Annotated in this window: 111 protein-coding genes, 3 tRNA genes and 1 pseudogene (1 of these 115 running past the window's edge); 45 read left to right on the top strand and 70 right to left on the bottom strand. The window is 35.7% G+C overall.

Annotated elements, in window-relative coordinates; genetic code table 11:
• Positions 1-81: the final stretch of a tRNA preQ1(34) S-adenosylmethionine ribosyltransferase-isomerase QueA gene (gene queA, locus ACFSAH_RS12810; RefSeq protein ID WP_379663140.1), read on the top strand. 969 nt of this gene lie to the left of the window's left edge; 81 of the gene's 1,050 nt are visible here — the last part of the coding sequence; its start codon lies off the left edge, out of view; the stop codon is at positions 79-81.
• A 161-nt stretch (positions 82-242) separates the two neighbouring features.
• On the top strand, positions 243-941 hold the full coding sequence (locus ACFSAH_RS12805; RefSeq protein WP_379663139.1) for a 2-C-methyl-D-erythritol 4-phosphate cytidylyltransferase: 699 nt from the start codon (positions 243-245) through the stop codon (positions 939-941).
• Positions 942-1,323: 382 nt separating this feature from the next.
• Here ACFSAH_RS12805 and ACFSAH_RS12800 read toward each other — a convergent pair whose 3' ends face one another.
• Positions 1,324-1,473 (bottom strand): lmo0937 family membrane protein, encoded by a 150-nt coding sequence (locus tag ACFSAH_RS12800; RefSeq protein ID WP_379663138.1) that lies wholly within the window; start codon positions 1,471-1,473, stop codon positions 1,324-1,326.
• Positions 1,474-1,620: 147 nt separating this feature from the next.
• Here ACFSAH_RS12800 and ACFSAH_RS12795 point away from each other — a divergent pair, with 147 nt between their 5' ends.
• Complete coding sequence (locus ACFSAH_RS12795) at positions 1,621-3,045, top strand: alanine/glycine:cation symporter family protein (protein ID WP_379663137.1); 1,425 nt, start codon at positions 1,621-1,623, stop codon at positions 3,043-3,045.
• 3 nt (positions 3,046-3,048) lie between these two features.
• Here the strand turns inward: ACFSAH_RS12795 and ACFSAH_RS12790 are convergent, their stop codons facing one another.
• From ACFSAH_RS12790 to gyrA, 3 genes are all read right to left on the bottom strand, one after another.
• Positions 3,049-4,701, bottom strand: a complete 1,653-nt coding sequence (locus tag ACFSAH_RS12790) for an ABC1 kinase family protein (protein WP_379663136.1) — start codon at positions 4,699-4,701, stop codon at positions 3,049-3,051.
• A 149-nt stretch (positions 4,702-4,850) separates the two neighbouring features.
• The gene (locus ACFSAH_RS12785; protein ID WP_379663135.1) at positions 4,851-6,029 is read right to left on the bottom strand and encodes a tetratricopeptide repeat protein; all 1,179 of its coding nucleotides are present in this window, start codon (positions 6,027-6,029) and stop codon (positions 4,851-4,853) included.
• A 23-nt stretch (positions 6,030-6,052) separates the two neighbouring features.
• On the bottom strand, positions 6,053-8,611 hold the full coding sequence (gyrA, locus tag ACFSAH_RS12780) for a DNA gyrase subunit A (protein ID WP_379663134.1): 2,559 nt from the start codon (positions 8,609-8,611) through the stop codon (positions 6,053-6,055).
• Between the two features lie 170 nt (positions 8,612-8,781).
• Between gyrA and ACFSAH_RS12775 the strand changes: the two genes are divergently transcribed.
• The 4 genes from ACFSAH_RS12775 to ACFSAH_RS12760 all read left to right on the top strand — a co-directional run bounded on the left by ACFSAH_RS12775 (position 8,782) and on the right by ACFSAH_RS12760 (position 12,451).
• Positions 8,782-9,216, top strand: coding sequence for a hypothetical protein (locus ACFSAH_RS12775; protein ID WP_379663133.1), 435 nt, complete (start codon positions 8,782-8,784; stop codon positions 9,214-9,216).
• Positions 9,213-9,686 carry an RES family NAD+ phosphorylase gene (locus ACFSAH_RS12770; RefSeq protein WP_379663132.1) on the top strand — a complete coding sequence of 158 codons (474 nt, stop codon included), beginning with the start codon at positions 9,213-9,215 and terminating at the stop codon, positions 9,684-9,686. The genes ACFSAH_RS12775 and ACFSAH_RS12770 overlap by 4 nt, the downstream gene beginning before the upstream one ends.
• A gap of 202 nt (positions 9,687-9,888) precedes the next feature.
• Positions 9,889-10,512 (top strand): 7-carboxy-7-deazaguanine synthase QueE, encoded by a 624-nt coding sequence (locus ACFSAH_RS12765; RefSeq protein WP_379663131.1) that lies wholly within the window; start codon positions 9,889-9,891, stop codon positions 10,510-10,512.
• Positions 10,513-10,546: 34 nt separating this feature from the next.
• Positions 10,547-12,451, top strand: coding sequence for an OmpA family protein (locus tag ACFSAH_RS12760; protein WP_379663130.1), 1,905 nt, complete (start codon positions 10,547-10,549; stop codon positions 12,449-12,451).
• A 70-nt stretch (positions 12,452-12,521) separates the two neighbouring features.
• Here the strand turns inward: ACFSAH_RS12760 and ACFSAH_RS12755 are convergent, their stop codons facing one another.
• From ACFSAH_RS12755 to ACFSAH_RS12745, 3 genes are all read right to left on the bottom strand, one after another.
• Entirely contained in the window at positions 12,522-14,711 is a 2,190-nt protein-coding gene (locus ACFSAH_RS12755; RefSeq protein WP_379663129.1) for a polyribonucleotide nucleotidyltransferase, read from the bottom strand.
• Between the two features lie 181 nt (positions 14,712-14,892).
• On the bottom strand, positions 14,893-15,357 hold the full coding sequence (locus tag ACFSAH_RS12750; protein WP_379663128.1) for a hypothetical protein: 465 nt from the start codon (positions 15,355-15,357) through the stop codon (positions 14,893-14,895).
• An 80-nt stretch (positions 15,358-15,437) separates the two neighbouring features.
• Positions 15,438-15,872, bottom strand: coding sequence for a hypothetical protein (locus tag ACFSAH_RS12745; RefSeq protein WP_379663127.1), 435 nt, complete (start codon positions 15,870-15,872; stop codon positions 15,438-15,440).
• Positions 15,873-16,219: 347 nt separating this feature from the next.
• On the opposite strand from ACFSAH_RS12745, the gene ACFSAH_RS12740 reads away from it, so the two are divergent.
• The 6 genes from ACFSAH_RS12740 (at position 16,220) to ACFSAH_RS12715 (ending at position 24,139) form a co-directional block, all read left to right on the top strand.
• Positions 16,220-17,833 (top strand): CTP synthase, encoded by a 1,614-nt coding sequence (locus tag ACFSAH_RS12740; RefSeq protein WP_379663126.1) that lies wholly within the window; start codon positions 16,220-16,222, stop codon positions 17,831-17,833.
• 25 nt (positions 17,834-17,858) lie between these two features.
• Complete coding sequence (gene yidC, locus ACFSAH_RS12735) at positions 17,859-19,649, top strand: membrane protein insertase YidC (protein ID WP_379663125.1); 1,791 nt, start codon at positions 17,859-17,861, stop codon at positions 19,647-19,649.
• 263 nt (positions 19,650-19,912) lie between these two features.
• On the top strand, positions 19,913-20,308 hold the full coding sequence (locus tag ACFSAH_RS12730; protein WP_379663124.1) for a response regulator: 396 nt from the start codon (positions 19,913-19,915) through the stop codon (positions 20,306-20,308).
• A 3-nt stretch (positions 20,309-20,311) separates the two neighbouring features.
• Complete coding sequence (locus tag ACFSAH_RS12725) at positions 20,312-21,397, top strand: sugar transferase (RefSeq protein ID WP_379663123.1); 1,086 nt, start codon at positions 20,312-20,314, stop codon at positions 21,395-21,397.
• 74 nt (positions 21,398-21,471) lie between these two features.
• On the top strand, positions 21,472-22,101 hold the full coding sequence (locus ACFSAH_RS12720) for a 3'-5' exonuclease (protein WP_379663122.1): 630 nt from the start codon (positions 21,472-21,474) through the stop codon (positions 22,099-22,101).
• 130 nt (positions 22,102-22,231) lie between these two features.
• On the top strand, positions 22,232-24,139 hold the full coding sequence (locus ACFSAH_RS12715; protein WP_379663121.1) for a DUF294 nucleotidyltransferase-like domain-containing protein: 1,908 nt from the start codon (positions 22,232-22,234) through the stop codon (positions 24,137-24,139).
• 68 nt (positions 24,140-24,207) lie between these two features.
• Here ACFSAH_RS12715 and rpsO read toward each other — a convergent pair whose 3' ends face one another.
• Positions 24,208-24,492, bottom strand: coding sequence for a 30S ribosomal protein S15 (gene rpsO / locus ACFSAH_RS12710; protein WP_379663120.1), 285 nt, complete (start codon positions 24,490-24,492; stop codon positions 24,208-24,210).
• Positions 24,493-24,743: 251 nt separating this feature from the next.
• On the opposite strand from rpsO, the gene ACFSAH_RS12705 reads away from it, so the two are divergent.
• Positions 24,744-25,157 (top strand): acyl-CoA thioesterase, encoded by a 414-nt coding sequence (locus ACFSAH_RS12705; protein ID WP_379663119.1) that lies wholly within the window; start codon positions 24,744-24,746, stop codon positions 25,155-25,157.
• Here the strand turns inward: ACFSAH_RS12705 and ACFSAH_RS12700 are convergent.
• On the bottom strand, positions 25,154-26,140 hold the full coding sequence (locus ACFSAH_RS12700; protein WP_379663118.1) for a D-alanine--D-alanine ligase: 987 nt from the start codon (positions 26,138-26,140) through the stop codon (positions 25,154-25,156). The genes ACFSAH_RS12705 and ACFSAH_RS12700 overlap by 4 nt on opposite strands.
• A 198-nt stretch (positions 26,141-26,338) precedes the next feature.
• Here ACFSAH_RS12700 and ACFSAH_RS12695 point away from each other — a divergent pair, with 198 nt between their 5' ends.
• The 6 genes from ACFSAH_RS12695 to ACFSAH_RS12670 all read left to right on the top strand — a co-directional run bounded on the left by ACFSAH_RS12695 (position 26,339) and on the right by ACFSAH_RS12670 (position 30,106).
• Positions 26,339-27,103: a PASTA domain-containing protein gene (locus ACFSAH_RS12695; protein ID WP_379663117.1), complete on the top strand. Its 765-nt coding sequence runs from the start codon at positions 26,339-26,341 to the stop codon at positions 27,101-27,103.
• A complete protein-coding gene (locus ACFSAH_RS12690) occupies positions 27,103-27,408 on the top strand; it encodes a rhodanese-like domain-containing protein (RefSeq protein ID WP_379663116.1) in 306 nt (101 codons plus the stop codon). Before ACFSAH_RS12695 ends, ACFSAH_RS12690 begins: the two co-directional genes overlap by 1 nt.
• A gap of 32 nt (positions 27,409-27,440) precedes the next feature.
• Positions 27,441-28,490: an endolytic transglycosylase MltG gene (gene mltG, locus ACFSAH_RS12685; RefSeq protein ID WP_379663115.1), complete on the top strand. Its 1,050-nt coding sequence runs from the start codon at positions 27,441-27,443 to the stop codon at positions 28,488-28,490.
• Positions 28,491-28,508: 18 nt separating this feature from the next.
• Complete coding sequence (locus tag ACFSAH_RS12680) at positions 28,509-28,916, top strand: acyl-CoA thioesterase (RefSeq protein WP_379663114.1); 408 nt, start codon at positions 28,509-28,511, stop codon at positions 28,914-28,916.
• 10 nt (positions 28,917-28,926) lie between these two features.
• Positions 28,927-29,919, top strand: a complete 993-nt coding sequence (locus ACFSAH_RS12675; protein WP_379663113.1) for a YihY/virulence factor BrkB family protein — start codon at positions 28,927-28,929, stop codon at positions 29,917-29,919.
• Positions 29,920-30,021: 102 nt separating this feature from the next.
• A tRNA-Ser gene (locus ACFSAH_RS12670) sits at positions 30,022-30,106 on the top strand.
• Positions 30,107-30,346: 240 nt separating this feature from the next.
• Here ACFSAH_RS12670 and ACFSAH_RS12665 read toward each other — a convergent pair.
• Both ACFSAH_RS12665 and ACFSAH_RS12660 read right to left on the bottom strand, forming a co-directional pair.
• Entirely contained in the window at positions 30,347-31,264 is a 918-nt protein-coding gene (locus tag ACFSAH_RS12665) for a ClpXP adapter SpxH family protein (RefSeq protein WP_379663112.1), read from the bottom strand.
• A gap of 75 nt (positions 31,265-31,339) precedes the next feature.
• Positions 31,340-31,723 carry a DoxX family protein gene (locus tag ACFSAH_RS12660; RefSeq protein ID WP_379663111.1) on the bottom strand — a complete coding sequence of 128 codons (384 nt, stop codon included), beginning with the start codon at positions 31,721-31,723 and terminating at the stop codon, positions 31,340-31,342.
• A gap of 149 nt (positions 31,724-31,872) precedes the next feature.
• Here ACFSAH_RS12660 and ACFSAH_RS12655 point away from each other — a divergent pair, with 149 nt between their 5' ends.
• Positions 31,873-32,262 carry a winged helix-turn-helix transcriptional regulator gene (locus tag ACFSAH_RS12655; protein WP_379663110.1) on the top strand — a complete coding sequence of 130 codons (390 nt, stop codon included), beginning with the start codon at positions 31,873-31,875 and terminating at the stop codon, positions 32,260-32,262.
• Positions 32,263-32,279: 17 nt separating this feature from the next.
• On the opposite strand, the gene ACFSAH_RS12650 is transcribed toward ACFSAH_RS12655, so the two are convergent.
• The 11 genes from ACFSAH_RS12650 to ACFSAH_RS12600 all read right to left on the bottom strand — a co-directional run bounded on the left by ACFSAH_RS12650 (position 32,280) and on the right by ACFSAH_RS12600 (position 44,230).
• Positions 32,280-32,744: a GNAT family N-acetyltransferase gene (locus ACFSAH_RS12650; protein ID WP_379663109.1), complete on the bottom strand. Its 465-nt coding sequence runs from the start codon at positions 32,742-32,744 to the stop codon at positions 32,280-32,282.
• Between the two features lie 111 nt (positions 32,745-32,855).
• A complete protein-coding gene (locus ACFSAH_RS12645) occupies positions 32,856-34,265 on the bottom strand; it encodes an efflux transporter outer membrane subunit (protein WP_379663108.1) in 1,410 nt (469 codons plus the stop codon).
• A 12-nt stretch (positions 34,266-34,277) separates the two neighbouring features.
• Positions 34,278-37,418, bottom strand: coding sequence for an efflux RND transporter permease subunit (locus ACFSAH_RS12640; protein ID WP_379663107.1), 3,141 nt, complete (start codon positions 37,416-37,418; stop codon positions 34,278-34,280).
• Between the two features lie 29 nt (positions 37,419-37,447).
• Complete coding sequence (locus ACFSAH_RS12635; protein ID WP_379663106.1) at positions 37,448-38,590, bottom strand: efflux RND transporter periplasmic adaptor subunit; 1,143 nt, start codon at positions 38,588-38,590, stop codon at positions 37,448-37,450.
• A gap of 149 nt (positions 38,591-38,739) precedes the next feature.
• A complete protein-coding gene (locus ACFSAH_RS12630) occupies positions 38,740-39,501 on the bottom strand; it encodes a LytR/AlgR family response regulator transcription factor (protein ID WP_379663105.1) in 762 nt (253 codons plus the stop codon).
• Entirely contained in the window at positions 39,498-40,583 is a 1,086-nt protein-coding gene (locus tag ACFSAH_RS12625) for a sensor histidine kinase (RefSeq protein ID WP_379663104.1), read from the bottom strand. Before ACFSAH_RS12625 ends, ACFSAH_RS12630 begins: the two co-directional genes overlap by 4 nt.
• Before the next feature lie 199 nt (positions 40,584-40,782).
• Complete coding sequence (locus ACFSAH_RS12620; RefSeq protein WP_379663103.1) at positions 40,783-41,061, bottom strand: GNAT family N-acetyltransferase; 279 nt, start codon at positions 41,059-41,061, stop codon at positions 40,783-40,785.
• Between the two features lie 524 nt (positions 41,062-41,585).
• Complete coding sequence (locus ACFSAH_RS12615) at positions 41,586-41,756, bottom strand: hypothetical protein (RefSeq protein ID WP_379663102.1); 171 nt, start codon at positions 41,754-41,756, stop codon at positions 41,586-41,588.
• A 413-nt stretch (positions 41,757-42,169) separates the two neighbouring features.
• Positions 42,170-42,243: transfer RNA gene (locus ACFSAH_RS12610), tRNA-Arg, on the bottom strand.
• A 148-nt stretch (positions 42,244-42,391) separates the two neighbouring features.
• Complete coding sequence (locus ACFSAH_RS12605; protein ID WP_379663101.1) at positions 42,392-43,690, bottom strand: nicotinamide mononucleotide adenylyltransferase; 1,299 nt, start codon at positions 43,688-43,690, stop codon at positions 42,392-42,394.
• 99 nt (positions 43,691-43,789) lie between these two features.
• Positions 43,790-44,230 (bottom strand): Hsp20/alpha crystallin family protein, encoded by a 441-nt coding sequence (locus ACFSAH_RS12600; RefSeq protein ID WP_379663100.1) that lies wholly within the window; start codon positions 44,228-44,230, stop codon positions 43,790-43,792.
• Between the two features lie 132 nt (positions 44,231-44,362).
• On the opposite strand from ACFSAH_RS12600, the gene ACFSAH_RS12595 reads away from it, so the two are divergent.
• Positions 44,363-44,803, top strand: coding sequence for an acyl-CoA thioesterase (locus ACFSAH_RS12595; protein WP_379663099.1), 441 nt, complete (start codon positions 44,363-44,365; stop codon positions 44,801-44,803).
• 18 nt (positions 44,804-44,821) lie between these two features.
• Entirely contained in the window at positions 44,822-45,211 is a 390-nt protein-coding gene (locus ACFSAH_RS12590) for an acyl-CoA thioesterase (RefSeq protein WP_379663098.1), read from the top strand.
• Between the two features lie 6 nt (positions 45,212-45,217).
• On the opposite strand, the gene folB is transcribed toward ACFSAH_RS12590, so the two are convergent.
• On the bottom strand, positions 45,218-45,592 hold the full coding sequence (gene folB / locus ACFSAH_RS12585) for a dihydroneopterin aldolase (protein WP_379663097.1): 375 nt from the start codon (positions 45,590-45,592) through the stop codon (positions 45,218-45,220).
• Between the two features lie 147 nt (positions 45,593-45,739).
• Here folB and ACFSAH_RS12580 point away from each other — a divergent pair, with 147 nt between their 5' ends.
• Complete coding sequence (locus ACFSAH_RS12580; protein WP_379663096.1) at positions 45,740-46,135, top strand: SRPBCC domain-containing protein; 396 nt, start codon at positions 45,740-45,742, stop codon at positions 46,133-46,135.
• A gap of 33 nt (positions 46,136-46,168) precedes the next feature.
• On the opposite strand, the gene ACFSAH_RS12575 is transcribed toward ACFSAH_RS12580, so the two are convergent.
• From ACFSAH_RS12575 to ACFSAH_RS12560, 4 genes are all read right to left on the bottom strand, one after another.
• Complete coding sequence (locus tag ACFSAH_RS12575; RefSeq protein WP_379663095.1) at positions 46,169-46,762, bottom strand: pyridoxine/pyridoxamine 5'-phosphate oxidase; 594 nt, start codon at positions 46,760-46,762, stop codon at positions 46,169-46,171.
• 17 nt (positions 46,763-46,779) lie between these two features.
• The gene (locus ACFSAH_RS12570; protein ID WP_379663094.1) at positions 46,780-47,211 is read right to left on the bottom strand and encodes a GNAT family N-acetyltransferase; all 432 of its coding nucleotides are present in this window, start codon (positions 47,209-47,211) and stop codon (positions 46,780-46,782) included.
• A 361-nt stretch (positions 47,212-47,572) separates the two neighbouring features.
• On the bottom strand, positions 47,573-48,538 hold the full coding sequence (locus ACFSAH_RS12565; RefSeq protein ID WP_379663093.1) for an arsenic resistance protein: 966 nt from the start codon (positions 48,536-48,538) through the stop codon (positions 47,573-47,575).
• Positions 48,539-48,592: 54 nt separating this feature from the next.
• On the bottom strand, positions 48,593-49,132 hold the full coding sequence (locus ACFSAH_RS12560; protein ID WP_379663092.1) for a GNAT family N-acetyltransferase: 540 nt from the start codon (positions 49,130-49,132) through the stop codon (positions 48,593-48,595).
• 431 nt (positions 49,133-49,563) lie between these two features.
• Here ACFSAH_RS12560 and ACFSAH_RS12555 point away from each other — a divergent pair, with 431 nt between their 5' ends.
• Positions 49,564-50,022: a GyrI-like domain-containing protein gene (locus ACFSAH_RS12555; protein ID WP_379663091.1), complete on the top strand. Its 459-nt coding sequence runs from the start codon at positions 49,564-49,566 to the stop codon at positions 50,020-50,022.
• Complete coding sequence (locus tag ACFSAH_RS12550) at positions 50,019-50,384, top strand: DUF1801 domain-containing protein (RefSeq protein ID WP_379663090.1); 366 nt, start codon at positions 50,019-50,021, stop codon at positions 50,382-50,384. Before ACFSAH_RS12555 ends, ACFSAH_RS12550 begins: the two co-directional genes overlap by 4 nt.
• Before the next feature lie 226 nt (positions 50,385-50,610).
• Here ACFSAH_RS12550 and ACFSAH_RS12545 read toward each other — a convergent pair whose 3' ends face one another.
• The 16 genes from ACFSAH_RS12545 to ACFSAH_RS12470 all read right to left on the bottom strand — a co-directional run bounded on the left by ACFSAH_RS12545 (position 50,611) and on the right by ACFSAH_RS12470 (position 63,373).
• Entirely contained in the window at positions 50,611-51,204 is a 594-nt protein-coding gene (locus ACFSAH_RS12545; protein WP_379663089.1) for a Crp/Fnr family transcriptional regulator, read from the bottom strand.
• Between the two features lie 71 nt (positions 51,205-51,275).
• Positions 51,276-52,451 carry an MFS transporter gene (locus ACFSAH_RS12540; RefSeq protein ID WP_379663088.1) on the bottom strand — a complete coding sequence of 392 codons (1,176 nt, stop codon included), beginning with the start codon at positions 52,449-52,451 and terminating at the stop codon, positions 51,276-51,278.
• A gap of 323 nt (positions 52,452-52,774) precedes the next feature.
• Positions 52,775-53,341, bottom strand: coding sequence for a Crp/Fnr family transcriptional regulator (locus ACFSAH_RS12535; RefSeq protein ID WP_379663087.1), 567 nt, complete (start codon positions 53,339-53,341; stop codon positions 52,775-52,777).
• An 88-nt stretch (positions 53,342-53,429) separates the two neighbouring features.
• Entirely contained in the window at positions 53,430-54,731 is a 1,302-nt protein-coding gene (locus ACFSAH_RS12530; protein ID WP_379663086.1) for an adenylosuccinate synthase, read from the bottom strand.
• A gap of 372 nt (positions 54,732-55,103) precedes the next feature.
• On the bottom strand, positions 55,104-56,132 hold the full coding sequence (gene arsB, locus ACFSAH_RS12525; protein ID WP_379663085.1) for an ACR3 family arsenite efflux transporter: 1,029 nt from the start codon (positions 56,130-56,132) through the stop codon (positions 55,104-55,106).
• 180 nt (positions 56,133-56,312) lie between these two features.
• A complete protein-coding gene (locus tag ACFSAH_RS12520) occupies positions 56,313-56,921 on the bottom strand; it encodes a low molecular weight phosphatase family protein (protein WP_379663084.1) in 609 nt (202 codons plus the stop codon).
• Positions 56,922-56,943: 22 nt separating this feature from the next.
• Complete coding sequence (locus ACFSAH_RS12515; RefSeq protein ID WP_379663083.1) at positions 56,944-57,399, bottom strand: DUF6428 family protein; 456 nt, start codon at positions 57,397-57,399, stop codon at positions 56,944-56,946.
• Positions 57,400-57,477: 78 nt separating this feature from the next.
• Positions 57,478-57,810 carry an ArsR/SmtB family transcription factor gene (locus ACFSAH_RS12510; RefSeq protein WP_379663082.1) on the bottom strand — a complete coding sequence of 111 codons (333 nt, stop codon included), beginning with the start codon at positions 57,808-57,810 and terminating at the stop codon, positions 57,478-57,480.
• Positions 57,811-58,096: 286 nt separating this feature from the next.
• Complete coding sequence (locus ACFSAH_RS12505; RefSeq protein ID WP_379663081.1) at positions 58,097-58,888, bottom strand: carbon-nitrogen hydrolase family protein; 792 nt, start codon at positions 58,886-58,888, stop codon at positions 58,097-58,099.
• A gap of 310 nt (positions 58,889-59,198) precedes the next feature.
• Positions 59,199-59,558, bottom strand: a complete 360-nt coding sequence (locus ACFSAH_RS12500) for a four helix bundle protein (protein WP_379663080.1) — start codon at positions 59,556-59,558, stop codon at positions 59,199-59,201.
• Between the two features lie 644 nt (positions 59,559-60,202).
• Positions 60,203-60,679, bottom strand: a complete 477-nt coding sequence (locus ACFSAH_RS12495) for a GNAT family N-acetyltransferase (protein WP_379663079.1) — start codon at positions 60,677-60,679, stop codon at positions 60,203-60,205.
• A 219-nt stretch (positions 60,680-60,898) separates the two neighbouring features.
• On the bottom strand, positions 60,899-61,219 hold the full coding sequence (locus ACFSAH_RS12490) for a GNAT family N-acetyltransferase (protein WP_379663162.1): 321 nt from the start codon (positions 61,217-61,219) through the stop codon (positions 60,899-60,901).
• A 24-nt stretch (positions 61,220-61,243) separates the two neighbouring features.
• Positions 61,244-61,735, bottom strand: a complete 492-nt coding sequence (locus ACFSAH_RS12485; protein ID WP_379663078.1) for a GNAT family N-acetyltransferase — start codon at positions 61,733-61,735, stop codon at positions 61,244-61,246.
• Between the two features lie 20 nt (positions 61,736-61,755).
• Positions 61,756-62,403: a type A chloramphenicol O-acetyltransferase gene (catA, locus tag ACFSAH_RS12480; RefSeq protein WP_379663077.1), complete on the bottom strand. Its 648-nt coding sequence runs from the start codon at positions 62,401-62,403 to the stop codon at positions 61,756-61,758.
• A gap of 37 nt (positions 62,404-62,440) precedes the next feature.
• A complete protein-coding gene (locus ACFSAH_RS12475) occupies positions 62,441-62,878 on the bottom strand; it encodes a carboxymuconolactone decarboxylase family protein (RefSeq protein ID WP_379663161.1) in 438 nt (145 codons plus the stop codon).
• A 105-nt stretch (positions 62,879-62,983) separates the two neighbouring features.
• A complete protein-coding gene (locus ACFSAH_RS12470; protein ID WP_379663076.1) occupies positions 62,984-63,373 on the bottom strand; it encodes a cytidine deaminase in 390 nt (129 codons plus the stop codon).
• A gap of 126 nt (positions 63,374-63,499) precedes the next feature.
• Here ACFSAH_RS12470 and ACFSAH_RS12465 point away from each other — a divergent pair, with 126 nt between their 5' ends.
• Complete coding sequence (locus ACFSAH_RS12465) at positions 63,500-64,063, top strand: Crp/Fnr family transcriptional regulator (RefSeq protein ID WP_379663075.1); 564 nt, start codon at positions 63,500-63,502, stop codon at positions 64,061-64,063.
• A gap of 11 nt (positions 64,064-64,074) precedes the next feature.
• Here the strand turns inward: ACFSAH_RS12465 and ACFSAH_RS12460 are convergent, their stop codons facing one another.
• From ACFSAH_RS12460 to ACFSAH_RS12450, 3 genes are read right to left on the bottom strand one after another with little or no spacing between them, the layout of a single operon-like run.
• Positions 64,075-65,013 carry a GNAT family N-acetyltransferase gene (locus ACFSAH_RS12460; RefSeq protein ID WP_379663074.1) on the bottom strand — a complete coding sequence of 313 codons (939 nt, stop codon included), beginning with the start codon at positions 65,011-65,013 and terminating at the stop codon, positions 64,075-64,077.
• On the bottom strand, positions 64,995-65,588 hold the full coding sequence (locus ACFSAH_RS12455) for a GrpB family protein (protein WP_379663073.1): 594 nt from the start codon (positions 65,586-65,588) through the stop codon (positions 64,995-64,997). The genes ACFSAH_RS12460 and ACFSAH_RS12455 overlap by 19 nt, the downstream gene beginning before the upstream one ends.
• On the bottom strand, positions 65,585-66,358 hold the full coding sequence (locus tag ACFSAH_RS12450) for a class I SAM-dependent methyltransferase (protein WP_379663072.1): 774 nt from the start codon (positions 66,356-66,358) through the stop codon (positions 65,585-65,587). Before ACFSAH_RS12450 ends, ACFSAH_RS12455 begins: the two co-directional genes overlap by 4 nt.
• Positions 66,359-66,575: 217 nt before the next feature.
• Between ACFSAH_RS12450 and ACFSAH_RS12445 the strand changes: the two genes are divergently transcribed.
• Entirely contained in the window at positions 66,576-67,451 is an 876-nt protein-coding gene (locus ACFSAH_RS12445) for an AraC family transcriptional regulator (protein ID WP_379663071.1), read from the top strand.
• A gap of 219 nt (positions 67,452-67,670) precedes the next feature.
• Here ACFSAH_RS12445 and ACFSAH_RS12440 read toward each other — a convergent pair.
• The 4 genes and pseudogenes from ACFSAH_RS12440 to ACFSAH_RS12425 form a co-directional block, all read right to left on the bottom strand.
• A pseudogene (locus tag ACFSAH_RS12440) lies at positions 67,671-68,879 on the bottom strand (TCR/Tet family MFS transporter).
• A 102-nt stretch (positions 68,880-68,981) separates the two neighbouring features.
• Positions 68,982-69,857 (bottom strand): helix-turn-helix domain-containing protein, encoded by an 876-nt coding sequence (locus ACFSAH_RS12435; RefSeq protein WP_379663070.1) that lies wholly within the window; start codon positions 69,855-69,857, stop codon positions 68,982-68,984.
• 129 nt (positions 69,858-69,986) lie between these two features.
• Positions 69,987-70,136, bottom strand: a complete 150-nt coding sequence (locus tag ACFSAH_RS12430; RefSeq protein ID WP_379663069.1) for a hypothetical protein — start codon at positions 70,134-70,136, stop codon at positions 69,987-69,989.
• Between the two features lie 48 nt (positions 70,137-70,184).
• Positions 70,185-70,257 (bottom strand) — tRNA-Lys (locus ACFSAH_RS12425).
• Between the two features lie 296 nt (positions 70,258-70,553).
• Between ACFSAH_RS12425 and ACFSAH_RS12420 the strand changes: the two genes are divergently transcribed.
• From ACFSAH_RS12420 to ACFSAH_RS12410, 3 genes are all read left to right on the top strand, one after another.
• A complete protein-coding gene (locus ACFSAH_RS12420) occupies positions 70,554-72,740 on the top strand; it encodes a tetratricopeptide repeat-containing sensor histidine kinase (protein ID WP_379663068.1) in 2,187 nt (728 codons plus the stop codon).
• A gap of 146 nt (positions 72,741-72,886) precedes the next feature.
• A complete protein-coding gene (locus tag ACFSAH_RS12415; protein WP_379663067.1) occupies positions 72,887-73,702 on the top strand; it encodes a murein L,D-transpeptidase catalytic domain family protein in 816 nt (271 codons plus the stop codon).
• Positions 73,703-73,762: 60 nt separating this feature from the next.
• Positions 73,763-74,857, top strand: a complete 1,095-nt coding sequence (locus ACFSAH_RS12410; RefSeq protein WP_379663066.1) for a lactonase family protein — start codon at positions 73,763-73,765, stop codon at positions 74,855-74,857.
• A gap of 58 nt (positions 74,858-74,915) precedes the next feature.
• On the opposite strand, the gene ACFSAH_RS12405 is transcribed toward ACFSAH_RS12410, so the two are convergent.
• A complete protein-coding gene (locus tag ACFSAH_RS12405; RefSeq protein WP_379663065.1) occupies positions 74,916-75,548 on the bottom strand; it encodes a YceI family protein in 633 nt (210 codons plus the stop codon).
• Positions 75,549-75,734: 186 nt separating this feature from the next.
• On the opposite strand from ACFSAH_RS12405, the gene ACFSAH_RS12400 reads away from it, so the two are divergent.
• Positions 75,735-77,768 carry a TonB-dependent receptor gene (locus tag ACFSAH_RS12400; RefSeq protein ID WP_379663064.1) on the top strand — a complete coding sequence of 678 codons (2,034 nt, stop codon included), beginning with the start codon at positions 75,735-75,737 and terminating at the stop codon, positions 77,766-77,768.
• Between the two features lie 69 nt (positions 77,769-77,837).
• Positions 77,838-78,830, top strand: coding sequence for an aldo/keto reductase (locus ACFSAH_RS12395; protein WP_379663063.1), 993 nt, complete (start codon positions 77,838-77,840; stop codon positions 78,828-78,830).
• A 185-nt stretch (positions 78,831-79,015) separates the two neighbouring features.
• On the opposite strand, the gene ACFSAH_RS12390 is transcribed toward ACFSAH_RS12395, so the two are convergent.
• Positions 79,016-79,369, bottom strand: coding sequence for a VOC family protein (locus ACFSAH_RS12390; RefSeq protein ID WP_379663062.1), 354 nt, complete (start codon positions 79,367-79,369; stop codon positions 79,016-79,018).
• A 130-nt stretch (positions 79,370-79,499) separates the two neighbouring features.
• Here ACFSAH_RS12390 and ACFSAH_RS12385 point away from each other — a divergent pair, with 130 nt between their 5' ends.
• Positions 79,500-79,817 carry a DMT family transporter gene (locus tag ACFSAH_RS12385; RefSeq protein ID WP_379663061.1) on the top strand — a complete coding sequence of 106 codons (318 nt, stop codon included), beginning with the start codon at positions 79,500-79,502 and terminating at the stop codon, positions 79,815-79,817.
• A 212-nt stretch (positions 79,818-80,029) separates the two neighbouring features.
• Here the strand turns inward: ACFSAH_RS12385 and ACFSAH_RS12380 are convergent, their stop codons facing one another.
• The 5 genes from ACFSAH_RS12380 to ACFSAH_RS12360 are packed head-to-tail and all read right to left on the bottom strand — an operon-like array spanning position 80,030 to position 81,732.
• Positions 80,030-80,413 (bottom strand): VOC family protein, encoded by a 384-nt coding sequence (locus ACFSAH_RS12380; protein WP_379663060.1) that lies wholly within the window; start codon positions 80,411-80,413, stop codon positions 80,030-80,032.
• Between the two features lie 43 nt (positions 80,414-80,456).
• Positions 80,457-80,873, bottom strand: coding sequence for an SRPBCC domain-containing protein (locus ACFSAH_RS12375; RefSeq protein WP_379663059.1), 417 nt, complete (start codon positions 80,871-80,873; stop codon positions 80,457-80,459).
• A gap of 6 nt (positions 80,874-80,879) precedes the next feature.
• The gene (locus tag ACFSAH_RS12370; protein ID WP_379663058.1) at positions 80,880-81,302 is read right to left on the bottom strand and encodes a VOC family protein; all 423 of its coding nucleotides are present in this window, start codon (positions 81,300-81,302) and stop codon (positions 80,880-80,882) included.
• A gap of 19 nt (positions 81,303-81,321) precedes the next feature.
• On the bottom strand, positions 81,322-81,537 hold the full coding sequence (locus tag ACFSAH_RS12365; RefSeq protein WP_379663057.1) for a VOC family protein: 216 nt from the start codon (positions 81,535-81,537) through the stop codon (positions 81,322-81,324).
• A 9-nt stretch (positions 81,538-81,546) separates the two neighbouring features.
• The gene (locus tag ACFSAH_RS12360) at positions 81,547-81,732 is read right to left on the bottom strand and encodes a VOC family protein (RefSeq protein WP_379663056.1); all 186 of its coding nucleotides are present in this window, start codon (positions 81,730-81,732) and stop codon (positions 81,547-81,549) included.
• Positions 81,733-81,861: 129 nt separating this feature from the next.
• Here ACFSAH_RS12360 and ACFSAH_RS12355 point away from each other — a divergent pair, with 129 nt between their 5' ends.
• Positions 81,862-82,830: a GlxA family transcriptional regulator gene (locus tag ACFSAH_RS12355; protein ID WP_379663055.1), complete on the top strand. Its 969-nt coding sequence runs from the start codon at positions 81,862-81,864 to the stop codon at positions 82,828-82,830.
• Between the two features lie 2 nt (positions 82,831-82,832).
• Here ACFSAH_RS12355 and cls read toward each other — a convergent pair whose 3' ends face one another.
• The 8 genes from cls to ACFSAH_RS12315 all read right to left on the bottom strand — a co-directional run bounded on the left by cls (position 82,833) and on the right by ACFSAH_RS12315 (position 93,199).
• Positions 82,833-84,347, bottom strand: coding sequence for a cardiolipin synthase (cls, locus tag ACFSAH_RS12350; RefSeq protein WP_379663054.1), 1,515 nt, complete (start codon positions 84,345-84,347; stop codon positions 82,833-82,835).
• A gap of 69 nt (positions 84,348-84,416) precedes the next feature.
• Positions 84,417-86,354 carry a response regulator gene (locus tag ACFSAH_RS12345; RefSeq protein WP_379663053.1) on the bottom strand — a complete coding sequence of 646 codons (1,938 nt, stop codon included), beginning with the start codon at positions 86,352-86,354 and terminating at the stop codon, positions 84,417-84,419.
• Entirely contained in the window at positions 86,341-86,925 is a 585-nt protein-coding gene (locus ACFSAH_RS12340; protein ID WP_379663052.1) for a chemotaxis protein CheB, read from the bottom strand. The genes ACFSAH_RS12345 and ACFSAH_RS12340 overlap by 14 nt, the downstream gene beginning before the upstream one ends.
• Positions 86,922-87,743, bottom strand: coding sequence for a CheR family methyltransferase (locus tag ACFSAH_RS12335; RefSeq protein WP_379663051.1), 822 nt, complete (start codon positions 87,741-87,743; stop codon positions 86,922-86,924). The genes ACFSAH_RS12340 and ACFSAH_RS12335 overlap by 4 nt, the downstream gene beginning before the upstream one ends.
• Positions 87,744-87,759: 16 nt before the next feature.
• Positions 87,760-91,194, bottom strand: a complete 3,435-nt coding sequence (locus tag ACFSAH_RS12330; protein WP_379663050.1) for a response regulator — start codon at positions 91,192-91,194, stop codon at positions 87,760-87,762.
• 60 nt (positions 91,195-91,254) lie between these two features.
• Positions 91,255-91,587: a gliding motility protein GldC gene (gene gldC, locus ACFSAH_RS12325; RefSeq protein ID WP_379663049.1), complete on the bottom strand. Its 333-nt coding sequence runs from the start codon at positions 91,585-91,587 to the stop codon at positions 91,255-91,257.
• Positions 91,584-91,856, bottom strand: coding sequence for a hypothetical protein (locus ACFSAH_RS12320; RefSeq protein ID WP_379663048.1), 273 nt, complete (start codon positions 91,854-91,856; stop codon positions 91,584-91,586). The genes gldC and ACFSAH_RS12320 overlap by 4 nt, the downstream gene beginning before the upstream one ends.
• The gene (locus ACFSAH_RS12315) at positions 91,853-93,199 is read right to left on the bottom strand and encodes a DEAD/DEAH box helicase (protein ID WP_379663047.1); all 1,347 of its coding nucleotides are present in this window, start codon (positions 93,197-93,199) and stop codon (positions 91,853-91,855) included. The genes ACFSAH_RS12320 and ACFSAH_RS12315 overlap by 4 nt, the downstream gene beginning before the upstream one ends.
• A gap of 195 nt (positions 93,200-93,394) precedes the next feature.
• Between ACFSAH_RS12315 and ACFSAH_RS12310 the strand changes: the two genes are divergently transcribed.
• The 3 genes from ACFSAH_RS12310 to ACFSAH_RS12300 all read left to right on the top strand — a co-directional run bounded on the left by ACFSAH_RS12310 (position 93,395) and on the right by ACFSAH_RS12300 (position 97,542).
• Entirely contained in the window at positions 93,395-94,729 is a 1,335-nt protein-coding gene (locus tag ACFSAH_RS12310) for a dihydroorotase (protein ID WP_379663046.1), read from the top strand.
• A gap of 78 nt (positions 94,730-94,807) precedes the next feature.
• Positions 94,808-96,649 (top strand): Fe-S protein assembly chaperone HscA, encoded by a 1,842-nt coding sequence (hscA, locus tag ACFSAH_RS12305; protein ID WP_379663045.1) that lies wholly within the window; start codon positions 94,808-94,810, stop codon positions 96,647-96,649.
• 188 nt (positions 96,650-96,837) lie between these two features.
• Positions 96,838-97,542 carry an endonuclease/exonuclease/phosphatase family protein gene (locus ACFSAH_RS12300; protein ID WP_379663044.1) on the top strand — a complete coding sequence of 235 codons (705 nt, stop codon included), beginning with the start codon at positions 96,838-96,840 and terminating at the stop codon, positions 97,540-97,542.
• Positions 97,543-97,664: 122 nt separating this feature from the next.
• On the opposite strand, the gene fabV is transcribed toward ACFSAH_RS12300, so the two are convergent.
• Both fabV and ACFSAH_RS12290 read right to left on the bottom strand, forming a co-directional pair.
• The gene (gene fabV, locus ACFSAH_RS12295) at positions 97,665-98,858 is read right to left on the bottom strand and encodes an enoyl-ACP reductase FabV (protein WP_379663043.1); all 1,194 of its coding nucleotides are present in this window, start codon (positions 98,856-98,858) and stop codon (positions 97,665-97,667) included.
• 142 nt (positions 98,859-99,000) lie between these two features.
• Positions 99,001-100,338 (bottom strand): MATE family efflux transporter, encoded by a 1,338-nt coding sequence (locus tag ACFSAH_RS12290; RefSeq protein ID WP_379663042.1) that lies wholly within the window; start codon positions 100,336-100,338, stop codon positions 99,001-99,003.
• A 225-nt stretch (positions 100,339-100,563) separates the two neighbouring features.
• Here ACFSAH_RS12290 and ACFSAH_RS12285 point away from each other — a divergent pair, with 225 nt between their 5' ends.
• Complete coding sequence (locus ACFSAH_RS12285; protein ID WP_379663041.1) at positions 100,564-102,816, top strand: mechanosensitive ion channel domain-containing protein; 2,253 nt, start codon at positions 100,564-100,566, stop codon at positions 102,814-102,816.
• Positions 102,817-102,834: 18 nt separating this feature from the next.
• Here the strand turns inward: ACFSAH_RS12285 and ACFSAH_RS12280 are convergent, their stop codons facing one another.
• Positions 102,835-103,719, bottom strand: coding sequence for a fructosamine kinase family protein (locus ACFSAH_RS12280; RefSeq protein ID WP_379663040.1), 885 nt, complete (start codon positions 103,717-103,719; stop codon positions 102,835-102,837).
• Positions 103,720-103,788: 69 nt separating this feature from the next.
• Here ACFSAH_RS12280 and lepA point away from each other — a divergent pair, with 69 nt between their 5' ends.
• On the top strand, positions 103,789-105,576 hold the full coding sequence (lepA, locus tag ACFSAH_RS12275) for a translation elongation factor 4 (protein ID WP_379663039.1): 1,788 nt from the start codon (positions 103,789-103,791) through the stop codon (positions 105,574-105,576).
• Positions 105,577-105,666: 90 nt separating this feature from the next.
• Positions 105,667-106,551 carry a bifunctional 5,10-methylenetetrahydrofolate dehydrogenase/5,10-methenyltetrahydrofolate cyclohydrolase gene (locus tag ACFSAH_RS12270; RefSeq protein ID WP_379663038.1) on the top strand — a complete coding sequence of 295 codons (885 nt, stop codon included), beginning with the start codon at positions 105,667-105,669 and terminating at the stop codon, positions 106,549-106,551.
• Positions 106,552-106,632: 81 nt separating this feature from the next.
• Here ACFSAH_RS12270 and ACFSAH_RS12265 read toward each other — a convergent pair whose 3' ends face one another.
• A complete protein-coding gene (locus tag ACFSAH_RS12265; RefSeq protein WP_379663037.1) occupies positions 106,633-107,448 on the bottom strand; it encodes an alpha/beta hydrolase in 816 nt (271 codons plus the stop codon).
• Between the two features lie 214 nt (positions 107,449-107,662).
• On the opposite strand from ACFSAH_RS12265, the gene ACFSAH_RS12260 reads away from it, so the two are divergent.
• The 3 genes from ACFSAH_RS12260 to ACFSAH_RS12250 are packed head-to-tail and all read left to right on the top strand — an operon-like array spanning position 107,663 to position 112,593.
• Entirely contained in the window at positions 107,663-108,466 is an 804-nt protein-coding gene (locus tag ACFSAH_RS12260) for a hypothetical protein (RefSeq protein WP_379663036.1), read from the top strand.
• Positions 108,456-110,501: a ComEA family DNA-binding protein gene (locus ACFSAH_RS12255; protein ID WP_379663035.1), complete on the top strand. Its 2,046-nt coding sequence runs from the start codon at positions 108,456-108,458 to the stop codon at positions 110,499-110,501. The genes ACFSAH_RS12260 and ACFSAH_RS12255 overlap by 11 nt, the downstream gene beginning before the upstream one ends.
• Positions 110,502-110,511: 10 nt before the next feature.
• Positions 110,512-112,593 (top strand): ComEC/Rec2 family competence protein, encoded by a 2,082-nt coding sequence (locus ACFSAH_RS12250; RefSeq protein WP_379663034.1) that lies wholly within the window; start codon positions 110,512-110,514, stop codon positions 112,591-112,593.
• Between the two features lie 195 nt (positions 112,594-112,788).
• On the opposite strand, the gene ACFSAH_RS12245 is transcribed toward ACFSAH_RS12250, so the two are convergent.
• Positions 112,789-113,181, bottom strand: coding sequence for a hypothetical protein (locus ACFSAH_RS12245; RefSeq protein WP_379663033.1), 393 nt, complete (start codon positions 113,179-113,181; stop codon positions 112,789-112,791).
• A 25-nt stretch (positions 113,182-113,206) separates the two neighbouring features.
• On the opposite strand from ACFSAH_RS12245, the gene ACFSAH_RS12240 reads away from it, so the two are divergent.
• Positions 113,207-114,493 (top strand): LTA synthase family protein, encoded by a 1,287-nt coding sequence (locus ACFSAH_RS12240; protein WP_379663032.1) that lies wholly within the window; start codon positions 113,207-113,209, stop codon positions 114,491-114,493.
• Positions 114,494-115,343 lie beyond the last annotated feature (850 nt).

The following is a 115,343-nucleotide window of genomic DNA, read 5'->3' as shown; positions in this document are numbered from 1 at the left end:
CATGTAATGAATGCTTATGAAATTGCTGTTAAAGAAAAATACAGATTCTACAGCTATGGTGATGCCATGCTGATTATCTAATTTTGAATATAAAAATAAAAAAGGAATAAACAAGCCGTTCAGCTTGATAGTTATCCGATATAAAAAAGATACCTTCCGTAAGAAATTATTCTTAACAAGGTATCTTTTTTGATTGATGTCTGTTCTGTTTGTATACCCTTTATTTCTAAATAAGCTTTATAATGGATTATCGGTTTTTTGCTATAATTGTTGCCGGAGGTTCTGGAAAAAGAATGAACAGCACTACTCCTAAGCAGTTTTTATTAATCAATAATAAACCGATAATTGTACATACTATAGAAAAGTTCCTACAATCTGCCTATTCTCCGGAAATTGTATTGGTACTTTCCGAAAAAGACCAGCATTATTGGAATGAGCTTTCTAAAACTAGTAGTCTTAATACAAACTATCACTTTGCCTCTGGTGGAGCGGAACGATTTTTCTCTGTAAAAAATGGTTTAGAAAAAGTAAACGATCTTCTTAAACCCAGAGAAAAAGCTATTATTGCTATACATGATGCTGTACGACCATTAGTATCCACAGAAACCATTGACAAATGTTTTACAGCAGCAAAGGATAAAGGAAATGGCATAAGCTATGCTCCATCAAAAGATTCGGTAAGGATTATAGATCCGCACACTTCATCTAACAGATCTGTTCCACGTCAGCAAATTGCCCTTATACAAACACCTCAATCTTTTGATTATGATTTGCTAAAAAAGGCTTACTTACAAGAATACAATGAGAATTTCACGGACGATGCTTCTGTTGTAGAAGCGGCTGGATATCCTATCAATCTGGTAGAAGGTGATGTTTTTAATATCAAGATTACCTATCCCGAAGATATTATATTAGCTAAAACTCTTTTAGAAGAATCTTAACCATGGAACAAAAACTACATACCTCTTTTTACATCGTATCAGCGTTTGTTGCTTTATTAATTTACTTATCTTACCATTTATTTTACACCCCTATTTTCTTAAAATTTCAACCATACATCTTATCTATCTACTTTATAGCATACAGTTTTGTAGTATATAATAAAACGAAGTCCCTTACAATAGGTAACTATATTCCCGTTGTTATTCTGTATGTAATATTTTTCGGCTGTATATTGGTGTATAATAGCTTTAATGGTAAACCTTCTGCTTTTTGGCTTCTTGAACTAGTTTTACAACTAAGTATTTCAGGGACAGCCACACTTATAGGCTATGGATTAGTCTATATATTCAGCAGATTAAAAACAAAATAAACCTCTCTTTACTAATTACCTTTTATTATTCTGAGCAATACAGCTATAATTGCAAGCACGATTAATATATGTATTAAACCTCCTCCAAAAGGGGTCACAAAAGCTCCAAAGATCCAGATTATAACTAATATAACTGCGATTGTATAAAGGACATTTCCCATGGTACATTTTTTTAAGTTAACAATTCGTTTAATAATTAGATGAGATACATCTAAAATTAAGCCAATTTATTTCTACCTATTTTTTAACACCAGTTGTTAAACTATCTATTTTTCTTAATTTAGGAGTATAAACCTTCAAATAAGCAGATGCATATAATCAAATTCCTTAATGATATTATCTGGTCAAACGTATTTTTAATTTTGTGTATTGGTGCCGGACTTTACTTTTCTTTTGTAACAAAATTTCTTCAGGTAAGATATATTAAAGATATGGTTACCCTATTGTTTAAAGAGAGTTCAGACAGTAAAGGTGTTAGTCCCTTTCAAGCTTTTTCTATAGCTATAGCTGGAAGAGTTGGGACCGGAAACATTGCCGGTGTAGCTACTGCCATTGCAATGGGTGGACCCGGCGCAGTCTTTTGGATGTGGATGATTGCTTTTTTTGGCGCAGCAACTGCATTTATTGAAGCAACCTTAGGTCAGATTTATAAAATTGAAAAAGAAGGACAGTATAAAGGTGGCCCTGCCTATTATATCGAACGCGGCCTTGGAGTTAAATGGTATGCACTACTTTTCGCCATAGCCACTATGATTAGTTGTACTTTGTTTTTACCTGGCGTACAAAGTAACAGTATTGCAGATAGCATGAACAATGCATTTAACATTCCGCCTTATGTTACTGGAATTTCCGTTGCTGCTTTACTCGCTGTAATTATATTTGGAGGTGTACAACGTATTGCCCGGGTATCTGAAGTGATAGTTTCTTTTATGGCTGGTGCTTATATACTGATGGCTGTTGTTATTCTTTTCCTTAACCTGAATGAAATTCCAGAAATTTTCTCTTTGATTGTAAAATCTGCTTTTGGTATTGATGCTACTTTTGGAGGTATTATTGGAATGGCGGTATCCTGGGGAATTAAAAGAGGAATTTACTCGAATGAAGCAGGGCAAGGAACAGCCCCTCATGCTGCGGCAGCTGCTGCGACCTCTCATCCTGTAAAACAAGGGCTTGTTCAGGCATTTTCGGTTTATATAGATACGTTATTTGTTTGTTCTTCAACAGCTTTTATTATATTATTTACAGGAAAATATAACGTTAAAAACCCTGCTGGCGGTTTTCTTTTAGAACAACTTCCTGGTATTGAAGAAGGTCCTGCTTTTACTCAAGCAGCCGTTGCATCACACTTCCCTTCTATTGGTAATGAGTTTATTGCATTTGCCCTCCTATTTTTTGCTTTTACCACTGCTATAGCTTATTATTTTATTGCGGAATCTAATCTGCATTATTTACATGGAAATAATCCTACCTCAAAACTTAAGATCAATATTCTTAGAATTGTATTTCTGGTAAGTGTATATTTTGGTTGTATTTCTAAAGGTGGAGACGCTTGGATGATTGGAGATATTGGAGTGGGTATTATGGCCTGGTTAAATATAGTGGCTATTATTTTACTCCAAAAACCAGCTTTAAAAGCATTTAAAGACTACGAATCACAAAAGAGAGCAGGTAAAAACCCTACTTTTGATCCCGAAAAATTGAATATTCGAAATACCATTTGGAAAAAAGACTAGCCTTTATTTTTCTTTGGGTCTTAGCACTAACAGGATTAAAACGAAACCAGTAAATAAGGTTATCAGTAAAAAGATAAATGCTATTAAAGGTATTCCCAAAACAACAGGTTTTAGATTTACAGACATTGTGAGAGCAGATAATATACAAAGCCCCAGAAATACGATGGCTAAAGTTAATTTATCTCCTGTTCTTCTTAAATTAGAATTGAGTTTTTCTATTTTTTCTACGGATAAATTCAAAGACAAATCACCTTTTTTTACCTGCCTGAATATTTCTCTCAAATCTTCAGGTAAACGTTCAATATCACGCCCCGTAGCTCTTAACTTTCTAAAGCTTTTTTCTAAAATATTTTTAGGATTTAAGTGTTCTAATATAATCTTATTAGTAAATGGCCTTATTTTGTCCAGAATATTTAAATTAGGATCTAACTTACGCCCAATACCTTCCATTAAAGAAATCCCTCTTATTAATTGATAAATATATTCTGGAAAATGGATTTGGTTGTCCCCAACAATACCCCAGACCTTACTCAATATTTCCTGAAGATTCATTGAGCCTAAAGAAACATTCCCCATAATTTCAAACAGCTCGTTTAATGCTCTTTCATAACGTTTTCTATCATTTATCTTGCTATAAATAGCGATATCCTCAATAACATTCCCTAGCCATACAGCATCTTCCTCTACAGAGGCCGTTACAAAGTCTTCCAGCTGCTTTCTATCACTTTTTAATAAAGTCCCCATATTCCCGAAATCCAGAAAGGCAATCTTGCCGTCAGGCATCACCATTAAATTTCCAGGATGTGGGTCTCCATGGAAAAAACCGTGTACCAAAACCTGTTCAAGATAAAGATTAAGTCCATTTTCCGCTAGTTTCTGTAAATCTATATTCTGTTTTTGTAGTTTTTTTACATCTGTAATTTTAGTGCCTTTTAAAAACTCCATACATAGTACAAAATCATTACATAACTCAGGAAATACCTTTGCAATTTTTATATTCTCATTTCCCTCAAAGTTTTCTGCAAACTTTTCCATATTAAGTCTCTCTTTATCTAAAGAAAGTTCTGCTGTTAGGCTATTTGAAAAAGATTCTACAATTAATGGAAGATTTAATTTCTCTAAAGCAACACTATAGGTTGATAATATTTTTGCCAAGTCCTTCATTAAAGCCATATCTATCTTTAACAACTCATCTACACCTGGTCTCCTGACTTTCAGCACTACGTTCTCTCCTGAAACTAACTGAGCTTTATACACCTGCGAAATAGATGCAGATGCAAAAGGTTCTTCTTCTATACTTTTAAAATAATCTGATAAGGAAATGCCCAGCTCTTTATTCAAAAATCTATTAACATCTAAAGTCACTGGCTTTACTTTATCTTCTAATTTTTGAAACTCTACAACCAATTCTTCGGGAAGTAACCCTTCTCTGGTTGTTGCAGCTTGACCTAGTTTAACAAAAGCTGGCCCTAACTCTTCTAAAACCATTCTCACACGAGTATATACAGAAACACTGTTAGTGTCCACTGAATTTTTGACATCTGTTTTATTGCTACCATTCCACGGCAACCTAGAGAGAAAGTCTCTAAACCCATATTTAGCTAAAACCGATATAATCTGAGAGGTTCTTTGTATTTTTTTTGCTGGATTTAACATAAATATCTAACAGTAACTATAATGCATTATTTTACTAAACGTATTTTTTATGCTTTTTGTTTAAATCAGAACTCCAGAAACTTATTAAACAAAAAAGGATCGAACTTTTCTGTCCGATCCTTTTCTGTTTTTTTAATGAAATTCTATCACTATAAGTCTCCCAATTCTTTCTTAATTTGGGTTGCTTTATCCATTCTATTCAATTTCACATAAACTTCACGTAAGGTATTTAATACGTTTACATCTTTAGGATTAAGCTCTCTTGCTCTTTCTAATAGAGGTAAAGCTTTTTTCAATTCACCTTCAAACTGTCCTTTCAGCGCATTATATTTTGCCTCTGTGCTTTTGTTATTAGGTAATTTGTTTGCTTCATTAATATACACGTTAGCCTTATCGATGTATAAGATTGAAAGATTTAAGATAGCATCTGTATAATTCGGATCTAACTCTATAGCTTTTTTATATGCCTCAGCTGCTTTCTCCGGCTGTTTATTGGCATTATAAGCTATCCCCGCAACAAAGTGTAAGGTTTTATTCTTTGGATCTCTGTTTACAGCATTTTCAATCTTTGAAATTTGAGAGGCTACTTGTCCTTTATTCAAATAAATATTCAATTCATCTAAAATAAGACTCAAGTTTTCAGGATGTCCTTCCCTTCCTTCTTCTATCGTTTTTAAAGCTTTAGATGTATCTGCTTTACTTAAATACAATCTGCTTAACTCCTGATATATTACCGGATTTTTCTTATTTAATGAAAGTGATTTCTCATAATAAGTGATTGCTTCTTCCGGCATTTGGGCATTGTTTGCAGCATATGCAGCATACATCGTGAATAATGAATCCTGAGGCTGAACTGATGACATATATTTAAACGCATTAAAAGCTTCTTTATAATTTTTAGTATTGAATGCTTTTACACCTTTATTTTGCATATATATCAACAAATTATTCTCTGCATTGGTCAATATATTTTTTTCTTTTCCAGCAGCGTCTAATTTCTTAGCTTCAGCAATAGACTCTAATGCCGTTTTCATAGCTTCTTCAGCTTTTGATTTATTTACCGTATCGGTAACAGCTATTGCAGAATAAATTAAGCCTCTGTTAGACCAAGCTTCGGCAGAACCTTTTGTTTTATCATGTAAAACAGCTTTATCTATAGAAGTCTTAGCTGTATTTAAAACTTCCAGTTGCTTTTTCATTGTTGCCTTTGCCTGTAAGTTTACCTCAAACAGGGCATAACTATTTTTTGCTGCACTTATCTCTGACTTTTGCGCAAATGCCGAGGATACTGCTGCAAACATAAAAATGCTCAATATCGCTTTTTTCATTTTGTTGTTTTTTAACAAAGCTTTTATTCTTCAGTTGTATCTGTTGAATTCTCAGCTTCTTCTGTATTGTTTTGATTGTTTAGTTCGTTATTTTCTTCTGCATTCTCTTCTTCCTCATCCCTTTCTACCTTAGTTACAGATGCTATTTCATCATTCTCTTTCAACGTAATCAATCTTACACCTTGTGTAGCACGTCCCATAACTCTTAAAGTATCCATTGCAATCCTGATTACGATTCCCGATCTGTTGATAATCATTAAATCATCATTATCAGTGACACTTTTAATAGCGACCAGATTTCCGGTTTTATCTGTTACATTGATGGTTTTAACACCTTTACCACCTCTATTTGTCACACGGTAGTCTTCAATATCGGTACGCTTTCCGTATCCTTTTTCAGAAACTACCAATACAGTACTTTCCGGAGAATCAATGCTAATCATTCCCACCACTTCATCTTTGTCATGCGCAAGAGAAATACCTCTTACCCCGGTTGCTGTACGTCCCATTGGTCTTACGGTAGACTCATTGAAACGGATTGCTCTTCCAGAACGTAAAGCCATAACAATTTCTGAACTTCCAGATGTTAAACTAGCTTCTAACAATTCGTCGCCTTCATTAATATTGATTGCATTAATACCATTTGAACGAGGGCGACTATAAGCCTCTAGCGTAGTTTTCTTGATAGTTCCTTTTTTGGTACACATAATAATGAAGTTGCTTTCAAGATATTCCTGATCTTTCAAATTCACCACCTTAATGTACGCTTTAATCTTCTCTTCTTTCTCGATATTGATTATATTCTGGATAGCTCTACCCTTGCTGGTTCTACTTCCTTCCGGAATTTCAAATACTCTTAACCAATAACATTTTCCTTTGTCTGTAAAAAATAATAAATAGTTATGGTTAGAAGCTACAAATATATGTTCAATAAAGTCTTCATCTCTAGAATTTGAACCTATTGAACCTTTCCCTCCCCTTCCTTGAGTACGGTATTCTGTTAAAGGGGTACGTTTAATGTATCCTTCGTGAGAAATTGTAATTACCACATCTTCATCTTCAATGAAGTCTTCGGTCATTAATTCAGCAGCTGAGTGAACTATTTCTGTTCTTCTCTCGTCGCCATATTTATCTTTAATCTCCAGTAATTCATCTTTGATAATACTCATCCTCAAAGACTCATTTTCTAAAACAGATTTCAAATATTCTATCTGTTTCATTAATTCAGCATACTCTTCTTTAATCTTATCTCTTTCCAGACCTGTTAAACGACGAAGAGTCATATCCAGAATAGCCCGAGCCTGAATGTCTGACAGACCAAATTTCTCCATCAATCCTTCTCTTGCCTCTTCTGGTGTTGCTGAATTTCTGATTAGGTTAATTACCTCGTCTAAATGATCAAGAGCTATTAATAAACCTTCCAGAATATGTGCTCTTTTTTCTGCCTCATTTAATTCAAACTTGGTTCTTCTTACGACTACATCATGTCTATGATCAACAAAGTGTACAATAAGGTCTTTCAAGTTCAATAACATTGGCCTTCCATTTACCAAAGCAATGTTATTTACACTAAATGAAGTCTGTAAAGCTGTATACTTATATAAGTTATTTAATACAACCCCGGCATTTGCATCTCTTTTTATTTCATAAACGATACGCATACCATCTCTGTCAGACTCATCTCTAATTTCAGAAATCCCCTCAATTTTCTTTTCGTTAACCAGCTCTGCTGTTCTTTCGATCATCTGAGCTTTATTAACCTGATATGGAATTTCAGAAACTACAATACGTTCTCTATCAGATGAAGTTGTTTCGATATCTGCTTTTGCCCGCATCACAATACGACCTCTTCCCGTTTCGAAAGCTTCTTTTACACCTTCATAACCGTATATAATTCCACCAGTTGGAAAATCCGGACCTTTAATATGCTGTACCAGTTCCTGTATCTCTATTTCCTTATTATCAATATAAGCAATAGTAGCATCTATTGATTCTGAAAGGTTGTGAGGGGCCATATTAGTTGCCATCCCCACCGCAATACCTGAAGCTCCATTTACCAAAAGATTAGGTATTCTTGTTGGCAAAACGGTAGGTTCTTGTAAAGAGTCGTCAAAGTTATTACGAAAATCTACCGTATCTTTATTGATATCGATAAGCATCTCCTCGGCCATCTTTTTAAAACGCACCTCGGTATAACGCATCGCCGCAGGCATATCTCCATCTACAGATCCAAAGTTACCTTGTCCATCAACCATCAGGTATCTTAAAGACCAGGGCTGAGCCATACGTACCATAGTATCGTAAACTGATGAATCTCCGTGTGGGTGATACTTACCCAAAACTTCTCCCACAACACGGGCAGATTTTTTATAAGGTTTGTTACTTTGAAGTCCCAAATCCTGCATTCCGTACAGCACCCTTCTATGTACCGGCTTTAAACCGTCTCTAACATCAGGCAATGCCCTGGAAACAATTACCGACATAGAATAATCGATGTACGCCGATTTCATTTCCTCCTCGATATTAATCGGGATAATTCTATCCTCTGCGTACTCGCTCTGATTACCTGTTTCTTCAGCCATATCTTAATTTAACGTGTAAACTATCTTGCTTCTTTTTATGCAAAAAGCGAAGTTAACAAATTAGTGCAAATACCCCACGGTTGTTGAAAAATAGTTTTAATTTGAAAAACAAATAAAAAGTCGTACATTGGTGTGACAATTTGTATTTTAAAGTAAAAAACACAAATACTATGAAATCTTTGAAGTATAAACAACCAGAATCTAACAAACAAATACTTATAGCTTCAGAACCTGAAGTTCTTTATGCCAGAGCTACTAAAGACATTAATTTCTCAATAGATGCTTTTGAAAATCTCCAACAAAATATACCTTTTAGTCAAATAGAATGGGCAGATATACTACATATTAATACACGTACTTTACAACGCTATATTAAAGACAATAAAGCATTTGAAGGCTTATATGCCGAGCATCTTCATCAAATACTGAATATGAGTAAATTAGGTTTGTCTATTTTTAAAACTCCTGACAACCTAAAAGAATGGTTAATAACACCAAAACATATATTGGGCAATACATTGGATTTTAATTCATTAAAATCTTTTTGGGGTGTTAAATTAATCAGCAATGAATTAGGCAGAATTACATACGGCGTGTATATATGATTGTTTATCGACTAGCTAACAAAGACTATATCAACGACAAAGATGGCGTTGGTGCAAAGCTATTTGGAGGCCGTTGGAATGCCATTAACACTCCTTGCATTTACACCAGCGAACACATATCACTGGCATTGCTCGAAAAATTCATTCATGCCAAGGTTGCCGAAAACATGCAAAACATAGCTTTATTAAAAATAGAACTTCCTGATGATGAAAGCTTATTTCATGTAGATTCAAAAAAACTAAAGCAATCCTGGGCTTATGATTTTGATTATACACAATGGTTAGGAGAGCAGCTTCTGGAAGACCAATCTATTCTTGCATTTTCTGTTCCATCAGCTATTATACCGGAAGAAAGAAATATTATTATAAACCCCTTATCTAAACGATTTAAGGAAAGTAAATTCAAGGAAATATGTGATTTCACCACAGATTATAGATTGCTAGGAAAACTAATAAATTCTAAAATCTAAGTTATCAAAAAACTTATTCCCCACCTTTAAAATCCCTCATCTTATTATGTTTTCTATTGAATACAACTTCTAAAATCTACAGTAAAAATTTCAATGTAATTAAATGATTCTTCAAAACCACAACGAAATGGTTTATCTTTGCAGAAAGATCGGGGATTTTCTTTTTCCTGTATCGTGTATTTAAGAGGTTAAAAGAGTTATTTTGAAAAATTACGTACCAGAAGATGGTTCTATGCTTCCTTTAATGGAAGAGTTCTATACAATTCAAGGAGAAGGATTTAACACTGGAAAAGCTGCTTATTTCATTAGACTAGGTGGTTGTGATGTTGGCTGTCATTGGTGCGATGTTAAAGAGTCCTGGGATGCGGATATACACCCTTTAACCCCGGCTGATGAAATTGTAGTGAATGCAAGTAAATACCCAGGAAAAGCCGTAGTTATTACGGGAGGAGAACCTCTACTGTATAACCTGGATTATTTAACTTCTGAATTAAAGAAAAAAGGCATCTTAACATTTATTGAAACTTCTGGTGCCTACCCTATTTCTGGCCATTGGGATTGGGTATGTCTTTCTCCAAAAAAATTCAAGGCTCCTGATCCTAATATTGCTAAACATGCCCACGAACTTAAAATCATTGTGTTTAATAAAAGTGATTTTGCCTGGGCAGAAGAACACGCTAAAAATGTGGGCGAAGGATGTAAATTATACCTTCAACCAGAATGGTCTAAGTCTCAACAAATGCTTCCTTTGATTATAGATTATGTAAAAAACAACCCTAAATGGGAAATTTCTTTACAAACACATAAATTCTTGAATATACCTTAATAATTGATAAATTTAGTTTTCAAAAACTAAATGAATGAAGGCCTTACTGACTTTTGCTTTAATTAGTATAAATCTGGTTCTATTTGCACAGGTTAATTACTCTACAAAAAACAGATCGGCTATAAAATCTTTTGAAAAGGCACAATCTTTATTGGATTTAAATGATTTTTTAAATGCCCAAAAAGAGCTAGATTTAGCTATAAAACAAGATGTTAAATTTTCAGAAGCATATCATTTAAAAGCTGATATTTATCGGTTTCAGGGTGATTTCTTAAATGCAAAATCATTATACAAAAAAGCTTTTGATATCGCACCTGAATTGGGTATAGACAGATATTTTTATTTAGCAGAGGTAGAATTAAAAACTGGTGATTATAATGAAGCAATTAAACATTTTAATATTTTCTCGACTAAAAGCAACCTCAAACCTGAAAAAGTTATTTTAGTTGAAAAGTACTTAAAAGATTGTGATTTTGCCCTAAATGCTATCAAAAAACCGGTTTCTTTCACTCCAATAAACTTAGGAGATGCCATCAATACTGTACAACATGAATATATGCCTGCAGTAACTCCGGATGAACAAATCTTAATTTTCACCAGACAGATAAATAATAATGAAGATTTTTATAGTTCTGTAAAAAAGGATGGAAAATGGCAAACTGCCCAATATCTTAGTAATAATATAAATACTCCTGAATATAATGAAGGTGCACAGTGTATTTCTTCTGATGGACAATTTTTATTTTTCACGGGTTGCAACAGACCTGATGGATTGGGCAGATGCGATATTTACGTTTCTCAGAAAGAAGGTGATAACTGGAGTAAGCCTGTTAATTTAGGTTCTCCCATCAATACTTCCGGATGGGAATCTCAGCCTTCCTTATCCGCAGACGGCCGTACATTATATTTTGTAAGTGACAGAAAAGGTGGATATGGGAGTTACGACATCTGGAAAAGCACTTTAGATGAAAACGGCAAATGGCAAGTTCCTATCAATTTAGGATCTAATGTAAACACTCCGTACGATGAACAATCACCATTCATTCATCCTGATAATGAAACACTTTATTTTTCGTCAAACGGATGGCCCGGAATGGGCAATAAAGACCTCTTTGTTTCCCGATTGGACAGTACAGGAAATTGGGGAAAAGCTAAAAACTTTGGTTACCCGATAAATACTTATGGCGAGGAAAGTGGTTTAACTGTAAATGCCAATGGAACCACCGCTTTTTTTTCATCTAATAATTTTAACGGAAAAGGTGGTTTTGACATCTATTCTTTTGATCTTCCTTCAGAAATAAGACCTCAAAGCGTAAATTACATAAAAGGAAAGGTTTATGATGCCAAAAACAAAAAACCTTTAAATGCCCTGGTTGAAATATTAGATTTAAAAACCGGAGAAAGTTTATATGCCGGTTATGCAGATAAAATTAATGGTACGTTTATGACCATTTTACCAAATAAAAAGACCTATAGCCTGAATGTATTCGATGATGGCTATCTATTTTTTACCGAAAACTTTTCTACAGAAAAATATCCTAAAGATAAACCTATTTATTTAGACGTACCCATGAATAAAATTGCTATAGGAGAAAAGGTTGTTTTAAAGAATATTTTTTTTGACACCAACAAATATGACCTGAAAGACGATTCTAAAACTGAACTGGGTATTTTAATAGATTTTTTAAACGAAAACAAAAACATTAAAATTGAACTACGGGGTCATACAGATAATGATGGTCACGAAAAAACCAATCAAGTATTATCCGAAAACAGAGCTAAAACTGTTTACGATTATCTGATTGAAAAGGGAGTTTTGCAAAAAAGATTACAATATAAGGGTTTTGGAGAATCATCTCCTATTGACAACAATTCTACCCCTGAAGGGAAAGCCAATAACCGCAGAACTGAATTTGTTATTATAGATATTCTTAAATAACCCTTCAAATAAAAAAGCGTATCTAAATTATTCAGACACGCTTTTTTTATTTAGTAAAATTCTGGTTTTATTATTCTGCAGTTTTAGTTTCTGCCGATGTTTCATCACCTGATTTTTCCTTTTTTTCTTTATTTTCCTCTTTTGGAGGTCTAGGTAATAATACCTTTCTTGATAATTTTAATTTACCTTGTTTATCTATATCCAGAAGTTTCACTCTTACCTCATCGCCTACTTTAAACAAACCATCCATAGATTCGTAACGTTTCCAATCTATTTCAGAAATATGCAATAAACCATCTTTACCTGGTAAAATTTCAACAAAAGCACCAAAAGGCATTATTGATTTCACTTTACCTTCATACACCTCACCTACTTCGGGTTTTACAACAATTGCTTTTATTCTTGATACAGCGCTATCCAAAGAATCTTTGTTACTTGCAAAAACCTGTACAACACCTTTATTATCTTTTTCTTCAATAGAAATAGTTGCACCAGTTTCACGCTGCATTTCCTGAATAATTTTACCTCCAGGACCTATAACAGCACCTATAAATTCTTTATCAATAGTAAAAGCAACTATTCTTGGGGTATGTGGTTTGTAATCTTCTCTCGGAGCAGAGATTGTTTTCTCCATTTCTCCAAGGATATGCAGACGACCATCTTTTGCCTGATTTAAAGCTTCTGTAAGTACTTCGTAAGAAAGTCCGTTCACTTTCAAATCCATTTGGCAAGCAGTAATACCATTTTTGGTTCCTGTAACTTTAAAGTCCATATCACCTAAGTGATCTTCATCACCAAGAATGTCTGATAAAATAGCATATTTACCAGTTTTCTCGTCAGAAATTAAACCCATTGCAATACCTGAAACCGGAGAACTGATTTTTACACCAGCATCCATTAAAGCCAGAGTTCCCGCACAAACAGTTGCCATAGAAGATGAACCGTTTGATTCTAGAATATCTGAAACTATACGAATTACATAAGGGTTTTCTAATTCTGAAGGAAGCACTTTTTTAATAGCTCTCATAGCCAGGTTTCCGTGACCTACTTCTCTTCTCCCCACTCCTCTGTTAGGACGAGCCTCTCCTGTTGAGAAAGCCGGGAAGTTATAATGCAACATAAAACGGTTATAACCCGAAATAAATGCTCCATCAATCATTTGTTCATCGTCTTTAGAACCTAAAGTTACGGTTGTTAATGATTGTGTTTCTCCTCTTGTAAAAACTGATGATCCGTGAGCTGATGGCAAATAATTAATCTCGCTCCAAATTGGACGTATCTGCTTTGAATTTCTTCCGTCTAAACGAACATTTTCATTTAACAGTAAGTTACGAACCGCATCGTACTGAACATCATGGAAATATTTTTTAGCCAAAAACACTATGCTATCTTCAAGTTCTTCACCTAAAGTTGCCTCAAAATCGCCATATATAGTAGCAAAAGCATCAGATCTTTCGTGTTTAGGTAATTGAGCTTTAGCTACTGCATAAACTTTATCATAAGTTGCTGCATAAACCTTGTCTTTTAACTCTAAATCTGAATTTTCGTGACAATATGTTCTTTTTTCTGTTTTTCCGGTAGCAATTGTCAATTCTTTCTGAATAGCAACTTGCTTTTTAATGGCTTCATGTGCAAACTGGATAGCTTCTACCAATTCACTTTCCTGAATCTCGTTAGACTCACCTTCAACCATGTTAATATCCTTTTCAGAACCGGCTACAATAAACTCTAAAGTAGCTCTTTCTAAATCACTTCTTAAAGGATTAATTACTAGCTGACCGTCTATTTTAGCTACACGAACTTCTGAAATTGGTCCGTTAAATGGAATATCAGAAACTGCTATAGCAGCCGAAGCAGCCAAACCTGCCAATGCATCAGGCATAATGTTTTCGTCTGATGAAATCAAACTAATCATCACCTGAGTTTCCGCATGATAATCCTCAGGAAACAACGGTCTTAAAGCTCTATCTACCAATCTTGAGATTAACACCTCATAATCAGACAATCTTGCTTCACGACGTAAGAAACCACCTGGTATACGACCACTTGCCGCATATTTTTCTTGATAATCTACTGATAAAGGAAGGAAGTCGACACCTTCTCTCGCCTCTTTATTGGATACAACTGTAGCCAACAGCATCGTATTACCTTGTTTAACGACAACCGATCCATCAGCCTGTTTTGCCAGCTTTCCGGTTTCGATCTCGATAATACGGCCATCGCCTAGATCTATCGACTTATTAATTACATTTAAACTCATAATTCTTATTTATTCGGCACAAAAATACTCTTTTATATCAGTTATTTTCTTTGATAATCAAATTTTTATTCTCGCATCAATCACTTACAAACAAAAACGTTACATCCATCTAACCACATAAAACAAAAATACCGCTTTATCAATTCAGATAAAGCGGTATAAAAAACTATTTATTACGGACTTATCTATTTCCACCTCTCATATTTCCGCCTCTCATAGATTCTTTTTGAGCATCAGTTAAAGTTTTATTCAATTTTTCTCTCTCCGTTTTCAATTCTTCTCTATATTTTGCTTGTAACTGTTTTTGTGAATCTGTGTAGCTTGACTCCAAAGCCTGTCTTTTTTCTCTGAAATTCATTGAAGCATTTGCTGCTATTTCTTTTTGTTTATCAGTATAGGTTGCCTCCAGATCTTTTTGTTGCTGCTCTCTCTTTTCATTCAGATTTTTCAATAAGGCTTTTTGTTCTTCTGTAGCATTTGGAATATTAAATCCACCTCTTTGCTGCATGCCTCCTGCTTTTCCCTGCATTTCTGTATTTGACTGAGCATTTTTTCTTCTTTCTGCCCTATCCTGAGCTTTTGATTGAAAACCAACTGCTGTTACCAACAACAGAACTGATGTGATTTTTAAGATTGACCTTTTCATTTTTATTCATTTTAAGTTGATACTCTTTAAGATGAACATCTACTAAAAAGGTTTAAACTATTTACAGATTTTAAGACTTTTTAACATTTATAGCTTAAACTTGCAGAAAGCTTTCCTCCTTCATATTCATCCAAATCAGCTATTTCTTCCAGAAAAAGATCCCAATCGCCATCAGTAAATAAATTCCCTTCGTATTCCTGAGTAGAATCATGATAATGCAAATACCACTCATTAACTTCTTCTAAATTATCATCAGTAGAAAACGATCTTACACTAAAGCCTTCATCACTTATATCCGCATCCCAGGCAGTTACCAATCCACCAGTTTGTTTAGATATAGAAAATGAGATTTCAAATTCGCTTCCCATATCAGGAAGATTTTCTAAAAATGCTCTAATTTCATTAGCTTCTTCTGCAGAATCCTCTTCAATTAACGATTTGTCTTCTATCAGCTGAAAAAATTCCAATAAATAGTTTTGATATCTTAGTAATAAGGTTCTATATACCTGATTCATTTGCTAAACTTTATTTTTGCTCAAAAGTAAGCCAAAAAAACAGGTTTTAGAAATAATCACTCAGCACCTGTCTTTCAACAATATTTAACAAACTAAAGCTCCTTCATCCTTACTATATACATTATTCTTTCTCAAAAAAACGCAATAATTGAGTTTTTTACGTAAACGTTCTATTAATAGAACAAACAATCATTACCGATAAAAAATGTGGATATTTTGACCATTAAAAATACTTTTTTGGTTTTTTACTTTCGAAAAAAAACTCTACTTTTGAACCCCGTACAAAAAGATTCAGATTTTGGTTCTAGATTAGAAAGAATTGCACTGAATCTTTATAGAAATCCATCATGACTAAGTATATTTTCGTTACGGGAGGCGTTACATCGTCTTTAGGGAAAGGTATTATTTCCGCATCATTAGCCAAGCTTTTACAAGCAAGAGGTTACAGAGTAACCATTCAGAAATTCGATCCTTACATTAATATCGATCCGGGAACCTTAAATCCATATGAGCATGGTGAATGTTTTGTTACCGAAGATGGTGCAGAAACAGATCTTGACCTTGGTCATTACGAACGTTTTTTAAATACCCCTACTTCTCAGGCAAACAACATTACTACTGGTAGAATCTACCAAAACGTTATCAGTAAAGAAAGAAAGGGAGAATATTTAGGAAAAACAGTTCAGGTTATTCCGCACATCACCGACGAAATTAAACACAATATGCGTTTGTTGGGCGAAACCGGAGACTACGATATTGTTATAACAGAATTAGGTGGAACCGTAGGTGATATTGAATCTCTCCCCTATATAGAAGCTGTTAGACAGTTTAAATGGGAAGCAGGTGCTCATGATGCCATCGTTATCCATTTAACTTTAGTACCTTTTCTGGCTGCTGCTGGCGAGTTAAAAACAAAACCAACGCAGCACTCGGTAAAAATGCTTTTGGAATACGGTATACAACCAGACATTCTGGTTTGCAGAACAGAACATCCTTTGGGACACGACCTTAGAAAGAAAATTGCTCAATTCTGTAACGTAAATCTAAATGCTGTTATAGAATCTGCCGATGCCAGTACTATTTATGATGTTCCTTTATTAATGTTAAAAGAACAGTTAGACCGTACTATATTGGCGAAATTGAAACTTCCGACCAAAAACGAACCTGATCTTGAAAAATGGAAAGAGTTTTTAGGTAAACTGAAAAACCCTACTGCCGAGGTAAAAGTGGGTTTAATTGGAAAATATGTAGAGCTTCCTGACGCTTATAAGTCAATTATCGAAGCTTTTATACATGCAGGCGCCACTAATGAATGTAAAGTAAAGGTTGAATGGATACATTCCGAAAGCTTAAATGAGGAAAATGTAAAATCTAAACTTTCTAAACTTGATGGGGTTTTGGTAGCTCCAGGTTTTGGAGAACGCGGTATTGATGGTAAAATTTATGCCATAAAATATATCAGAGAGAATAATATTCCTTTCTTTGGGATATGTTTGGGTATGCAATGTGCCGTTATAGAATTTGGTAGAAATGTTTTAGGCCTCAAAGATGCCCATAGTACCGAAATGAATGAGCATACTCCTCATCCGGTTATCACCATCATGGAAGATCAAAAAAACATAACTGCTAAAGGCGGAACCATGAGATTAGGAGCTTATCCTTGCGAACTAAAAAAAGGAACAAAAGCACATGTTATTTATGGTAAAAGTAAAATCTCTGAACGTCATAGGCACAGATACGAGTTTAACAACAAATATTTATCACAATATGAAGAGGCCGGGATGATTGCTTCTGGATTAAATCCTGAAAACGGCCTGGTTGAAATTGTAGAGTTAAAAAACCATCCATTCTTTGTGGCTTCTCAATTTCACCCGGAATTAAAATCGACTGTTGCAAATCCGCATCCTCTTTTTGTTAAATTTGTAGCAGCTTCATTAGAATATTCAAAAAAGAAAAACTAAAAAAGAAATTATACAATAATATATAATGGATAAAAATACTTTCACGGGGTTATTCCTTATTTTAATCATCCTTGTAGGATCTACCTTCCTTCTAAAACCTTCTGAAGAGGAAATTAAGAAAGAAAAGGCACTACAAGACTCCTTGGCAAAAGCAAAATCAATAGTAGCTACGCCACAAGGTCAACAAAAACCTCAAAATAACCAAGTTATTTTAGGTGATTCTACTTTAAGCAGTGCTATCCAAACTGAAGCCATCAGTTTTTTAGAAAATGATAAAATAAAGCTATCACTATCTAATGTAGGTGGTAAAATAGTAGGTTCAGAAATTAAAACTGAAACAGATTATCAGGGCAAACCGGTTGTACTTTTCAAGAATGCTAATTTTGGCCTAGAATTTATCAGCAACGGCAAACAGGTTAATACCAATAATTTGTTTTTTTCCAGAGTAGATTCTTTACCTAACAAAGTAACCTACAGATATGCCGAAACTGATGGTTCTTATATTGATTACACCTATACTTTAGAAAATGGAAGCAATCAGGTTGAGTTTAATATTGCTTTAAAAGGATATAGTCAAAAAATCCCCGGTTCAACTACAGATTTGAACATGATTTGGGGAACCAGTCTTTTACAACAAGAGAAAGACATTAAAAACGAAAGACACTATTCTACCATTTATTACAGAACTCTTGACGGCGATGTAGATCATCTGAGCGAAACAGAAAGTGATGAAAAATCTTTAGAGGATAAGAAAATCAACTGGATATCTTTTAAACAACACTTCTTCTCTACAGCTATTATTTCTAACGATGGTTTTGGAAAAGTAAACACAAAAGTAGAAACATCTGCAGCAAATGATATTGTAAAAAAATACAATACTAAATTAAGTCTGGCATACAAGCCTTTAGATGTTAACACTTACAACTTTTCTTTCTATTTTGGAAATAACAAATTTAGTCAGTTAAAAGATCAAGGACATGATTTAGAGAAACAGGTAAAAATGGGTTGGGGTCCATTGAAATGGATAAATAGATATTTGGTATTACCTATATTCAATTTCTTTAACAACTTTAACCTTAGCTACGGATTAATTATCCTTCTACTTACCCTTATCTTAAAAACAGTACTTTTCCCTTTCACTTACAAATCTTACCTATCTATGGCTAAGATGCGGGTATTAAAACCGGAAATGGATGAAATAAAAGCTAAAGTAGGTGAAGATAACCAAGCTCTATTACAACAAGAATACCTTAAGTTATATAAACAAGCAGGCGTTAATCCTTTAGGTGGATGTTTACCTTTATTGTTTCAAATGCCTTTTATCCTTGCTTTCTTCTATTTCTTCCCTAACTTATTTGAGTTAAGACACGAGAGCTTTTTATGGATGAAAGATTTATCGACTTATGATGATCTTATCAAATTTCCTGCAATACCTTTATTAGGTTGGGATCATATCAGTTTAATGTGTTTATTAATGACGGCATCTACACTGATATATACTTATTTCAATAACCAAACCTCTAATGTACAGGGACAAATGAAGTACATTGGATATATCACACCTCTAATTTTCTTTGGAGTGTTGAATTCTTATCCTTCCGGATTAAACTATTATTATTTCTGTGCTAACATTCTCACATTTACCCAACAAATTCTAATCAGAAGATTTGTGAACGATGATAAAATACATGCACAAATCCAGGAATATAAAAAGAAACCCGAAACTTCTAAAAAGAAAAGTGGTTTTCAGAAAAAACTGGAAGACATGATGAGACAGCAACAGCAGATGCAACAACAGCAAAAAAATAAAAAATAAGACGAAGAGGGAGAATTATCTCCCTCTTTTTTTTGAGAAAAAACTTACCCAACACAGGAAAATAAATCAACAAAACAACACAAACTCACAAAATAGAAGATATATACATATTTTAAGTTTAAATACATAAAAGCTACTTTTGTAAAAATGAATCAGATACAAACCTGAAACATTTGATTATTTAATATTGATTTAGCAACATTTCTGTAGTAATCATGTTTAAGGCATTGTTTATGTATAGTTAGGTTAAAGTATTCATTAAAATGAGTGTTTCTAAGAATAAAGGAGTTAATGCAAAAAAAAAGATTCTCGTAGTAGATGACGAAATCACCATACTTAAGCTGTTAGAATTTATTTTAAAAGACGAATACGACCTAATTATCAAAAGCAACGGTTTTGATGCTTTAAGCTGGTTAGATAGTGGTAATATCCCAGATTTAATTATTTCTGATCTGGAAATGCCTTATTTTGACGGTGCTGATTTTGTAAAACTTGTAAAAATCAGTGGATACTACAGAGATATTCCTATTATTGTTTTATCCGGGTCAGATACATTAGAAAAAATTAATACTGCAATACCGTACAACATAAACGGATTAGTTTCTAAACCGTTTAACCCAACAATATTAAAAGAAAGAATAAAAAAGCTTCTAAATTAGAGCATGCAATTCGAGAACATACATAGCCCAAATTATTCAGCCGAGAACTCTGTTCTAAGCGTGTTTTATTATGCCGAAAATTATCAACATAATATTGAAGACGACTTTCCTGCCGAATTGTATTCCCTCAAAAAATTTGATTCTATAAAAAGTCTTCAGGAAGCATCTCAAAATCTTTCGATAGATGAGCTCAATACGAATATACTTATAGAAGTAAATCAAGAAACACAACACGAAGTATTTCAACTTGTAGACAGTTTAAAAAGCAACTGGCTTACCAGAAATATAATAGTGATATTCCTATTAACGGAAAAAGATCCGGCTATTGTTAAAAAAGCCCTAAAACAAGGAGTTAGCGATTGTTATGTACCTCCTATTTTCTTTAATGATGTAAAGCAGAGATTAAGGTTTTTATCATTTTACAAACAGCTAAGATCAGAAATCACAGACCTTTCACAAATACCTACAACTATTTACAAAACCCCTTGGGGGAAAAGGTTTCTTGATATTTTTCTGTCGTCAATAGCATTATTAATAATCAGTCCGTTATTATTATTAGTTGCCATACTTATTAAGTTAGATTCTAAAGGCCCTGTATTTTACACCAGCAAAAGAGTAGGCACAGGCTACAAAATATTCGATTTTTACAAATTCAGATCTATGCGTCAAGGCGCAGATAAAGAAGTAGAAAAACTTTCCAAAAACAACCAATATAAAGGAGAATCTGCTTTTTTTAAAGTACAAAACGATCCAAGAGTAACTAAATTAGGTTCTTTTTTACGCAACACCAGTATAGATGAACTTCCTCAATTGGTAAACGTACTTAAAGGCGATATGTCTTTAGTAGGCAATAGACCTTTACCACTTTATGAAGCTGAAAAGTTAACTACCAATGAATGGTCTATGCGCTTTTTAGGTCCTGCCGGACTAACCGGACTTTGGCAAATCAGCAAAAGAGGTAAAAAAGAAATTTCAGAGCGTGAACGAAAAAAACTGGATAACTTTTATGCATCCAATTACTCTCTTTGGCTGGATTTAAAAATCATACTAAAGACCATTCCCGCTTTACTACAAAAAGAAAAGGTTTAATCCTTAACAACAAATAACGGCTTATTAATTGTGCTATCTATTTAATATATTTATCAGCTCAATTAAATACCGTATTGAAAGATTACCTGATATTTATTGATACAGAAACATCCGGATTACCTAAAAAATGGGATTCACCATATTCCAATTTAGATAATTGGCCTTTTGCTATACAAATTGCATGGATAATTTTTGATAAAGATGGCAAAGAAATCAAAAGAGAAAACCATTATATTTTTGAAGAAGAATTTACTATAGATAAATCATCCCAGAAGATACATGGCATAACTCTTGATTTTTTACGTGAATACGGAATTAAAAGAAAACCAGTACTTAGAAAATTAGCCTACGATATCAAAAAATATAATCCCCTGATTATTGGTCATTTTATAGAACTTGACCTTCATATACTTAACGTAGATTTTAAAAGAGCTGGTTTAAAACATTTCATCGCAAAATCTAATTTATTCTGCACTATGTTAAATAGCAGAAAATATGCTAAAAATCCGCAATATAGATTTCTACGACTACCGGCACTTTATAAATACTTATTTGGTGAAGATCCAAACAACATGCATAACGCATTAACAGATGCAGAAGTAACTGCAAAATGTTTTTTTGAGTTAGTAAAACAAGGAGAAATAGATGAGGAAGATATTACACAACAACAGGCTTATTTTATAGAACATATTAAGCAGTTGTAAGTTTAACTAAGTGTTGTAAGCATTTTGTTTTGTACACAAACATGTTTTTAATATCTTACCAATAAATAATAACGCCATATTAATATTATAAAAGTATCCAATACCGTTAATATCTCAAAGAATTGATAGGATGAAAAAGTTAGTAGAACTTTTAATGAATACCACTCCTTTTAACCTGCTTCCTGAAAACGTTATAGAAGGGGTTGCAGAATCTTTAAAAGAAACAAAATATACTAAAGACACACTTGCCTACAGGCAAGAGATTACAGAAATGAAAGGTGTTGACTTCATTTCGGAAGGTGAATACGAAACATTCTTTTTTGACGGGGCAGAAAACAAAAGATCTATAGAAATACATCACACACCTTATTGTTTTGGTGGTATATCAATTTTACTAAACAGAACCAAAGCCCTAAAATCTGTAATTGCAAAAAAGAACACTATCGTATATACCTTACCCAGAAAAGATTTTATTGAGCTATGTAACGCTTATGAAGATTTCTTTCAATATTACACCACAGATTTTGGCCAGCGGATGCTTAACGAAGAGTTTTCTCACTTTGTTAAAAAACCCGCTTCTTTTGAAGAAAGTTATATTGCTGCAGAGCAACTATATTCCAGAAAAATAGAAGGCATTATATATAAAAATATTGTTTCTTGCAATACAGATACTCCTATTTACGAAGCCGCTATACACATGGCAGAAAATAAAGTAAGCTGCCTGTTTGTAAAAGACAATGAAGACAATATTGTTGGTTACACCACAGACATCACCTTAAGAGATAATGTGATTGCCAAAAGATTAGATGCCAACAATAAGATCTCATCCGTAATGGATAATCCTATCGTTTCTATTTCCAGTCAAGCCTACCTTTACGAAGCAGTCCTAATGATGTTCAGAACCAAATCTAAATATCTATTAGTAGAAAAAGACCAAAAATATGTTGGTTTTCTAAGCAGGAACAGGCTTTTAAGTGAACAGGCTCAATCACCCTTAGTTTTTATACAATCTGTAAAATTAGCTATTACTGTAGAAGAGCTAAAACAAAAGTGGGATTACGTTCCCGAAATGATTAATCAATTATTAGGTCGTGGAGTACATTCTGAAATTGTAAACCAGGTAATTACCACTATTGCCGATACCATAGCCATAAAAGTCATAGAAAAGGTTATTGGCGAAATGGGAGAACCTCCAGCCAAATTCGTGTTTATGGTAACCGGTAGCGAAGGCAGAAAAGAACAAACCTTAAAAACAGATCAGGATAACGCAATTATATACGAAGATAAAGCGAATGAGCAGCGGGAACTGGTACGTAAATATTTTCTTGAATTTGCAAGGCGGGTATCGGATCAGTTACATCAAATTGGTTTCGTGTATTGCAAAGGCGGTTACATGGCCAGTAATCCAGACTGGACACACTCGCTTTCTCACTGGCAAAGAAATTATAAAAAATGGATAGAAGAATCTGTGCCTGAAAACGCAGTGAAATTTTCCACTTTTTTTGACTGCCGATATTTATATGGGGATAAAGCTATTATCCAGCAACTCAAAGAATTTCTGGATATCGAACTTCAAAAACCAATAGAACGTTTTTTTGTACATATAGCAAAAAACGCATTGCAGTATGAACCTCCTTTAACATTTTTCAATACAATAAGAACACAAACAATAGGTAAATCAGAAGTATTTGATATTAAAAATGCGATGACTCCTATTGTTGACCTGGTACGGGTATACGCTCTTAAAAACAGAATTTACGGGGAAAACACTGGAGAAAGACTAAAAAAACTTACTGAAATTGGGATTTTCACAGAAACGCAGTATCATGAACTTAGCCAATCCTATTATTACTTGATGGGGTTAAGATTAAAAAATCAGGCCAACCAGATTATTGTTGAAAAATCTGAACCAGACAACTACATCCCTATCAGAAACCTCACTAAAATTGAGAAAGCTACAATCAGAGAAATATTTAAAACCATACAAAATTTCCAGACAGGTATAAAAATGCGTTTTACCAATAGCGTATTAGGATAACCTTAAAAAGAAAAAAGCTTCTGAATAAAATCCAGAAGCTTTTTTTGAAGTCTTAAAATCTAAAAAAATTAGATAGATTTGATGATATCTCTTAATCCTAAAGATTTAATGATAGCTCTATATCTATTGATATCTTTTTTATAAAGATAAGCCAACAACGCTCTTCTTTTACCAACTAGTTTTTGTAGTGCTAACTGTGTAGAAAAGTCTTTTCTGTTACTTTTCAAATGCCCTGTTAAGTGAGCAATTCTGTAAGTAAATAAAGCTACTTGTCCTTCAGCAGAACCAGTGTTAGTTTCAGAATTTCCGTGTTCTTTGAAGATTTCTTTCTTCTTCTCTGTACTTAAATACATTACCTGAATAATATTAAAGCGTAAAAAATTTAATTAATTGCCTGCAAAGGTACGATTAAATCACCAATATATTCAAACAGTTACAAATTTATTTTAAGAAACCCTAGATGTATACATTCTTCTCTCTATCGCAAACAATTTTTATTGCTGCGCGCAACAGCTATAAAAAAAACAATTACCTAAAAATCAAATTTATAGCTTATTTTCGCCGCAAAGAACGGGAACACGTACAACCGGATTAATTTATATTCATGAGCAACTTTAAAAAATTTAAAACAAACCATAAAGTAAGACCAGATGACATAGACATGTTTAACCATGTACATAACAGCAAATACCTTGATTACGTATTGGCTGCCAGATATGAACAAATGGAACTCTATTATGGAATGTCTATGGAAAAGTTTTTAGAGTTAGGCTATGGATGGGTTGTACACAAAGTTCATATAGAATATAAACGCCCTCTTCAGTTAAGCGATACTTTTGAAGTAGAAACCGGTATTGTAGATATCACATCCAGAGGTTGCAAAGTAGAATTTACCATTACCAACCTCAAAACAAACAAAACCAGCACTATTGGCTGGTTCTATTTCATTATGATAAATCTTAAAACAGGAAAAAGTATTTCAATTCCCGAAGAAGTTGTTAAACTTTACAGTATTTAACGTATAGCTTCTTCTACCAAAGCACCATAAAAATATTCCAGCGTTAAACCCGCTGCCCTTACTTGTTGTGGTATAATACTATTCTCTGATTGTCCGGGAATAGTATTTACTTCAATAAAATAAAAATCGTGGTGTAACTTATCCAAAATAAAATCAATCCGCACCATTCCCTTACAATTTAGCTGTATATAAGCCTGTTTAACAATCTCTTCCACTCTTTCTACAATATGCTCATCTAACTGTGCAGGAGTCACTTCATTAGTTAATCCGGGAACATACTTAGCCTCATAATCAAAAAACTCTTTAGTAGTTATAACCTCCGTAATAGGCAAAACACGAGTTTCTCCCTCTACCCTATACACCCCAACCGTAAACTCACGTCCTGATATAAATTCCTCAATTAACACCTCTGACCCCTCATTAAAAGCCTTCTCTACTGCAACATCTAAATCTGCCCAGTCAGACACTTTAGACATTCCAATACTGCTTCCCCCATTATTAGGTTTTACAAAAACAGGCAGTTTTAATTTTTCTATAATTCTATCCTGAGCATAGGATGCTAAAGAAAATAACTGAACAGACTTTGCTACATGAAGTTGTTCTATTGCAGCAACCACTTGTTTAGTGTAACCTTTATTCATGGTAAGCGCAGAAGAAGTAGAATCACAACTGGTATAAGGCAATCCAATCATATCAAAATACCCCTGTAATTTACCGTCTTCACCCGGGATACCATGGATAATAATGAAAGCACAATCAAATTTGATTTTCTCGCCATTCAATGTCAAAGAAAAATCGTTCTTATCAATAAGTACAATTTCGTTATTTACATCATTATAATACCATCTGTCTCTTTCAAGTATAATGTTATAAACATTATATTTTGATTTATTCAGGTGTTTTTCTACCGTTTTGGCACTATTTAAAGATACTACAGACTCTCCTGTAAAACCTCCGGCAACTAAAGCAATATTCTTCTTCATGATGATTCAAATATAGATTATAATATTTTTAAGTTTTAAGATTTTTGATTTTTTACAACGTCAATTTCTCAACATCCAGAAGCAATCAGAAATAATATCTACAAAGTCCTATCCTGAAATCTAAAAAAATATATTTTGATTCAGTTTCCTGTTTTTTGGCTAAGTTTGAGGTACAATTTTTGATATTAATAAGACTTGATGAATAAGTTTTTTAAGTACCTAGCCACACCAGAGTTTCGCAAGCAATTGATTATTGCTTCAGTTTCTATTATCGCACTGATATTTATTATTTTCTTTAGCTTAAGATTTTACACCAAACATGGCGAAGGTCTTGCTGTACCTAAAGTAAAAGGATTAAAAGTTGACAATGCCATCCGTATATTAGATGAAAATGGATTGCGTTACAAAATAGACTCCGTATTTGTAATGGATAAAGAGCCTGGCTTAGTTCTGGAGCAGGATCCAGATCCGGAAACCAATGTTAAAACTAATAGGATTATATATTTAACCATTGTAAGCTCGCAAACACCAGATGTTACTTTTCCAGATATCGAAAACAAAACCTTTCTGGAAGCTAAAGCTATATTGGAAAATTATGGGTTAAAAATTGGAGATACTATTTACAGATCTGATATAGCCCGAGACGCTGTATTGGGATTTTCTTTTGCCAATCAATCTTTGAGAATTGGACAAAAAATACCGAAAGGTTCAAAAATAAGCCTGATTTTAGGTGACGGAATGGGAGCCGCAGAAGTAGAAGTACCAGACTTTAGAGGCTTAACATTAAGCGAAGCAAAATTCTCTATTAAAGGAGCTTCATTAACACTGGGAAATGTAGAATTTGAAGGCGCCGTTTCCGATTCTTCAAATGCTGTAGTCATCAGACAGTTTCCTAATGTGCAAGACTCAACAGTAAGAGTTAGTATTGGTACCAGAATTAACCTAGTTTTATCAAACCAATAATGGAAGACATACAGTCAGAAGACTTTTTAAAGTTACTGCAAGAGTTGAAACTTCCCTTTATTCTGGACGTTAGAGAAGCATTAGAATACCATACCTATAACATTGGCGGTATTAACATTCCTTTAGCTAAAATCCAGCAGTCTATTGACGAGGAAGAACTTGAACTAGACAAAAATCAGGAGATTATTGTTATCTGCCAAAGAGGCATCAGAAGTAAAACAGCTAAAACTATATTACAACAAAACGGTTTTAAAAACGTAAGAAACCTAACAGGTGGATTGGTTAAACTACAACAATATTTATAAGAAAAAGACTATCCGAAATTAATCATACAATTATGGTAAAGAAAAATATGTCAGGAAAAAAGAAAGCCCTTATAGTAGCGCTGTTAATTATATTGGTTGTAGCCTCCTCCATTATACCTAAATTTTACTACAAATATTTTGCGGCAAACACAAAAATAGAGGAAAAAACCTACTTATATATTCCAACAAACGCAACTTACAAGCAGTTACAGGACTCCATAGCCAAACATAATTTATTAAAACGTCCAGCCTATTTCTTTGATTTAGCTAAAGACAAAGAACTGGAAAAGAAATTTAAATCTGGTAAATACGCTATTTTACCGGGAATGAATAACAGGACAATTGTTAACATGCTTATTGTAGGCAATCAAGAACCCGTTAATATTTCATTCCGTAACGTAAGGTTAAAAGAAAGTCTTGCCGGTATGGTTTCAAAAAAACTTGAGTTTGATTCTGCTTCTTTGGTAAATCTGATGGATTCCGCAGCTTTTGTGTCCGAATATGGTTTCACAACAGATAATATATACACCATGTTTATTCCAAACTCTTATCAGATGTTCTGGAATATTAGCGCAAAAGATTTCTTTTTAAGGATGAACAAAGAGTTTAAAACATTTTGGGATTCTGAAAGATTAAAAAAAGCCGAAGCACTTAATTTAACACCTCAACAGGTCACTATTTTAGCCTCCATAGTCGATGCCGAAGCTTTAGCTGACAGTGAAATGCCCACTATTGCCGGTCTTTACCTCAACAGATTACGAAAAGGAATAAAATTAGAAGCAGATCCGACAGTTATATTTGCCAATAATGATTTCACCATAAGAAGAGTGCTTAACAAGCATTTATCTAAAGAATCTCCTTACAATACATATAGAATTAAAGGCTTGCCTCCAGGACCGATTATGATGCCCTCTATTGCCGCTATAGATGCTACATTAAACCCTGTTTCCCATCAATATATTTACATGTGTGCAAAAGAAGATTTTTCCGGTTATCATAACTTTGCCTCTACTCTTGCCGAGCATCTGGTAAATGCCCGCAAGTTTCAACAGGCCCTCAATGAAAGAAATATCAAAAAATAATTAATAAATCAGATAAGCATGTTTGTTTTTGAGACGCAGATTCGTGTTAGATATGCTGATGTTGACCAGATGGGTTACGTATATAATGGCAATTACGCCACTTATTATGAAGTAGGCCGCACAGAAGCATTAAGAAGTTTAGGGATGACCTACAAATCTATGGAGGAAGATGGGGTAATGTTACCTGTATTGGAAATGAAATCTAAGTTTTTCAGACCGATCAAATATGATGAAAATATCACCCTCAAAGTAACCATTCCTAACAAGCCCGGAGTAAGAATACTGTTTAAATACGATATCTTTAACGAACAAAACGAGCATGTACATACAGGCGAAACCACTATGGTTTTTGTTGATATTGAAAAAAACAAACCCTGTATGCCTCCTGATAACTTCTCTAGCAGATTAAATCCTTTTTTTGACTAAATTAGGATGAATGAAGGGATTGCACAGATTTTTACATCGCTTTGGTTTTTATCGCAGGTTTATAGCCTGGACAAAAATCATTGTGTTACCCGGATTTAATTCTTTACCGCTTTATACTGTAGCCACTTTCTTTTTTGAAGAAATACAAAAAGAGTCTTTAGCCAATAAAGCTTCTTCATTGGCCTATAATTTCCTGATGGCTATATTCCCAGCAATTATTTTCCTGTTTACATTAATTCCGTATATACCGATAAAGAATTTCCAAAACCAGTTAATGGCTATTATAGCATTGTTATTACCAGAAAATGCTTATAAAGCCTTTGAAGAAACCTTAGAAGATATTGTAAAAAACCAAAACGGAAGATTATTATCTATAGGTTTTTTATTAGCGTTATATTTTGCTACAAATGGTATACACACATTAATGCGGGCTTTCAACAAATCTTCCTTGATTCTGGAAACGCGATCCTGGTTAAAAAGGAGGTTTGTAGCACTCAACTTAACCCTGTTAACAGCATTCTCTATTATACTAGGTGTAACAATCACTGTAATTACCGAATTTATACTAAACACCTTTAAACGAGAATTAGACTTAGGTGATAGCAGATTTTGGATTTTTCTAATCGCTGTTGGTCGCTGGATCATTATTATTGCTGTTTACGGCTTTACTACCTCTATTCTATACAGATATGGACCAGCCAATGCAAAAAAATGGAAATTATTTAATCCTGGATCCTGGTTGGCTACTATTCTTGCCGTACTAACCACCATTGGATTTTCTTTCTTTATCAACAATTTTGGAGCTTACAATAAACTATACGGTTCTATCGGGACACTTATGGTAATTATGATATGGCTTTACCTAAACTCTTTTATACTATTAATAGGTTTTGAGTTAAACGCCAGTTTAGAGCTTTCTAAACGCAGTATAAAAATTGTAAGACCCAGAATAAACACCTTTAAAGACTTAAATAAACCACCTTTTCCTGATAAAAACTCCTAACCTGAAATTTTATTATACTGTATTTTAAACGGTTAGCAATATTCGCTTAAAATTTACCTGGTATTTTTTGGAGTTTAAGACAATGTTTGTACTTTTGCCCCCGGAGAAATGGCAGAGCGGTCGAATGCGGCGGTCTTGAAAACCGTTGACTGTAACAGGTCCGGGGGTTCGAATCCCTCTTTCTCCGCATAAAAAAAGAGCTTCTAAATAGAAGCTCTTTTTTTGTTTCAGTAAATTTATAAGTCCCTAATTATTGAGAATCAAGTAAAATTCTTATCACTTCATATTCTCTACAATACGGGTACACAAAAACAGTAAGAGTATTTCCAGAATTATAAAGAGCCGCTACTGGAATATTTATATTGATTTCTAACAGAGCTGAGGATATCCAAATAGCTCTATTTAGACAACCTCAGTTCACCATATTTTAAAGCCGTTTCCAGATAGAACCATTTTTAATACTCACTTTTTTTAATACCTTTTTATCAACAAGGCTATCAAGCACCCCTTCACTCTCTTCCCTTGAAACTCCAGACAGCTCAGAAAATTCTTTTGCCGTTAATGAAGAATATTTAGCAAAAAGTGCATCCCAACTCTTTTTATAATCATATCTAACCATTTCGGGATTCAATTTTAGAATAGCATTTTCATAAGCTGCATAAGGTTTAGAACCATACACCACTTCCCTATTTCCTAATTTATCTAAAAAAAACATAGTAGGAAAACCTCTAACACCAAACTCCCTTGCCAATTGTAAATCTTCTTCGAACAATATTTTTGCCTTTCCTTCAAAATCAATCTTAAACTGTTCTGTGTTTAATCCAACTGCATTAGCTGCCAATAGCAGGTTCTCCGTTTTTGCGATATTCTTTTTATCCAGAAACACCATTTCTCTGATTTTCCTCAAAAACAAGATAGCTTTTTCCTCACTCTGTATCTGTGCAGCTTTAAATGCAATAGATGGCGGATAGGAAGAATCTAAAGGGTCTTCTAACCAAACAACACCATCTATGGGCATATCATAATAAAGACTTACCTCATCCCAATGGTGTGCTACATCAGAGGGCTTGCTAATCCCTCCACCATTATAACTCCAATCAGGCAATAACCCGCCCATACGATATTCAATATCTATCTTATCACCGTATTCCAGCTTTAGTTTTCTCAATTGTGGTTCTATCCCCCAGCATGAAGAACAAATTGGATCTGTAAAATAAATTACCTTAATGTTTTTATCAACTGCTTCTCCAATAGGTTCAACATAATTATCAGTTTCTGGCAGACTACAGATTCCTTCTTCAGGATCACACAATAGCGCATTAATTTTTAAAGTTTTATCTATCATATCCTACTGTTTTTTTATTCTTTTAATTCAAACAAATATTGCTTCTCAACCTCATCATTCTCTTAACATTCATTATTAAATTTCTGTTTTAGGTTGTACGTTCTGCCTTTCGAGATGCATATAAGCATAATAAGATAAGGCCAAAGTAACAGCCGAAAAAACAATAAATCCGTAAGCATGATAATCTTTAGCTAAATGTGCCACAACTGCCGATACAATATTGATGAAGAACCCTGAGTAAGCAATTATTTTTAAAGACTTAGGTGCAAATGGAAGAATTAAGACTAACGCGCCCAACAATTTAGCAACGGCTAATTCTATCCTGAAATAATCAGGAAAACCTAAAAAAGTAAACGCTCCTTTCATTTCCTCAGATGTTAAATAGCTGTAAGCACTAAAAAGCATAAAGGCTGCAAATAAACCTGTTGTAACCCAATAAGTAATTTTGTATTTATTCATTTTTGTATGTTTAAACTGCCTGCAAAACTACACTCCATTTAGTTTAAAAATGTTATGAATTACCTTTTTGAAACTAGTTACCAATAGGTAACCAATGCTAATTTTAGTAACTTTATAAAGTAGTTTCGTTGTTTTAAAAATGTAGTAAAATGAAAAAGAAAGCCTCCATAAATAACACCCCACAGTGCAAAACCCGTATAACAGCCATTAAGGACACTATGGAGATTTTATCCGGTAAATGGAAGTTTCATATTTTGGGTACACTGATGGAAAGTGGAAAAATGCGTTTTATGGATTTGTTACGTGAAGTAGATGGTATTGCTGCTAAAATGCTTTCTAAAGAACTACAAGATATGGAAATAAACCGTTTAGTTACCCGTACGGTTCTGAACACTAAACCCATTACTGTAGAATATGAAATTACCGAATATGGTAAAACATTAGAACCTATTATTAATGAGATTGCCAATTGGGGTATTGCTTATCGTCAATCTCTTTATGCCGACTCTCCAAAAACTGATAATACAAAAGAAAAATAACTTTTATTGCTAAAACTTTAGTCTATCCGTACACGCATCGACTGACTGAATATTTCAAAACCTTCGCGTAAATAAAGTGCTGCTGCATCCTTATTTTTCATTAGCACTTGCAGCTCCAGGTAATCTGCCTTATTTTCTTTAGCCCAAATTTTCACCTGATTTATCAAAGCTTTTCCAATACCTTTCCTCCTCATACCTACTTCTACAACAATATCAATTAAATAAGCATATTTCAAAGGCACAAAACAATTATAAGGTAAAGTTTCCTGCATTTGTACAATAGCAAATCCCTTAACATCCTTATCCAAGTCATAAACAAATGCGGCAAAGTTATTTTCTTCAGCAATTACACTCCTCAAAAAATGCTGGTCTTGATGGGTAGCTTTCCTATAATAAGGTTCATAGTCTGCCATCTGTTCAAACAATAGAAAATAGAGTTCTTCCAATTTCGGAAGATCATTCTGTGTTGCTTTTCTAATCATAAACCTAATTATTTTCAGATATATTAAACCTCTTTTAATGGTAGTCCTGAAAAAACCTTCGATTTCGATCAGGAGAGCTTGTTTACACAAGCTCTTATTTAGCAATTTTGGTTAATCTTCAAAGCCGCCGCCCAAGGCTCTATATAGATTAGTTAATGCATTTAACTGATCTCGTTTTATACTAACGGCCTCCAATTCGTTTTGTAGCGAATTATTTTGTGCAGTTATAACCTCCAGATAATTAGCCATACCATTCTTATACAAAAGCATCGCATCATCCGTTGCCTTATTAAGATGTACCGTTTTTTGTGCCACCAATGCCAAACGTTCATTAGTATATTTAATAGTTGACAATTCGTCGGTAACCTCTCCTACAGCTAACATCACCGATTGTTTAAATTGAATTGCTGCTTTATTCTGCTCTAATAATGCCACCTCGTAATTTGTTTTCAAAGCTTTCTTTTGAAAAACAGGTTGAGAAATATTTGCGGCAACAGTTTTAACCAACGATCCCGGTAAATCCCACCAGTTATTAAAGTTAAACGAGTTAACTCCTATAGACGGCATAATACTAAAAGACGGATACATGGCCACTTTAGCCAAGCCTACTCTTGAATTAGCTGCAACTACTGCATATTCGGCAGATTTAACATCCGGTCTGCGGCTTAAAAGTGCTGTTGGTACCCCGTCAGGAAAAGTGTCTTCCGGCATTGCTTTCATTAAACTTCCTGATCTATGAATAGACTCAGGATAATTTCCACACAAAATACTCAGCGCATTTTCTTGTACGGCAATACTTTGCTTAGCTTGCGGAATCAATAATTCCGCAGTTTTTTTCTGTGCTTCAGCTTGTCCTACAGCCAAAGAACTAACCTGAGCTGCGTTGTATTGTAAACGAATCATATCTAAAGTAGTCTGACTCATTTCTACATTCTGCTCAGCAACTTTTAACTGTTCATCAAGTGCCATCAGATTATAATACGCTTGGGCTACTTGTACAATTATTCTGGTTTTAAGAGCGGACAAGTTTTCTTTCTGAGCGAAAAAATTTGCCTGTGCTTCAGTTTTCTGTGCCTTAGCTTTTCCCCATATATCAGCCTCCCAACTCAGTCTCAATACTGCCGCATAATCGTCCATAAAAGAACTAGATGTAAATTGCTCACTTAACGAACCATTTAAAGAATTTTTAGACATCCAGGTTCTGTTACCATCTATAGCCAAATCAACAGTGGGCAATAAGCCTTTTCTGGCCTGTGTGTACACCAGTTCCAGTTGTTGCATATTAAGCATAGCTGTCTGGATATCATTATTCTTTTTTAACGATTTTTCAATCAACTCCACTAAAACCGGATCTTTAAAAAATGTTCTCCAGCTAAGTGCCACAGAATCTGCAGTTACCTTAACCTGCTGCTCCCTATATGTTTCTGGTAAATCCAATTCAGGTCGGGTATATTTTTTCCCTGCAATACAGGAAGAAAATAATGTTGCCAAGCCCAACCCTACATATATATATTGTTTCATTACTGCCTTATTTTAATTATTTACCTCTTGTATTTGCTTACCCGAGACTTTTTCCTGAAGATATTGGAATAGTATGTATAACAATGGAATTACAAAAACACCCAATATAACCCCGGTTAACATTCCCATTGCCGCACCTGTACTTATAGATTTATTACCTGCAGCAGCGCCGCCGGTAGCCAGCATCAATGGAATCATACCTGCAATAAATGCCAGGGAAGTCATAATAATAGGTCGTAACCTTACTTTAGACGCTTCCAAAGCAGATTGCAAAATAGTCAACCCCGCTTTTCTTCTCTGCACAGCAAATTCCACAATCAAAATTGCATTCTTGGCCAACAAACCAATCAGCATAATTAATCCTACCTGCACATATATATTATTATCCAGGCCAATCAGCTTAATTCCCAGAAATGCACCTATAATACCTGTGGGGATAGATAATAAAACTGCTAAAGGCAATAAATAGCTCTCATATTGGGCTGCCAGTAAAAAATAAACAAACAACAAGCTCAATGTTAAAATAAACAAGGTTTGATTACCTGATGATTTTTCTTCTAAGCTTAATCCCGTCCATTCATAACTGTAATCTCCCGGTAGTTTACTTAATATATTCTGCTCCAGATTATCCATAATAGCCCCGTTACTAACTCCAGGATTTGAAAGAACATTTATAGTTACCGAATTATACAAATTATATCTCGTAACAGATTCCGGACCATATACCTTTATGAGGGTGACCATAGATTTCACCGGAACCATTTCGCCCCTATCATTACGTACAAATATCTGGTTAAACGCCTCTTCATCCATTCTGAATATACCGTCGGCCTTAATATTTACCCGGTAAAACTTACCAAACCTTGTAAAGTTTTGTGATTGATCTCCCGATAAATAAGTTTGTACAGTCCCCAACATCGTGCTAACATCCACCCCCATCTGTGCAGCCTTATCCTCATCCACTTCAAGCTCTAGCTGTGGAAAATCAGCCCTAAACATAGTAAAAGCAACCTGCACCCCTGGTTGTTGCATAATCTGCCCAATCACCTTATCGGCCATAGCTTTTAAAGATGCAGGATCTTTCCCCATTCTATCCTGTAATACCAGCTCTACCCCACCTGTTATACCATAACCTTCAATAGGAGGCATCCTAAATGCCATAGCCGTTCCTTCTTTTATACTTGCAAACTTTTCGTTAATTAAACCTGCAATTACATCAATATCTTTAATTTCGCCTCTGTCTGCCGGTTGCTTCAATTTAACAAAACCTAAGGCATAAGCAGGACCTGTACTATTGCTAAGAATATTAAAACCTGTAATTCCCGAGTTACTTTCAACAGATTCTATCTCCAGCAACATATCATTAATTTTTTCGGCAACTTCTGTCGTACGATCTAATGCCGTACCTGGCGGCATGCTCATGCTGTATACAATAAAATTATCATCCTCCATAGGAACAAAACTTCTGGAGGTACTATTCATCAAATACACAGCAAATGCTATAATAACCACAATTAATCCGGTAGCTAACCATTTACGGGCAACTAAAATTTTCACTCCCTTAATATACCTGTTGGTCATGCTGTTAAAACCCGTATTAAAGGCTTTAAAAAATCGGCTTTTAAAACCCGATTTTTTAGACTCATGAGCTTCTGCATGGTTGTTTTTCAGTAACAGTGCACAAAGCGCAGGTGTAAGTGTTAAAGCATTTACCGCTGATATAATAATAGCTATAGCTAAAGTATAGGCAAACTGCTTATAAAAAATCCCCGAAGAACCTGTCATAAACCCAATAGGAATAAACACGGCTGACATTACCAGAGTAATAGATATAACTGCCCCGGTAATCTCGCTCATGGCACTATGGGTTGCCTCACGGCCTGTCATGTTTGAGGTTTCCAGTTTACCATGCACCGCCTCTACCACTACAATAGCATCATCTACCACAATACCAATAGCCAAAACCAGCGCAAATAATGTAAGAATATTGATGGTGAAACCAAAAGCAAGTAAAAAGAAGAAAGTTCCAACAATAGCAACCGGCACAGCAATAGCTGGGATAATAGTTGACCTAAAATCCTGAAGAAAAACAAACACAACTATAAATACCAATATAAAAGCCTCTATTAACGTAGATTTTACCTGGCCCGTAGCCTCATCCAGCCGCTCTTTGGTACTCATCATGCTGTTATACTTCATTCCCGGAGGAAATGATTTAGAAGCGTTCTCCAATACATCTCGCACTCCTATTTCGATACTGTTTGCATTTGAGCCGGAAGTTTGCAGTATCGCTATCGTTACCGCATTCAATCCGTTCATTTTATTATCACCGCTATAGCTGATAGATCCAAACTCTACACGAGCTACATCCTTAAGCCTTACCAGATCATATTCATTTTTTTTAACAATGATATTCTCATACTCCTCCGGCAGGTTCTTCTTCCCTTTATACCTGATAACATATTCTAATGCCGCATTAGACTCCTCTCCCAATTTACCCGGTGCAGCCTCTAAGCTTTGACGGGCTATTGCTGCTGTAACATCATCAGGAATTAAGCCATAATTAGCCATTTTTTGCGGGTTTAGCCACACACGCATCGAGTAATCTTTCATACCAAATACCTGTGCCTGACCTACCCCTGCCACCCGTTTTATTTGAGGTATCAGGTTAATATTAGCGTAATTCTGCAAAAAAGTTTCATCATACTTCTCATTATCCTCCGTATAGATATTGAAAATCATGATCATGCTGTTCTGCTGCTTGGATGTAGTTAATCCCATCCGTACTACTTCCTGCGGAAGTATAGGTGTTGCCTGTTGTACGCGGTTTTGTACATTTACCGCAGCCTGATCTGGATCTACTCCCTGTTTAAATATTATTCTGATATCAAACGTTCCGTCATTACTTGCTGTAGAAGTAATATACTCCATATTCTCCACACCATTGATCTGCTCCTCTAGTGGGGTTACTACAGAACGAATTACTGATTCGCTATTTCCTCCGGGATAGCTTCCCATAACACTTACCGTAGGCGGTGCTATATCCGGAAACCTGGTTATTGGAAGCCTAAGCATTCCAATAATTCCCAACATAACCAGAATCACGGAAATAACCGTAGCCAATACTGGTCTGTCTATTATCTTTTTTAACATACTATAATCTCTTTTGGATGATTTTTTGACTACTTTTCTTTTTCGGTAGTGCTTTTGGCAGTCCCAGGAATTACGGGCATACCTTCATTTAATACATCTATTCTATTAAGCGCAATTTTTTCTCCCACTTTCAACCCACTTTTAAGCACGTAGTTATTACCAGAATTACCCGCTATCTCTATCGGTTTCATAGCCACTTTATTGCTATCAGCCAAAGCAAACACAAAATATTTATCCTGTATATCCCTCACACTAGCCATAGGAACTGTTAATGCAGAATCTAAAGTCTTTTTCAGGATAATTTTAGCCGAACCACCAGAACGTAATATCCTATCCGGATTAGCAAAAACTGCTTTCAGCGCCATACTTCCCGTTGTTCTGTCTATATTACCACTGGCAGCCTCTAATTTGCCGGTATGATTATAAGCCGAACCATCTGCCATAACCAATTCTACCGTATTTATACCCTCATTAACCTTACTATCTTTCATAAAAGAGATATAATCTGCCTCGCTAAGAGAGAAATAAACATACACCTGATTAATCTCTGACAATGTTGTTAATGGTATTACATCTGAAGGGGTTATCAGGTTACCTATACGATTAGGTATCCGTCCTATATATCCGCTTACGGGAGCCTTAATCAAGGTAAAACCAGCATTTATTTTAGAAGAAGCCAAACTGGCCTGAGCCTGAGCCACCTGGGCTTTTGCAGATGCATAACTGGCTTCAGCACTTTGTAGCTGTAGCTCAGTAACAACCTTTCCAGCCACTAACGGTTTAATTTTCTCTACTTCTATTCTCGCAGTTTCCTCCGCAGCAAGCGCCGCTTTTAAAGTGGCCTGACTGTTTTGAACCTGTTCATGATACACATCATCCTTGATACGAAATAGTGATTGCCCTTGCTGTACATATTCCCCTTCCTTTACATAAATGCTCTCCAAATATCCTACTACCTGAGATTTAATATCTACATTTACCAATCCCTCAATGGCTCCCGGATATTTTTTTTCTAAATAAACTGTAGCAGGTTGTATCTCTATAAAATCAACATCTGTAGCAGGTTGTTCGTATTGCGCTTGCTGATTATCTCCGCAAGACACCAATAATACCATGACAGCCACCAACGTCATTTTTATCTCTTTTCTTTCAAACAAAAACCGTTTTACCATTTTTAAGAATATTAATTTTCAATACAAAGGAATAAATTCTTAAATGGAAATACAGGCTTTAATTGACTGAAACGTATATTTTGCTTTCTGAAACGTGGGTAAATGATTCCGAAATTGCAAGTATTGTCTAGTAATAAACGATCTTGTTATTAAAAATCCATCCAGTTTTTAAGTAGCGTTGCTTTTTCCCTGCTCACTAAAACCTCTACTTCCGGATTATTTTTAATATCGATCTTTAATTTACTATTAAAGTGGTTATGGATATACTGAATGGCTTCTATATGTATAATAAACTGCCTGTTTGCTCTAAAAAATTGTTTAGGATCAAGTTCCTGTTCCAACTCTTCTAATGTTTGCGGTACAATTTCGTCTTTTCCATTATACAGTCTGGCTTTAGTAAGTTTCATTTCCGATTGAAAAAAAGCGACCTCCGCAGTCTGTATAGTTTTATATCCGTCTCTGTAAGGCAATAAAAACCGGGTTCTGTATGCTCGGGGTTTTAAAAAATTTAGTAAATTTTCTATAGAGGAGACTGACCGATCAGCTGACTGACTTTTTAATTTATCAAAAGCCTGTTGAAGTTCATCCTGCTCCACCGGTTTTAAAAGATAATCTACACTATTAAATTTAAAAGCTTTTACAGCATACTCATCATAAGCCGTAGTAAAAATAACAGGACATTTAATCTGTATCTTATCAAAAATCTCAAAACTTAATCCGTCTGATAACCTGATATCCATCATCACCACATCCGGATAATTTTCTGTACTTACAGTAAACCAGGCTATACAATCTGCAATACTTTCTAAAACAGTCAACACCTCCGCATCAGGCTCAATAAGCTTCAGTAACCTTTTTAACCTATCCGCATTGGGCTTTTCGTCTTCTATTATTAATATTTTTCTGATCATAGTTTTATCAAAGGCACAATTACTCTAAAGTATTTTTCATCCTTTTCTATTTGAGGAGCTTTTTCTGATAATAAGTTATATCGCCTGATAATATTCTCTATCCCCAACCCCGATGAATCAAATTCCCTCTCAATAGGTAACAATAGATTCTCTACTATAAGCTCTTGTTTATCATTATTATAAATCATAATCTTTAAAGGATTACTTTTTATCGTTTTATTGTGCTTAAGAGCATTTTCCACCAACAGCTGTAAAGTCAAAGGAGGCATATTTAAATACCTGTTTTCCGCATCTACCTCTATTTCAAAATCAACCCCTTCTCCAACTCGCTGTTTGATTAGAAAAATATAAGAATTAAGAAAATTAAGTTCCTCATCCAGAGAGATTGTATTTTTTTTAGCATTCACCAACATATACCTGTATATCTTGGAAAAGTTCTCCGCATATTCATATCCTAACTGCTGATCTTCCAAAATCAGTTCAGACAATACACTTAGATTATTAAATACAAAATGTGGGTCTATTTGCAATTTCAAAGACTGTAATTCAGCATCCATAGCTATTCTGCTCAACTCCGATGCCCTTATAGCCTCGTTTTTCCAATTTAAAATTAACTGGTTAGCAATATGAAACCCCATAATCATAAAAGCTATCAACACATTAATTACAATAGATTGTATAATCCCCCGCATCTCTTCGATAGAAAGCTCAGCACCAAAAATAGCGGTAGCATCTTCTGCAAAAAAATAAATACAGGGAACATATATAGCCACATTAATTATCAGAATGGCAAAAAGGTTCAAAATAAGCTCAACAAAAAAACGCTTACTCGGTTCCTGTGTCCAGGATATTTTGGTATCTAAACGCTTACTGATAAAAAGACTCGACTCTGACACCGAAAAACAAAACAGAAAAGATATAGCCCACTCCGTAAGTATATTTACCGTATCTCTCTGAAAGTAACTATCCCAAAAAGAAGCATAAGGATCTATAATATAAGAAAGCAGATACAACAACAAGAAAGCAGACAATATGAACAATGTCCTTTTAACCTTACTGTTTAAAAACGTATCTATCTTCATTTGCATAATATGAAATTAATTTCTTTGAATGCAATTCCAGATTGCAATAAAAAGTTACATTAACCCCACAAAGGTCGATATTTTAGACTAGAGAGTTTATCCCTATAGAACTGAAACGTATTTTTTAACGACTGAATGAGCATTTTTCTCTACTGAAAATGACATTATGATGAGATAATCCTGCTACAGTCCTAAATCTTTAAACCAGAACATCTTTTATATCATCTCTTTTATCAAAAACACTTTTTGCAAATGGACATAGAGGTATGATCTTGATATTTTCTTTACGGGCATATTCTACTGCAGCCAATACCATCTTTAGTCCTACTCCCTGACCTTTAAATTTAGGATCGGCCTCGGTGTGATCTATAATCATTTTATCTCCGGCCCAGGTATAAGTCATTACTCCCGCCGTTTCTTCTCCTTCCAGCGCCTTAAAAAAACCTTTAGTCTCTCTGTTAAATTGTTTAATTTCCATATCATCCTTTATTTTAATCAATAACCATATTCATTAGAAGAAGTTTTTCTCAGTGTATTTTTAGTAAACTCCCCCTATAAATACTCGCTCCACAAAAAAAGGGGATTATATTAAGATACTCTCCAAAATACTCCTATTTTATGAATAATAATGACAAACGAAATATTTTCAGAAACCATTTCCCTAAATATTATTTATTTTCTACTACCACCATACAAAGAATCTGCTTCAACTTAATACTTAATTTTCACTTTACCTGATTTTGATTCACTCTATCTATTTTCCATTATTAATCCATCTTGAGTCCATGTTTTTGATTGAAATCATGGACTTTACATAGTATTACATTTAAAACATAACTAATAGATTTAAGAGCAATTACACACTATTAACAGATAAATTAAAGAACCTTACTCAATTCGTTATTGGTGCTTTCACTTCGGTTTGTTGCAATTAAAGTATCGGCAAATTCAATTAAATAAGATTTCCTTAAGCTCTTTTTTAGAATAGGATTATCGGGCAATCTATTTTTCAACTATTCTATTGAAAACATCTGCACTTCCTCCATCCAGCTCAGAAACAATTTTTTGTACTTTATAAAATTCAGAGTTTATCTTTTTGTTAAGTAATATAGCTTTGTTACTTTCTGAAAGTACAATTTCAAGATTAGCATTCCAGAAATTCTCTAATAACATTATAAGTTTGCCTTTTAGAAGTAACTCTTATAATAACATTAAATTCTTGATTTTTATTCTGATGACGTGTGTCTAGTAAGACTTTGACAATTACCATAAAATTGAATTTATGGTGTTCAATTGTTGTGTTTGCAAAACGGAAAATTTGCAAACAAATGCTTAAAAGCACTTAAATTTTTTAGCCTATCCACAACTTTTGTACATGATCCGTTATATATAAAATATTATAATTTAATTTTTCCACCATATAAAATTATAAAGGACACCAGTTTGACCACCAGAAATAAAAATTGAAATGGAACGAAATGGAATTAAATGGAAAAAAGAAAGCCATAATGCTAGTGTCATTATGGCTTTAAGTTGTTAAAATGCTGTTTCTGCTGTATATGGGCAGATTGCTGTTTTAATATGTGTGGTCGCATTTGGATTCGAACCAAAGACCTACTGCTTAGAAGGCAGTTGCTCTATCCAGCTGAGCTATGCGACCTTTCCAATTCTAAACGTGTTACCGTTTGTTTGAATCGAGTGCAAATATAGGGCTATAATTAATATCTACCAACTGTTTTTCTAAAAAAACTGGAACTTCTATCAAACAAACTCATTTTGAACTAATTATTTTTTCATATCATCTACCCTCAATCAGGAAAAGACACATTTTCCACATCAATTATATAGTTATTTTGCAGAAGGAAATCATATAGTGGCTTTGATTCCGCAGATACTGGTAGATTTTTGGTGGTAAAAATCTCTTTAGTCTTAGAATCTTTAAATGGATAAACCAGTAGTCGCACTTTTCTACTAAATAAATCACTGATATAAGCTAACAATTCATCGGTATAACCTTCTCCGTAATGTTCTGATAGAAAAATATTTTTTAAATTATTGATACTGGTAGTAATCCCCACGCTCAATGGTTTTGCCATAGAGAGGTATTTAGCCAGCTTATTGTGCCTGTTAAAATTGGTTACGATGACAGGGTATCCAGATGCCAGCACTTCTTTGGTTCTTTGAGCTACTGAATTTAAAAAATCTTCACTTTCTTCCGGAAAAGCATTTAGCAAATTATTGAGGGTTAATTCTACTACTCCAACCAAATCATAGTCTGAAATAGATTTTTTAACTTTATACTGGTCTGTAGCCTGTTCAAACAAACCAAAATCGGGCAGGTTCTTTTGTTTAAAACGTGTACGTAAAATCATAATATGTTTTTTATACATACTGTCCTTAGCCTGATAAACTTTACCATCGGCACCAAAAAATGCTACCGGAGAAAAACCTTTTTGTATAAGATACAAATTCGCTAAAATATCATCCAATCCTTTAAATGCATTCCCTTTAACACTTATCAAATCAATCTCTACAGAACCTTTAGCCAGATTATCCGTTAAAGATTCTACCATTAATCTGGGATTTTGATAGTGGTAAAAAGCGGCATAAACCAAATTTACACCTAATATCCCTAAAACATTCTGTTGTAAGGTCGAATCATTATCCAATAATCTCACATGAAAGAGAATTTGGTTTTCCTCTCCTCCTGGAGCGAGCTGAAACTTAATCCCCAACCATCCATGAGGATCATTGGTTTTTGCATAATTAATGGTGGTTACCGTATTAGCAAAAGAAAAGAATGTTTTATGCTTATATTTTTCAGTTTTTAATCTTTGCTGAAGCAATTGAAATTCATATTCCAGCATTTTTTTTAAACGAGATTTCGACACATATCTCCCCGACTCCTCTACCCCATATATCTCGTTACTAAACGTCATATCGTAAGCAGACATCGTCTTAGCTACCGTATTAGCTGCTGCTCCTGCTGTAAAAAAATGCCTGGCAACTTCCTGTCCTGCTCCTATTTCGGCAAATGTTCCAAAAACATTTCCATCTAAATTTATGGTTAGTGCTTTACGCTTCGTATCTAGTATTTCTATACTCATACACAAAGTTATAAATAAAAAAGAACCCCGTTCATCCTAAAATGATACGGGGCTCCCCAAACCTAAACCTAATTATGAAAACTTAAATCTTAATACCTCTTAAACTATATTAATCTCTCTAGCTTGTATTTTGGCATCTTCTTTTTTTGCTACCTCTATCTTAAGAACACCATCTACGTATTTTGCTTCAATACTATTTGCATTCGCAGCCTCAGGCAAAGTGAATGTTCTTTTGAATGAACTGTAATTAAACTCTCTTCTGCTCACTTTTTTATTCTCTTCCTTAATTTCTTCTTTAGATTCTGCAGATACACTAAGAACATTTTCTTCGATGCTTATTTTAATATCTTCTTTTTTCAAACCAGGAACAGCAAGATCAATTTCATATTTATCATCTGTTTCCGCAATGTTTACAGCTGGTACTTTTATCAAAGCCTTATCTCCTATAATACCTTCTCCAAAGAAAGTGTCAAATAAGTCATTAAATGGTGTGTAAACAGGTGCTAAATTTCTTGAGTTATTAAATTTTACTAATGCCATTTTTTATATCCTCCTTAATATTATTTATATTTTTAATGTTTGATTAGAGTTAATCAATGCTCGTACCAATCACACAAAACAGACTTTTTGTCTCTTTTAATTATATTTAAATGACATTTTAGCAGTTTAATTATGGAAAACCTTGAAATTTTAGCAGAATTTAACTTCAAAACCCATATTGAGATACGCTTTTCTGATTTTGATCTGCAAGGCCACGTAAACAATGCTTTATACTTAACCTATTTTGAACAGGCTAGAATTAAATACTGGCAACACTTTTTAGAATGGGACTGGACAATTTATGGCATTGTAGTAGCGAAGGCAGAGGTAAACTACATTACCCCATTACTTATGGGAGACAAAATAGAGGTCCATGTACGTACCAGCAAGCTAAATAACACCAGTTTTCAGCTCGATTATATTATTGTCTCTACAAATGAAGAAGGTAAAACAACTATTACCACCAAAGGCTCTACCCTTTTGGTTGTTATTGATATCCAGAAACAGAAACCTGTCGCCATACCTCAATTACAACGTAATCAAATAATTAATTTTGATAAATTAGAGGCTTAATTTCCGTAAAAAAACAGAATGCAACTATACACTTTAGATTTTGAGGTTAGGGACTACGAATGCGATTTACAAGGAATTGTAAATAATGCTGTTTACCAAAATTATTATGAACACGCAAGACATAAACTACTAAAGCAAAGAGGTCTTGATTTCGCCAGACTACATTTAGAAAACATAGATCCGGTAGTTTATAGAATCGAAATAGATTTTAAACGTCCTCTAAAAAGCGGTGACCAATTTTCTATTGAAAGCTACATTGAACGTGAAGGAAATTTAAAATTCCTATTCTTTCAATGCATCAAAAAGAACGATGCAATAATTAATAAAGCTAAAGTTACTGTGGTTTTTACATCCCAAGGCAAACCTATTGCTGCTCCACAAAATATATTGGAAGCACTGGGATTATAATCTTCATCACTTTTTACAATAGGCCAACTCTATAAAAGATTGACCTATTTCTCCTTGAATAGGCGGTGTCAATTTTTTAATTTTAATATATACTTTCTCTGCATAAGGATATTTTATCAATATATCTTTGATAACTTTATCAGCTACGGTCTCAATCAGCTTACTCCCTGTTCTGAAATGAACTTTACAAATCTCATATAAAACTGTATAGTCAATTGTATCTTCCAGCAAATCATTAGACAGTTTATCATCATCAACTTCGTTTTCAACCCACAGAGACACTATAAACTCATTCTTTATTTTATGCTCTTCCGGGAAATATCCTATTCTTGATACAAATCTAACTTCTTCAAGACCTACCTTTTTTAAAAGCTGCGACATAATTGATTATTAATTTCTTTCTGAGAATGATTTTATTTCACAAAATAAAGCAAACTTGATTTCTAAAAAGAATAATCTTGCTTATTTTATCTTTACTATCCATCTTCTCAGGATTTTGAGCTACTTTTGCAAAAGTTATTTGGTTAAATGAAAGATTTCAAGAAATATTACATTATAAAATCTACACCGGAAGAAGTATATCTTGCACTCACCAATCCTTTAAGTATACAATTATGGACAGGAGAAGAAGCTAAGATGAGTACTATTGCAGACTCTGAATTTTCTCTTTTCAGCGGAAATATAACTGGAAAAAACCTAGAGTTTATAGAGAACAAAAAAATTGTTCAACAATGGTATTTTGACGGAGAAACTGATGAATCTATCGTTACCATCAAATTACATCAGGATAAAAAAGGTACTTCGGTTGAACTCATACACAAAAACATACCTAACGATGTTTATGATGAATTTGTAGACGGTTGGAACAACAGTTATTTTGGAGAATTAATGGAGTTTTTTGAGGATGATTTATTAGATGCATAATTCTATTCGATAAGCCTCTGCAGACAAAATCAATTACGGCTGCAACCTCCTCATCACCCACTGCCCCTCACCCCTTCGTTCGTACAAGGTACGGTCGTGGAAGCGCGATTCGCTGAAAACCAGGAATTCTATGCGGACAGGTTCAATAGCGTACGCGCACCAGTTTTCCGGACGGAGAATTTCATCCTGTACAGAAGCCTCCATCGCATCAAACCGGTGAGTAAGATCCGACAAATCCATCAGTTCCTGCCCCTGATCGCTCACGACAGAAACAATACGACTTTCCCGGTTCCGTTCAGCAAAATAGCGATCAGCCAGAGCTACCGGCAACTCAGTCACCGTTCCCTGAATGCGCACCTGCTGCTCCGTTTCGGGCCACCAGAATGTCAATGCCACTTTTGGGTTATGGCGGATTTCTGCTCCTTTGCGGGACGAAAATGTTCCGGTTACAACAAAGCAATTATCCCGCACTTCTTTTAACGACACAAACCGGGCATTCGGAAAACCATCCAGTCCTTCGGTCGACATACAACAAGCGTAGGGCAACCGCACTTTCCGCTGTTTCATTTCTGCTTCCAGCCCTTGCTCAAAACGGCTTATAATTTCGTGAATAGTATGTACCGGCATTCTTATGATCCTCCTTTCTAAAGATGTTTACGTTCAAGATGTAAAATAGGATATTCTTTATCAAAACCATCCTTCTCAGATCGTCCAACCTGCACAAACCCTAACTTTTTATAAAAACCAACAGCCTGCTCGTTTTGTTCATTTACATCTACTTTATGAATGGAATAACGGGCATCAGCCCATTCCACCATTTTCTTTCCCAACCCTTTTCCCCGGCTTTCCGGAGCAATAAACAGCATATCTATCATATCTTCACTGATACCGATAAATCCCTGTATTCCATCCTCCTCCTGTAGTACCAACAGATTTACCTGAGGCAAAAAACCAGGAATCAACTGTTTATAAAACAAAATATCTTCCTCTTTTAAAAAGTGATGAGTAGCTCTTACCGAGGCTTCCCACACCTTCATGATGCTCTCGTAATGTATTTCTTCTGCTTGTTTCAACATTCTTGTGGTACTTTTTGTTTATGCTGTATTACAAAATTGCCTTTCTTACAAAAATACGCAGAATACGGTGTCATTGTATGTTCCTGATGATGGAAAATATATTCATTTTGTAATGTTGTTTTCGGATAACTTATTATAAAGCATCCATTTAAATAAAACAAATAAATCACTATTAAACAACACATTAAATATAAAAAACAATGAATGAAAAACTCTTATAATGATGAATGATGAACGAAGAAATGATGAACAAATTCATAGTTCATAATTATTCAATTCATCATTCATTGTTAAATAGCTCATCATTCAATAATTCATAGTTCCCCAGTTCATAATTCCAAAGTTCTTTTTCGCCTGATAATCAGCGTTTTTTACCGGGGATAATGCGGGGAATGATTTTGATATAGATTAATTCAAAGAAAATCTCTACAATGGTTTGTGTCACAATTACTGCGGCTACCAGTTGATTTTCAGGAGCGGGAAGCGAGAGTGCAAGCGGAAGTACCACCAGCGAGTTTCTGGTACTGGTTGAAAAGGCTACGGCACGTTTTTCTAAATCGTCTGTTTTACAAATGGCGGAAGCTGCCATGCCCGCAAAGGGAGCAAGAAGTGCAAAGCAAATGTAAACGGGAATGACGGCAAAAATGGGTGCTGGACGGGCATACAAAACGGCTATTTGAGAAGTAATCACAACAAAAAAGGTCAGCGCCATCAACGGTACAGGTAACCATCCCGAAAAGGATAATAACTGTTTACCAACGCGGGATCCGGATGCTGCCCACTGCGTAAATACGGACAATAGAAACGGAAGCAGGATCAGAAATACAAAGGCTTGTACAAATGGACTGATTTCGATGATACGAATGGTTTCTTTTCCCAGGAAAAACCACAGATACAGCGGCAACAAGATCAGCTGAAGCAAAAACAACAAAGGAGTAGCGGCCAGTATAGCGCGGGCGTCTCCTTTTCCAAGATGGGTAAAAACAATAACATAATCTATACAAGGTGTCAGCAAAACCAATAAAACGCCTATTTGCAAGCTACTGCTTAACGAAAACAGGGAAATAAGCAGCCAGACCAGCAGAGGAATCAGCACAAAATTGCCCAATAACAAGGCTTTAAAAAATGAACGCTTTTTGAATACCTGCCCCAGTTCGAGAAAGGGAATCTGGCAAAACATTCCATACAGCAACAAGCCGATTACTGATTCTATGGCGCTGGAAAGTATTGAACTGTTACTCCAGTTAATTCCTACAATAACACTTATTATCAATACAATAATGTAAATATTTATTTGCTTTTCCTCGAGCTGTTCTCTTGTGATCATCTTAATTTATTGCCGTTTTTTCGGATCATCGGTGTTCTAAAAATCCAAGACTGTTTACTGATTTTTTTCAAAGCTTTCGCGATCTATTGTATACCAGTTGTGCATAATTTCATCCAGAACAAAACTTTCTACCAATTGTAGTCCCACTTTTTTCAAAATCTTATCCGAACCTGCATTTCCGCAATCTGTCATAGCATATACTGCATCTACTTTCAGGGTTTCAAAGGCATAGTGCAACCAGGCTTTTGCAGTTTCGGTAGCAATTCCTTTTCCCCAGTACTTTTTAATCAGGCGGTATCCCAAATCGTAATAATTCGAGTGCTTATTGTACTCATCGGTCACCAGTTTTAATCCCGACCAGCCTATAAATTCATTGGTTTGCTTATCTATAATCGCCCATCTTCCAATGCCAAGATCGGTATATTGCTGACGGATAAATGCAATGGCTTCTGCCGCTTCTTCCCGGGTTTTGATGGGATTATTACCTAAATACTGGTGCACTTCAGGATCTGAATCCAACTCAAAAATGCCCTCCACATCTGTTGGCAGTAACTCTCTCAAAATTAACCGTTCGGTTTCTATCACTTTTTTCATGGTTTGTAAAAATAGTATAATAATGATGAACGATGAACTTGGAGAATGATGAACTTAAAGAATGATGAATGAGGAACTTTGAGAACGATGAACTTGAGGAATGAGGAACTTAAAGAATGATGAACTTGAGGAATGAGGAACTTTGAGAATGATGAACGATGAACGGGGAAAACGATGAATAGTAAGCGAAGAAATGATGAACAAGTTCATAATTCATAGTTCATCATTAATAATTCAATAGTTCATAGTTAAATAGCTCATCATTAACAGTTCATTCGTTCATAGTTAAAACAGTCCATCATTCAGTAATTCATAGTTCATCATTAATAGTTCAATAATTCATCATTAAAAAAAAACTCCCCTTCCTCCTGACATATAGTTGTCACTGTAACTGCTATTTTTGTACTGACATAATTTAAAACAAGCGAATCATGAGTAATAAGACCATTGAAACATTTCACCTGATCGGGATTGCGGTGAGAACGACAAATGAAAACGGACAGGCGGGACAGGATATTGGTGCGCTCTGGAATCGTTTTATGAGCGAACAAGTGGCTGCATTGATCCCTAACAAAGTGGACGATACCATTTACAATGTCTATACGGAATATGAAAAGGATTTTATGCGACCTTATACAACTTTACTGGGATGCCGGGTTGAAAACCTGGACACTATTCCGGAAGGAATGAAAGGCTTAACCATTAACGCGGCAAAGTATCTCCGCTATACGGCCAAAGGGAACATTCACGACGGAATTGTTTTTAAAGAATGGCAAAAAATATGGGAATCGGATCTCGACAGAGCCTATACAGCCGATTTTGAAGTATATGGCGAAAAAGCACTCAACCCGGAACAAGCGGAAGTAGATATTTTTGTTGCTATCAAATGAATGCGGTAGAAAACCATTACGACCGGTATGAAGAACCTCTAAAAAGCTGTATGCTGGCGCTTCGTGGTATTATCCTGAAACAGGATCCTGATATTTCGTCTACCCTGAAGTATGGAATGCCCTTCTTTTGCTATAAAGGGAAAATGTTTTGCTACCTATGGGTACACAAAAAGCACAAACAACCTTACATTGGAATTGTAGAAGGGAAACATTTTGAAGAAGCTTTTCTGCTACAGGAAACTCGTTCCCGTATGAAAATTATGTTGCTGGACCCGGAAAAAGACCTTCCCTTGCAGCAAATTGAACAACTGATACAAAAGGCTATTAATCTGTATAAAACGGGAGTTGTAAAACTTAAATAACGAGGAACTCTTTTAATGATGAATGATGAACGAAATAATGCTGAACTGAAAGAACGAGGAATGATGAACGAAATAATGATGAATGATGAACTGGGAGAATGTTGAACGGAGGAATGATGAACAAGTTCATAGTTCTTATCTCATAGTTCATAATTCTTCGTTCATCGTTATTAATTCATTGTTAGATAATTCATCGTTCTTAGTTCATAGTTAAATAGCTCATCATTCATAGTTCAGAAAAAAGTTTCGATTTCAGCCGGCTGAGGGTTTCTTGTGAAATATTAAGGTAAGAGGCTACCATTTTATTAGAGAGTCTGCGGACAATAACAGGATTCTGGTTCAACAACTGACGGTACTTTTCCAGTGCATCTTCCATCAGAAAAGATTGCAGGCGCCTGGTGTTATTTACATAAGCAATTTCCAGGTAAATCCGGTAAAACTTCTCCCATTGCGGAATAATTTCCAGCAGGTGATAAAAATTGCGATGCGAGATGTAATAGATTTCCGTCTCCTCTACCGCTTGTATAAATTCTTCAGAAGGTTCAGCCGTAATAAAACTGGTCAGGGCAGTGGCAAACTGGTTCTCAAATGCAAAATACCGGGTGGCTTCCTGCCCTTCTTCGTTGATGAAGAAAATACGCAGGCAGCCTTTAGTTACAAAAAATGTGCGTTGACTGGGTTCTCCCTGCGTCAGCAACAATTCATTCTTTTTCAGTTTCAGGTGTTTGAAACAAGAAAGTATAGTTTGCAATTCGTCATCGCTTACCGATATTTTGCTCTTGATATATGCTACCAGTTGTTCTTCCATTCGACGTGTCATCAGTCCTGCATAAAGGTACCAATAAACAGCCAAACCGGGAACGTCTTCTTGTTGATTAACCGTTTTCAGTATCAGCGTCTGTTAAATTGCAGAATAACAATGGAAAGCAGACAACTGAAAGCTCCAAACAGGTAGACAGCCTGGTAATCAAACCATCCGGCAACCAATCCTGCCAACGGACCAGCCAGTCCCAGCGAAAGATCTACAAAGGCTACGTATGCCCCCAGTGCAGTTCCTCTCATTTGCGGGCTTACTTTCTGAATGGCCAATACGCCCAACGCCGGAAAAATAAGCGAAAATCCAACACCGGTGAGCCCGCAGCCCACAATCGCCATGGCTTTTGAAGCCGATGTCCAGATGAGCAACTGCCCTGCAATTTCTATCAGCAAAGAGATAAACGCAATTCTGTAGCCGCCGAAACGATCGGGATACGAGGCAAAGAAAATACGGGTAAGGACATAACAGGCACCAAATACCATGAAAGCTACGGAGGCATCGCCCCAGTTTTTCTGTGTGAAGAACAAAGCGATGAACGAAGCGATACAGCCAAAGGCTACGGACGAGAACGCAAGGCTTAATCCCTGACCGGACACTGCGCCTATCACTTTGTAAAACGGAGTACGGATGTGGGTGTTATCAACCGGAATTCCCGGTAATTTTACGGTAGCCAGCCAGCTCACAAACGGAAGCAGCACAATCAGCATAAAAGCGGGAAAAACGCCCCATCCATTGCTCAGCCAGATACTCAGCGGCGCGCCAATGGCAATTCCTGCATACATGGCAATACCGTTCCAGGTCATTACCTTCCCCGAATTAGGCAATCCTACCAGACCGATCCCCCAGGTAAGTGCCCCTGTTACCAGAAAACTTTCTCCTGTACCGTGGAGAATTCTCGCCAGCATCAACACTGGCAATGCTATTCCCGGATGGTCTTTCAGCACAACGGAAAGAATATAGGCTACGCCGGCCATCACGGCGAAAATTACACCTGTACGTTTACTTTGTCTGGCTCCTTTGGTATCGGTAATTTTACCGGAATAAGCCCGCGTCAGCAAGGTGGAGATAAATTGCAGCCCAATGACCAGACCGACAATAATACTGTCGAAACCTAACTGGTGCTGTACAAAACCGGGAAGCACACCCAGCACAATCCCGATGGTGAGGTACACCCCAAAAACGGACACGATAATGGGCGTTATTGCTTTGTAAAAGCTTAGCTCCTGCCCTTTTTCTACTGTTACATTCATAAATTATGTGTTTTAAATTATTTATGAGCGCAAAGTTGCGGGACTGCGTTTTACTAAACTTTGATCTAGGTCAAAAAAAACTTTTATAATGATGAACTCTTATTAATGATGAACGAAAATAATGATGAATGATGAACTCTTACAAGGATGAACTGAAAGAACAATGAATGAGGAACTCTTATTAATGAGGAACGAAAAGAACAATGAATGAGGAACGAAAATAATGATGAACTCTTATTAATGATGAACTGAAAAGACAATGAATGAGGAACAAGTTCATAGTTATCTAATTCATAGTTTATTGTTCATAGTTAAATAGCTCATCATTTATAACGTCGGATACGACTAAGGGAAGAAGATGTAATGCCAAGGTACGAAGCCAGCATATTGAGTGGTACGCGGTTGGCCAATCCCGGATAGTGGTTCAGGAAAAGATGATAGCGGCTGGTAGCGTCCAGATTTTTCATGGTGCCTGCCATTTTCAGTTTACTTTCTGCCACAAAAGCATACAGTTTAATCATTAACAGCGGCCATACGGCTATCTGTTGTTCCAGAATGGTAAATTTTTCGTGGCTGATTACCCACACGGCAGCATCCGTAATGGCTTCTATATAATCGCTGGAAGATGTTTGCTCCTGAAAGCTGTGAAGATCGCCGATAAACCGGCCTTCGTAAATGAAATAGTTGGTAAAATCGTCGCCTTGTTTATTGTAATATACCGATCGAAAAACTCCCTGGTGGACAAATGCGATCTTTTTACTGATGTTCCCCTGCTCTGCAAAATAGGCTCCTTTGGGAATTTCTACCAGTGTAAACAGGCTTTGGATGGTCTGTTTTTCTGCTTCGCTGAGTGGTCCGAATTTTTCTATGTATGCGATAAGCTCTTTCATCTTCTCTAAGTTTACAAATAATCCCTGTTCAAGCAACTTTTGAACAATAATTATTCCTTTCTACAGTAATATCCGGCTATTTTCCGGGTTATTTTACGTCAGCCTGTTGCAAGGCAATAATATCTTCTCGTTTAGGCCCGATGGAAAGATGGCTTACCGGTGTTTCCAGCTGATGGGTTAAAAAAGCGATATAAGTGCGCAATTCCTGAGGCAGTTCTGTTTCCCTGGTAATGGTAGAAAAATCTGCCGTCCAGCCTTTAAAGGTTTTCCACTGGGGACGGGCAGCAAAAAATTCTGTTCCGGTGCTGGCTATTTCCTGCAATTCTCCGTCGAGGTCATACCGCTCACAGAGTTGTACCATTTCCATTTCGTTCAGCACATCCGCTTTGGTTATAATAAGTTGTGTAATGCCGTTGAGCATAATGGCATATTTTAAAGCGGGAAGATCCAGCCAGCCAATGCGCCTCGGTCTGCCAGTATTAGACCCGAATTCATTTCCTTTGTTGCGAAGTTCGTCGGCCAGTCCGTCCTTCAATTCGCTGGGAAAAGGCCCATCGCCTACCCGTGTCAGGTACGCTTTCAGCACTCCGAATATTTCTCCTACTTTAGAAGGTGGCACTCCCAAACCCACACAAGCTGCAGAAGCAATGGTATTGGAAGACGTTACGTATGGGTAAGAACCGTGGTCGATATCCAGCAAGGTTGCCTGTGCTCCTTCGGCAAGCACTCGTTTTCCGGCTTTCAGCGCAGCATTCAGATACAGTTCAGTATCTATCACAGCCAGTTGTTGTAAATAAGCAATGTCTGACAAAAAATTATTCACCATCGCATCAAAATCAATCATTTCCTGACCGTTTGCCTTCAAGGCATCGTATTCCCTGCGCATAGTTTTGGTAACCTCATCTCCGAAATTATCGCTGTAACTATCGGTTACCCTAAATCCCTGCCGCAACAGTTTGTGCGCATAGGCGCAGCCAATTCCGTTTTTGGTAGTTCCGATGGTCCGGTAATCGGGCGAATTTTCGAAATAGCTGTCGAGATATTTATCGGTAGGCAATACCAGATGGGCTTTTTTTGAAATAAACAGGCGTTCTTTAAACATAAGTTCAGGAAAGGTCAACGCCAGTTGTTCGATTTCATTTCTCAGCTGAGTCGGATCTATGACTGTTCCGGTACCGATGACATTCTGGATATGCGGATAGAAAATACCGGAGGGCAACAGTTTCAGGGTTACTTTTTTATCGTTCCAGAAGATGGTATGCCCTGCGTTGGCACCGCCGTTAAAGCGTGCTATAATAGCATAATCGGGACAAATATGATCGATAAATTTTCCTTTTCCTTCGTCGCCCCATTGAAGCCCTACGAGAATATCCATTTTTGCTGTACTCATTGTTTGAATGATTTAATACGACAAAATTAGGAGCCCCGGCCGGCATGACAATTGTCATTTGGCAAAAAGAACTGAAATAACGATGAATGTTGAACGGAGGAATGATGAACTGAAAAAAACGATGAATGAGGAACGGAGGAATGTTGAACTGAAATAACTATGAGTGATGAACGGAGGAACGTTGAACTCTTATAATGATGAATGAAGAACGGAGGAACGTTGAACAAGTTCATAGTTCATCATTCAATAGTTCATTGTCATTCAGTTCATAATTCATAGTTCAAAATCAGCTCATAGTTAAATATCTCATCATTCAAAAAATTCATCGTTCCTCGTTCATTGTTCAATAATTCATCATTAAAAAGTTCCTCGTTATAAATAACTTTTCTTCAGCCATAAACTCATTTTTACCAGCAGAATCAGCACCGGAACTTCTACCAGCGGTCCTATTACACCTACAAAGGCTTGCGGTGAGTGCAATCCGAACAGGGAAATGGATACGGCAATGGCGAGTTCAAAATTGTTTCCGGTAGCGGTAAATGCTATGGAGGCATTTTTATCGTAAGGGATGTTGAGGCTTTTGCTGACAAAGAAGCTGACAAAAAACATGACTACAAAATAGATGATTAACGGCAGCGCTACTTTGAGTACGTCCATCGGCAATTCTATAATTTTATCGCCTTTAAGGCTAAACATCAATACAATGGTAAACAACAGCGCATACAATGTAATGGGCGATATGGCAGGAATAAATTTCCGGTTGTACCATTCTTTTCCTTTTGACCGGATGAGAAAATACCGACCTGAAAATCCTGCTGCAAAGGGAATTCCCAGGTAAATCAATACACTTTGGGTCACTTCTTTTACCGATACGGTGACGTTAAACCCGGTTAATCCCAAACGAGCCGGCAGTATATTTATAAACAACCATACAAAAAAACTGTAGGTAAGTACCTGAAAAATGCTGTTTAAGGCAACCAGTAAAGCAGCATATTCACGGTTTCCTTTAGCGAGGTCGTTCCAGACAATAACCATGGCGATACATCTTGCCAGTCCGATCAGAATTAATCCGGCCATGTAATCGGGTTCGTTGCGCAGGAATACGACAGCTAAAATAAACATAAGGACAGTGCCTACCACCCAGTTTAGGAAGAGCGAGATTCCGATGGCTTTTCTATCTTTCAGCGCATTGGGCAATAACGAATAATCGACTTTTGCCAGTGGCGGATACATCATCAGGATCAATCCGGCAGCCAGTGGAATATTGGTAGTCCCGACCGATAGTGTATTGGTAATGGTTGAAATCCCCGGGAAAAAGTAGCCCAGTGCTACTCCTGCCGCCATGGCGAGAAAAATCCACAAGGTCAGATAACGGTCGATGAGTTTTAATCTTGGTTGCATATTTTTTTTGGATAAGGAACTTTAGGAACTATGAATGAAATAATGATGAATGAGGAACTGGGAGAATAATGAACTGAAAAAACGATGAATGAGGAACGGAGGAACGTTGAACAAGTTCATAGTTCTTATCTCATAGTTCATAGTTAATCAGTTCATCACTCATCATTAATCATTAATCAGTTAAACATTTTTCATAGTTAAAAACATTTCCGCAGCTATCTGAAGGCTTCTTTCTGCATATACAGCGGTTTGCTGAGGGGTATGGTCTGCTTCTTTCGGATCGTCAAAAGGAATGGGAATTCTTTGTTCTGCTCCGACAATAAACGGACATCCTTCGTCGGCTTGCGAACAGGTCATAATTGCTGCAAAAGCGGATACCGGATTGTAAGGATGATCGTATAGTTTCGAAAAACCAATAAGAGGAGCGGCATTTTCATCGTATTTAATAGCATATACCGGATTATCGCTTTCCGCAATCTTAACAATGTGAAATCCTTGCTCGGTCAGCGTGGCTGCCACCTGAGGAAAAAGCGCTGTCGCTTCCGTTCCGCCGGAATAACAAGTTACACCCGGCACACCATAATAAGCCGCCGCTACCTGTGTCCATAGCTGTGCAAGATGGCTCCGTCGCGAATTATGCGTACAAATAAAATGAAGGTTCAGTGCAGCGCCACTTTCTCTTTTTTGCCTGATATATTCTGTCAGCGGTTGTAACGCCTTTTTACGCTCCTCGCTAATTGTTCGGGTCAGAATCTCCCTTTCAATCGTTTCAGTTAGTTTTGTGTACATCGTATGTTACAGATTATTGGGGTTAACAGCAGCCTGATCCGGGAGTACAACTTGAATTGCCGGATACCGGTGTTTGTGCTACTGACGGAATTCCGCAGGCATCTTGTGCCAGGCAGGCAGTTTGCTTGTTTTTGAGTAGAAAATGCTTCCCGTTAAAGTCCAGATCGTATTTCCCGATGGTTTCGTTCTGGTATTCCACCTCTATTTCGGCGTTTTCAATCCCCAGTTTTTCTTCCGACAGGCGGATAATGTGTAGCAATTTTCCGGGTTTTAAACGATGTTCGTAATCATCGGCGTTCCACAACTGAAAGTTAACCACCTTTTCGTGACGGATAACACCGCCGCAATCGATAAAATTTCTGGTGATAACACCTACTTCGGTTACATGAAAATGTTCGGGCACAAAAGTTCCGTTCTCCAACTGGAATTCTACGTTGTCTAAAGCCGGTAAAACCGCTTTTATTTGTTCGAGTGTCATATATGTTGTTTTTAAGTATTTACAATTTATCAAATCATCATATTGCGATATAACGATATTGAGAATCAAAAAAATGCCTTAACAGCATTCTCCGCTGGCCAGCACATCCTGATTAAAAAAGTCATTAAACTGCTGTTGCAATGCCCGCCACACTGTTTCGTCGATGCAATAACACACCGCCTTTCCTTCTATAGTCCCCTGAATAATTCCTATGTTTTTCAGTTCTTTCAGGTGCTGGGAAATGGTAGGCTGCGCCAGTCCGAGCTCGTCGACCAGATCGTTGCAGATACAAGCTTTCCGGTTGATAATCTGTTGCAGAATAGCAATCCTCGCTGGATGCCCCAATACTTTAAACAAAGAGGCAAGCTGATTTTGCGCATCACTAAATATTTCTGAACGTGTTACTCCCATTTTTATATATTTTAATATTGCAATATTACGATATCAATTTCAACTACACAAGTTTTTTTAGAATGAGGAACGGGAAGAACTATGAACTTTGATAACTATGAATGATGAACGAAAGAATGAGGAACTTTGATAATGATGAACAAGAATAACTATGAATGATGAACTAGGAGCGAAAATAACTATGAACGATGAACCGATGAATGAAAAAATGATGAACTAGGAACCGAAGAATGATGAACAAATTCATAGCTCATTGTTCAGTAGTTCATAGTTCTATAGCTCATAGTTAAAAAATATCTATCCTGTATTTTTCATGTTCTGAAGTAAAATCACTGGTGATCAGGCTGCCGAATCGGGGATTTCCGACTTCCTTAAGATCGATGTTGACAAAAACGAGTTCTTCCTCATTTCCGGCTTTATACAAAATGTTACCATCTACATCTATAATCTGGCTTTCGCCACGATAGCTTTCCCAAATGCCCTCAAACAGTTCTCCTCCTACCCTGTTGCAACTTATTACAAAATATTGATTTTCTAAAGCTCTGATGGGTAAAATACGAGGTGTCACATCTCCACCAAAACAGGCTGAATGACAAACAACCTCGGCCCCCTGGAGCTTGAGCTTAGCACCTAAGGGAGCAAACCAGCAATCAAAACAGGTCATTATTCCAATGGTAATATCTTTATGTTTACACACCTTAATCGCTTCGCCCGATGTATATAAGCGTTTTTCGTAATCGGGTAAATGTATTTTTCGTTGGTACGCAATTAATCCTGTATCGTTTACAACAATGGCTGTGTTGTATAATAATCCTTCGCATAACTCCGGGATGGTTCCTGTTATGCACCCTCCACATAAGGCTGCTACCGCAGTTAATCTTCGTATAGTTTCGCTGTTATCCAGTGTCTCTGCAAACGGTAAAAGCTGTTCCCGCGTATCAAAAGCATATCCGCAGGTAAATAACTCGGGTAGTACCAATAAATCAAATTGCTCTGTTCTTAGTTTGGATGCGATATACTCTAAATTTGCATCCCTATCTTTGGAAATAACATCGTATTGAAAAAATCCTGCTCTCATAAATTTACATTTCGACAAAACATCTGTTGTATAGACAAAGCTAAGTTAAAAGAAGAAAGAAACGAGGAAATAATGATGAATGAGAACAACTATGAACTTTGATAACTATGAATGAGGAACTTTGATAATGATGAACGGGAATAACTATGAATGATGAACTAGGAGCGAAAATAACTATGAATGATGAACCGATGAATGAAAAAATGATGAACTAGGAACCGAAGAATGATAAACAAATTCATAGTTTATTGTTCTATAGTTCATTGTTTATTGTTCTATAGTTCATTGTTCAGTAGTTCATAGTTAAAACTCATTTCATTTTCTGTTTTACTGTAAGAATACTGCTTTTTATTATTCTGAGGATTTCCGATGCTTCACAGGCTACCTTTTCGTATTCCTGCAAGCCGATGTAGTTAGTTGCCGACATTAATTCGAGCCAGTACAAGCTTTCGTCACATTCTTTCTGGGCAATGTGCAACTTATGTACAAAATCTTTTGGCGACTGGGCATTTTTTGCTTCGCGGATATTAGCACCAACAGAAGTCCCGCTTCGTAAAAATTGTTTGCTGATGATAAATTCCCGCTTCTCTTCCTGCAGATACTTGTAAAGAGCCACAGCTTTAATAGCAAAGGAGAACGATTTTTCTTTTAAAATGTCTTTTTGATTCATATTTCAGGTTTTTAAGTGGTTGTATGAACTTGGATAATAATGATGAATGAAAATAGCGATGAACGATGAAATAATGATGAACAATGAACTGAAAGAATGATGAATGAGGAACAAATTCACAGTTTATAGTTCAATAATTCATAGCTCATAGTTAATCGTTCAGTAGTTCATCTCTAAAAACGGTTAATCATTCATAATTTATTGTTTAAGAATTCATCATTAATACTTCCAAAATCCACAGTGAACAACGGTTTATTTTTCTGGTTTAAAATCCTCTTTATTATTAATTTAAAGATAATTATCGAAAACTCCAAAAGAATGTTGAATAATGATAAACTAAATGAACTATGAATGTTGAACTGAAACAACTATGAACTATGAATGAAAGAATGATGAGCAAGGAACGAAAAACGACTATGAACTAGGAACCGAAGAATGATGAACAAATTCATAGCTAAATAGCTCACAGTCCAATAATTCATCGTTTATAGCTCTATAGTTCATTGTTAAAACCAGTTCATAATCCATTGTTATTCAAAGTTTATAGTTCTATAGTTCATCATTAAAAACAGTTCTATAGTTCATTGTTAAAACCAGTTCATAATTCATCATTTATAGTTCTATAATTCATAGTTACTCCTCGTTCAAACCCGTTTATACATCACATACTGCGGTCCTTTTATTCCGTTGTATTCCTTGCCTGAGTCCAGATAGCCGGTTTTAAGGTACAGCCGATAGGCGCCGGTGTTTTGCTGGTTAACGCCGAACACGATTTCTGTGGTGCCGGGAAAATCTTGCTTTACCAATGCGGGCAGTTGCAGCATGGCGGCTTTTGCTACTCCTTTTCCCTGAAATGCGGGGTTTACGGACAGCGACCGCAATAATACGGCATGGCTGTTACTGGTATAGTCAAAACGGTCTTCTGTGAAATCGAGGCAGAAAAGTCCGGCTGGTTCTTCGTCTACCAATATGCAGTACTGAAAACGCTGCTTGTTTTCCATCATGTACGGGTCGTTGAGTACCTCGTACGGGATCCTGGAATATTCCGACTGCTCTCCCTCTAAACGATATGCTGTAAGGGCGTTAAAATACTGGGGCTGATAAGCGGCAATGGTGATCATGTTGTTGACTTTTTTTAATGAGAAACGGGAAAAACTATGAATGAGGAACGAAATAACTATGAACTTGGAACGGGAACAACAATGAACTTGGAACCGAAGAATGATGAACAAATTCATAGCTAAATAGCTCACAGTCCAATAATTCATAGTTTATAGTTCTATAGTTTATCATTAAAAACAGTTCATCGTTCAAAAATTCATAGTTAAATATCTCCTTGTTCAAAAAGTTTTCCTCATTTCAAACTGGTTAATATCGTTGGTCAGGCCATGTTTTTCCAACAACAGTTTCAGGTTTTCGGCAGCTTCGTCCATGTTGTTCAGTTGCACCTTTGTATCCGGGAGTTGCTGTTGTACGGCTGCCAATAGCTGCGTGGCGATGCCTTTCCGGCGGTGCCGGGGCGCTACTGCTATCTGATAGATGCGTTTGTTCACCGGGTTAAACAGTACATAGCCCACCAATTCTGCTGCTATAAAAGCACCTACTGCCGCTGGCTGTGCTACCTCCATACTTTCTATGGCGCTTTGCCAGCTGGGCGCAATGTCCCAAAAGGCCTGAAATGCTTCCTACGGAAATTCCGTTAATGGCCGGACAGAGGCTGTTGCCGAAGTTGGTTGTACCTTTAATTCTCCATCAAAACACAACAGTTTTCGCTGAATAGTGAATCCGTTTTTTTCGTAGGCGCGGATGGCAGATTGGTTGCCTTCTATTACTTCCAGTACCAATTGCTGTACTTTGTTTTCCTCAAAAAATGGCTGCATGTATTCGTACATTTTGCCCACCAGTCCTTTTCCGCGGTATGCGGGCAGTACTCCTGTTCCGGCATTATATACAACCGTTTTTCCCGCTGTTGTCCGCACTCCATGCATGATAAAGGCAATCAGCTGTTCTCCTTCAAACACACCGACAGACCATTCCGGTACAATGTTTTCTGTTGCCATTTTAAATTGCAATTGTGCTGCATTCAGCTGAAAAGGAACTATGTAATCGGCAAAAGCTCCGTTAATCGCCTGCACTAAATCCGGGTTGTCTTGTGTGCTTAAGTTTCGTATCTGCATCTTGTATTTTTTTAGACGTATTATACCTGGTCAGAATGGGTACAGTATTCCTGCAAGGTGTTGATCAATTTGGCGACATGGATTCCGTCGCATACTGCGTGGTGGACTTGTATGGCCAGCGGCAGCATTATTTTGTTGTTATCTGTCTGGTATTTCCCGATGGTAAAACTGGGTGCAAAGTAATCCGTAAAATCGGCTATGTTCAGGTTAAAACTGTCGAAATGTATCCAGGGAATTGCCGAAATGTTAAAATGGTTTTCGGGAGCCTGTTCCGGAAAAAACCGCCCGTCGTTCCGGTACCGTTCTGTTGTCTCATCATACACTTTTATAAACTCGTCCAGTTCTCCGGTACAGCGGGACGTTAGTGCCGAAAAGGTTTCCGTTTCCGGATGCAGCACGGTGTACACCGGTTCTACCCTGTCCCAGACAATCAGTTCGCCCGCTTTCATGGCCATTTTAAATTCCGGATGCTGGTTTACGGCTTTGGTGAGCAGGTAAATCATCACCGGATAAAATTTATAACTCTGTTTTTTTACAAAGGGAATCAATGGCGAAATATCCAGTTTTACGGTCAGGCTGAACCCGCATTTTACCGGTCCCCGATAGGCCGCAAAATGTTCTTTCCGCTTCCACTCTTCTGTGTTTATTGTTTGATACTTACTGCTCATTTGTTGATATTTAAACTTCCGGCCCTGTTGTTCCGTATTATTTTACGGTTCTGTTGGTACTAACCGCTATTCTGTTCCAGGCGTTAATGGTAACAATCGTCATAATAATTAAGGCAATGTATTCCTCGTCAAACAGCCTGGACGCCGCTTCGTACGTGCTGTCGCTTAATCCGCTCTGGCTGATGAGTGTAATTTCTTCCGTCATGGCCAGCACTACCCGCTCTTCTTCCGTAAATAATTCCGTTTCTTTCCAGGCGTTTAACAGGAATATGCGCTGTGCTGTTTCTCCCTGACTCAGGGCGTCCTGCGTGTGCATGTTGATACAGAATGCGCAGCCGTTGATTTGCGATGCGCGGATTTTGATTAATTCGAGGTGTGTTTTGGAGAGTTGGGATGCCTGAATAAAATTTTCAAGCGCCAGTACTCTGTTGTAGGCTCCGGCAGCTGTTTCGGAGATGTCTATTCGTTGTTGCATGATGGTATTGTTTTTTGTTGTCTGATAAAGGTAGGAAAAAGCGTCTTCCAACGGGTAATTAAATCGTCAGGATGTATCCCTTATTTCTACTTTTATTTCGGACAGTTACCGTTGTTCTTCTGCGGTCGTTTTCCAGTCAAAAGGCAGTAATTCTTCCAGCGTTTTAAAAATTCCGTTGCGCACCTCTATGCGGGCGTGTTTGTTCTCTTCCGCTAATTGGCTCATCAACTCGCGGCATCTTCCACAAGGTGACATCGCATTTCCTTTGCTATCTACTGCTACTACGGCTTTTATGCGGTATTCCCCGTGTTTCAGCATTTCAGATACGGCGCTGTGTTCCGCACAATGTCCCAGCGAGCAGGCGGTGTCTATGCTAATGCCGGTATAAATTGTTCCGTCTGCGGTTTCTATCGCTGCCGCTACGTCTCCGTAAGCCACATAATCGTTCAGCAGTACGGGTGTTGCCAGTTGGGCTGCTATTTCTTTCAGGTTCATGCTTCTGTATTTATGGTTTGCTACTTACTATCGGCGGACGCTGTGTGTTATATTCTTCCCCTCTGCTCCGCCCTTTCCCTTCTTTTTTTGTTTATTTTTGATGTATGCTGATGGTTTTATTTTGTGATGATGAAACATATGTACCGTATTCCGTTTGTTGAACTGCTTTCTGCCGATGCGCTGGAACGGGTGCTGGAGTTGCTGACGCCGGTATCGCTGAAGAAAAACGAGTTGCTGATTTCCGACACCCGGCTGGAACGCAATGCTTATATTGTTCAGCAAGGTATTTTACGCGAGTTTGTGCATACCGACGGACGGGAACTGACTTTCTGGTTTGCGCGGGAGGGCGATATTGTGACCTCTTCTTATGGCTATTTTTACCAGCGCAGGGGCTACGAAAATTTTCAGGCGCTGGAAGATTGCCAATTGCTGCGCATTGATGTAGCCGGTATGCAGCAGTTGTACCGTCAGTTTATTGACATTGCGAACTGGTCGCGGGTGGTTACTGAGCATGAAAGTATTCTTTCTGAAGAGCGCCACCTGGATTATATTCTGCTGTCGCCCGAGGAACGTTACCTGAAATTGCTGAGCTCGCAGCCTGAACTGTTTCAACGGGTAAAACTGAAGGACATTGCTTCCTTTCTTGGTATTTCTCCCGTGTCGCTGAGCCGCATCCGCGCCCGTATCTGATGTTTTTTTAATCAGGTATGCGACAGTACGGGTACCATCAGTGGTTGGTTTTCAAAGAACGCATGCAGGTTTTCGGATACAAACAGCCGGAGGTCGTCTTCCTCATAAGGCTGGTATTCAACTGTTCCGTTAAGGGGTGTAAAACCTAAGCGGATTTCCTGCTTCTTTTCGCCCGTCAGGGCTGTTATCAGTTGGTGCAACTCTATTTCCTGCGGGGCAAATAGTTCATGAATGTACAGAATCCCCTCCTCTTCCTGCATCACTACAACGCATTGTAAAGTTTCTACATAATACACGGCATTGCTGAACCCAAATTCCGGATTGGCTACACAGTAAAAGAACGGCAGGGCCTGACTTTGCAACGGGAATACGCTGTTGGGCACCGCTGTTTGTACGGCTTGTTCAAATAAACGAAGGTCTTCCGATACTAAAAAATTTAATGGTCTTACTAAGTTTTTTTCGTGTTCTTTTTGGGGTACTGCCTGTATTACTGCCTGGTATTCTTGTACGGGAACTAAGCCAAATTTAGGGTAAAAATCATAGACCGTTTCGTTGGCAAACAGCAGTATTCCATCTGTTTTACCGCTGTATATTTTCAGGATGTGTTCCATCAAAAAACGGCTCAATCCTCTGTTTCTCCACGCCTCATCCGTCATTACCGTTCCTATCTGTAACAGCGTTTTTGGTGTTTTACCCCAGCTTGAAGTAAACAAACTTACTGTGGTGTGTGCCACTATCTTATCATCTTTAAATAAAGAATACAACTGGCAGCTGTTGTCCCAGTATCCCGACTGGTAATAGTTCTCAAAATCAAAACCCCAGAAGGTACGGGTCATGGCATTCAGTTGCTCCCGGAGTTGCGGCTGATTCTGGTACGCAACGCACAGCGTGTAAGCACTTCCGTTGATGTGGATTTCCTGCTGGTTTACGCTTATTGGTTGTGGTACCATGTTACTGCTTTTTTTTCGTATTCTTTTAAAAATGCGTCTTTCCCTTCGTTGTAATCGTTGCCGTCTTCCCACTCCTGCTGTACCAGTTTTTCTTTCAGTGCCTGGTATTCGTTTTTTACCGCCGGGTGTGTCCGCAGGTACTCCCTAAAAGCAATGTGCCGCAGCCAGTGTCCGGACCGTTGTGGGATGGTATGAATGTGTGCTATCCGCAGGCTGTGGTCGTGCAGCCGCAGCGGAATTTCATCGTCCGGTCCTATGTGCGCCGGAACACCCAGTTTTTCCGGCTGGTCCGTTAATGCCACAAAAAAACGCCTGTAAGGCATATCCTCGTTGTATTTTTCATAATACACATAGTTTTTTCCCTGCAGCAACGCCGGCACTTTGTCCAGATCGGCTTCGTTTTCCAGCCCTATCAGAATATCGATCAGCGGTTTTGCAGCAAGTCCTTCTACCGAAGTGCTGCCAATGTGTTCTACACTTGCTTTTATCGGTTGCAGCAAGGTTTCCAGTTCCTCTTTCAGGGTATTAAACTGGTTTTTCCAGGCCGGATTGTAGGGTTCAAAAGGTAAAATCATGCGTTTTTTTCGTTTCCGATGTATAATAAGGTGTCGTACCTGAAGGTGAGGTGTCCATTGTTCTGGTATTTTTCAAACAGCTGCTCCAATCCCTCCATTACAACAGAATAGGTTGCTTCGCCCGGTTTCGGACTGTAGGACGAGGAGAGCATGCGCCCCTTGAGTCCTTCGAGGTCAAATTCCTGGCTGTTTTCCAAGGCAATTACCTGCATCGGAAAGGGCTGTAGAAACGAACAAATTTGTTCGCTGTTGATATTTCTCTGGGTAACACGGCTGTACTCGGCAACGTGGGTGCGCAGCAATTGTTCGTATTCCTGCTGTAAAGGGTCGGTGGTGCTGCGTTCATTCCAGGCCAGTACAATGCTGCCTCCCGGCCGCAGGATGCGTGTAAATTCTTCCCGGGTTTTCCTGGGGTCGAACCAATGATAGGCTTGTCCGCAAAAAATCAGATCGGCGGTAGCTGCCGGCAATATTGTTGCTTCTGCGCTGCCGTTTACTGCTTTAAAGTTAGCGTAGTTGCTGTACAATGCTTCGCTGGCCTCACGCATTTCCTGGTTGGGTTCTACGGCATACACCGTATTTCCGAAGCGGAGAAAGGGTTCTGAGGAGAGTCCCGTTCCTGATCCGATGTCGACTACAATGGTATTGCGGTCGAGGATTCCGGCTTCCTGCAACGTTGCGGTCATGCTTTCGGGATAATGCGGCCGGTACCGTACGTAGTCTGCTACGCGGTCGGAAAATCGGGTGGTACTGTTGCTGGCTCTCTGCATGTTCTTCTTTTTTGCGGGTTGTTAGCGGATGTTGTGGCTGTGCTTTACAAATTTACGGATACTGCTGTGTTCTTGTATTATCATTTCCTCTATTTTTTTGTGCATTTTGTAAGGTACTTTTTCTTTTCATTGTCAAAAAATGATGTTTCAGTATTCTTTTTGCTGTTTTTGGACGGTTGTCTGAATATGCATTTTTTATCTATTTGTATCTTTGGGTATGATGCCGCATTTTCTTACGATTGACTGGATTTACGAGATGCACCAGGTGGAGATGCCGCTCCGCGTGGACGGGATTGCTATTCTGGATAATGTGCATCGTTTGCAGGAACCCTATGCGGGTTTTCGCCATCAGTTTGATGGGTTGCTGATTTCGTATTGTTTTGCGGGGAGTTTGTCGGCACAGATTAATTTTACGGAGTATGTGATGGAGGCGGGTTCTGTGGCGGTGGTATTGCCGCAGCTGGTGATTGATCCGGTGCGGGTTTCTGACGATCTGGAACTGGTTTCGATTGCGATGTCGCTGGATTTTATCAGTGCCTTTCCGGTGTTGCGTGATTTTATTACGAATAATGAGATTCGCTGGCATCCGGTGATCTGCCCTTCGGAGCTGGGTCATCATTTGTCGGAGGACTTTGTTTCGCTCTTGCGGAGCTATTATGCTACGGAGGGCTTGCCGGCGAAAAAGACGGTGCTGCAGTATCTTATTTTTGCGCTGATTGCTTCTTTGTCGGGTGCCTACGCTTCTTTGTCGCAGGAACGGGGTGTGGTGAAAAGCCGGAAGGATGAGATTATTGATGATTTTTATACGTTGCTTTCGCAGTTTTGCCGCCGCGAACGGAGTGTGTCGTTTTACGCTGACCGGCTGCATCTTTCGCCGCAATACCTGACGTCTCTGGTGAAACTGCATACGGGCAAACCGATTACGCTGTGGATTGAACATGTGGTGATGATGCACGCAAAGTCTTTACTGAAATCGACAACTTTGTCGGTGAACGAGATCAGCAATGAACTGAATTTCGGAGATGCTTCGCTGTTTTGCAGGTATTTTAAACGCTGCTCGGGCATGACTCCTAATGGGTTTAGAGGGAGGTAGTGGGTTGGGGGTACAGAAAAAACCTTCACTATAAAATGAAGATTTAAGACAATTACACCAACTAAAGGATATTAAAAAGCTTGGATATAGCTACTCCAAATATTGATAAGCCGGGAGTTGTTAAATCCTAAATTCAATAATCTATTTTAAAAGAAAAATTATAAGAATCGGAGATGCTTAAAGCTACCTCTTCGGATTGCTGCATTTTTATTTTTCAGATTACGGTTTACTTTTTTGTTGAAAAGCAAAATATATAATAATTGCACTAATAGACATTAAAATGGATGCCAGAAAAAATGGTGCTCCTGAAAATTCAAATGGCGCTTGGTCATGTGTAAAGTAATAGAACAGGTTGGTCATCATTGGAGGACCTATAATAGAAGTAGCACTTACTAAACTTGCTAATGCTCCCTGAAGTTCGCCCTGTTCATTTGAAGGAATATTTTTACTGATGATTGATTGTAGTGCCGGTCCACAGATTCCTCCTAAAGAGTATGGGATAAGGAAAACAAACATCATCCAACCTTGATTGGTAAATGCAAATAGCATGAAGCCCAAGGCATAGAATAGCAACCCAAAATATACACTTTTCTGTTCTCCTAATTTTGGGATTGTCCATCTTATTAGAACTCCTTGTACGAATCCAAGCAAACCAAGTGATAAGCCTACGGTTCGTTCTGTCCAATTAAATTTATACATGGTAAAGAAATGCCAGTTACTTTGTACAGCATGAAGAGCGACATAGACCAAAATTAAAGCAACCACAAGGTTTGATATTTTTGATTGTTTTCTCAAAAAATTAAATGTTCCAATAGGATTTGCTCGTTTCCAATTAAATGGTCGACGTTTATCTTTTTCTAAACTTTCTGGTAGTATAAATAATCCATAAAGAAAATTCATCATGCATAATATAGCAGCAACGTAAAAGGGAACTCTTGCTCCATAATGTCCAAGCAAACCACCAATTACCGGACCTATAATAAACCCTAGTCCAAAAGCTGCACCTATTAAGCCGAAATTTTTGGTTCTATCTTCATCGGTGGATATGTCGGCTATATAGGCACTAGCTGTTGAAATACTTGCTCCAGTAATACCGGCGATGATTCTTCCAAAAAATAACTAAGCAATGGAAGGCGCAAGTGCTAATAGTATATAGTCAATAGCGAATCCAAAAAGAGAGATTAAAATAATTGAACGTCTTCCATATTGATCACTGAGATTGCCTACTATAGGTGCAAACATAAATTGCGTAATAGCATAAGCGAAGCCAAGCCAGCCTCCATATTTTGCTGCTTCACTAAGATCACTGTGGATAAGTTCTCCAATGAGTTTAGGGACTACGGGAAGTATGATGCCCCAACCTGTAATATCAATCAACAACGTGATAAATATAAATCCAATAGCTGCCTTTTTATCTGTTTTTTTCATGCTGTAAAATTAAACAGCGATAAAAAGATAGTATTGACAATTTAAGGGCGTTTAGGTACGATTTGAAAGCTAATCATGCTCAGCGATCTGTAAACGGATATATTATTCTTCGTTTCTATACGTTTTTGGCGACACGCCTACTATTCTTTTAAAGTATCTGCAAAAGATACTTGTTTCTTCGAAATGAAGTTCATTGCTAATTTCTTTAATGGATAAATTAGAAGATTTTAATAATGTTTTAGCATGTAGAACGGTGATATGATCAATCCATTGTAATGCAGATTTTCCGGTTTTCTGTTTCAGGAAAGAAGAAAGATATTGTGGTGTTAAATGTAGCTTTTCAGCATAAAATGCAACGTTTCTTTGTTGGTGAGCATGCTTTGAAATTAGGAGATAAAAATCGTCTATAATCTCATGTGTTCGGTTTTTTACAACACTTTTGTTATTCGGTAAATCAGAATATACTTCAGAAATCATGCTAATTAGAACCATAACAAGATGCCGTAGCATTTGTGTTTTATTAGGACTCGGTTTTTTATGATAGAAGCTTTGTATAAGTGTCAACAATTCATTTTGGAGCTTCATGTCTTCAGGTTGAAGCCTGATAATGGGTTGCCACCTGATTTCATTATTCATTACAAACTCACGTAGAATGGGAAATTCTGTAATAAAATCCAATGATAGACCAATTGTTACTATTTCTGCATCTTCACTCAATGACTTTGTTTCGATCATCAACTGCGGTTGTAAAATAGCAATATCGCCCGTGTTTATCTCATACTCTAAAAAATGGATGTGCGATTTCATGGATCCTTGTACCATGAACCCTAGTAATAAGCCATCAAACAGACGACTGTGACTTGTATATTCCTTATTGGGACCATTTTGTTGACTAAGCACAATTATCCCTTCCGTCTTTTTTGAAGGATCGAGATTGTACAATTTATAGACATTATCTAAAGTTATAAATAGAGCCATGTACAAATATCCAAAAACGCAGCTAAAAACGCACTAAAATAAATTACGGAATAGCAGTTTTACTATCTGAAAAATGGGGATTTATAAAATCATGAAGTAGATTGTGCATAACCATGCTGTTTTAGTAAGTCATTCCGGATACTTTCTTGTAGCACCACTGATGGCTATTATTTTTGGTGATGAAGTTGGTTTATATTTTCCTATGAATGATTTAATTCTTTCAAATACTCCCATTCCTTTGTCAAGTTGATTTTCTGCGGATCGTACTGAGCTTCTCATTCCATGGATAAACAAAAAAAGCAACTCTTTTGAAGTTGCTTTTTTTTGTGATCCCGCTGGGATTCGAACCCAGGACCACTACATTAAAAGTGTAATGCTCTACCAGCTGAGCTACGGAATCTTCCCTTAAACATTTAGGAAATAAACCCTGTTGTTTAATGTGGTGCAAAAGTACTAAATGATTTTATTTCTGCAAACTTTTAGTAACAAAAAATTCAAAAAAGACATTAAGTAACTGTTATACAGCTTAAAAAAAACACGGTTCAAAGTCATTAAAACCTTAATACAACATAAAAATAAGCAAATCAGATTATCTTAATGTTTTTGCAAAAAAAACAAAGCACAGATATCAAAACGAAATTTTTTAAATTAACTTTTCATTCGAATTGTTTTTTTATTAATTTCAAATCGAAATTAATGTTAAATAACGCACTAACTTTTATTTTTTTAGTTTTCAGCTTACAATTATCAGCTAATAGCCTTAGTATAAACAAAGCTGTCATCCCAAAAACTACGATAAATCAAACATTGTCGCAAGAAACTACTTACGACAGTACTGAAGTAAGTGTGTACCTTGATGAAATAGCCTCAAAAAAAGACAAACGAAACTACAAAACAGAAACAATTGAGATTTTTAAAATAGCTAAAGCCTTAGATTTCAAAAATGGTATTGCTAAAAGTTTCTTTTTAATGGCCGAAGCTTTTTTTGACGAGAGGAATTACGATAAGGCAATAGAATATTACCAAAAAGCACAGAACATTTATATTAAATTAAACAATAAGCAACGGGATGCTGATTGTTCTTTTAATATTGCCTATAGCTATGATTTAGGGCAAAAGTCTGAACTGGCAATAGAAAACTACAAAAGTTCACTAAAAAAATATGAAGAAATAAATGACCTTAACGCCATGGCTAATATCTACACCAATATGGGTATTATTAGTGATTATATTGGCGACTATAGCAATGCTGTAAAATTTTATATTAAATCATATGAAATTGATAGGACATTAAATAATCCAGATGAATTCGCTCTTCATCTCAACAACATAGGCCAGGTTTTCAATTCCATAAAAATATACAGTAAGGCAATAGAGTATCTTAACAAGAGTATTAAATTGTCTAAAGAAAATGGGGATGATTCTACTTTAAGCTATGCTTATGTTGGTCTTAATAATGTTTATCTAAATATGGACAGCATAAAACTGGCTAAAATATATATAGATAAGGCTATCAAACTACAACACGAGATAAAAGAGAGAGATTATTTTTTACTCAGCATATCGTATACAGACCGGGGGCGGGTTCTTATTCGACAAAAAAATTACGAGGAGGCTGAGGTTTGGATAAAAAAAGGATACAATATAGCCCAAAAGGAAGACCTCTCCTACTGTATTATGTATTCTTCTGCTTATTTGGTAAAGCTCTATAACAGTCAGAAACTCTTTAAACAAGCTGAAAAAACGGCAACAAAAGCGCTTGAATTGAAAAAAGCAAACAATATGGTTCCTATCAGAGTCATTCTTTTAACTCAATTAAAAGAGACTTATGCCCAACAAGGTTTATTCGCTAAAGCTTATCAAATACAGGAAGATATCCATGAACTAAACAGGGTAAACACTTATGAATCTCATGTAAATAATATCACAGAACTATCAGCTAATTTGGATATTAACCAAGCTCGTAAAATTAACGAAATCAAGGTTACTAAACAAAAAGAAGCATTAATGATTAAGATTGAAAAGCAAAAAATTGTAATCTTTTTCTCCATACTTCTTTTAACTAGTCTGGCACTACTTTCTTTAAATAACATAAAAAACCATAACAATCTAAAAAAGGTAAATCAGGATCTTACTTTAAAAAACAAGGAAATAGAAGAACATCGGAAAGAAATAGATAAACAGTCTAAAGATTTAGCAAACCTTAATGAATATAAAGATGTAATATTCACTATTATATCCCATGATCTTAGAAAGCCTTTATCACACCTAACATCTATTCTTGAACTTATAGAGAATAATCTTATAGATGAGAAAGAACTTGCTAAGTTGGTGCCTAAAATCTCCAATAATGTAAGAGACACCACTCAGGTTCTAGATAGTTTATTGATTTGGGCAAAATCTCAGTTGAAAGGTTTTAACTTAAAAATCACAACAAAAAACTTGCATCATTTTATCGATGAAAGACTAGAAACACTCCGTCATTTTGCCAAAGAAAAGAACATTACCATATTAAATGAAACAGACAAAAATCGTGTAGTAGCTATTGATGTTTTACTTACAAACATCATCATTAGAAATCTGGTTCTTAATGCTATAAAATATTCCAATGATTATCAACAAATAATTATCTCTTCACACGAAGAAAAAGGCTGCATTACTGTAAATATTACAGATCAGGGAGTGGGTATTAAAGAAGAGCAATTACAATCACTTTTTGATGGGCAAATAGCAAGCACATTAGGTACCAGAAAAGAAAAAGGCACTGGCCTTGGCCTGTTTTTCTGTAAAGAGCTGGTATTAAAAAGTGGAGGTAATATTTTTATTAATAGCACTGTAGGTAAAGGTACGACAGTATCTTTCACCATTCCTAATTATTCGTAATTTTTTTATTCGCTTTATAATAAATCAGAAAAAACAACGTATATTAACCTAGTTATTAATGCATTGTATAAAACATACTTCTATATTTATTTATAGGGTATTTAAAAGAATTTTCAAGTAAAAAAGTTTTAAAGAAGATTTGTGATATGAAGAAAGACTTGAAGAAATTAGAAAAAATTTCACTAATTTATTTACTCCCTTTAGCCTTATTATTCATCATTTCCTTTATAAGCTGGACAAATGTAAACTCCCATCATAAACAATTAAATACTGATTCGACTGCAATTACGACAGTAGCTACACAAAGTGAGAATCCTTCTTTTGATAAGTACCTGACAGACATATACAGTTCCATAGGCTTACAACAGGTTGGACTAACTTTTCCAGTATTTGAAAAAGCGTTAACAGGTTTTATTAATCTTAAACAGGAAAAACATCTTAACCGAGAAAAAGAGGTTCTTACCATCATTGATTTCTCTAAATCAAGCAAAGAAAAAAGAATGTGGATTATTGATCTAAAAAACAAAGTGATGCTTTTGAACACCTATGTTGCGCATGGCAGAGGTAGTGGAGATGATTTAGCTACCAGATTTTCTAATATTGCTGAATCTAACCAAAGTAGCTTAGGTTTTTATGTCACCAATGAAACTTATTTAGGTAAACATGGTCTTTCTTTAAGACTGGACGGTTATGATAGAGGAGTTAATAATTTAGCAAGAGACCGGGCCATAGTAATACATGGCGCTTCTTACGTAAGTAAAAATTTTATAGACCAACATGGAAGATTAGGAAGAAGTCAGGGATGTCCTGCGGTTCCGGTAGAATTAACATCTGAAATTATTGAAATAATAAAAGGAAAGACTTGCATATTCATTAACGGAAATAACACTAACAATTATCGATCTGTATTCTTGAATGAAGAAAAAGCAGAAAACAATTTTCTTCACGCAATTAACTCATAACAAACAGAATACATTATTAAACACTAGTATAAAAACATAGATTTTATAGTATATTTGAGAATGAAAAAAACATCTCTTATACTACTATTGGCTTTTTCTTCTATAATTAGCCTACCCGTTTTGGCAAAAAAATCTGATAAGTATTTTCTTTTCATTGGCACCTATACCAAAACCCAACAAAAAGGAATTTTTGTATATGAGTTTGATACAAATAATGGCTCACTAACACCTGTTAGTCACACGGAAAACATATCGAATCCCTCTTTTCTAACCATTAATAAAAAAGGAGATAAAGTATTTAGTGTTAGCGAAAATTTTGAAGGTGGTGTATATGCTTTTGATTTTGATAAAAAATCGGGAAAACTGACTCTTATTAATGAAGAAAAAGTAAAAGGGCAACATCCTTGTTATATTACGCTTACCAAAGACGAGAAGAATTTGGTTGTAGCAAACTATAGCAGTGGTAGTATAAGCATTTTTCCAATTAAAGAAAATGGAGAGATAGGTAAACTTAGTCAACAGATACAACACGAAGGCAAAAGTATAAAACCCGAACAAAAATCAGCACACGCGCACTCTGTTGTTAATTCTCCGGATGGACAAAAAATTTACTCAGCAGATTTAGGTTCAGATAAAATATTTGTATATGATTACAAAAATAACAGCAAGCAACCTTTAAACTCAAATACTCAACAAGCATTTATATCTACACAAGCTGGTACCGGACCAAGACATTTTACTTTCAACAAAAAAGGAAATAAGGTTTATTTAGTAGGCGAACTTAATGGCCATGTTATAGTATATGACCACACCTCAAATGGGCTGAAAGAGATACAGAGTATAAATATGAACAATAAGGACTTCAAAGGTGTAAACGGAGGTGCAGATATTCATTTATCTCAAGATGGTAATTTCCTTTATGTTAGTAACAGAGGTTCTGTAGACGAAATTGTAATTTTCAAGGTTGACCATAAAACAGGAAAGCTAACTAAAATTGGTGTTCAAAAAACATTAGGGGTGCATCCGCGAAATTTCGCTATTGATCCTACAGATTCTTTTTTATTGGTTGCCAACCAAAATACCGATAATATTATTGTATTTAAAAGAGATAAGCAAACCGGTTTATTGGAAAAAACAGGACAGGNTTATAAATAGAAAGAGCGGTAAATCAATTGATTTACCGCTCTTTCTATTTATATGATATAAAACTTTACTATTTATCCGCTGAAAGCGTAATTTTAAAATTAATCTCATCAGCTATAAGATCGTCTTTCATTCCTTCGTACTGCACTCCCCAATCTTTTCTGTTAATATTAAAATCTGCATTAGCAGTAAAAGCTTTATCGGTATTAGAGGTAATTTCTACTGGGAAACTGATATTTTTAGTAACCCCTCTAAGCGTTAAATTACCAGACACCTGTGCTCCTTGAGGTGTAGCATCTTTAACTTCCGTTATTTTAAATGTGCTTATAGGGTTTGCCTCTACTGCAAAAAAATCATCGCTTTTTAAATGATTCTCCAGTTTGTTTTTATATTCATCGTTACCTTGTAAATCTTCATTTAAAATAGAGTGCATATCAATAGTAAAATCACCTCCAGCTAGCTTATTATCATCACTAATCACTATATGTCCACTTTGAATTTTAACTGTACCTGTATGCGAACCGGTAACTTTACTGCCAGTCCAACGAACAACAGAATGTTCTGCATTAATATTATAAGTATTGCCTAACACATTAATTGTGTCGCTTATTTCATCTGTAGTATGTGCTTTATCTCCTTTAGGGTTATTTGTACAAGCAGCCAAAAATGCTACACATAAAACCGGTAATGCTAGTTTTTTCATAATTTTTCTAAAAATTTTTAGGGGTTACCAATTAATTATTAAACGTTAAAATATAGTTCCAATGGTTAAACAAACACAAAACACACAAATAAGTTTTAAAAAAAATGTGCGTTAACAAACAATATTTCCTAATTTACGATTTTCTAGCGTAAGACCTAATTATTATAATACGATAAATATATACTGATGAAATCGTTTTTTTCCGTTACTATTATAGTTCTGTTAGTAACAAAGACATCATTTGCTCAAATACAAGATTCTACAAAACACTTAAACGAAGTAAAGGTATCTGCCTATTTAGAAGAACAACCCTTAATTAGCCTACCATCATCTGCTTACGGATTACATAAAGAAAACATCCGAGAAAGCACTGCTAGCTCCTTATTACCCGCATTAAATAATGTTAGTGGAATAACAATGGAAGAACGTTCTCCTGGCAGTTACAGACTTTCTATACGTGGTAGTTTATTACGTTCGTCTTTCGGGGTACGTAACATAAAGGTATATTATGACGATTTTCCTTTGACAGATGCAGGCGGCAATACCTATTTAAATCTTATTGACCAAAATACATTAAGAAGTATTGAAATTCTGAAAGGTCCGGATGGAAGTTTATTCGGTGCCAATTCCGGTGGAGTAATCTTACTCAACAGTTTTTCTGAAAAACAAGGGTTTGAAGGAGGGATAAATGGTGGATCGTACGGACAATTCTCTCAATACGTAAATGGGGACATAAAAAACGGAAAGCATTCCATGAGCTTTAACCAGGCTTACCAAAGAAGCGATGGCTATCGTGTTAACACCGCTACAGAACGTCTGTTTGTACAAACGCAACAACGGTGGCAATATCACAAAAAAGGCGAAATCAAATTTTCAGGTTTTTACGCAGATATGAATTACCAAACACCAGGTGGCCTTACATTAGCACAAATGCAAGAAAACCCCAAAGCTGCAAGAGCAAATGCTCGTGAACTTGGCGTAGGTATTTTCAATAAAACGTTTTTTGGTGGTTTATCTCATCAACGAAATTTTGGAGAACGTTTCAAACATGTTATCTCTATATCTGGAATAATATCAGACTTCAAGAATCCATTCTTTACCAATTACGAAACCCGAAAAGAGAATTCTTTTTCTCTTCGCACTTATCTGGAATTGAAAAACAAACCTACAAATGCTTTTAATTATCAATGGAATATAGGTTGGGAATTTCAAAACGGAAGTGCCGACATCATCAATTATAAAAATAGTGCCGGTACAGCGGGCGATTTAACCAAAGCCGATCAACTCAAGAATCAAACCCAGTTTATATTCAACAGATTTGCTTTCAGACTTGGGCAAAAGTTTAAAGGAGAAGCTTCTTTAAGTGTTAATTTCGGAAATATGCATTTCGAGAACATGCCTCAATCTACTGAGCTTTATAAAGGAAAAACAACTTTTGATCCTATATTAATGCCCAGAATATCGGCTTCCTACCTCCTCACTCCTCACCTTGCTGCCAGAGGAATTATAAGCAAAGGTTATTCTTTACCTACTACAGCAGAAGTAAGGGCCGATGATGCTATTATTAATCCTGATCTTAAAGCCGAAGAAGGTTGGAATTACGAAACGGGAATTAGGTTAAACAATAACAACCATACTCTATTTATGGATGTGAATGTTTACTACTACAATATGACTAACGCTATTGTAAAGAGAGTAAATCCGCAATCAGAATCTTATTTTATAAATGCTGGTGGCACAAAACAGAAAGGTTTAGAGTGGCAAATTAACGCTATACTTTTCCAAGCAAATCACTTTTTCATTAACACGGTAAACCTCAACTCAGGAATTACTTATTCTGACTTTAAGTTTACTAATTACGTTGTCAATACTGAAAACTATTCGGGAAATAGACTTACCGGAGTGCCTAAATTCACATTTTCGAACGCTTTAAATATTAATTTCATTCAGAATTTATCTCTTTTTGGTCAGTACAGATACAACGGAAAAACATCTTTAAACGATGCTGCGACTATTTTTGCAGACGATTACCATTTAGTAATGCTTAAAGCTGGCTGGAAAAAAAAGCTGAACAATAAAACACTACAATTTTATTTTGGTGCTGACAATGTATTAAATCAGACTTATAGTTTAGGAAATGACCTGAATGCTTTTGGTAACCGTTTTTATAATCCGGCAGCAAAAAGAACCTATTTTGGAGGTATGCGCATTACTTTTTAAGATTTGATAACATTTTAATCGGGTCTTTTACTATTGAGTTTCTTAGATTTGATTGAATAAAAAACTATTATGGAATACAGAAAATTAGGAAATACCGATTTAAAGCTCTCTGCTATTGCTTTTGGCGCATGGGCTGCTGGTGGTTGGATGTGGGGTGGTTCTGACGAAAACGAAGCTATAAAAGCTATCCAATCAGGCTTTGATGAAGGAATGACATCTATTGACACTGCTCCTATTTACGGACAGGGACATAGCGAAATTATAGTGGCGAAAGCTGTTAAAAACCTTGGAAGGGATAAAATACAAATACTGACTAAATTTGGTATGAGATGGGATTTGGCTAAAGGCTATTTTGGATTTAAAAGCAAAAATAACGCTGGTGAAGATATAGATATTTATAAATATGCAGGGAAAGAAAGTATCATCAAAGAATGCGAAGATTCTTTAAAAAGATTAGGTACTGACTACATTGATCTTTACCAAATACACTGGCCAGACATTACCACACCTATACATGAAACTTTTGAAGCGATTTCTAAATTAATAAATGACGGAAAAGTGCGTTACGCTGGAGTTTGCAACTATAATCTTGAACAAATGATTGAGGCTGAGAAAACCTTAAATATAGTTTCTAATCAAATTCCTTACAGTATGGTAAGAAGAACCATTGAAAAGGAAATTGTTCCTTATGTATTAGAAAATCACAAAGCTATATTAGCTTATAGTCCATTAGAAAGAGGTTTACTGACCGGAAAAATAAAGGAGGGGTATCATTTTAACGAAGGAGATCATAGAGCGGAACATCCGTTATACCAAAAAGAAAATTTGGTTAAAGTAAATCAATTCTTATCTACCTTACTTCCCTTGGCTCAGGAAAAAAACGCAAGTTTAAGCCAATTGGTGTTAAGATGGACAATAGACCAACCTGGTATTACTGTGGCCTTAGCAGGAGCCAGAAATGCAGAACAAGCTATACAAAATACCCAAGCAGCAAATATTAAGTTATCTAAAGAAGATATACTTTTAGTGAATACAGAAATTGAAAAACTGAAACTAGCTTAACTAGCATCAAAGATGCTGAACTTGATTCAGCATCTCTTGGTGGAAAGGATAAACAAGCCGTTTTTAGCAATTCGCTACCCAAGTCTACAAATCCTGAAACAAGTTCAGGATAACGTAATTACATACAGTTCTTAACGTTACATTTATCACTACTAAAAATAGCTTAATAGGATTACCGCAGCTTACTAAATATGTTGTAAAATATTTACAATTTTCCCGAATGGGTCTTTCACAAAAAAACGTTTACCCCCCCACTCCTCTTCCGTAAACGGATAAACAATTTCGAAACCGGCAGTTTTCATTTGTTCGTACAATTCACCTATAGCCTCAACTTCAATAGATAATTCTGGAACTGGAGTTCCATTACCTCCTTCTGTTGCAACACTAATTTGTACTTGCATCTGGTTATCATTACCATAAGTTTTTATCCAACCATGATCCATTAACACATCTAGACCCAATATTTCTCCATAAAAAAGGGTTGATTGCTGTATGTTTTCAGTCGAAATATTGGTTACTATTCTTTTTACTTTACTCATTTGATTTCTCAAAAAACGAGGTCTTATAGTTGTTAATTTTTCTAAGATAATTAAAGAGATCCCAAAAACAATTGCTACATTTTACAGTTTTACTAAAAAACATTATCACTTTTTAATAGAAAAACTACCTATGGGATGGATTTATTTAATTATAGCAGGCTTATTTGAAATAGGATGGCCTTTAGGCCTCAAACTTTCACAAGAAGGATCTTACAAAATATCTGGTCTAACATTAGCCATTATTTCAATGAGTATTAGCGGATATTTTTTATGGGCAGCACAAAAGACTATCCCTATTGGTACTGCGTATGCAGTTTGGACGGGTATTGGTGCTTTTGGCACTTTCCTGATAGGCATTTTATTTTTTAACGATTCGGCTACAATATGGCGTGTGCTTTCTGCTTTCTTAATTATAGCTGGGGTAGTAGGTTTAAAATTCTCTTCTTAAACCACACAGCGTTATAGATGTAATATAGTGTAAACCGTAACTTAGCAGAACCTTCAAAAGCAAAGTATTTTATACAACAAATACTAATCATTTTTATTATTCATTTTAATTTAAGTATATTTAAATAAGGTAAGAGATTGACAAAATGCCGGCAAAACAAATTTATTATTGAGCCGGCATTTATTTTTACAATTCAGACTCTAACCTTCTCCTTATTGCATAGAATGAAAGCCTATTGTATTTCCTTCCGTATCTATAGCTATTCCGCAAAATCCGTGAGGTTCTATAGAAAACTTAGATTGTACAACCTTCCCCCCTGCTGCTTCTACTTTTCCCAACTCTACAGCACAATCTTCACTACCAAAATAAGGCACTACGCTATTACATCCAGGTTTCTGCTGAGCACTTTTCACCAAACTCCCACCACAACCAAACACTTTTTCTGATCCGGGAAAGAAAACCATCTGCTCATCTGCTACACTATCTGGACTGGTTAAATAACTCATTTCTATGTTTAAAACGGTCTCGTAAAAACGTACCGCTCTATCCAGGTTATCTACATATATTTCTATATGTACAAAGGGATTATATTCCATAAATAAAGCTTTAATTGATTAATTTAAACTTTCGTACTTTTTATTACTGATTTTCAACATGTTTTTTGAAATTGTTGAGTATGGATTGCCAACCTTCTTTTTGCATCTCCAGACTGTTCATATTTTCAGGTTCAAAACGTTCGTTTATTTCTACTCCTTCCGGTACAGATTTAAAATAAATCTCTACTTTTCTTCCATCTCCCATAGTATAGGCAATCTGCTGATGAGGTATAATATTGGTATACTCGCCTTCAAAATCGAAAGAAAAACTTCCATCTTTTGCAGCCATGGTATAAAAAAATTTCCCTCCTATGGTAAAATCATTTTCTGCTTTTGGGCAATGCCATGACGGCATTGCCGTATTCCATTGCTTCACCGAATCTGGATTATTCCAGGATTCCCAAACATGTTTTATATCTGCTTGGATAATGGCAGATATTTTTATAGCATTTTCATTCATATTGATCTATTTTTCTGTATGATGACTTATCATCCATTGAATACCATATCTGTCTGCAAAAACTCCAAAATAGTCTCCCCAGAACATATCTTCCATAGGCATTTCTATAACACCATCTGCTGAAAGTGAATTAAATATCCTATCGACCTCCACTCTGCTATCGGTATGGATAGATACATAATAATTGTTTCCAACTTTTAATTGATGGCCTGCAGACTCCAATATATCTGATGCCATTAATATTACACCATTGGCTAATGTTAAAGAAACATGCATAGCACAATTTTTTTCATCAGCTGGTAAATTCTCTCCAAAAGGGGTTTCGTTCATCCGTTGCAGATACAATTCTCCTCCTAAAACAGATTGGTAAAAGTTGAATGCTTCTTCGGCCTGGCCTTTGAAGTTTAAATAAGTGCTTAGTTTTAACATAAATATTTATGGTTTATTTTTATTGATTAATTGTTGACATATCCATATAAATAGCATTCCACCGGTGTCCGTCTAAATCTGTAAAAGCCATTCCATAAATACCTCCCTGTACAAATTGTGGCTTACTAAACACATTTCCACCAGCCTCTATAACCTTTTTTGTCAGTGTATCTATTTCTGCTTTACTTTCTAAATCTATAGAAATCATCATTTCGCTACCTTTCTGAGTATCCACATTTTTGGATTATGTAATATTTTCGAAAACTTTCTCGTCAAAAAGCATCATAACTATCTGTTTTTCTCCTATTTTAAAAGAAGCAGAAACCGGACTATTCCCCTGTTCTCCAGGCACAAAACCTATTGCCTTAAAAAACTCACCAGATTTTTCAAGGTCTTTGACAGGTATATTAAACCATGCTGATTGTATCATAACTTTTGCTTTTGTTATAAACAAATTTAGGCTGTTACCTTTTTATTTCAAATGGTTGCTTTTGACAAAAAAAGTGGCTATTTGAGACATTTTTTTATCTTTATAGCTGTACACTGAAATTGTAATCCCATGAACCTATGCATTTTACTAACCAAAAACTACCGATTACTTAGCTTAGCCGCTATTATGGATGTTTTTGATACGGCCAACTCTTACCTTATACAGGATGGAAAAACACCGTTATTTTGCATTAAACTTATGGGCATTCAAGAAAGTGACGAAAATGAACTACATAATTACCGACATCTTTTTCACACTGTACACGACCAAAATGTAAAACCAGACCTAATTTTAGTACCTGCTTTTGGCAATGGTAACATGATGGAGAACTTGGCTAAAAACACCCCCTTTATTCCCTGGTTAAAGCAACATTATAATAATGGAGCTACCATAATGAGTGTATGTACGGGTGCTTTCTTATTAGGTGCTTGTGGATTGTTAAACGACAGAACGGCCACCACTCATATAGATGCCATTGATGCCTTTTCACAGGCATTTCCTGAAGTAAAACTAATGCCTCATGCTGTGGTAACACAAAGTGATCAGATTTATACTAGCGGTGGGGCTACCAGTAGTTTTCATCTTAAACTACTCATTATACAAAAATATGGTGGACGGGAGCTGGCTTTACGAGTAGCCAAAACTTTTGCCATTGACATGGACCGCAACAATCAGTTATATTTTGAATATTTTAAACCTGAATTAAGTACAGACGATCTTGTACGGTCTTTACAAGTTATCTTTAATACCCGCTATCAGCAACTAAAAAACGTTGAAGAGGCTTTGGATGAAATTCCGGCTAGCAGACGAAATCTATTACGTCGTTTTAAACAGACTACAGGCCTTACTCCCATAAAATATTTACAAAAAACTAAAATTGAAGCAGCTAAACAAATGCTTTCTGAAACTCAAAAAGACATTGCCGATATTATGCTGTTATCTGGATATCAGGATATCAAAAACTTTAGACAATTATTTAAATCTTTTACCGGACTTACACCAAAAGCTTATAGAAATAAGTTTAAACTGATAAGCTAACTTTACATAAAGGGTGATATTAATCGGACTAAACGTTCTGACATTTTACGGTAGGTTGATCTTTTCACCCAATCCTGATAACTTAATTTAGTAGAGTATTTTAAATCTTTATCAAAGGCATCAGCCAATTCCCCTGCTATTTCTTTATCGTATATCAATGCCGCAATTTCGAAGTTAAGGTCAAAACTTCTTAAGTCAAGATTCGCAGTTCCAACAGATGCCAGTTTTCTATCTGTAACGAATGTTTTAGCATGTATAAAGCCCTTTTCATACATATAAATTTCTACACCAGCTTTTAACAAATCTTCAAAATAAGCTTGCGATGCCAGATTAACTATGTAAGAATCTCCTTTACGCGGAACCAACAGTTTTACTTTTATACCACTAAGTGCAGCTATAATTAAACTTTCCTGCAAACTATCATCGGGAATATAATACGGAGTGGTTAACAAAACTTCTGATTGTGCCAAATGAATGGATTGGATAACGGAATAAAGAATATTAGGAAGATCTGAATCTGGTCCGCTGGAAACAACCTGAACGTCTGCTGTTCCATTGTATTTTTCTGTTTCTATTTCAGGAAAATATTTTTGGTTGATACTCAAATCCTGATTTCCGCAAAAATTCCAATCCGAAAGAAATATTTGCTGTATAGATTGTGTGGCTAACCCTTTAATCATTAAATGGGTGTCTCTCCAATACAGTTTTGTATTTTCGGTATTGGCATATTTATCAGCTATATTTATTCCTCCTATAAATGACGTTACACCATCTATGACTACAATTTTCCTATGGTTCCTATAATTCAGTCGGTTTGCCAGAGCTACCAACTTTATTTCGTTAAAGGGATAAGCCTGTACCCCTTCTCTACGTAATTCTCTCGCTATATTTCTTCTGATATTTTTACTTCCAAAATCGTCATATATAAACCTAACTTCTATTCCCTCTTTTGCTTTGGCTATTAATATATCTTTGATTTGGTTACCTATTACATCGTTATCATAAATGTAATATTCCATATGGATGTGTGACTTTGCCTTTTGAAGCTCTTCTATCAATAACGGAAACACTGCTTCTCCATTAATAAGCACTTTTACGAGATTATCAGGCAATACCAACGCATTACCTACATTTTTATTGGAAAGCAAGCGTACCAAATCTCTGTTCTGACGGATTACAGAATTGGTAGACTGACGAAGTTGTTCGTTAACTATTTTAATATTATTCTGAAACTGCTCTTTTATTCCCTCATCTATAACCAGTTTTTTATTATATATCTTACGTTTCCTGTAATTAATACCAAACGAAAAATAGAATACAATACCTACTACAGGTACAAAAATGGCAAATAGTAAATATGCTAATGTTTTACTGACAGATCGTGTATCGTAAATAATCCGGAGACATACGGCTATAAGAACAAGCAGGTATACCAATTCAAAAATCAGAACCAACTTTGTTTGCTCAAATAATGGACCGCCCCATTCACCCCATAATTGGTTTAAGTCTTCCAACATAGATATTAGATATTTCTACTAATATAAACTATTGGAACCGTAATTGGTTTCCAAAAATTGCTGATAAACTTATAACTCTCCTTTTATAGTTTGGTTAATGGTAGCAACAATTCTGTATAAATCCTGCGGTATAAATGGTTTGGTTAAAACGTAATTCATTCCTGCATCTAAAGCTGCTTTTTTCTCTTCTTCCAATACTGCCGCAGACATAGATATAATAACGACATCTTTTTTCTCTCCATCAAACTCTTTTCTGATACGTTTTGTGGTATCATATCCACCAAGATTAGGCATATAGGTGTCCATTAGAATAAAGTCGTAATCATTTGCTTTCATCTTTTCCAAAACTTCCAATCCATCTTCAACTACATCATAACCTATATTCCATCCGGCCAATACTTTAGCTACAATAAACTGATTGATTTTATTATCCTCGGCAATCAATGCTTTTAAGTCTACAAAAGGTTTTAAAAGTTCTTTCTCATCTGTTTTTACTATAAGCTGTCCCTCATGATGGGCTATTCTCTTAAATTGAAGTGTAAAAGAAAAAGTAGTCCCTTTACCGTATTCACTCTCAAAATCAATCTCTCCATCCTGCATTTCTACCAGCTTTTTAACTATACCTAAGCCTAATCCGGTACCTCCATATTTAAGACTGGTATCTTCTTCTGCCTGCTCATAGAGTTCAAATATCTTTTCTCTACGCTCTTTCTGAATGCCAATTCCTGTATCCTCAACCTCAAACTGTACAGTTGCTACATTTCCATTTTCTTCTATAACTTTTGCTCTTAATGTAACATGTCCTTTTTGCGTAAATTTGATAGAGTTACTCAATAAATTCATCAGAATTTGATTCAACCTTAATGGATCGGTTTCTACGTAACGAGGTACATTTTCGTCTATTTCAAGATTAAGATCAAGTAACTTTTCATCGGCTTTAACCTGCATCAACTGTATTGCTGACCTCAATAAATGATGAAGGTTGATTTCTTTCTTCATCAGGCTAAACTTTCCTGAAGCAATTTTAGATAAATCCAAAATATCGTTTACAACTCCCAGCAGCGATTGCGAAGATAGTTCCAACAAATTAATCATTTGCCGCTGAGATTCTTCCAGAGGTGTTTGTTTCAACAAATTGGCTATCCCTATAATACCATTTAAAGGTGTACGCAATTCATGACTCATATTCGCCAGAAAACGTTCTTTCACCATTCTTGCTTCTATAGCCTCTTCTTTAGATGAAATTAGCCTTTGCTCATATTGTTTTTGCAACGTATGGTCGCTGATATTAAAAAAGTATTTTTTCTGCTTATAGGTAACCCTGCACTCTGTCCAAACCAGTTCGCCTTCTTTATTTTTTAGTTGAAATTCAAAAGTGTGTTCTCTATGGTTTTGAAGTTGTTCCAACTCGGCATCAAACTGAACAGTCGAGGTTTCTTCTATTAAAGTATAAACACATTGGTTCATCAGCTCTTCTACAGAAAACCCCAATATATTGCTGACTGCCGGATTTAACTCTTCAATTTTTTTACTTTCCTCATCTACAACACAAATTAAATCAGCAGAATTAGCGATAATAACAGAATACCGCTCTAAAGCCAGATTTTTATTTTTAATATCTCTCTGGGCTTTGGCCAGCTGGATAAACGAATCTACTTTCGCCAAAGTAGTGCTCGGATCTAAAGGTTTATAGAGGTAATCTATTGCCCCGGTAGAAAGCCCTTTTACGGCATATTTACTTTCTTTAGAGATAGCCGTAACAAAAATAATGAGGATATCTTTTGTACGCGGATTTGATTTTAGCATTTCCGCCAATTCAAAACCGTCTATATTGGGCATCTGTACATCAATCAATGCTAAGGATATACTCTGATCCCACGCTAATTTGAGAGCATCATTTGCCGATATTGTCTTTATTATATGGATATCATCTCGCTGGATTAATGCTTCCAGCGCTATCAGATTTTCTTCCTTATCGTCAACTAAAAGAACATTAATTTTTTCCATTCTGATAATCTAAACTTAAAAGATATTTAATAATCTCCTTTGTTTTTAAAACCTTTGTTTGTGCATTTTGGTTCATTGCTGCCCTTGGCATTTCTATAAATTTAGCTTCTTCTAAATCTTGTACTATAGTTTGTCCACCTTGTTTTTTAATAGCCTGCAACCCGTTAGCACCATCACTATTTGCTCCGGAAAGCAAAATACCCAATAAATCTGATGCATAAATATCTGCTGCGCTCTCAAATACTACATCTATACTGGGACGGCTAAAACATACTTTTTCTGACTCGTCCAGTGAAAATATATGTTCTTTTTCTATTAACACATGATAATCTGGCGGACAAAGATAGGCTATTCCGGGCCTTATCACTTCTTTATCTGATATTTCTTTAACCGGAATATTTGTTTTACGGCTTAAAATACTATCAAAATCATGCTGAACGGTATACTTTCGATGGATAACAATTAATATGGGTATACAAAAGTCCAAAGGCAAAGCCTGCAATATTTCCAAAATAACGTAAAAAGAACCTGCCGACCCCCCTATTGCTATTAACTCCACCTTTTTACTCATATTTTTTGATAAATATTTTCGTATGCGTCTATTACCCTAAGCCTTTCTCCTATTTCTACAGAACGTATGGTTTCTTTTGAACCTAAAACTAAAAATCCCAACGGGCAGAGACTGTCTATTAATAAATTAAGTACCCTATCTTGTAGTTCTTGTTGAAAATAGATCAATACATTACGACAACTAACCAACTGAAATTCGTTAAACACTCCATCAGACACCAAATTATGTACCGAAAATAATGCATTATTCTTAAGTTCTTCGGTTATGGTCGCATTATCATATAATACGGTGTAATATTTCGAGAAAGGCCCTTTTAATCCTACTTTATAAAAGTTTTCTGCATAAGCTTTCATCTTTTTCAAAGAGTATATCCCTGTTTTTGCTTCTTCTAAAACTTCCTGATTCACATCTGTTCCGTAAAAAAAACTTCTATCATAAAGTCCCATCTCCTTAAAAAGGATAGAAAATGAATAGAGTTCTTCGCCACTGGAAACCCCGGGATGCCATACTTTTATCCGTTGGTAAGATGACAGATAAGGAATTACATTTTCTCTTAAGCTCTGAAAAAGGCTGGCATCTCTAAACATTTCTGTCACGTTTACAGTAATCTCGGTAATCAGAAAATGTATAAAACTATTGTCATTAACAATTTTGTCCTTAATATCAAAAAGGCTCCATTTGTTAAGGTTAATAATACGTTCGAACCTTCTTTTAAGCGATGCCTTGCTGTAAAGAGAGAAATCGAAACCAAATCTCATCCTGATCATCACGACCAGTTCGTCTAATTCTTCGTAGGTTATATTAGTAAGTTTGCTCACAGGTAAATGTTCTTGGTTATGATATCCAAATTTTTATCAATGATATTAACTGATCTATATTTATAGGTTTAACAATATAATCATTTGCTCCTGCAGCAATACTCTTTTCCCTATCGTCTTTCATTGCCTTTGCTGTAAGTGCTATAATAGGCAGGTTTCTCCATTTATTACTTTTTCGAATGTTTTGCATGGTTTCATAGCCATCCATTCTGGGCATCATAATATCCATTAACACAATGTCTACCTTATTAAGTTCGGCCAACCTATCTAACGCTTCCACCCCATCATTGGCAATCTCTACTTTTAAACCATAACCGTCTAAAATAGCGCTGATAGAGAAAATATTTCTCATATCATCATCTACAAGAAGTACTACTTTATTTTCAAGGTTATTATCTGTATTCTGATCCTTTAGTACTTGTTTTGTGTTTTCAGGTTCTGCTGTTTTCACTTTATGCAAAAAAAGGTTTACCTCATCTATCAACCTATCCGCAGATCTCGGCGATTTTAATACTGTTGCATCCGAGTATTTTAACAGTTCTTTAAGTTGGTTTTGAGTAAGCTCCATTGCTGTATTGATGATAACAGGAATATTGGGTTTCAATGATTTTATCTCTTCCAATAATGCAGTTCCATCCATATCAGGAAGTTTCAAATCCAGTATAACGCAATCAAAGGATCTGGAGCTTAACATTTCTAGTGCCTCTTCTCCTGAAAAAGCTTGCAATACCTGTATATTTTTATCAGCAAAAAGATCTTTTAGCCCTTCGCTTTGTTCTAACTGGTCTTCTACCAGCAATACCTGCTTCAATGATATAACAGCTTTATTTATATACTGTTCAAAAAGCTCTTCAAGATGATGTTTCTCTAACGGTTTCTTCAAAAAAGACACCGCTCCTTCTTTTTGTGCTTTTGTTTTTGGAAAATCTCCGGACGACATCATGTGTACCGGTATTTGTGCAATTAACGGGTTCTTTTTAATATTTGACAACACTTCCCAACCATCTATTCCAGGTAGCATAACATCCAGTAAAACTGCATTGGGCAAATGTGCCATCATCTCTTTCTCGATAGAATCTCCCTGATAATATTGCTTGGTTTCAAAACCACTCTTTTGGGCATAATCTGTCAGCAAATCATTAAACATGATATCATCTTCTACCACAAATAGTAATGGTGTTTCCCGTTTAGGCATTTCCATTAAAGAAGTTTGCTCTATTTCTGATTTAACTTCTACTTTTTCAGATTTTATTTGCTTTATAAAAGAGTGTGATGTTTGTACTACCGTTTGTTTTATATCATTGGAAGGGTTTAAAGGCATACTTAAAGTAAATGCACTGCCTTTACCTGGCTCACTCTGTAAAGAGATAGCGGCATTCATTAATCGTGACAGCTCTCTGCTAATAGACAAGCCTAATCCTGTCCCACCATATTCACGATTAGTAGCTCCATCTACCTGCTGGAATGCCTCAAAAATAAGTCGTTGTTTTTCTAAAGGAATACCTATTCCCGTATCTTTTACGGTAAAATTAATACGATCGTTTTCTTGCTGTATAATTACTTCTACACTTCCTCCTTTAGGGGTAAACTTGAATGCATTAGACAACAGGTTTTTAAGTATTTGCTCTAACCGTTGTTTATCCAGATTTATTTGTTCTGGTAATACGCCTATTTTATTGATAATAAAGTCAACGCCTTTATTTTTGGCTACTTCTTCAAATAGCTGAAACAAGTTATCTTCTATTACTGCCAGCGGGGTATTTTCATTATTAAGCTCTATAAAACCCGATTCTATTTTAGACAAATCAAGTATGTCATTAATTAACGACAATAAATCGTTACCAGCTCTATGTATAACACTGGCATATTTTTGCTCTTCCTCAGAAAGTCTTTGAGCTTTGTTTTCTTTAAGGATCTTAGCCAGAATAAGAATACTGTTTAAAGGTGTACGGAGTTCGTGACTCATATTGGCCAAAAACTCAGACTTATAATGATTGGCCTGTTCCAGCTCTTTCATTTTCACTCCGAGCTCATTCTTAGCCTTCTCTGTTTCCTGATAGCTATTTTCTAGTACTCTGGCTTTTTCTTCCAGTTCTATATTAATTTGGCGTAGTTCTTCCTGCTGTACTCTTAATTCTTCCTCAGACGCTTGTAACAATTCAGTTTTGGAAGTCAATTCTTCGTTACTTACACGCAATTCTTCTTGTTGGCTTTCTAACTCTTCGGCCTGTTGTTGCGTTTGTTCAAACAAATCCTGAAGCGTTTCGCGGGACTCAGCCGTGTTTACTGCCACGCCTATTAATTGTGCCGAACTGGTAATAAATATTTTAGATTGATCTGATATAGAATCTAAAAAACCAACTTCCATTACTCCTTTTAACCTATTGTCAAAATAAAAAGGTACCACAATACTTTGTATAGGTTTGGTCTGTAACAAGCCTGTTTTTATTTCCAGATTTTCTATAGCATCACCTTCCAGTATAACATGTTCTTTTTCTTTCACCAATTGCCCTACCCAACTTTCGGAAAGTTTAATCTTACGACGGGTATGTTTTGTAATAGTTACCGCATATCCGGATGTTAATTTTAAAATATCCGGTGCATCGGTATCTACCAAATAAAGAGCCCCAATATTTCCATTTGCGTATTTACATACACTGCTAATAATGTTCTCTGCCATAGACTTAACAGAAAGCTCACCCTGTAATTGATCATTAAGCTTACTGATACCGGTTAATAACCAATTTTTGTCTTCGTTCTTTTTATTAAGCTCTTCTAGCGATTGGTTTATCTGTTTTATCTCTCTTCTTGCCTTAAGTTGCGCATTAAACGCTCTCATAACATTTTTAAAGAGCACAAAAACAATCAGGAAAATAATTAAGGTACCAAAAATGATAACAGAAATAGCTAAAGAAACAGATCTTTTTGACGCTTCCTTTCGTTCTTGCAATAAATCGGTAAGAGACAGATTAATCTCATAAGAAATAGACTTGATATCTGCCATATATTTTCTTGAAACCTCAGCCTGTTCCAAGTCATTACTCTTCCCCTCATAGCTCTTTTCTTTAATGGCTATCAGGTCGCTCATAGCCTTTATTTTTAAACGTATAGCTTTTTCTAAACGAAAAACCTGTTCTTCATTTCCTCTGGCATCCTTTACCAATAATTTAAGGTCATCTATCAGCGATTCTAACTCACCAACAGATATAGTATAATTATCTAAAAAAGCTCTGTTTCCTCTTAGTATATATCCACGCTGATTAGATTCGGCATCTGCCAAAACAGCCATCAACTCATTATTTTTTTTAATGATATGTTCTGTATGGGTTACCCAATCATAATCTTTCTGAACTCCTTTTAAACTTAAATAAGAAGAAAGACCTACTAAAGCCACCAAAATGACTGAAACTCCTATGCCCACAAAAAGTTTTGTGCGTACCGACCACTTCATAAAGTTATTTTGCTATGAACGAAATTTATGCAAAAAAAAAGAGGATTTCTCCTCTTTCAATTATTTTTCTAAAATATCCATTTTTTCGGCAAAATGCGCACAATAATCTCGCAAATCTTCAACAATATTTGTTTCTCCGGTTGCTCGCAGGAAACTATCGCCCATAGTTTGTAGGGTTTCATAAAAAAAACGTTTCATTTCGTCTACCGGCATGTCTTTAGTCCAAAGATCTATTCTCAAACTATTTTTATAATTATGATCCCATAAAGCCAGCATCATAGATTTTACAGCTAAAGCCTCTTTATTCTCGGCATCTGTAGATTCCCATGTTATATTTTCAGGAACGTTATTATCATCAAGTTCAATAGTCAGTTTAATCTCTGCTTTTCTCATATCTTTTTAAAAATTAAAATCAGGATAATTATCAGTAAAATAAAGGACGACTGGATTAGCCATATCCACTTCATACTAGTCACCAGTCTTCTGAAGATTATATCGGTTAAAAACAACACAAAAGCCAATACCAATGTATAAGCAACTTTAACATACGGACTGGCAACCGCAGCAACATCGGCAGGAAACAAAACCAGATAACCTACATAAGCCACACACACTGCCAGCACTAAACTTAATGGCGTAATTTTAATATTGGTTAAGCTCATCTCCTTTTCTTCTTAATGCTTTTTCCGGTATTCGCTTTACCCAGGTTTTTACCGGTAGCCTTCGCTCTCTGTGCTTTAAACTTTGCTTTTTGTGCCTGTGTTTTTTTATCGTGAAAAGCTCCTTTAAAATCAGGATCTTCTTTCTTCTTTTGATTATCTATTTCACGCGCTATATCCTGTCTTTCCTGATAAGGAGTTTCTTCTACAAAAACATGAGCAGGTATATCTTTTACAGGTATTTGCTGACGAATAAGGTTTTCTATTTTACGGAGATAATATTCTTCTGCCGGATTGCAAAAAGTCACCGCCTTCCCCAGAGCAGAAGCTCTTCCGGTACGCCCTATCCTATGCACATAATCCTCGTAAATTACCGGAACCTCAAAGTTAATAACATGCGACACAGAGCTTACATCTATACCCCTTGCAGCAACATCCGTAGCTACCAGAATACGTACCTCATCATTTTTAAAAGCATTAATAGAATTGATACGGGTATTTTGTCCCTTATTGGCATGTAATACCTTCACATGATTCTCATTAAACTTTCTCAGCAAAAAACGATAAACATTCTCTGCTACAGCCCTGCTTCTGCAAAAGATGATAAGCTTGGAAACTTCCGGATCATCCTCGACATAAGTTTTCAGTAAATTGATCTTAGTCTTAAAATTAGGAACAAAGTAAAGCTCCTGCTCCACTGTTTGCGCTGGTGTAGCTTGCGGAGTAATTTCTACCTTGGTAGGCCATAAAAGAAAGTTTTCCGATAAACGTTCTACTTTCTCGCTCATAGTTGCAGAGAACAATAAATTCTGGCGCTTTTTGGGAACTATTTCTAGTACTTTGTTGATCTGAGGCATAAACCCCATATCCATCATCTTGTCAGCCTCATCCAACACCAATACCTGAAGCTTTTTAGTAACTATATGTCCGGCCAAATAAATATCCATAAACCTGCCCGGTGTAGCAATTAAAATATCAAGACCTTTTGAAATCTGTTCTATCTGAGTTTTAGGACCTATACCTCCATAAACCACCACAGACCGTAAATCTGTATATTTAGCATATTGCTGTACATTTTCATCAATCTGCATGGCTAATTCACGTGTAGGAGCCAAAATCAGAGCCCTAATATCATTTCCCTGAGCGTATTTAAGCTTCATGATAATGGGCAGTACATAAGCGGCAGTTTTTCCTGTTCCGGTTTGTGCAATACCCAAAACATCTTGCCCGTTCATGATTGGAGGAATAGCTTTTGACTGTATTGGAGTAGGTTCGGTATAGCCGGCCTCTTCAATAGCGTTCAGTATTTGTCTATTAAATTTAAATTCTTCGAAGTTTTTAGACATACCCGCAAAGATAGATTTTTTTGAACAGATATGAGATTTGGTATACGAGATTTAAACCCCGGGGTCCCAGATGCAAAAAAGTTTACAAAAAACCGAAGATTGAATACCGCTCTCCCTCCAGAAAAGTTTAAGAATCAGAAAACACCACTCAACTATTCGGATTAATCAACTAAAAATTTCCGTAATTTTGTTTCCATGTCCAAATTAATAATCAAAAACGCCACTATTGTAAACGAAGGAAAACAATTTAATGGTGATATACTAATAGAAAATGACAGAATAGCTAAAATAGGCACCAACCTTTCGGACCATTCTGCTAAAGAAATAAATGCGGAAGGAAAACACCTTCTACCTGGGTTTATAGATGATCAGGTTCATTTCAGAGAGCCTGGACTTACCCATAAAGCAGAAATATATACCGAAGCTAAATCTGCAGTTGCAGGTGGTATTACCTCTTTTATGGAAATGCCCAATACCGTCCCTAACACCTTAACTCAGGAATTATTGCAAGACAAATACAATATTGCTTCGCAAAAGTCGCTTGCCAACTATTCTTTTTACATGGGTGCCGGAAACGATAATTTAGAAGAAGTACTTAAAACCAATCCGGAAAATGTATGTGGTGTTAAAGTTTTCATGGGTTCATCTACCGGAAATATGCTGGTTGACAATGAAACTACTTTAAACGGAATTTTCAGTCAGGTACCTATGCTTATTGCTACGCATTGCGAAGACGAAGCCACCATTAAACATAATATGGCTATTTTTAAAGAGCAATATGGAGATAAGATCACTCCCGAAATGCATCCTGTTATCAGAAATGCCGAAGCTTGCTTTATATCTTCTTCCTTTGCTGTAGAATTAGCTAAAAAACACAATACCAGGCTACATATTCTTCACATCTCTACCGGAAAAGAAACTCATTTATTTAGAAACGATATTCCTTTATCACAAAAAAGAATCACCGCGGAAGCTTGTATCCACCATTTATGGTTCAGTGACAAAGATTATGCTACCAAAGGCAACTGGATAAAATGGAATCCTGCCGTAAAAACAGAAGCCGATAAAAACGAAATTTTAAACGCAGTTTTAGACGGAAGAATAGATGTAATAGCTACAGACCATGCTCCGCACACCATTCAGGAAAAAGAGCAACAGTATTTAAATGCACCTTCCGGTGGCCCTTTGGTACAACATGCATTAAATGCATTACTGGAAATGCACCATCAAGGCAAAATAACCTTAGAACAGATAGTAGAAAAAATGGCTCATAATGTTACCGTATGTTTCCAGATGAAAGACCGTGGTTTTATTCGTGAAGGCTATAAAGCCGACTTGGTTTTGGTTGATTTAAATAAAAATTATACGGTTGATAAAAGCAATGTCCTTTCTAAATGCGGATGGTCTCCGTTCGAAGGGCAGAAATTTAATTCTGTAGTAACGCATACTTTTGTTAGCGGACATTTGGTATATGAAAACGGAGTTTTCGACGAAAGTATTAAAGGAGAACGACTTTTATTTAATCGTTAACCCTAAAATCTGCTTTTGCTTGATTACATTTCAATAACAATGCATCAAGCAAAAGTATGTAACTTTACACCAATAATTATGGCTAAGATTTCGATTAACCTGGCAACAGGATCAATACAAAAAGAAGATATTATTGTAGGGATAGATTTAGGAACAACAAACTCCTTGGTATCATTCATTAATCCCGATAACCAACCACAGGTAATTAACGATACAGGAAAAGGAATATTAGTTCCATCTGTTATCCATTTTGACGAAAACAATACACCTACTGTTGGTAACGAAGCTAAAGACTTTCTGATTAGCGATCCGCAAAACACTATATTTTCGGTAAAAAGGCTTTTGGGCCGTTCTTACAAAGACATTCAAGATCACGAGGACTATTTTTCTTACAAAATTATTGATGACGATAATGACGAAAGTCTGGTAAAAATCAAAATTGGAGAAAATTTTTATACGCCTATAGAACTTTCTGCGGTTATTTTAGCAGAATTAAAAGCCCGGGCAGAACATGCGTTAAAAACAAAAGTAAGCAGAGCAGTAATTACTGTTCCGGCTTATTTTAATGATTCGCAAAGACAAACAACCCGCGATGCCGGAAAACTGGCTGGTCTGGATGTATTACGTATTGTTAACGAACCTACCGCTGCTTCACTGGCTTATGGAATAGGCCTGAGTCAGGAAGAAGAAAAAACTATTGCTGTTTACGATTTAGGTGGAGGAACTTTTGACATCTCTATTCTGAAAATCCAAAACGGCATATTTGAAGTGCTATCTACCCATGGAAATACTTTCTTAGGTGGAGATGATTTTGATAGAGCTATTGTAAATTACTGGATAGAACAAAATAAGCTGACTGGAGATATTCCAATGCAGGCGTTAAGATTAAAAGCAGAAGAAGCCAAAAAGTCTTTTATGCATCAAAATCTTTTCAATGATAAAATTGGAGATATTTTTTGCGCTCTGGACAAACAAACTTTTGAACAACTTATCGCTGATAAAGTAAACGAAACCATTATTTCCTGTAAAAATGCATTAGCAGATGCTGAATTGGAAACAGCTAATATAGACGAAATAATTATGGTGGGCGGCTCTACACGTACCGCACTTGTAAAACGTAAAGTTTCAGAATTCTTTGGAAAACAGGTTAACGATAACATTAACCCTGATGAAGTAGTTTCTTTAGGTGCAGCAATACAAGCTGATGTACTTTCGGGCAACCGAAAAGATATTCTTTTGTTAGATGTAACTCCCCTTTCTCTGGGTATAGAAACTATGGGCGGATTAATGGATACCATTATCCCGAGAAACTCTAAAATTCCCACCAAAGCAGGCAGACAATATACCACTTCTGTTGATGGACAGGTGAACATGAAAATAGCCGTTTATCAGGGAGAAAGAGATTTGGTAAAAGAAAACCGTAAGCTCGCAGAATTTGATTTAAAGGGAATTCCTTCTATGCCGGCCGGACTCCCTAAAGTTGATATCAATTTCTTACTGAATGCTGATGGTATCTTAACAGTCGAGGCCATTGAACTACGTTCAGGAGTAAAACAACATATAGATGTAAAACCAACCTACGGTTTAAAAGATGAAGAGGTTGAGCAAATGTTGCTGGACTCTGTTTTGAATGCTAAAGAAGATGTTGCTCAACGGATGGTAATAGAAGCCAGAACAGAAGGCGAACAAATGGTTTATACAGCAGAAAGGTTTATTGAAAAAAACACTACCTTTTTAACTTCTGATGAGATTAATGAAACCAACAAACTTATTGCAGATTTAAAAAACGAGTTAACAAGTAACGATAAAGATAAAATCCACTCAGCTATCGATGCTTTAAATGAATATACACGACCTTTTGCAGAACGTTTGATGGATCATGCTATTTCTCATGCCATGAAAGGTAAAAGTATTGAATAGATAAGAAAGCACCTTGTTTTCCTTTTAAATATATCCTACACATTCAAATTGTATTAATTTATAATGGATTAATACAATTTGAATATAACCACATCACTTAAGTTTTTTATATTTTCTCATTTTAAAGATTAACAGATATCTTTATTTCATCATAAACTTTAAAACCGATCATTTTAATCCATTTAGTTATGAAAATTATTACTTGGAATTGTAATGGTGCTTTTCGAAATAAATATAGTTCTCTCGATTGTTTTAACGCAGATGTTTTAGTAATTCAAGAATGTGAGAACCCTTTTATATCGAATGATGTATCATATAAACATTTTGCAAAAAATCATATTTGGATTGGAAACAACAAACATAAAGGATTAGGTATTTTTGCTAAAGAAGAGATAAAAATTAAATCATTAGATTGGTCTAATATCTACGAAACACATCCTGTCAACTATTTTCTTCCCGTCCAGATTAATCATACCCAAACTTTAATTGCTGTTTGGGCACATCATAATAACTCGCCTACTTTTGGTTATATTGGACAATTATGGAAATATTTACAAATAAATGCTGATAAACTAAAAAACTCAATTATAATTGGAGATTTTAATAGCAATAAAATATGGGATTGTTGGGATAGATGGTGGAACCATTCAGAAGTAGTCAATATTTTAAAAAATAATGGAATAGAAAGCGCTTACCATAAACTCTATAACGAAAACCATGGCGAGGAAGTTCAAAAAACATTTTTCCTTCATAGAAATCATTTAAAAGCTTATCATATTGACTATTGTTTTCTCCCAACTTCTCTCCTTCAAGAAACTACAAAAATAGAAATTCCAAATTTTGAAAACTGGAAATCACTGAGTGATCATCTACCTTTGATTATAGAATATTAAATTCATTAAATAGATAAAACTAAATAAGCGTTATCAAAACGTTATTACAGCTTTACATCTATAAATGGAAGCGGCTATTCCGATAAAAGAATAGCCGCTTTCTAAGCTTTTATATTACAATCCTAAGCTTGCAAGCCCGGAATATCAACCATTTCGTTAGCATCGGCTGCGTAATCTACTCCTGCTATTTCAAAACCAAAAAGGTTGAAGAAATCTGTTCTATAACCTGCTAAATCGCCAAGTTCAGATAAATTCTCTGTAGTTGTTTTTTCCCATAATTCAGAAACAACTGCCTGTACATCATCTCTTAATTCCCAATCGTCTATACGTATTCTACCTTTTTCATCAACAGGAACTTCGCCAGCAGTATACAAACGATCTTTATACAGTCTGTAAATCTGCTCAATACATCCTTCATGTAAACCTTTTTCTTTCATCGTTTTATAAAGCAAAGAAATATATAAAGGAATAACCGGAATTGCAGAACTTGCCTGAGTTACCAAACCTTTGTTAACAGATACATAAGATAAACCGTTCAGGTCTTTTAATTTTTCGTTGATACGAGTTACGGTTGCCTCCAAATGGTCTTTTGCTCTACCTATAGTACCATTACGGTAAACGGCTTCTGTTACTTTAGGACCTATGTAAGAGTAAGCTACAGTTAATGCATTTTCTGCAATCACTCCTGCATCTTTCATTTCATCTATCCAAAGTTCCCAATCTTCTCCACCCATTACTTTTATAGTATTGGCTACATCCTCTTCACTAGCAGGTTCAATAGACACCTGTTTAACCTCTCCTGTATGGAAATCAACAGTTTTATTTTCAAATACCTGACCTATTGGCTTTAGAGTCGATTGGTATGTTATTCCTGTTTTAGGATCTGTTCTTCTTGGCGAAGCAAGACTGTAGATAATTAAATCTACCTGTCCAAGATCTTTCTTTATCAGATCTATAGTCTTTTGTTTAATCTCATCAGAAAAAGCATCTCCGTTAATACTTTTTGCATATAAACCTGCTGCATGTGCTTCTGTTTCAAATGCGGCAGTATTATACCAACCTGGTGATGCTGTTTTACCTGGTGCAGGTTCTTTTTCGAAGAAAACTCCGATAGTTGATGCATCAAATCCAAATGCGGCACTAATGCGAGAAGCCAACCCAAATCCGGTTGAAGCACCTATTACCAAGACTTTCTTGGGTCCATTGATCTTACCTTGTTGCTTTACGTACTCTATTTGTTGCTTTACGTGTGCTGCACAGCCAACTGGATGAGCTGTTAAACAGATGAATCCTCTGGTTCTTGGTTCAATAATCATTTTACTTTTTATTTATTTTAAAAGTTATTGTCTTTATCCTTTTGTATAGAAAGATGTATTTTTCTTTTTAAACGGCCGTAAAGTTACCAATTTATTGCTATTTCAGATATTTCACAAGAATTTTTAGCTGAAACATTTATTATCAACTCTTTAGACTATTTTTTACAGCTGGCAAATAAACATACAATACTACCGCCCTAATCAATACGTAAGTAATAAAGGCTAACCATAGACCAGTATTACCAAAAAAATGCACCAATATATATCCTGATATCAGAAAACAGAACAGGGATATCAGACTAGCATTCCGCATTTCCTTGCTTTTAGTGGCTCCAATAAAAACACCATCCAGCTGAAAGGCAAAAAAAGAACACAACACGTATACCGATGAAAAATAAACGTACTGATTGGCTACCTGCCTTACTCCTTCATCCTTAGTTAAAAAATATATTCCTGAATGACCGCATATTACAATCAGTAACGCCAGCAGTAAAGCTGTTACGGCTGCTATTTGATTGCTATCTTTAAATTGCCTTTCAAAATAAACCGGGTCTTTTTTTCCTATTGCTTTTCCTGTAAACATTTCCAGAACATAGGCATAACCATCCAGAAAAAATGCTGATAGTGATACAAATTGTAGTAAAATGTGATTTGCTGCCAAAGTTGTGTCTCCAAATTTTGCTCCCTGATTGGCAAACCAGGCAAAACCACCTAATAAAGCCAGTGTTCTCAGCATAATATCTGTATTTACACTCATCATCTTCCAAAGAGAATCCCGGTTCAATACTTCTTTTTTTGCTGCAACAAAAAAACTAAGCACATTAAAACCAAGTTCTTTCTGTAAAATAAACCATGCAAACAATACAGTAGCACATTCGGCAATAAGCGTTCCCAAAGCCACTCCTTTTACACCCCACTGTAATTGCAATACAAAAAATAAGTTTAAGCTTATATTAACTCCGTTGAGGAAAAGCTGTATCCATAATATCTTTTTAGTTTTACCCAAACCAATTAGTGCGCCCAATAGAGAATAAGTAATTAATGTAGCCGGAGCCCCCCATATACGTATCCCAAAAAAATCTTTAACCAATATTTTAAGTTCTTCACTCCCATCCAGCACATACATCGCAAATGAGCTTATAAAAGATTGTAGTAGCACCAATACCATCCCTATAACAAAACCTATAAACATAGACCTTGTGAGTATCAGCTTCACCAGATATTCATTATCCGCACCATTGGCCTGTGCCACAAAACCAGTGGTCCCCATTCTAAGGAAGCCAAATCCCCAATAAACAAAATTAAAGATTAGACTACCAAGAGCTATGGCACCTAAATGAGTAGCAATTCCTGTTTGCCCGATTGCAAAAGTATCTGCCAAACCCAACAATGGTGTGGCCGCATTTGCCAGAATAATAGGAAATGCCAGTTTAATGATTTGTTTATGGTTTTGTAATTTTCCTATTTTATTCTGATGCATGGAGTATGATATCTTATTTTCAACAAAAAAACTATTGTTAATCGTTTTAAACTACATTTGACAAATACAAACTTATCACATTTTACTTTGTTATATTGTTCTAAGTATTTAATTGAAGTTATGTTTTTACGTTTACAGCATCACAACAACATTCTTATAAAACTTATCTCCTTTTTTTGTTTTTTCAATTTCCTAATATATCCAGCCGCTTCAACTGCACAGATATTGCCTCATAAAAAGGATAGCGTACAAACGATACAGGACACCCTTTTACTTAAACTACAAAAAGCACAGAACTTAATAAATGAAGTAAATGCTTCTTCTAAAAACGGTTATGCTTTACAGGAAATACATACCGATCTTTTAGATATCGAAAAAAATATTGCACCAATACGTGAAGACCTAAAACAGCCGAACAGAATAATAGATCAAAAAACATTAACGGGATATAACCTTATTTTAAAAAAATCTGTTGAATCTATTGAATATTGGCGCGCTAAATTAATAACCAGCAATAATGAGTTACAGTTGCTATCTGATCGGGTTGGCAATTTAGGTTCAGACTCTTTACTAAATTTAAACAGCAGGGATACTTCTACTAAGAAACTTTACCACAAGCAACTATACGAGCTGAAAGAACGACTACAGCAATCAGGAATGCAAATAACTTCCAATCTGGATACTGTTTCTAAAGCTTTAGCTAAGGTTTCTACTGTATATTTTGAAATTACAGATCTTCAGGCTTCAATTAACGAAAACATAAAAAGTTCAGAACAAAGTTCTTTCAGAAAAGAATCGCCATATATATGGTCGGCTCCCAAAGGTAAATCTGCCGATAGTTTTACAGATCTGCTTTCATCGTCATTTACTGGGCAAGATAAAATTCTCCATTATTTCATAGATTCTACCTGGGATAATCGTATTCTTTTACTATTGCTAAGTGGTTGTTTTTTCTTCTGGGTCTATTTCAATTTCAAAAAAACACAGAAAGAAGAAATCAAAAAAGAGATTGGAGATTTGAAGTTCGACTTCATTAAACCTATCCCTATCATATCCACTCTCATTGTTTTATTTAACCTCACTGCTTTATTTGAGCCACAGTCTCCCGCATTATATATAGAGGTCATGCAGTTTCTATTGCTTATGTGCCTCACCGTTGGTTTTTGGAAAAGTCTCCCTAAAAACGAGTTAAAATACTGGCTTGTGATTGTGGTATTGTATATTTTCACTGTTCTGGCCACGGCTACGGTAAGAGATGCTTTTTATATCAGAATAGTACTAATTGCGCTTAACATTTTTTCGCTGTATATCGGTAAAAAGTTCTATACCAAAATACGATATATACAAATTGCACAAAAAACAGTTAAACCCATACTGTTTATATTTCTTGCTCTTAATTGTTTATCCATTGTACTTAATATCTTCGGTAGAATAAGTTTAGCAAGTACATTTAGTACCACAGCAATTATAGGACTTACTCAGGTAATTGGATTGGTAGCATTTATTCTTATTATAATAGATGCTCTTGAACTGCAAATAAGAATCAGTTGCATTACCGGTGGTGTTTTTTCAAGGGTAAATCTGGATAAAGCCAGAAGTTCATTTAAAAAAATACTGTCTTTGGTTGCCATTATTTTGTGGCTACTTGTATTTCTTATAAATCTGGGAATTTCTGATCCAGTTTTCTCTTTCGTAGAAAAGGTATTGAATAAATCCAGAACATTTGGGAGCATTAGTTTTACGTTTTATAATATTTTATTCTTCGCACTTATTCTCTACATTTCTAACTGGTTACAGAAAAATATTGAAGTTATATTTGGAGAGCGTTCTATTGGTTTCTCTAACGAAGTTGAACACCGCAGTTCTAAACTAACATTAATCAGATTAATTGTTGCTATTGTAGGGGTTCTATTGGCTATTATGGCATCTGGAATTGCTTTAGATAAACTAACCGTTGTACTGGGAGCATTAAGTGTTGGTATTGGTTTGGGCATGCAGAATATAGTCAACAATTTTGTATCCGGCATTATCCTGATTTTCGAAAAACCATTTCATATTGGCGATTATGTCGAACTAGCCGATAAAAAAGGAAAAATTAAGGATATAGGTATACGGGCAAGCAAAATGCTGACTCAACAAGGTGCTGAAGTAATTATTCCAAATGCCGATTTACTTTCTAATCGCTTTGTTAACTGGACAACCAATAAAGCTTATGTACGTTCGGAAATTATTCTTAAAGTAAATATAAATACGGAGTTAAATACAGTAAATAAGATTGTTGAAGAAGAGGTAAATAATTCCAAATTTACGGTCAGGAAAATGCCTTTCGAAATTTTAATCAATGCTGTTGCTGCTGATTCTATTGAACTAAAAATACTAGTATGGATAAAGAATATCTATATGGAACCAAACTTCAAAAATCTTTTATTTCTTCAGCTGATTAATAAATTCAAAGAAAATGGGATTAAGATCATGTAAATGAATTATTTACAATACCTACAAATACTTTTTAAACACACTCCTGATCTGGCTGAGGTAGCTTGTACCAAACAAATTGAGATGTATAAGCAAAGGATAAAGGTTCCATATATCGCATCGTTCCTCCCATCCTCTTTTAAGTGGTAAGGTTTCTTGGTAACCATTATAAAATGTCTGGCTAAAACCACCAAATAGTCTGGTCATGGCAATATCAATCTCTCTGTTTCCAAAATAAACCGCCGGATCAATTAAAATAGGTTGTTGTAATTTATCCACAACAGCATTACCACTCCACAAATCTCCATGCAATAAAGAAGGTTTATCAGCTTCATAAATACTTTCTATAAATGGATAGACCTTCTGAAAATCAGACCTATCCTGATTGGTTAAAAACTGTTGACGACTTGCCAACTCAATCTGAGGTTCTAAACGTTTTTCTATAAAAAAGGAAAGCCAATCTGTATCTGTTGCATTGTCCTGCAACAAGCTTCCCATATAGTTAGAGGTAAAAAGACCGTATTCCGTATTTCTGGTCAGGTGCATTTTAGCCAACTTTATCCCTAAATCAAACATACTAGCCGGAGTAAAAAAGTCGATATCAATCCATTCCAAAATAAGAAACACCTGATCTCCTTCTCTTCCGTACGCAATAACCTGAGGGACTTTAATAATTTTTGTAGAATTGATGAGGTTTAAGCCCAGTGCCTCCTTTTCAAACAAATCAGGGAATTGGTTAGCATCATTAACCTTAATAAAATAGGTAGCATTATTTTCACCAATAATCTTAAAAGCTAAATTAATATCGCCTCCACTAACAGGTTCAAAATATCTGATTTTAAACCCATTACCAACAGACACTCTTATTAATTGTTCAATACTATCTCTGAAGCTAGCCGTCCACATTATTTTTTTAAATACTCTTGTAAAATCGCAATTATTTTTATACTTAAAAAATCTATCTTTGCAAATCACATGAAGCATATACGTAACTTCTGCATTATTGCACACATCGATCACGGTAAGAGTACACTTGCCGATCGTTTATTGGAATATACTAACACCATTACCCAGCGCGAAGCTCAGGACCAGCTATTAGATAATATGGACCTGGAACGCGAACGTGGCATCACGATAAAAAGTCATGCCATACAAATGAGCTATAAACACAATGGGGAAGATTATATTCTTAACCTTATTGATACACCCGGACACGTAGATTTTTCTTACGAGGTTTCAAGGTCTATTGCTGCCTGTGAAGGAGCTCTACTAATTGTAGATGCCTCACAAGGGATCCAGGCGCAAACCATCTCCAATTTATACCTGGCATTGGAGCACGATTTAACCATCATCCCAATTCTGAATAAAATGGATCTTCCAGGTGCTATGCCAGAAGAAGTGAAAGACCAGATTATTGAACTGATTGGTTGTGAAAGAGAGGAAATTATTCCTGCTTCCGGAAAAACCGGAATGGGTGTTTATGATATCCTTGGCGCAATCATCGAACGCGTTGCCGCTCCAGTTGGTGATCCACAAGCTCCTTTACAAGCTTTAATCTTCGACTCTGTTTTCAACCCATTTAGGGGGATTATCGCCTATTTCAAAGTGGTAAACGGAGAAATCAGAAAAAACGACAAAGTAAAATTCGTAGCTACAGCCAAAGAATACTATGCGGATGAAGTTGGTGTTTTAAAACTACAACCTTCGCCAAGGGATGTGGTAAAAACTGGCGACGTAGGTTATATCATTTCTGGTATTAAAGAAGCCAGAGAGGTAAAAGTTGGGGATACCATTACACATACTGCCAGACCTTGTTCCGAGGCTATTCAAGGTTTTGAAGAAGTAAAACCAATGGTATTCGCCGGTATTTATCCGGTTGATACCGAAGATTTCGAAGAATTGAGAGAAGCTATGCACAAACTGCAGTTAAATGATGCTTCTATCGTATTTGAACCAGAATCTTCTGCCGCCCTGGGTTTTGGTTTCCGTTGTGGTTTCTTAGGAATGCTACACATGGAAATTATCCAGGAACGCTTAGAGAGAGAGTTTGATATGACCGTAATTACTACGGTACCTAACGTATCTTACAGAGCCTACACAACTAAAGGAGATGAAATTGTAGTAAATAACCCTTCTGAGCTACCTGATCCCTCTAAATTAGATTTCGTAGAAGAACCCTATATCAAAGCCAATATCATCACTAAGTCTGATTATGTTGGTCCTGTAATGTCACTTTGTATCCAAAAAAGAGGAACCATTGTGAATCAACATTACCTGACTTCTGATCGTGTAGAGTTGGTTTTCGAAATGCCTATGGGCGAAATTGTATTTGATTTTTATGATAAATTAAAAACAATTTCTAAAGGATATGCTTCTTTTGACTATCACCAGATTGGTTATAGACAGTCTGACCTGGTTAAAATGGACATCATGTTAAATGGTGAGCAAGTAGATGCCCTTTCATCTTTAATTCACAGAAGTAATGCTTACGATTTTGGTAAAAAAATCTGTGAAAAACTGCGTGAATTGATTCCTAGACAACAGTTCGATATTGCTATTCAGGCCTCTATAGGTGCTAAAATTATAGCCCGTGAAAACGTTAGAGCTTTAAGAAAAGACGTAACTGCTAAATGTTACGGTGGTGATATATCCCGTAAGCGTAAGTTATTAGAAAAGCAGAAAAAAGGTAAAAAGCGTATGCGTCAGGTAGGTAACGTAGAAATTCCTCAATCGGCGTTTATGGCAGTATTAAAATTGGATTAATTACTTAGTTTTAAGTAATAAGTATTAAGTTATAAGGTCGCAAAATACCTGCTTAAAACTTAAAACCTAAAACTTAGCACTCAAAAATACATGGAATTACTAGACGGAAAATTAGTTTCAGAAGAGCTTAAAAAACAAATAGCTGTAGATGCAGCAGAAATGCTGGAGAAAACAGGAAGAAAACCACATTTAGTAGCTATTTTAGTGGGTAACGATGGTGGTAGCGAAACCTATGTTGCCAGTAAAATGAGAAACTGTGAGAAAGTAGGTTTCAAATCATCTTTGGTAAGATACGACGTAACGGTTACTGAAACTGAATTATTAAATAAAATTGAAGAACTAAACAAAGATGCCGAAGTTGACGGATTTATTGTTCAACTACCTCTTCCTAAACATATCAATCCGGATGTTATTACCGAAGCTATTGATTATCGTAAAGATGTAGACGGTTTCCACCCTATTAATTTAGGCAGAATGCAACGTAACTTACCTTGTTTTTTACCTGCAACACCTTACGGAATTATGCTGATGTTAGAATACTACGGTATTGAAACAGCAGGAAAAAATTGTGTTGTAGTAGGCAGAAGTAATATTGTAGGTAGCCCGATGAGTATTTTAATGGCCAGAAATTCCAATCCAGGAAACTGTACCGTAACATTAACTCATAGCAGAACTGCTAATTTGTCTGACTTCACCAAAAATGCGGATATTTTGATTGCTGCTATTGGCAAGAAAAATTTTATTACCGCAGATATGGTTAAAGAAGGTGCGGTAGTTATTGATGTAGGTATGAACCGTGAAATTTCTGAGACTACAAAATCGGGATATAAATTATTTGGAGATGTTGATTTCGAGAATGTAGCTCCAAAAGCTTCTTATATTACCCCTGTTCCTGGAGGCGTTGGATTAATGACTATCGTTTCTTTATTAAAAAACACCTTAGCGGCTGCCAAAGGAGAGGTCTATTCAAAATAAATCCCCTTTTCAGTATAAAAAATAAGTCTTCTAAATTTGTGTTTGCGCAAATTTAGAAGACTTATTTTTTTTTACAACTACCTATTTCTTAACATTAAGCCTTTCCTTAATCTCTTTTACCAATAGCGGAAAAGCAGGATAAGCCATATTATGCCCGTAGCCCTGTAACTCCAACAAACGGGTTTGTTCATGACCAACTATTTTCATCATACGAGAAAAATAAGCATTCTCTTCATAACGTCCCAACATTTCCATTTCTCTGTCTCCGGTAATCAATAAAATTGGTGGGGCATCCTTTCTAACATGAAATAGCGGAGACAAATTATCTATAACGGGTTGCGTTTCCTTTATACCCTGCTCCTTTCTCACAGTAAAATGAGTAATGCACTGTCCACTAAAAGGAATCAGTTCTGCTACTTCATTCGCATCAATCTGATGCTTAGCTAAGTATTTCTTATCTAAAACAGCCATTAAACCAAGATAACCTCCGGCAGAATGCCCTGATACAAAAACCTTTCCCCTGTCCCCTCCATATTGGCTTATATTTTTCAATATCCACGCAATAGCAGCTGCAGAATCTTCTATAGCTTCAGATACTTTCACTGTTGGACTTAATCTGTAGCCAACAGCAATAACGCCAAAACCTTTGTTTTTTAAATATTCAGGAATTTCCTTTTTACCACCAGTAATTCCTCCCCCATGTAACCAAATAATAGTAGCAAATCCTTTTCCATTTTTCGGATAATATACATCTACTACACATCTGCTTCTTTTAATAGAATCGGTATAAAACTGCTCTGGATAATACTTAACATCGGTTAGTGTTTCGTATACAGTATTTTGCCCGGATACACTCAGGTTAAAACCGATTAGAATAGTCAATAAAATTAATCTCATAATCATAAATATAGAAAAATAACAACAAACTATTCCTAAGCAGAAATAGTCAAATATTTTGGTATTAAAACACAATAAAAATTTATAAAATGAAATTTATTATTAATAAAAACAATTTTTTGTTTTAAATATCAAAATTTAACTATATTTATAGTTAACAACAACAACCAAATATTAAACCAAGCAATCATTTTGCTTTTATTTATTACCAATAATGAAAAAGTCGTTCATCTCCTTTTGTGCGACATGGTTAGTATTTTTACCTGCGCATGCTCAATTTATTGAGGGAGCCCCTTTTACAGCTATAGCCAATGCATCTGTAGCTATAAACAACGTATGGGCAGCCAATAACAATCCTGCTGGCTTAAGTTTTCTGACTAAAACCATTGTAGCTGCAGGTTACGAAAACAAATTCTTAACCAAAGAATTTAGTGCCAGTTCGCTCATACTAGCCTTGCCCTTCAATAAAATTGTTATAGGTGGTTCTTTTCAAAAATATGGCATCCCTGACTTTTCTCAAATCAAAACAGGAATAAGCCTAAGTAAATCGTTTGGACATACTCTCAGCTACGGAATACGCCTCAATTATCATCAAATAAATATTACTGGGTATAACAACGAAAAAACTTTTTCGGCAGATTGTGGAATAATGTATGCCATTAATAAAAAAATATGGCTTGCTGCTAGCTTGGGTAATATATCACAAGAATCATTTAAAACCATTCACGATCAAACAATAGATGCATATATCAAGTTTGGAGCTTCTATTCTCTTAAACGAAAAATTAACAGCATGCTCTCAAATAGATAAATACACAGATAACGCACTTGATTACAGAATGGGATTAGATTACAAATTACTAGAAATTCTGTCGCTTAGAGGAGGGCTATCATTTAATACTTTCAGACAATACGCAGGAATAGGTATTTCCCATAAAAAGTTAGTGATAGATTTAGCTATTTCTAGTCATCCGGTACTCAGTTACTCACCGCAAATAGCCTTAGCCTATGAGTTTTAGACATCTACCCTTTATCATAATTCTATTCTTACCATTCGGTATCAAAGCACAGGATCCTGATTTATTAATCGAAAAGATCTTAGAAGATATTACAGAAAGCAGAGAAGAAGAAATAGATCTCGAGGAGTTATCAGAACGACTCAATTATTACAAAAAATTCCCTATAAATATTAATAAAACCAATAGAGAACAACTAAGGGAACTTTATTTTCTCTCTCCTATACAAATAGATCAATTGCTAAACCACATAAAAGATACAGGAAGTATATTAGAAATTTATGAACTACAAAGCATAGAGGGATTTAATCTTGAAACAGCAAAATTATTATCCCTTTTCTGTATAATAAAACCAAAAAACGAATTTGAAAATTTTTCTGTTCGTAGTATGTTTAAAAACGGGAAAAGCGATCTGATGTTAAGATACGGACGGGGCATCGAATTACAACGTGGCTTTACTATTCCTAAAGACAGTGATAAAAGCCGCTATTTAGGATCGCCAGACAAAATGTATACTCGCTACCGATTTTACTTTCAAAATAACATCCAATTTTCTCTAAATCTTGAAAAAGATGCAGGTGAATATTTCTGGAACACATCAGGTCAAAATAATGGTCCTGATTTTATATCAGCCAGTCTATACCTTCGAAACTTATCATCAATAGAAAAACTAGTCATCGGAGATTATTCGTTGCAATTTGGTCAGGGAATAACTTTATGGAGTGGCTTGGCTTTTGGAAAGGGAACAGACATCATTTCCACGGTCAAACAAGACTTAGGACTACGCCCCTACACCTCTTTTACAGAATATTCGTTTTTCAGAGGGATTGCTGCACAAACGACCATTAAAAAACTAAGAATAACCCCGTTTTTCTCTACAAAATTTGTAGATGCTTCTACAGATATAGATAACGAAGGAAATCTTCTCGTCAATAATTTACAATATACAGGGTTACACCGTACACCAAACGAACTTCAAAATAAAAATGCAATCAGACAAACCGTTACAGGTTCTCATATAGAACTAGACCATAAATGGGCTAATATTGGTTTTACGTTTTACCATACTGGTTTTAACAGCAACTTTTCTCAGTCGGATTTATTATATAAGCGCTTTTCCTTTACTGGTTCCAGCTTAATTAATAGTGGCATTAACTATAGTAAGACCTATAAAAATTTTTATTTTTTTGGAGAAGCTTCAAGCAGTATTCCTGGTGGATTTGCCTTTCTCAACGGTGTACTTTCCAGTTTGAGTAATAAACTCTCTCTTATTGTTTTACACAGAAATTATAATAAAGATTTTCATAATTTTTTCAGTCAGGCTATAGGAGAAAATACCCGAACAGAAAATGAAAAAGGACTATACTCCGGTTTTAATTATCAGGTGAATAAACATTATGAGTTTAGCTTTTATGCCGATGCATTTAAATTTCCATGGTTAAAGTTTGGTGTAGATGCCCCCTCCAAAGGTTACGATATTCAGGGACAGTTTAACTACACCCCATCTAAGCAGCTAAAAATGCAGTTAAAATATCGTCTCAAAGAAAAAGAGCAAAACATATTAGACATCACAACCAATGCACTGGAATATTATCGCAGACAGAATTATAGATTAGAAATACAATACCAGATAAGACCAGAAATGACGCTAAAAAACCGAGCTGAAGTTTCACAATATAAAACCTCATCTACGGCTAATAGATTCGGATTTTTAGCTTTTCAGGATATCACCTATTCAAAAAAAAGAGCCCGCTTATCAGGCAATATACGCTATGTTATTTTTGATACAGATGGCTACGATACAAGAATTTACACTTATGAAAATGATGTGCTTTTTGGCTATTCAATTCCTGGATTTCAAAACAAAGGAATCAGGTTTTATCTGAATACAAGATATAAAGTGAATAAGAAAATAGATTTATGGATGAAATACAGCCTAACCAGATACCGGGATACAGAACTTATAGGAAGTGGTTTAGATGAAATTGCAGGTAACAGAAAATCAGATATCAGGCTCCAGTTAAGATACCTTTTTTAGATAATAAAACATGGTTAAACAGGAAATTCCATTTTTCAGACAGGTATTTTTCTTTATAGCAGGAATAGAAACGGCCATTCGCTACCAATTACCTATTTACCCTGCCTATCTATCCTGGTCAATTTCATTAATACTCTTAATTCTGTTTATCATAATTAGCAAACAGAAAAAGCGCTATCACCATAACTGGATTCCGGGTATACTCATTAGTATTTTATTTTTCATATCAGGCTTAACCATATGTTTAAAACATCAGGAAATAAATTATAACACTCATTTTTCAAAAAAAGCCCCTAAATACCTTACCGTAACTGTACAGGACAATCCCAGAACAAAAGGAGATATAGCCAGATTTCCCGTACGTATCAAACATATTATAGACACTAATAATCTGCAATTACCGGCAAAGGGTAATTTATTACTGGCAGTAAAATTTGATACACTAAAAAAACTTAATATTAAGTATGGAGACCAGCTATTAATCAGAGCTAAATTTTCCGAAACAGAAGCTCCTTACAATCCTGCCGAATTTAATTACAAAAAGCACCTCAGTTTCAAAAGAATTTATCATCAGAGCTTTATCAATACCGATGAGATTATCTCCTTAAACACCAACAAAGGAAATCCCATAATTGCATTTTCTTTAAATTTCAGAGAAAAGTTAGTACATCAATTTAAAAAACATCTCGAAAACAAAAACTCCCAATCCGTAGCTTCCACACTGATACTGGGAGATAGAAGTGAGCTCGATGAAGAAATATTGACCGCTTATCAAAAAACAGGAACCTTACATATTCTTTCCGTTTCAGGAATGCATGTAGCCATCGTTGTTCTCTTACTTAATTTTTTGTTCAAACCGTTAGAAAAAAACAAATTAGGAAGAGCTGTCAGATTAATATCCATGTTAATATTAATATGGTTTTATAGCCTATTAACAGGGCTTGATCCATCCATTCTAAGAGCCGCGGTAATGTTAAGCTTTGTATTAATTGCCAGGTTTATAGCCGTAAAAACTAACACCTATAATATTATAGCAGCAACGGCTTTGTTTATCCTTATGATAGATCCGTTTAATATTAGAAATATTGGTTTCCAACTTTCATTTCTTGCTGTTCTTGGTTTAATATATTATTATCCAAAACTGTATCACCTCCTCTACTTCAAAAACAGATTTTTAGACTTAGTATGGCAATGCGCTGCAGTTTCTATTGCAGCCCAAATAACCACCACTCCACTAAGCCTTCTTTATTTCCATCAATTTCCAGTTTACTTTGTTGTAAGTAATCTTTTTATGGCCCTTCCCTCATCAGTAATCATGTATCTCGGTTTTTTATTTCTTTTTACAGGGGCATTGCCTCAATTACAAACAGGTATTGGTTGGCTATTAAATCATTTCATAGACTGGAGTAATAAAGGTCTCATTTTTATAGAAAAAATGCCTTTTTCCGTCATAGAAAAAATATGGGTAACATCTTACGAAGCTCTATTGCTATACCTTTTATTACTCAGTTTAATTCCCAAATGGAAATCAAAAATTATAGGTATGTACCTGTTCACATTCCTTTCAATACTTTTAACGCTTTCATTCAGTTATCGACAAATAGCGTTTGTTAAGCAGCAACATACCATATTCTTCTCACTTAGAAAAAATACCGCAATAGCACATATTAAAGGTAAATCAGCGCTACTGATTACAGATCTGGACTCTACCGAACTTACCTTTAAGTTTTCTGTAAAGCCTTATCTGGATAGCTGTAACATACAAAAGGTTATTAAAATAAATCCGCACACTTACGAAAATGAAAACACTTATATATTGGATAAACAAAAACTAAAAATTATCAATCATAAATCCAATCACTTCCATACCGATTCCTCCAACTGGATATTGTTAAGTGGAAATAAAGTATATGATTTAAATAAAGCGCTAAAAAAAAGTTATACAGATTTGATAATTATCGACGGCAGAAACAAAGACTATATTGTAAATAAATTACAGAACCAGATAAAACAAACTCATCTTCAGTATTATAATCTGAAAAGAAATAATGCATTAGAATTGAAGTCCTACCCAGATAAAACCTCTTTTTAAAGACATTTCACTACATTTGCGTATGCTAAAAAGTCTTAAGTTTTTTATACAGTATTTTATTTTCTGGTTAGTTTTTTTTGCAGTTAACAGGATTGCTTTTGAACTATGGAACAAAGATAAATTCAATGATATAGACCTTAGCGAAATTGCAAAAACTTTTTTACATGGAATGCACATGGATGCTTCTATGAATGGCTATTTTTGCGTTATTCCATTTCTTACAGGCATAGTTTGTTGGTTAGTTCCAAAAGTAAATTTTCCCAAAAAAGCCCTTAACATATACACCACAATACTAATAGTCATAACGGTATTAGTTACCATAATAGACTTTAATATATATACAGAATGGGGAACCAAAATCAGCAAAAAAGTAATAGATATAACATTAGAAACTCCAAAAGAAGCACTTGCATCAAGTAGCTCCTCACCTTTGTTTAAAATATCTGTTTTTGCAATTATATTGCTGGTCACAGCATATTTTCTATATAAAATTTGTATCCCTAAGTCTATCATTTTCACTAACAAAGGATACTTTTCTTCAAGATTAATAGTATCATTAATTATATTGACTCTTACCTTTCTTTCCATAAGAGGAGGCTGGAAAATAGCACCAATGAATCCAAGTCAGGTGTATTTCAGCAATACCCCTATTCTAAATCATTCCTCCTTAAATGCAAATTGGTTGCTTATATCCACTTACCTGAAAAACTCAGACGATAAAAATCCTTTCATTTACTTCTCCAAAGAAGAAGCCAATACCATTGTAGACTCGCTCTATAGCGTAAAAAAAGATACGACCATAAAAATTATTGACAACAATAATCCCAATGTTGTTTTATTCATAATAGAAAGCTTTACAGCAGATGTAGTAGCAGAACTGGAAGGAGAAGTAAATGTCACACCACACTTTTCTAAAATCATTGAAGACGGCCTATTATTTACCAATATCTATTCCTCAAGTGATAGAACAGATAAAGGAATAATTTCTATACTTAGTGCTTTTCCTTCACAAGGATCAAAAAGTATTATCAAGGAAAATGAAAAGCAAGAAAAACTTCCATCCATACCAACCGAATTAAGAAAAGCAACATACAACACTTCGTTCTTTTATGGTGGATATAGCGAATTTTCTAATTTTAAATCATATATATTAAGTCATCAATTTCAACATTTAGAAGATGCAGATTTATATGAACGTAAAGATTTAACATCTAAATGGGGAGCCTATGATGAAGTCACCTTCAACAGACACTTGAATTATTTAAACAAAGAAAAACAACCGTTTTTTTCAACCTTACTAACATTAACCAATCACGAGCCATTCGCTTTACCTCAGAAAGGTCAATTTGGAAATAAAACAGTAGAAGACAAATTCAGAAGTACAAGCTACTATACCTCAAAACATCTGTTTGAATATCTAAACAAAGCAAAAAAAGAAAGTTGGTATAAAAACACTATTTTTATTTTTGTTGCCGATCATGGGCATAGATTACCTAAAAATGAAAACGAAATTTATAATCCAAACAGATACCATATTCCACTTCTAATATATGGCGAACCATTAAAAAAAGAATTCAGAGGAAAAAAAATCAATACAATAGGTAATCAAACAGATATAGCTGCTACACTGTTAGCACAACTCAACCTAAGCAGTAAACAATTCAAATACAGTAAAAATCTAATGAATCCTTATGCTAAAAGTTTTTCATTTTACGTTTGGCAAGATGGTTTTGGGTTTATAGACCATCAGGGAAGTCTATCGTTCGACAGAGAAGCTAATAAGACAATTTATACCAATCCCAAAAACATTCAGCAAAACCAGTATAAATATTATTTAAATAACGGAAAAGCCCTGATGCAAAGTGTTTATCAAAACTACTTAGATAATCAATATCAATAAAGACGAAAAGCCACTCTTTCATCAGAGACATGCATTATTTGGAGTAGGTACTTATTGTATAATTGGAGGCAAAGCCAAAAGCGGATATATTATTTGATAAATATCCTGAATTAAAACCGTATTTAACTTAATTCAAAAACGTCCAAATGTGTTCTATGCTAATAATGAATATAATGTAGAATTCACAAAATTAGCCTAATGGTATAATAGGAAAAAAAGACCGGGTATTAAAACTTTTAATACTATCCAAACACAATTTGCACAAACTATAGATCAATCTTAAACGATTTATTAATAAAAGTACAACCTCTTCTGCAGAGCCTTTCAATATATCAAAATAAAAACTTAGAGGGAGCTTGAGATCTCTTCAGATTGACGAAATTATTAACTTAATCCATATCATTGACTGCTTCGCTCAGTCTCCGTCTATTTAGTTTGACCTTTATTGCCTCATCCTCCATGGTCGGAAGGAAGGGAGAACCATACATTAGCTCTCTCTGGGGTTTTGGTTTTCACCTCCGGCTCCCTTGAATCCCTTAATTGTTACTAAAAACTAAAGAAATACCAATAGCAGAAAAATGGAAAATGAGTAGATGTTAATTCCGACAACCTTGAATCCCTTAATGAGTCCGCAGACAGGACAGGCCCATAAGAGAGCCCTTTATCCTTCGTATGATACATTCTCAAACCATGCGATCCTTAAGGAGTTCGTGGTATGATTCTTTCAAATTTCAGGGGATCACAATGCAATAGCTTTCAAATCTTTTTCAAACAAATAAGGGCCGGTAAGCATGAAGCTTCCGGCCCTCTTTAAGGTTCGGCACCGACCTACTCTCCCACGTGTTACCGC

The sequence above is a fragment of the Pseudopedobacter beijingensis genome (assembly GCF_042678145.1).
Taxonomy (GTDB): Bacteria; Bacteroidota; Bacteroidia; order Sphingobacteriales; family Sphingobacteriaceae; genus Pseudopedobacter; species Pseudopedobacter beijingensis.
Note: the sequence above shows the minus strand (reverse complement) of the source record. Positions and strands in the feature narration are given on the sequence as shown.

Coding starts and splice junctions, on each gene's coding strand:
- ACFSAH_RS12805 (WP_379663139.1), top strand. CDS start 243: ATGGATTATCGGTTTTTTGCTATAATTGTTGCCGGAGGTTCTGGAAAA.
- ACFSAH_RS12800 (WP_379663138.1), bottom strand. CDS start 1,473: ATGGGAAATGTCCTTTATACAATCGCAGTTATATTAGTTATAATCTGG.
- ACFSAH_RS12795 (WP_379663137.1), top strand. CDS start 1,621: ATGCATATAATCAAATTCCTTAATGATATTATCTGGTCAAACGTATTT.
- ACFSAH_RS12790 (WP_379663136.1), bottom strand. CDS start 4,701: ATGTTAAATCCAGCAAAAAAAATACAAAGAACCTCTCAGATTATATCG.
- ACFSAH_RS12785 (WP_379663135.1), bottom strand. CDS start 6,029: ATGAAAAAAGCGATATTGAGCATTTTTATGTTTGCAGCAGTATCCTCG.
- gyrA (WP_379663134.1), bottom strand. CDS start 8,611: ATGGCTGAAGAAACAGGTAATCAGAGCGAGTACGCAGAGGATAGAATT.
- ACFSAH_RS12775 (WP_379663133.1), top strand. CDS start 8,782: ATGAAATCTTTGAAGTATAAACAACCAGAATCTAACAAACAAATACTT.
- ACFSAH_RS12770 (WP_379663132.1), top strand. CDS start 9,213: ATGATTGTTTATCGACTAGCTAACAAAGACTATATCAACGACAAAGAT.
- ACFSAH_RS12760 (WP_379663130.1), top strand. CDS start 10,547: ATGAAGGCCTTACTGACTTTTGCTTTAATTAGTATAAATCTGGTTCTA.
- ACFSAH_RS12755 (WP_379663129.1), bottom strand. CDS start 14,711: ATGAGTTTAAATGTAATTAATAAGTCGATAGATCTAGGCGATGGCCGT.
- ACFSAH_RS12750 (WP_379663128.1), bottom strand. CDS start 15,357: ATGAAAAGGTCAATCTTAAAAATCACATCAGTTCTGTTGTTGGTAACA.
- ACFSAH_RS12745 (WP_379663127.1), bottom strand. CDS start 15,872: ATGAATCAGGTATATAGAACCTTATTACTAAGATATCAAAACTATTTA.
- ACFSAH_RS12740 (WP_379663126.1), top strand. CDS start 16,220: ATGACTAAGTATATTTTCGTTACGGGAGGCGTTACATCGTCTTTAGGG.
- yidC (WP_379663125.1), top strand. CDS start 17,859: ATGGATAAAAATACTTTCACGGGGTTATTCCTTATTTTAATCATCCTT.
- ACFSAH_RS12730 (WP_379663124.1), top strand. CDS start 19,913: ATGAGTGTTTCTAAGAATAAAGGAGTTAATGCAAAAAAAAAGATTCTC.
- ACFSAH_RS12725 (WP_379663123.1), top strand. CDS start 20,312: ATGCAATTCGAGAACATACATAGCCCAAATTATTCAGCCGAGAACTCT.
- ACFSAH_RS12715 (WP_379663121.1), top strand. CDS start 22,232: ATGAAAAAGTTAGTAGAACTTTTAATGAATACCACTCCTTTTAACCTG.
- rpsO (WP_379663120.1), bottom strand. CDS start 24,492: ATGTATTTAAGTACAGAGAAGAAGAAAGAAATCTTCAAAGAACACGGA.
- ACFSAH_RS12705 (WP_379663119.1), top strand. CDS start 24,744: ATGAGCAACTTTAAAAAATTTAAAACAAACCATAAAGTAAGACCAGAT.
- ACFSAH_RS12700 (WP_379663118.1), bottom strand. CDS start 26,140: ATGAAGAAGAATATTGCTTTAGTTGCCGGAGGTTTTACAGGAGAGTCT.
- ACFSAH_RS12695 (WP_379663117.1), top strand. CDS start 26,339: ATGAATAAGTTTTTTAAGTACCTAGCCACACCAGAGTTTCGCAAGCAA.
- ACFSAH_RS12690 (WP_379663116.1), top strand. CDS start 27,103: ATGGAAGACATACAGTCAGAAGACTTTTTAAAGTTACTGCAAGAGTTG.
- mltG (WP_379663115.1), top strand. CDS start 27,441: ATGGTAAAGAAAAATATGTCAGGAAAAAAGAAAGCCCTTATAGTAGCG.
- ACFSAH_RS12680 (WP_379663114.1), top strand. CDS start 28,509: ATGTTTGTTTTTGAGACGCAGATTCGTGTTAGATATGCTGATGTTGAC.
- ACFSAH_RS12675 (WP_379663113.1), top strand. CDS start 28,927: ATGAAGGGATTGCACAGATTTTTACATCGCTTTGGTTTTTATCGCAGG.
- ACFSAH_RS12665 (WP_379663112.1), bottom strand. CDS start 31,264: ATGATAGATAAAACTTTAAAAATTAATGCGCTATTGTGTGATCCTGAA.
- ACFSAH_RS12660 (WP_379663111.1), bottom strand. CDS start 31,723: ATGAATAAATACAAAATTACTTATTGGGTTACAACAGGTTTATTTGCA.
- ACFSAH_RS12655 (WP_379663110.1), top strand. CDS start 31,873: ATGAAAAAGAAAGCCTCCATAAATAACACCCCACAGTGCAAAACCCGT.
- ACFSAH_RS12650 (WP_379663109.1), bottom strand. CDS start 32,744: ATGATTAGAAAAGCAACACAGAATGATCTTCCGAAATTGGAAGAACTC.
- ACFSAH_RS12645 (WP_379663108.1), bottom strand. CDS start 34,265: ATGAAACAATATATATATGTAGGGTTGGGCTTGGCAACATTATTTTCT.
- ACFSAH_RS12640 (WP_379663107.1), bottom strand. CDS start 37,418: ATGTTAAAAAAGATAATAGACAGACCAGTATTGGCTACGGTTATTTCC.
- ACFSAH_RS12635 (WP_379663106.1), bottom strand. CDS start 38,590: ATGGTAAAACGGTTTTTGTTTGAAAGAAAAGAGATAAAAATGACGTTG.
- ACFSAH_RS12630 (WP_379663105.1), bottom strand. CDS start 39,501: ATGATCAGAAAAATATTAATAATAGAAGACGAAAAGCCCAATGCGGAT.
- ACFSAH_RS12625 (WP_379663104.1), bottom strand. CDS start 40,583: ATGAAGATAGATACGTTTTTAAACAGTAAGGTTAAAAGGACATTGTTC.
- ACFSAH_RS12620 (WP_379663103.1), bottom strand. CDS start 41,061: ATGGAAATTAAACAATTTAACAGAGAGACTAAAGGTTTTTTTAAGGCG.
- ACFSAH_RS12615 (WP_379663102.1), bottom strand. CDS start 41,756: ATGTTATTAGAGAATTTCTGGAATGCTAATCTTGAAATTGTACTTTCA.
- ACFSAH_RS12605 (WP_379663101.1), bottom strand. CDS start 43,690: ATGAGTATAGAAATACTAGATACGAAGCGTAAAGCACTAACCATAAAT.
- ACFSAH_RS12600 (WP_379663100.1), bottom strand. CDS start 44,230: ATGGCATTAGTAAAATTTAATAACTCAAGAAATTTAGCACCTGTTTAC.
- ACFSAH_RS12595 (WP_379663099.1), top strand. CDS start 44,363: ATGGAAAACCTTGAAATTTTAGCAGAATTTAACTTCAAAACCCATATT.
- ACFSAH_RS12590 (WP_379663098.1), top strand. CDS start 44,822: ATGCAACTATACACTTTAGATTTTGAGGTTAGGGACTACGAATGCGAT.
- folB (WP_379663097.1), bottom strand. CDS start 45,592: ATGTCGCAGCTTTTAAAAAAGGTAGGTCTTGAAGAAGTTAGATTTGTA.
- ACFSAH_RS12580 (WP_379663096.1), top strand. CDS start 45,740: ATGAAAGATTTCAAGAAATATTACATTATAAAATCTACACCGGAAGAA.
- ACFSAH_RS12575 (WP_379663095.1), bottom strand. CDS start 46,762: ATGCCGGTACATACTATTCACGAAATTATAAGCCGTTTTGAGCAAGGG.
- ACFSAH_RS12570 (WP_379663094.1), bottom strand. CDS start 47,211: ATGTTGAAACAAGCAGAAGAAATACATTACGAGAGCATCATGAAGGTG.
- ACFSAH_RS12565 (WP_379663093.1), bottom strand. CDS start 48,538: ATGATCACAAGAGAACAGCTCGAGGAAAAGCAAATAAATATTTACATT.
- ACFSAH_RS12560 (WP_379663092.1), bottom strand. CDS start 49,132: ATGAAAAAAGTGATAGAAACCGAACGGTTAATTTTGAGAGAGTTACTG.
- ACFSAH_RS12555 (WP_379663091.1), top strand. CDS start 49,564: ATGAGTAATAAGACCATTGAAACATTTCACCTGATCGGGATTGCGGTG.
- ACFSAH_RS12550 (WP_379663090.1), top strand. CDS start 50,019: ATGAATGCGGTAGAAAACCATTACGACCGGTATGAAGAACCTCTAAAA.
- ACFSAH_RS12545 (WP_379663089.1), bottom strand. CDS start 51,204: ATGACACGTCGAATGGAAGAACAACTGGTAGCATATATCAAGAGCAAA.
- ACFSAH_RS12540 (WP_379663088.1), bottom strand. CDS start 52,451: ATGAATGTAACAGTAGAAAAAGGGCAGGAGCTAAGCTTTTACAAAGCA.
- ACFSAH_RS12535 (WP_379663087.1), bottom strand. CDS start 53,341: ATGAAAGAGCTTATCGCATACATAGAAAAATTCGGACCACTCAGCGAA.
- ACFSAH_RS12530 (WP_379663086.1), bottom strand. CDS start 54,731: ATGAGTACAGCAAAAATGGATATTCTCGTAGGGCTTCAATGGGGCGAC.
- arsB (WP_379663085.1), bottom strand. CDS start 56,132: ATGCAACCAAGATTAAAACTCATCGACCGTTATCTGACCTTGTGGATT.
- ACFSAH_RS12520 (WP_379663084.1), bottom strand. CDS start 56,921: ATGTACACAAAACTAACTGAAACGATTGAAAGGGAGATTCTGACCCGA.
- ACFSAH_RS12515 (WP_379663083.1), bottom strand. CDS start 57,399: ATGACACTCGAACAAATAAAAGCGGTTTTACCGGCTTTAGACAACGTA.
- ACFSAH_RS12510 (WP_379663082.1), bottom strand. CDS start 57,810: ATGGGAGTAACACGTTCAGAAATATTTAGTGATGCGCAAAATCAGCTT.
- ACFSAH_RS12505 (WP_379663081.1), bottom strand. CDS start 58,888: ATGAGAGCAGGATTTTTTCAATACGATGTTATTTCCAAAGATAGGGAT.
- ACFSAH_RS12500 (WP_379663080.1), bottom strand. CDS start 59,558: ATGAATCAAAAAGACATTTTAAAAGAAAAATCGTTCTCCTTTGCTATT.
- ACFSAH_RS12495 (WP_379663079.1), bottom strand. CDS start 60,679: ATGATCACCATTGCCGCTTATCAGCCCCAGTATTTTAACGCCCTTACA.
- ACFSAH_RS12485 (WP_379663078.1), bottom strand. CDS start 61,735: ATGCAGATACGAAACTTAAGCACACAAGACAACCCGGATTTAGTGCAG.
- catA (WP_379663077.1), bottom strand. CDS start 62,403: ATGAGCAGTAAGTATCAAACAATAAACACAGAAGAGTGGAAGCGGAAA.
- ACFSAH_RS12475 (WP_379663161.1), bottom strand. CDS start 62,878: ATGCAACAACGAATAGACATCTCCGAAACAGCTGCCGGAGCCTACAAC.
- ACFSAH_RS12470 (WP_379663076.1), bottom strand. CDS start 63,373: ATGAACCTGAAAGAAATAGCAGCCCAACTGGCAACACCCGTACTGCTG.
- ACFSAH_RS12465 (WP_379663075.1), top strand. CDS start 63,500: ATGATGAAACATATGTACCGTATTCCGTTTGTTGAACTGCTTTCTGCC.
- ACFSAH_RS12460 (WP_379663074.1), bottom strand. CDS start 65,013: ATGGTACCACAACCAATAAGCGTAAACCAGCAGGAAATCCACATCAAC.
- ACFSAH_RS12455 (WP_379663073.1), bottom strand. CDS start 65,588: ATGATTTTACCTTTTGAACCCTACAATCCGGCCTGGAAAAACCAGTTT.
- ACFSAH_RS12450 (WP_379663072.1), bottom strand. CDS start 66,358: ATGCAGAGAGCCAGCAACAGTACCACCCGATTTTCCGACCGCGTAGCA.
- ACFSAH_RS12445 (WP_379663071.1), top strand. CDS start 66,576: ATGATGCCGCATTTTCTTACGATTGACTGGATTTACGAGATGCACCAG.
- ACFSAH_RS12435 (WP_379663070.1), bottom strand. CDS start 69,857: ATGGCTCTATTTATAACTTTAGATAATGTCTATAAATTGTACAATCTC.
- ACFSAH_RS12430 (WP_379663069.1), bottom strand. CDS start 70,136: ATGAGAAGCTCAGTACGATCCGCAGAAAATCAACTTGACAAAGGAATG.
- ACFSAH_RS12420 (WP_379663068.1), top strand. CDS start 70,554: ATGTTAAATAACGCACTAACTTTTATTTTTTTAGTTTTCAGCTTACAA.
- ACFSAH_RS12415 (WP_379663067.1), top strand. CDS start 72,887: ATGAAGAAAGACTTGAAGAAATTAGAAAAAATTTCACTAATTTATTTA.
- ACFSAH_RS12405 (WP_379663065.1), bottom strand. CDS start 75,548: ATGAAAAAACTAGCATTACCGGTTTTATGTGTAGCATTTTTGGCTGCT.
- ACFSAH_RS12400 (WP_379663064.1), top strand. CDS start 75,735: ATGAAATCGTTTTTTTCCGTTACTATTATAGTTCTGTTAGTAACAAAG.
- ACFSAH_RS12395 (WP_379663063.1), top strand. CDS start 77,838: ATGGAATACAGAAAATTAGGAAATACCGATTTAAAGCTCTCTGCTATT.
- ACFSAH_RS12390 (WP_379663062.1), bottom strand. CDS start 79,369: ATGAGTAAAGTAAAAAGAATAGTAACCAATATTTCGACTGAAAACATA.
- ACFSAH_RS12385 (WP_379663061.1), top strand. CDS start 79,500: ATGGGATGGATTTATTTAATTATAGCAGGCTTATTTGAAATAGGATGG.
- ACFSAH_RS12380 (WP_379663060.1), bottom strand. CDS start 80,413: ATGGAATATAATCCCTTTGTACATATAGAAATATATGTAGATAACCTG.
- ACFSAH_RS12375 (WP_379663059.1), bottom strand. CDS start 80,873: ATGAATGAAAATGCTATAAAAATATCTGCCATTATCCAAGCAGATATA.
- ACFSAH_RS12370 (WP_379663058.1), bottom strand. CDS start 81,302: ATGTTAAAACTAAGCACTTATTTAAACTTCAAAGGCCAGGCCGAAGAA.
- ACFSAH_RS12360 (WP_379663056.1), bottom strand. CDS start 81,732: ATGATACAATCAGCATGGTTTAATATACCTGTCAAAGACCTTGAAAAA.
- ACFSAH_RS12355 (WP_379663055.1), top strand. CDS start 81,862: ATGAACCTATGCATTTTACTAACCAAAAACTACCGATTACTTAGCTTA.
- cls (WP_379663054.1), bottom strand. CDS start 84,347: ATGTTGGAAGACTTAAACCAATTATGGGGTGAATGGGGCGGTCCATTA.
- ACFSAH_RS12345 (WP_379663053.1), bottom strand. CDS start 86,354: ATGGAAAAAATTAATGTTCTTTTAGTTGACGATAAGGAAGAAAATCTG.
- ACFSAH_RS12340 (WP_379663052.1), bottom strand. CDS start 86,925: ATGAGTAAAAAGGTGGAGTTAATAGCAATAGGGGGGTCGGCAGGTTCT.
- ACFSAH_RS12330 (WP_379663050.1), bottom strand. CDS start 91,194: ATGAAGTGGTCGGTACGCACAAAACTTTTTGTGGGCATAGGAGTTTCA.
- gldC (WP_379663049.1), bottom strand. CDS start 91,587: ATGAGAAAAGCAGAGATTAAACTGACTATTGAACTTGATGATAATAAC.
- ACFSAH_RS12320 (WP_379663048.1), bottom strand. CDS start 91,856: ATGAGCTTAACCAATATTAAAATTACGCCATTAAGTTTAGTGCTGGCA.
- ACFSAH_RS12315 (WP_379663047.1), bottom strand. CDS start 93,199: ATGTCTAAAAACTTCGAAGAATTTAAATTTAATAGACAAATACTGAAC.
- ACFSAH_RS12310 (WP_379663046.1), top strand. CDS start 93,395: ATGTCCAAATTAATAATCAAAAACGCCACTATTGTAAACGAAGGAAAA.
- hscA (WP_379663045.1), top strand. CDS start 94,808: ATGGCTAAGATTTCGATTAACCTGGCAACAGGATCAATACAAAAAGAA.
- ACFSAH_RS12300 (WP_379663044.1), top strand. CDS start 96,838: ATGAAAATTATTACTTGGAATTGTAATGGTGCTTTTCGAAATAAATAT.
- fabV (WP_379663043.1), bottom strand. CDS start 98,858: ATGATTATTGAACCAAGAACCAGAGGATTCATCTGTTTAACAGCTCAT.
- ACFSAH_RS12290 (WP_379663042.1), bottom strand. CDS start 100,338: ATGCATCAGAATAAAATAGGAAAATTACAAAACCATAAACAAATCATT.
- ACFSAH_RS12280 (WP_379663040.1), bottom strand. CDS start 103,719: ATGTGGACGGCTAGCTTCAGAGATAGTATTGAACAATTAATAAGAGTG.
- lepA (WP_379663039.1), top strand. CDS start 103,789: ATGAAGCATATACGTAACTTCTGCATTATTGCACACATCGATCACGGT.
- ACFSAH_RS12270 (WP_379663038.1), top strand. CDS start 105,667: ATGGAATTACTAGACGGAAAATTAGTTTCAGAAGAGCTTAAAAAACAA.
- ACFSAH_RS12265 (WP_379663037.1), bottom strand. CDS start 107,448: ATGAGATTAATTTTATTGACTATTCTAATCGGTTTTAACCTGAGTGTA.
- ACFSAH_RS12260 (WP_379663036.1), top strand. CDS start 107,663: ATGAAAAAGTCGTTCATCTCCTTTTGTGCGACATGGTTAGTATTTTTA.
- ACFSAH_RS12255 (WP_379663035.1), top strand. CDS start 108,456: ATGAGTTTTAGACATCTACCCTTTATCATAATTCTATTCTTACCATTC.
- ACFSAH_RS12250 (WP_379663034.1), top strand. CDS start 110,512: ATGGTTAAACAGGAAATTCCATTTTTCAGACAGGTATTTTTCTTTATA.
- ACFSAH_RS12245 (WP_379663033.1), bottom strand. CDS start 113,181: ATGGAAAGAAAGGTAAGAGTCAATATAATTAATGATACTATTAATCTT.
- ACFSAH_RS12240 (WP_379663032.1), top strand. CDS start 113,207: ATGAATCCAAGTCAGGTGTATTTCAGCAATACCCCTATTCTAAATCAT.